This is a genomic window from Clostridiales bacterium (assembly GCA_017569285.1).
Taxonomy (GTDB): Bacteria; Bacillota; Clostridia; order Christensenellales; family Aristaeellaceae; genus Aristaeella.
Genome location: CP069419.1, coordinates 1 through 115,343 on the forward strand (window position 1 = coordinate 1; position 115,343 = coordinate 115,343).

The window sequence follows — 115,343 nt, forward strand, 5'->3', positions numbered from 1 at the left end:
ATGAACCAGGATACCATTGCCGCCATTGCGACACCGCCCGGGACGGGGGGGATCGGCATAATCCGGATGAGCGGGCAGGAAGCGGAACAAATCCTGAACCGGATATTCCGGCCTGCCGGAGCAAAGATTCCCCTTGAAAACAGAAAACTGACTTACGGGCATATTATGGACGGAGACAGCATCCTGGACGAATGCATGGCCGTTATGATGCGCGCCCCTGGAAGTTATACACGGGAGGATGTTGCGGAACTGCAGATACACGGAGGAATCCGGGTTATGAATACGGTTCTGGAGACCTGCCTGAAGTGCGGGGCCAGACTGGCTGAACCCGGAGAATTTACGAAACGGGCGTTTCTGAACGGCCGGATTGACCTGAGCCGTGCTGAAGCAGTCATGGGAATGATCTCCGCACGGGGTGAACAGGAATACCGGAATGCTGTACGGCAGATGGAGGGCGGAACCGCTGACTTTATCCGCACAGCATCCGAGGACTTATACGGACTTCAGGCCGGCCTGGCCGCCTGTATCGATTATCCAGAGGAAATATCGGATGAAGAAGGTACGGATGCGCTGAAACCCGGACTGGAAAAGCTGATCAACACACTGGAGGAGGCAATGGACGAGCGGTCTGCCCGCCTGATCCATGACGGACTCCAGGTCACCCTGTACGGAACACCCAATGCCGGAAAAAGCAGCCTGCTGAATGCGCTGATCGGCCAGAACAAAGCGATTGTGACCGATATTCCCGGAACGACCCGGGACACCGTGGAAGGCGAGATTACGCTCGATGGTATCCGGGTTCATTTCACCGATACTGCCGGACTGCGGGAAACCGAGGATCCGATCGAGAAAATCGGGGTGGAACGGTCGGAACAGGCAGTCAGGAATGCGGACATGACATTACTCGTCCTGGACGGATCCAGGAAGATGACAGAAGATGAAAAGGAAAGAATCCGGACGATTGCAGACCGGTGCATTGTACTGATCAATAAATCCGATATACTGCAGGTTACGGAAGAAAAGGATATCCTGGATATCAATCCGGAAGCAGTATGCCTGACCGTATCGGCACTGGACCCGGAAACCCTGAAACCGCTGAAGGAAAAACTGAAAGAACAGGTCCGCGTTTCTGACCGGATGACAATTTCTCAGCCACGGCACCTGGATGCCGTCCGGCGGGCGGTGACAGCTCTGAAATCCGCGAAATCCACGCTGGACAGCATGACACCCGATATGGCTTCGACCGATCTGCAGGCAGCGCAGGCTGCACTGGCAGAGATTACGGGAGACCAGGCGGATGAAAAACTGCTGGACCGTATTTTTTCCACTTTCTGTGTGGGCAAATGAGAGGAATGATGTCAATGCCGGATATACAACGTGTTGTACGCGGACGCGGAAGCCTGAAAAAGATCATGGAACTTGCCGGAAAACTTGAAATCCGGCGTCCAATGATTGTCGGAGGAAACACGCTGACTTCCAGGCTGCTTCGCAAGGTACCGGAACTTCTGCCCGCGCCGGTATTCAGCGGGTTCCATCCCAACCCGGATCTGAGCGACGCGGCAGCCGGCGCTGAAATGTACCGGGCAAACGGCTGTGACGGAATTATATCGATCGGCGGCGGTTCAGCGATTGATACCGCAAAAGCAGTTCATACACTGCTTTTCTGCAAAAACCCGGAAACTGTCGCTGCCGGAAACCTGCCGGAAAAAATGAAAGTGCCCCATCTTGCAGTTCCCGGAACAGCCGGAAGCGGTGCGGAAGCGACACAGAATGCGGTTGTGTATGTAAACGGGAAGAAGGCGAGTCTGAGCCATCCGGACCTGAAACCGGACGGTGTGCTGCTGGATGCGGAACTGCTGGACAGCCTGCCGGAATACCATAAAAAAAGCTGCGCCATGGACGCGCTTGCCCAGGGAATCGAAAGCTACTGGTGCGAGGCGGCCAATGATGACAGCCGGGTACATGCATATCTGGCGATCCTCGGTGTGCTCGACAACCTGAAGGCCTACCTGGCCGGAGATCCGCATGCTGCCGATGAAATGCTGGACGCCAGCTATCAGAGCGGAAAAGCAATCCAGATTACCCGGACAACTGCCGCACATGCTATGAGCTACCAGCTGACGAAAACGTTCGGGATCGCCCATGGACATGCAGTTATGCTGACACTGCCCACACTATGGGAAATGATGTCTGAAGATGAACAAACGGCTCCCGTCCTGAAGGATCTCAGCCGCCTGATGCGCCTGGGCGATCCGCTGATGGCTCCGCGCCTGCTGCGCGGTGTCATGGCGGATATCGGACTGATGGTTCCCGCATTTCCGGATGACCGGATCCTGGATATGCTGACAGATTCCGTCAATCCGGAAAGACTGGCGAACCACCCGGTGAAGCTCACCCGGAGTGAAATCCGGAACGCATATGTGAGATCCCTGCTTCCGATGGAAGATGCTGAACGGCAGGCATGCCTGGATATCTGGAAGTATTACGGAGCACAATAAAGGCAATAAGGAGGAATATCCGTGCCGGAACAAGAAACAGAAACAAACGGAAAAGCCTTGAAAGAAAATGATCCGGTTTCCAAAGCAGGCAGAAACCTGCACGAAGGTCATCGCGAGGCACTCCGGAACCGGTTTATGAAGGAAGGCGGATTTGATCACTTTGAAGACCACCAGATCCTGGAACTGCTTCTGTTCTACGCGAACGCCAGGCAGGATACCAATCCGACTGCCCATGAACTCCTGGACACATTCGGATCCCTGAAAGGAGTCCTGGAAGCACGGCCGGAAATGCTGACCACAGTGAAGGGAATCGGTCCGCAGGCAGCTACCCTGATCTCCATGGTTGTACCGCTTACGCGGGTATGGAACCGCTGTGCCATGGAAAAACCGGACCGGATCGGAAACAGCCGTGAGGCGGAAAAATACTGCCTCTCCCTGGTCGCCGGAAACAGGACAGAAAGATTTTACGTCATTGCACTGAATGCCCAGTGCAACGTGCTGGGAAGACGGCGTATTTCAGAAGGATCGCTGAGTGAAGTATCCGCGTATCCAAGGCTTGTAATGGAAACAGCCCTGAATTACAATGCCCACAGTGTGCTCCTGTGCCATAACCATCCGGGCGGGACATGCGCACCATCCCAGGAAGACATTGCATCCACGCTGCAGCTGCAAAGACTGCTGAACGGTGTCGGAATCCTGGTGCTGGATCATATTATTGTTGCCGGGAGTGTGACATACAGCATGATTGAGCATGGGGATATTGACTACCGGATTAAAAACAGGATTTAGGAGAATCGGATGGGAGAAAATCAGAACAGGAAAAGACACGGAGCGCTCCGCATTCTGACAGCACTGGTGCTGGCCGGAATTCTTGCTTACGGAGGAATTGTGGCAATGATATGCGTGGAGGAAGGAAAGGTGCCGAAAACGCTCGCAGTCCATGCGGACTATGATGCAATCATTGTTCTCGGAGCCCAGGTTAAACCGGACCGGACCCTGAGTGTCCAGCTGACCTGGCGGATGGATGCTGCGGCTGAAGCATATAAAAAGAAGAATGTACCGATTGTCGTATGCGGCGCCCGTGGGCCGGATGAACCCTGTACGGAAGCGGAAGCAATGAAGGAATACCTTCTGGAAAAAGGAATTCCGGAGGATGTTATCCTGACGGACCCGCGATCCTTCAACACCAATGAAAACCTGGAGAATGCACAGGAGCTGCTGAAAGGATTTCAGAACATAAATCGCGTACTGATTGTGACAAGCGATTACCATGTTCCAAGATCCCTGGCCATTGCGCAGGATCTTGGATTTGAGGCAGAAGGATACGGTGCGAAATGCCTTCCGGAACGCTGGCTCAAGAATCATGCCCGGGAAGCCCTGGCATGGTGCAAATACTGGGCGAAGAAATACCTCCGCCTGCCCCTGTGAGGATACGGCATGAAGGAAAAGATCAGAAGTATACTTGAGATCAACAGGATACCGGCCTCTCCGGAACTTCCCGAGCAGCTGGAAATATACCTGCGCCTGCTGAAGGAATGGAATTCGAAAATGGACCTGATTGCAGAAGCACCAGATGATGAAATCCTGGACCGCCACTTTGCAGACAGCCTGACCGTTCTCAGGACCGGCCTGATTCCGGATGATGTGAAGTGGATCGATGTCGGTACAGGCGCCGGGTTTCCCGGCCTTCCGCTGGCCATTGCGAGACCGGATATCCGGATGACACTAATGGATGCTCAGCAGAAAAGGCTGAACTTTCTGCAGGCTGTGATCAGAGAAACCGGCATTCCGAATGCGTGTACAGTTCACATGCGCGCAGAAGAAGGCGCAAGGAATCCGGAATACCGTGAAAAGTTTGATATTGCATCTGCCCGTGCTGTTGCACCGCTGAATACACTGACTGAATATCTTCTGCCGTTTGTCAGAATCGGAGGCGCTGCACTGTGCTGGAAAGGCCCGGCACTCCGGGATGAACTTGAGGCAGGAAGGCGGTCAGCCCACCTCCTCGGCGGGAAACTGGAGATGCCGTATTCCTGCAGCATTGAAGGCAGAAACTGGGAACATATGATCCTTCCGATCCGCAAAACCGAAAAAACAGCGGCCGCCTATCCCCGAAAACCCGGGATGCCGAAGGCGAAACCGCTGGTAAGCCAGAAAGACGAATAATCGAATGTCAGCTGACACGGGACAGCAGGTAAGCACCGGTGATTCCACTGGCTGTACCCAGTCCGGGTTCGACAATATATGCGTTCATTCCATCCCCGAAAAGGGATTCCGGGATATATCCGTTGAGAAGCCGGGCAGTTTCTTTCCGGATCAGCGGAAACAGATGCTTCTGCTGCATGATACCGCCGCCCAGAATGATCATTTCCGGAGAGAATGCCATAATTGCGTTGACACAAAGCTGTGCAAGGTAATGCGCTTCCAGGTGCCAGGCCGGATGCCCCGCGGGCAGATCCCGTCCCGGAATTCCCCAGCGCTTTTCAACGGCAGGACCGGAAGCTAGACCTTCCAGACAGTGCCGATGATAGGGACAAAAACCATCCGGCGATGGGTCTTCCGGATCCGGCGGCAGCAGGATGTGTCCGATTTCCGGATGCATGAGTCCGTGAACCGGCTTTCCGTGAATGATCAGCCCGCCGCCGATTCCCGTACCCACCGTGACATACAGGCAGGACTGTTTTCCACGCGCGGCGCCCAATGAAAACTCTGCAAGGGCTGCGGCATTAACATCCGTATCAATTGAAACCGGAACCTGCAGGGCATCCGCAAAAGCCTGACGGAGCGGAAAATGACGCCAGGACAGCTTGGGTGATTCCGTAACCGAACCATAAGCGGGGGATGCCGGATTCAAATCCAGCGGACCAAAGGAGCCAATTCCCAGTGAAGATATCCCTTTGCCGCTGAAAAAAGAAATCATTTCTGGCATTGTATCATCCGGAGCCCGTGTCGGAATGGAAACAGATTCCATCATATTTCCATGATCATCCATAACAGCCAGTACCATCTTGGTACCGCCGGCTTCCAGTGCACCATACCGCATGGGTAACCCCTCCCTCCATCTGAAACGGATTATAGCAAAAGGATGCAGTGAAAGCAAATACGGGAATATCCAGGCAGACCGGATATACCGGTTCATTCCCCAACGGCAGGTTACGGATTCCAACCAGAAAAGAATGAACCAAACGCAATAACAGGATTCGATGAAATCAGATTGCTTTTCTGATCATAAAGTGAGGGAAACATAATGAGAAACAAGAGAATACCGATGCTTATGTTCCTGGCTGTAATGATGGGCATAATCTGCTTTCCGATGGCAAATGCGGATGAATTTCAGCCACTGGACCTTCCGGTCATTTACCTGAATATTGACGGCGGTGCAGCAGAAACAGAGCGGATGAACAACAGCCCGGATCACAGCTACCGCTGTACAGGCACTATGGATATCCTTGTTCCGGACGGATATACCGGTTCCCAGGAAAATACCCGGGGAATCCGGCTGGAATATATCCGCGGGCGCGGGAACGGAACCTGGAATATGAGCAAAAAACCATACAAAGTCAAACTGCAGGACAAGGTCAACCTGTTCGGTATGGGAAAAAGCAAAACATGGGTTCTTCTTGCCAATTATTATGACGACAGCCTGATGCGCAACCGGCTTGTATCATGGCTGGGAGAAATGACCGGGCTGGAGTATACACCGGAAGGTGTGTTTACAGAAGTGGTCATGAACGGCGAATACCTGGGGAATTATTATCTGTGCGAACAGGTACAGCTGAACAAAAACCGGGTTGATATCGATGAACTGAAGGAAGAGGACACTGATTATCCTGAAATCCAGGGAGGGTACCTGCTGGAATTCTGTCCGGATGAGTATGAAGCACCGTCTTCATTTGAAACATCCCGCGGGCAATTATTCGGGAACATGGAACCGTCATTCGATCCGGATAAAGATGATTATGTGTCGGAAGCCCAGAAACAATATATACGGGAATACATCCAGAAAGCGGAAGATGCTGTTTTCAGCGAAGGAGAAGAATATCGGGATTATCTGGACCTGCAGAGTATGGCGGATTACTGGTGGATTATGGAATTCATCGAAAACGAAGATGCGTTCAGGACGGACAGCGCACATCTGTTCAAACCCCGGTATGAAGCAGACGGAAGCGAAGGGAAACTGCATTTCGGTCCGCTGTGGGATTTTGACGCCTCCCTGGGAAACGGCCAGTATGTAACGGGCGTTGTAAAGGGATTCAACAACACCACGATGATCTGGATGGATGAACTTCGGAAGAAGCCGGAAATGCAGAGTATACTCCGGGAACGCTGGTATAACCTGGACCAGCAGCTTGAAAGAATGACAGAGGAAGGCGGAGTCCTCGACCGGACATCCGCTGAAATCCGGAATTCATGGTACAGGGACGAAGAAAAGTGGCGCGATTCCAAGGAAGAATGCGGTATGGTATTCCTGCGGAACATTGATGAGGAAACCGAGCATATCCGGCAATGGATCAATCTGCGCCGGGAATGGATCAGCCGGAACCTGGACAAGCTGGATATACTTACCTATACGGTGACGTTCACGGGAGAGAATACAGAGGAAAGGGAGTATTCCGTATCCGCATTCAGCGGCATGGACCCATATGATTATTATCCGGATGAACCGGAGGCGGAAGGAAAGGAATTTGCAGGATGGGCGCTGGAAGACGGAACAATCGTTGATTATTTCATTGTTGAAGATGATACCGTACTGACAGCTGTTTTCAGATAACCATAAAGGGACGGAACAAAGGACAAGGAAAGAGGGAAGAAAAATGGGAACGGATGGAATCAACAATGCAATCCTGCGATTCTTCAGGGATGATATCGGCGGAATCCTGATTACCGATCAGGAAGGGAATATCCTTTATCATGACGACAGAACCGCTTTTGTCAAAACAGGAAAAACAAACTGGAAAGCGGTCTGTCCGGCTCCGGCTGCCGGACAAAAGGCAGAAACATGGGACCTGATGAATTCAGATACCGGCCGATCCTTTATGGTGACAACCTCCACTTTTGAGGATGGCGGAATCAAACAGATCCATCACCTGGTGGATACCAGCGTATATACCGGACTGTACCGGGATATGAGTGACTATTCCAGGATTCTTCAAAACGAAAGGGACCGGGACCGGCTGACGGGATTGTACAACAAAGGGAAATTCATGGAGATGAAACGGACTTTGTTCCTGAAACAGGATACCATTGCCGTATTCAACATGGATGTAAACAACCTGAAACAAATGAATGACAATTACGGGCATGAGGCGGGAGACCGGCTGATCCGAAAAGCAGCTGAAAGCCTGAAGAAGATTGAACACCGGAATGTGATGACTTTCCGGACAGGCGGGGATGAGTTTATGGCAGTTGCCCTGCATGTAAGCCGTGAAGAAGCTGAAGAAATCCTGGCCGAATGGGAAAGCGGACTGGAAAAACTGAACAGGGAGAAAGACGGAATTGAATGCATCATTGCATGCGGATTTGCATACGGTGAACATGGATATGACCTGGAAGATGTTTTCAGGCAGGCTGATGAACGGATGTATGAGGATAAGAAGGCGAAAAAAGCGAAATCCGGACAGCCAGTGAGATAAAAAGTTTCAATGAATTAGAATTACGAACTTTCCGGACGACCTGTTCATCGGGACAGCATGAAAAACCCCCTGCAGAATAAAACTGCAGGGGGTTTGTGCGGATGGCGGGGGTCGAACCCGCACGCCGGTAAGGGCAGGGGATTTTAAGTCCGAAAATAACCGTTTTAAGCGATTTTTAACGGATGCCAACAATAACGCTCAATCCCTTACAAATAAAGCCTTTCAGCCGTTTTAATTGAGCAAACCGTTATGATATCTCAAAACCCAAAAATCAGATAGTAAACGACAAAATAAGCGACACAATAGATGTTTTTTTATGGAACCGGAGAACTGTTCTATAACAGTAATCCGGTCTTTTTATCTAATAATATATTTGTATAGTACGAAATCAGCGAATATAGGTATATACGGCTTTTCTGCTTGTTTTTGTTGTAAAATCGATACGAAAGAAGTTTGTCAGATAAACCCAATAAACTAAACGGAGCAAGTTGCAAGGTGAAGAGTAGAGAAGAAAAACGCGAGTATCATCGTGAATGGAGAAAGAAACATCCGGAGGCAATTGCTGCTCATCAGGCTCGTTATTGGGCGAAAAGAGCAGAATTGATAAAGCAGACAACGGAGGCCAGGAACGAAACTGAAACGGAGGAATGAACCATGACAGACGCTGAACGATTCAACGTAAATTGTGCGAGATATGAATACCTGGAAGGGTATGAACCTCCGCACACTCCAGGATCATGCATGGGATGTAAATACTCAAATGATCCGACTCTGTATGATGCCGGATGCGGTCATCCTCAGAAATTCCTTTCGCGCTTTCCGAAACCGGCAGCGCAGAAACCATAAACGGAGGCAATCAATGAAAAAGACGATTTTTGAAAGGATCCGCGAGAAGATCTCAAAGCGGAATCATAAACTCAATAGATCTGATGAGAAACGGCTTCGTGAAGTCCTGGGCCGGATCAACGATGAGAACCGGCCAAAGCATGGAACCGAACACCGTTAACCTGGGAGGCTGAATGATATGTTACATACAAGAGGCGGTATGACTTCCACCAATCCGGATTATGCTGAATGGGAACGGAAAAACAGACAGGCCCATGAAGCGGATAAGAATCTGAAAAGTGAAACGGAACGGAGAGTCTTTGACAGGGTTTTGGAAAAGATCCTGATCCGAGTAAGCAACCTTGAACGGCGCGGAATGAGATTTACAGATACCAAATAACTGCTCCGGCAAAAACAACGAACGGAAAGGAAGTATCCGTAATGGCGAACTTTGATAAGATCATCGAAAAAGCGCGGAAAACGGCTGATGAGATCATGCAGAAGAAAACGGCAAAAGCACAGGAAATTGAAACCATTTCCGCAGCAATTAAGGCCGCCAGTGCAGAGATGGAACAGGCAGCGTTGGCCGGAGATGAAACCGCATACGCGAGAGCGAAAGAAAAGCGAAACGCAGCGGAAAACCGGATGGAGATCATCCGGATCCAGGAGAAGAAACAGGCCGGAAATGATGACATTCAGAATCGTATTTTTTCGGTCATGCGCGAAACGGAGTCAGCGGCCCTGGATGAACTGCGGACGATCTCAAAAGAGTTTGTTTCCAAATATGAAGATCTCTGCAAAACCGCTGCCCTGGTTCAAGATCGGACAACTCGATACAACAAACTGCGTGATTATTTCAGATGCGACATACTGAAAACAAATGATTTCCCCTTTGGATACTTGCAAGAGGTGTTTCCGGTAAACCACATTACCGATATCGAAAGACGGTATAATTATTCTGTTGATTTCGTCAGAAAAGCCGTTGATAACCATTGATCGATAAGGCAATATTTTCTCCTGATGTTGCCTTTGAGATATCCTCCATCGGTTTCAGCGTTTCCGCGCTGAGCATCGTCATCCTCCTTTCAGCAAGGCCGCGGCTGCTGCAAAGCGGCCCGGCCAATTTTCTTATTTATGGAGATGAACACATGAAAAAGATCATTGAATCAAACGACCTGGAACGAATTGCAAAGGAAATCTCCGCAGATTGTGCCATGCTCGGATACATAGATGAAGAGTCCATTGATGATATCTCCATGTATGCTGAACGGATCCACGCATCAGCCGATGAACTGCGGAGAATCGCGGACAATGCGGAATCAGCCAGGGAGGGAACCTGATGGATCAGCATATCCCAACTCTCATGGAGATCATGGGAATGAGCGAACTGGAATCAGCACCGGCAACCACAAAACCGCGCCGGAGAGATCAGCCTGATCCGGACGATCCTCTGTATGAAGTTGTCAAAGTGAAAAAGACAATGACACCGCATCAGGCGCGGAGAATTAACTCTGAACTTGCGTTAGAAAAGTCGCTCCCTTGGCACTTTGAGCCAGGAACCGCATACCATTGTATATCATTCGGAGATGTGGACAGTTTGACCTATTTACGCGTAATAGTGAAGCAAGAGCGCATCCGTTACGCGGTTATATCCACATGGTGTATGGCTGCGGAAGATATCAAAGAAATTGATTCCTGGTTGGAGGCCGGATATATCAAACGGATTGACTTCTTTTTCGGAGAGATATTCAGAGGAACGTATCTGAAAGAGTACAACATGATGAAAGACCTCTGCCGCCGACATGGATGTAAAATGTCAATCTTCCGGAATCACTCAAAGGTTATGCTTGTTTACGGAGAGCGTTTCAATGCCGTTATAGAGTCATCCGCGAACATAAACACGAACCCACGCACAGAACAGACTTGTATAACCCTGGACGATGATTTGTGCGATTTTTACTTAGAATTCTTCAACGGAATTATATCTTTTGAGAGGGAGTTTGATTATGTCGAGAAGTGGACAGACGGCGGCCGCCTTGAACGCACAGGATCCGGCAAAGATCAAAAGAGTAAAGACGGAACTTGAACACCTTGCAGAACTGTTCCGTGATGTGGACGAGAACAAGAGAGATTTCGTCCAACGTCATATTGAGCAGCTTGCCTGGTACAATGTGAGCATTATTGATTTGCAAGCAAAAGTAGATCAATGGGGTACACTCATCAAGTACAACAACGGCGGCGGCCAGTCCGGAGTAAAACCTAATCCTGATGTAAAAACGCTGCTTGATTATCAAAAGTGTTGTAATACTATCATGCGGACTTTGATACCGCTTGTTCCGAATAAGGATGCCGGTAAACTCTCAGATTGCTTTGATGTGGATGACCATCCAACCGATACAGATGAATTAGAAGAGGCAGAATAATGGATCATTCTACGCAAAAAAACGGCCAGGATAACCACAATAACGGCCATGCCACAAACACGGATAACCGAAACGAAAAACCGACTCAGCTTCGGAAGAATCCGCGTTTAGTGATCGGATCTCTCGACTATTTTGATCTCATAATGGAACAGGATGAACAATAACGGTTGACCAGGGAGGAACGGCTGCCATGATCGCAGATTGTAATATTCCCGGCGCGGATCCAACAAGTGTTATTGAACAGTATGAGCCATTCTTAAAAACCATTGCAAAGAAGTATACTTATGTCTTGAATAAATCCGGCGCGGTTGGTTTTGATGACTTAATCCAAGTTGGCCGGATTGCCATTATTGACGCACAGAAACGATATGAACCGGATAAAGGTGCATTTATAACGTTCCTTGCTTATCGTGTTCGTGCTGCCATGCAAAGGACATTGGGTTTTAATTGTAAAGGTGAAGCACCAAAGCAGTTGGTATACCTGGATGCACCTATATCGGATGAATCAGAGGATACGCTTGGAGATACCGTTGCAGACCTGGCCGCGCCAACGGTTGACGAAAACATAACAGAGTCAGAAACAAAACGCGAGATTTCCGAACAAGTCCGGGAGGCACTTAACCGGATGAAGTCGGAAAAGCAACGAGAAGTCATAACACGCATTTATATTGACGGCCAGGAACGCACCGCAGCGGCTGCGGATATGGGTATGAAGTATTCGCCTCTGTGTGCGCTTGAAAGAGCCGGAAAACGATCATTACATCGAGATGAGCAGTTGAAACAGTTTGTAATTGGTGAAATTCCGTTCTTTACGGTTGGCGTTATGCAGTTTAATTGTACATGGACAAGCGCGACCGAAAAGACGGTTATTTGGAGAGATAAACACATATTCCATAATGATGACGATATGGATGAAGAATTGACATGACAGACAGAGAAATTATATCCGAATATCGTAATGATGTTTTTGTCCTTCATTCTCTGAGATTGCAGATTGCATGGAATCTGAGGCATGGCCTTCCGATCTTTGATATGCCGGAGAAAATCACTCAGATCCGGAACCGTTTAGTCATGTTTGGAGAAATACTCGACCGGATACCGGACCGGCGAACCAGGAACATAATTCGCTGCCGTTTTGCGCTCGGAATGGATGTATATAGCATTGCAGAATACATGGGGATGAGTGGCGGCCATGTTGAACGTATCGTGATAAAAACCATGAAGGAAACCGAACACCGGCGAACCATGCCGGAATAATGTTCGTTATAAAAAGGCATGGCCAACGCGGATCCGCGCCGGAATCGAAAAATAATGTTCGTGTTCACATAGATATACTTTTTCTCTTACGCTGATTTACTTGACGGTTACTTGATCGAATCGGTCATGGCTGCTCCGGATCTGAACGATGTATAGACTTCCACCGGCGAGATCCGGACGGTTGGAAGGGTAAGCAGCACTCCTGGACGGACACCTCAGGACACATGATAACCATCGGCATGATTCATGCTGATGACTTTTTTTGTTACGATGCGCGGAGGATTGATCCGACAGAGCATGAGAACCGGCACGGAGGGGAACTGATGATCGGAAATGGCCCGGACAGGCCCCCCTTACCATTGGTGTACGAAGAACCGACACAGGGCCGATGGGTAAGAGAGAGAAAACCGGGCGCGGTTTTTGTTGGGCCGGTGGTATTCGCTTGTGCATCAGCCGGACGGATCCTCTCAGAACGCGAAAAGATCGGCAAAGATAAGGAAAGATAAGGAAAGATCAAAGGACTTTCAAGGACTTTTAAGGTTTTTTGACTTTGAGAAAAAAGATAGGCAGAGAAGCATGGTAGAATTTTTGTTTGGACGGAAAAAGGTATCTGTTTTTATGATTATTGTAATCTGTAAGATATAAAATATGAACATATGAACGAACTGAACATATTTTTAATTCCTTATAAGGGGAACACTATATATACATATATGCATATTTTTTATTCTCTTATATACATTATTATTTTTGTGTTCGTTCAGTTCATTTGTTCAGATTTTGGTGTATGTTAACAGAAAAAAAGAAACCGGAACTGATAAAACAATTCCGGTTTGATAGGAAGTGAACAAAACATCATCAGAATGGATGATCAATATCAACCTGGATCATTTCTGTCTGTTTCGCATCGTCATGGAACATTGATGGAAGGAAATGAATCACTTTGACATGGCCGATCTGCTCAATGGTTCTGCCGATCTCATAATGTCGAGCCGATTTGGGATTATAGTTGGTGTTGATATACTGCCTATCATTGCACCATTGCATGAATGAAGGATACGCCCAGTTACGTTTTTCCAATTCCTCTTTGAATTTCTCATAGATGAACAGGACGGAATCATCCGACTCTTTTTTTCCGTAAATCTGTGTACGCACTTCATCTGTTGGCCGTGAATCAGCCTTAATGAAATGGGCCGTTTCGCTTGCAACAAATCCACACAACCATGATTTGATTTTGAGATTGATATCAACCATTTCATGTGTGGCCAGGAAGGGGAGTATATCTGATGGAGTTAACTGATATTTTGATGCCTCTGCACCGAACAGGGTAGAACTCAAAATCACATCTCCAACCATGAGAGTTGCAGCATAATTGGCCTGTTTTCCGGTCGCCTCTTTTGCGAGTTGTTCCGCAAATCTCTTGTAAGCACTCTTGATGTTTTCGATTTTGCTCGGATCCTTTTGAATTCGGTCAACAATTATTCTTCCGGCGAAACCGTAATTCTCTCGCAATGCATCGGCGTAATCACTCATATGCTCAATACTACCAGGAATAAGATGCCCTTTTGCCTCAATACTGATAACGCGATTGATTGCACCGGCCTTGTTGGTGAATGATAACGGCTGCTCTCCGCTTGTTATGGCGATGTTTAACCATCTTGATTGTTCGCGTAATCCTCCATCTTTTGCACCCCTGGCGCGGCCGGTTCCTTCTCCATGAGCATATATGATCTTTTCAGTATCCATATTGGAATTGGCCGATTGCAGTTCATCATAGATCAAAGGAAGATTGTTGCAAAAACTGTCCATTTGCTCAAAGGCGACCGCAGTTGAATTCATGGAAAGTACATACCTACCAATACAAGGATCGGCCCATACACTCGCGGCTAACATCACCGTAATAGTTTTTCCGGATCCACTCTCCGGCGACCATACATGAACGAAAAACGGCTGATTGCAAGTCCATTTCAGAAGTACAGAGGCAACAGAAGCGGCGAGAACAAGACGCGCCGGAATGAAATCTTTGCTCAATAGGATTTCTGCTGCTGCATCTCTCCATAATTCAAATAATCCGTTTTTGTGTACTGCGGAGAAAGCATCAGCAAACCGACCACCGGCATCATACACGACTCCATCAATGTACGGACTAAACCCTCGACCGTCTACCCAACCCAGGCGGCTGATTGTTTCCTCCTTTGGAATGATATCACGATTGAGATTGTCTACCTCTGCAAGATACTTAACAACATTTCCGGCGTTTTCGCTTGTGATATCCATTCCGATACCGCTTAAAGAGGGAATCAGACGCGCCTGGCTGATTGTCTTTCTGTCAATCAGTTTGGCCGTTTTCCAAACTCCATCAATCTTATAGGACAAATCAAGCAATTCGTTACCGGATTCAATATTGATGTATCGTTTGGTTGGAAATAATGGATGAGCGCATACTTTGATCAAACGACCGAAAGAGTCAATCTGCATAACGGAACGATCCGTGCAGATGTATTCTCCGAAATTTGGAACAGTTTTGTCTTTCATCAGATCTGAAAGGCCGGTAATCTGTCCTCCGTTATTCATGGCCTGTTCGATCTTTTCAGACTTTTCTGCATCCTCATTCCGTTTTTGTTCTTCCAAACGTTTACGCCTGAGATCAGCTTTCGCAGCTTTCAGCATGGAATCGAATTCCTTCATTGAGAGTCCGAGATTTTTTGCACGTTCTCTCATTGCGCTTTCTGCTCTTGCTTGTGTAAGTTCATCTCCACACTCACCCAGGAGGCCGAAAGGAAGTCCATCGCGGAACGCTTCAGCATCAAATTGTTGTAGTGCTGATCTGATTGTCTGACCGTCCAGTTCTTTGTCTGCCATTGGACTTGATCCTCCTCTCTGAATTCTTCATATGGTTATATCTTGGAATCCGAGATGGATCCATCCTGTCCATCTGAATCATCAAAGAGAATCACCCTTTCCATAGGTGTTCTGATTGATAGCAGCCTCCAACGTTGCGAGATTCCATTTCTGCTTACGGAATCTGTTGGACGGAGAACCGCAGAGTATAACAGGATATCGTCCTTCCTTGCCTCCGCGCCGAAGTTCATAACAGGAAAGACCGGTCGCGGCTGCTGCCTCTTCAGTTGAGAGTAACCGATCATATATACCGCGCTGATCAATCTGCTGCCTGATCTGTGATCTGATAGAGTCGCTCATATTTACCGGCCTCCATTCGACACATATTCATCAATCAGTTTGCAGATTCGATCCTGTTCAGCCTCCGGCAATTCATTCCGAAGCATCCGACAACGTGTAGCCTCACTAATACCGAGGATCCTGTCCAGGTGATAAAGAGGCAACATATTAGAAGCCATTTTTCGTCTGATTTTTAGATTATTCATGATAAACCTCTCATTCTGTTCGACCGTGGCCATCGTCCGAACTATTATGATGACGAATTCATCATTGACAGAGTATCATGATGGAACTATAATTGTGAATGTAGCCGGAATATATAAAAGAGGCAAGAAAGGAGATGAAGTATAAACATGACTTATATTCCGTCAAAAGAGGATAGAGATCTGAGGAAACGGTTTGGTGATCGTCTTGTTATGGCAAGAAAGAAAAAAGGATTTACACAGGAGCAGCTTGCCGGAATGATAGGGAGAGGAACTCAAACTATATCTAATTGGGAAAGTGGATATTACTATCCAAAGGAAATCGACACTCTACTCAAACTCGCTGAAACACTTGAATGTGATCCGGATTTCCTTTTGGACAGACTTGATGAAAGCACACATGATATTCATTTTGTGCATGAGTTTACCGGACTATCAGAAGAGGCAATAAAGAGGATCCGCAATCCGGAATTAGATCATCCGTATGCAAAGACACTTTCACGAATGATTGAAACTAACCGTTTTGATAATCTGATCACTACATATAAAATATTCCTCAATTTCTTAGAAAAGATTGAAACCGAGGATCTTGAAAGAGTGAATGATTATCAGATCGGCAATGATCAAGTTATTCTTGGAAGAAATGAAGCAGCGAACCATTTCAAACAGGAAGTATCGTTAGCAATGACACATTTGTGTGAGGACAATTATTCGGATCGTGTTCAAAAGATCATTCAAGACATTCCGACTCCGTTTACATTGTCAATGGAACCTTTCCGTGCAAGAGTACAAAAAGACACGGAAGGGGATGAATGATGACCGGAAAACGAAAGGCCGTCACCGGACGGATCCGGCAGCGGCCAGGCACTCCAACCTACCACAGAAGAAGCACCATCGGAATTATACTCCGGAATGGTGTTTCCTACAAGACACAACAAACAGAGATGAAAGGAAGGTAACACCATGAATACTATCGCAAAGAAACTCACCCTGGACGAAATCAAAGCATTGCCGAAAGCCTCCGTTATTTGGATGGAAGTCAATGATAAAACTGATAACGGAATTGTATGGTACTCCCTGGATCCGGTTATGATCCGCGTACCAGGCGAGAACGGTTATTTGATCGGAGGAAACAAAGATTCAATTATTGATTTGGCCATTGATAGTCATCTGTTGGACAATATCTCAATATGGAATCATGAACCCAATAGGGAACAGTTGATCGGAATCACACAGGAAGAATACGACAGTATTTCCAATGAAGAAAGTATAGTTTTCTCCGGCTTGTCTGCTGCTATCACATCAAGACGATACACATTCAAATCATTCTGCGAAACGGCCGGATTGAATTATACAGACTTCATGGATGCACTCACCGGCAAGAGAGAGTTTATACAGATGGAAATGGTCATAATTAGATCCATGCTTAATCTATCTGATGCTGAAACAATGTCCGTTTTCTTTCCGGACTGCCGTTAAGATCTGACGGATGTACAGACTTCCATTTGATAGGAGGCGCGAACTATGGCAACCGTAGAACCGAGAAGGAACAAGCAAGGTGTTATTACATCCTGGAGGATTACCATATCTGATGGATACCGTCCGGACAAATCTCAAAAGCGTATATTCCGGACGTTTCATGCTGATCCGAATAAAACGGAAAACGCACAACGGAAACAGGCAGAAAAGTACGCGGCGAGATTGGAAACAGAATGTGAAGATAAAAAGATTAATGATGCTAAAAAGATCACATTCTCAAAAGTGTATGAGGAATATTCTGATCGTCTTGATGATCTTGTGTTCAGCGGAGATTTAGCACAACAGACGGCAGATTCATACAAAAAACTATTCAATAATCGTTTGCTGAAAGAATTCGGAGGAATGGCAATCAGAGAGATTGAAACGGATGATATTGATAGATTTCTCCGGAGATTGTCAAAGGACAGAAAGCCAAGAACAAAGACAAAATCAACCGTTTCAGAAAAGAAGGAACAACCCAAGAAACTATCCGGAACATACCGTTTGAAGTATTTTCAGCAACTCAATGGCATTTTCAAATATGCGAAGCATCAGAAGTATATAACTATTAACCCCTGTGATAATGTAGAGAAAAATGATAAACCCAAGCGCGACACCCAGGAAGCGCAGTATTATGAACTCAATGAATGTGCAAAGATAATGGATCTGTTGTCAGTATATACAGATCCGAAATGGAAAGCATATTTTAGTCTTTCATTTTACTGCGGCTGCCGTCCTGGTGAAATAATCGGCTTAAATTGGAGTGATTATGACGGAGAAAACATTTATATTCAAGCCGGTAGTTACCAGGGAAAAGGGGAGAAGTGTAAACGGACAGAGAAACCGAAAACGAAAAAGTCAAAGAGAAGGATAATGCTTGCACCGGAGGCGGTTACTGCTCTGAATGCCTGGAAAGCCGAACAAGCGAAAAAACGCTTGAAGTGCGGTAAATGTTGGCAGAATCCGGAGGCAGTATTTACAAACGATGAAGGCGAAAGGATCCGACCGCAAGCACCGACAAAAGCATGGAAGAACTTCACAACTGAAAACAAACTCCGTCATTTACCGCTTTATGATCTCCGGCATACAAACTGTTCAATGCTGATTGCCTCGCGTGAATTGTCTGTTGAAGAAGTTTCAGCGAGAATGGGCCATGAACAGACAAGTACAACATTAAATATTTATACCCATGCTTTTGCGAATTATAACAGGAGAGCGACAACCGCCCTGGCCAATGTTCTTAAAGCGGCAGCAAACGACAATCAATAAAATAAACGACACAATAAACGACAAGGCCCTAATAACAGGGCCTTTTTTCATGCAAATAAAAAGCCTTGCAGCCGTTGAACTGCAAGGCTTGTGCGGATGATGGGACTCGAACCCATACACCGGTTAAGGTAGGGGATTTTAAGTCCCCGGTGTCTGCCATTCCACCACATCCGCAAGCCTTGTGAGTATAACACCTTGCGGAAAGGCACGTCAAGCGTATAAATGGTACAGCAGGCAAAAGAATCAGCCGCGGACTGTGAAGTATACGGTATAGACTTCGTCCGTAATCTCATACAGGGGAACAATACGGAAATTTTCAGGCTGGAAGCGCGTGCGGTAAGTATTTTGCAGCCATACATATGTATCATATGTATGCGGAGTTTCCGGAAGCAGGATTTGTTTTGGATCGGAAATACTGCCGGAAAGACCGCAGTCACGGTCAATCAGTCCGGCAAGAACAATCGGGCCGTCCACCATCGCTGCCAGTTCCGGTGCACCTTCAAGTGATTCGAAACGAACTTCGGAAGGAAAGAAAACATCGACTGTGTCATCCGACCATACACGGTTGATGACAATATATCCGTCTTTAGTTTCGGGAGATACTGGACTGCCGTTCAGAAGCACCTGCGGGGAGCCGGAACACCAGCCAGGCACGCGCAAACGGAGCTGCCAGGTCTGATCCGATGCTGTACGAACCGTCAAACGAAGGCTCCACCTGGAGGTGTTTCCGCCGCCATGCTCATCAAAAAGGACCTGGTTGTCATAGTTTTTCATATGAACAGACTGTGATACGGCGATTTCACCGCAGTCAAGGGAAAGCTTGGCTTCGGACGGGAAATACTGGCTCACGGTGACTGAATTGCTGTCCGTGTACCAGACAAGATCCGGATACATGGTCTGCGCCTGGATCATTGTTCCAAAGCAGCACCAGAAATCACGGGTTCTGGATCCCCAGGTCTTGTGACTGCCGGGCGCCATTGGAAGGAAATAGGTCGGCATTCCGGTATTCCTGTTTTGCTGTGCCAGGAACCCATTATATACAGCGCGTTCGATGTAATCCGCATATCGGGTATCCCCGGTCCAGCGATAGAGGTAATCCGCAGTACGAACCATATTGTAAACGGTACAAAATTCCTGGTCCGTATTGCTGATAAACCGGGCATGCGCATGCGGCGGAATCCAGAATTCTCCGGCATTGGACCCGGTCGTCGCAAACATACCGCGTTCCGTAACGGCAGTTTTCCAGAAGGATTCCATCCGTTTCATCCAGATACTGTCACCGGTGATTTCATAAAGCCTGCCGGCACCATGGGAAACCGGAATTGAAGCATTTGCGTGATCATCGGACAAAGCATCACCATCCTTGTCCAGGCGGTCAAAAAGGGCATTTCCTTCATAGGCGGAAATCAGCTTCCGGTATTTATCCTTCCCGGTCAGAGCATAAAGATCGGCCCATACTTCGAGCATGCCGGCCTGTTCACCGCTGAAAACCGCTTCCGGGCATTCGGTCTGCATTTCATCCACCCAACGGACATACCAGTCTGCCAGACGATCGAGAATATTAATGGCTGTTTCATTCCGCAGACGGTCATACACATCTTTGAGGCCCATGATTGTTTTATGCATGGTATACTGCGGAGACCATATGTAACGACCGGGGCGCATCAGCGCAAAGTATTTTTCAGGGATGGAACCTACCCATTCACCGCCGTTCAGCTGCTGGCAGCGGGCAAGTTCAGCCACTATAAAATCAATCTTTGCCTGAAGCTGCGGCTTTTGTCCCCCGGCGCACAGGGCAGAAGCCGCTGAAAGCCAGTGACCGAGAAAATGCCCGCGAAGCTGACAGCTGGGAGCCTCCCATCCCCAGTGAAGTTTTACTGAATTCGGATCGCTGATGGACTGCATATTGGGAAGTGTAATACCGGCTTCAAGGTAAAAATTCTGGAGCAGGCATCCCGCATCCAGTTCCATCAGATATGCTTCGTTCAGATCCATTCTGCGCTTGAAAAGACCTGGCAGAATCCGGACACTGCCGGAAGGCGCACGGGTAAGCATCAATCAAAACCCCTTTCAGGAAACTATTTTCATTAACGTTATTGTATCACAGTGCGGAATGAAAGGAAACCCGGAATCTGATTTGAATTAGTTACCTGATACGAATTAATTGTAACATAATTATGTAATTATATTGTGCTTTCTGCGTTTTTCCTGTATAATGTACCAAATTGTGAAAACGGATATACTTTCCGGAACCCCTGAGAGGAAGGAACAGATGAGCCGCAAAAGAATTGCTGTGCTGATCGCCAGCGTTGACCGTGAATACCAGCAGGACTTTGTATCCGGTCTCGAAAAAGCCGCTTCCAAGCGGGATATGGATTTATGCATATTCAATACACAGGGACATATGAATATTGCGATTTCATCGACAAGTGAGGCCGGAGAAAGCAAAATATACGACCTGCCGGATCTGTCCGGTTTTGACGGTGTAATTTCACTTCCGGCCACGATGGGAAATGAAATTGCACTGGCCAAGATAAGGGAAGTCCTCCGGCCTGTACAGGAACTCGGGAAGCCGCATGTTTCCATTGACGTTCCCCAGGATGGGGCTGTCATGATTACGTTTGACGACCAGATCAGCATGGAGGAACTGACTGAACACCTAATCATCGAACACGATGCCCGAAGAATTGCCTTCATCGGGGGACCGGCTGATTCAAATGTATCCCGGAAACGTCTCGAAGCGGTTCAGAATGTGATGAGAAGACATGAACTTGAGCTGGAAGAAAGCATGATATTTGACGGGGAATGGACCCGGATCGGCGGACGTCATGCAGCAGAACAGATCCTGGCAGCCGGATCTCTGCCGGATGCGGTTATATGCGCCAATGATGACATGGCCCTCAGTGTGATTGAATGCATGAATGAGCATGAAATCTTAGTTCCCCGCGATATTGCTGTTACCGGATTTGATGCGCTGCGGGAAGCGGTCCTTCGGGGGATGACGACTGTAAACCGTCCGATAGAAAGAGCCAGCCGGAAAGCTGTGGAAATCCTGAAAAAATGGATGGAAGGCAGCCGGCCTGAAAGCAGCACTGTTCTTCTGTCCACCATTCCGATATACGGAGAGTCCTGCGGGTGCTATCAGAAAATTGACCAGATTCACGAAAAACTCCGGGTAATGGGAACAGAACGATGGAATATGGAAAGGATCCTGACCCGGGTCAGTATGTTTTCCGGCACGATGGCCGGAGTCGGAGACGAAAATGAAGCAGCTGAAAAGATCCGGAATTTTGTGGAAAGCTGGGAAATACCGGAACTTTATCTGTGTGTTGATCCGGGTATCTGCCGGGATGCCGAAGATAACGGGGAAGAAGATCAATATCTCCTCCTGTACGGAATCCGGGACGGAAAAGAATATGAGCCTGATCTGTACAGCCGAAAAAAGCTTGCACCTGTCCTGGACGAAGAACGGGAAAAGACGGTATGCCTTGTTTTCTGCCCGCTGTATTACCGGGACAGGAATTTCGGCTATGTGGCGATCCGGATGGGAGCAGTAACCGGTTACGCACTGTATTCTGTTCTGATGCTTCTGAACGGAGCACTGATGAGTCTTTACCTGCAAACGAATATCCGGCGGTATACCGCAACGATCAAAGATATGTCCGTGCATGATATTATGACCGGAATGCTGAACCGACGCGGCTACATGGAGACGGCTCCCGAAATGATTGAAAAGGCCAGGGAAGAGCAGCAGGTATTTGCGGTACTCAGCTCCGATATGGATGATATGAAGCAGATCAATGACGGATTCGGGCACCAGGCAGGGGATGACGCAATCTGCCGTGTCGGCGAAGCATTGCATATTGTGGAAAAATACGGGCTTACACCCGTTCATATCAGCGGGGATGAATACCTGGCATACGGCATTGTGAAAACTCCTGCTGACGCTGAAGAACTGGCGGATATTGTCAGCAATGAGCTGATCCGGATCAATACTGATGATCCGCTGGAATACAATGTGACCGCCAGTATCGGGATTTACGCAGCTGTTCCCGGAAAAGATGATTCACTGGATTACTTTATGACACGAGCTGACAGGGAAATGTATGCGGTCAAGAAAAAGAAAAAAAGCGAACGGAAAGAATGAAAAAACAGGCGCTGAAAACGCCTGTTTTTTACTTTATACCAGGGATTATTCCTCTCCAAGATCTTCCGACATTTCAAGCAGCTGCTGAAAAACCGCATCAGACACTTCATCATCGGGAACAGTGTATACATCCTGTCCGTCTTCATCCGTATCAATCTTCAGGATAAAAACCTCCAGTTCCTCATCTTTGGATTCGGGATCGCAGACAGCAAGATAACTTTCCCCGTTGTATTCAAGTGTGGCCAGGTGTTCAAAAAGTGTGGATTCACCGTTTTCATCGATAAATTCAACAATCCGGTCTTCATTTTCATCTTCAGGGATGTTACTCATGATTTCATCAGACACAGGACAGACCTCCTTTATTAAGCGTACAGAAATGTTATTGCGCATCCAGCCATTGCTGGAGAAAAACCGCAGCAGCCACTTTATCCACATTCTTTTTCCGCTCAGAACGGGAAAGATTTCCTTCCAGCAAAGCTTCTTCAGCCGATACCGTGGACAGGCGTTCATCCTGAAATACAACGGTCAGGCCGGCTTTCTCAAGCTGAGTGCAGAAATCCCGTACTTTTGCAGCCTGAAACCCCTCCGAACCATCCATGTTCAGCGGAAGCCCGGAAAGGATGCAGGTTGTTTCATAACTGTCACAGATTGCTTTGATCTTCCGGGTGTCCGGGCCCCAACCGACCCGTGTAAGCACTTCAACCGGGGAGGCAATTGTCCGTGTCGGATCTGAAACGGCAATACCGATTCTGACATCCCCGATATCCAGGGCAACGATTCGTTCGTTCATACCTGTCCTTTGCGATAAAAAGCCCCCGGCAATTCGGCTGACCGGATTCACTGGGGGCAGATTGAACATGATCAGTTATTGCTGGTACGGCGGGGAGGACGGCGGAAACCGCCTTCCGGACGACGGGCAGTTTCAGTGCCGGCCGTATAGGTGATGTCATTCCGGATCAGGTTAATCCGGCCCTGAGCATCAATCTCACTGACCTTCACTTCCAGCTCGTCACCGATATTGACTACATCTTCCACCTTTTCAACGCGTTTGTTGTCCAGCTTGGAGATGTGGATCATACCGTCTTTGCCGGGCGCCAGTTCCACAAAGGCACCGAAGTTCATGATGCGGACCACCTTGCCGGTATAAACATCACCGACCTCGATATCCTTCGCAATACCTTCAATGATTTTCCGCGCCTTGTCAGCCGCTTCCTGATCGGGAGTGGAGATGAATACGCGTCCGTCATCCTCAATATCGATCTTGACACCCGTTTCCGCAATAATCTTGTTGATCATCTTTCCGCCGGGTCCGATGACTTCGCGGATCTTATCGGGATTGATGGTGAAGCGGATGATCTTCGGAGCATAAGCGCTCAGTTCTTCACGCGGCTGTCCCAGCGTATCCAGCATGATCTTCAGGATATGAAGACGGCCTTCCAGTGCCTGGCGAAGCGCCTGCTGCAGGATCGCACGGTTGATACCGGCAATCTTGATGTCCATCTGAAGCGCCGTAATACCGTTCATGGAACCGGCAACCTTGAAGTCCATATCGCCGAGGAAGTCTTCCAGACCCTGAATATCCGTCAGAACGGCCAGCTTACCGCTTGCCTGGTCTGTAATCAGGCCCATTGCAACACCGGCAACAGGAGCATGGATCGGCACACCGGCATCCATCAGGCTCAGTGTGGAGCCGCAGACAGAAGCCATGGAGGAGGATCCGTTGGAAGACAGGATTTCACTGACCAGACGAAGCGCATAGGGGAATTCATCCTCGGAGGGGATGACCGGAAGCAGGGCGCGTTCCGCAAGGGCACCATGCCCAATTTCGCGCCGTCCGGGGCTCTTCATTCGTCCGGCTTCACCGGTTGCATACGGCGGCATGTTGTAGTGATGGATGTAGCGCTTGAAATCTTCATTGCTGAGGCCGTCCAGCGTCTGTCCTTCACTGATGGTGCCCAGCGTGGTGACGGTCAGGGCCTGGGTTTGTCCGCGAGTGAAAATCGCACTGCCATGGGTGCGCGGCAGAACACCGACATCACACCAGATCGGACGGATTTCTGTAACCTTGCGGCCATCGGGACGAATGCCTTCATTGAGGATCTTTGCACGCATAACCTCTTTATTGAGGTAATACAAGGCATCTTCAATTTCGCTTTCCCGTTCGGGGAACTGCGGAGCCAGCGCAGCAAGCGTTTCTTCCTTGGTCTGGGCTTCGCGGGACTGACGTTCCTTGCGGTCGAATGTCTCAAAGGTCCACACGCACTTGTCATAAGCGAAATCACGAACGGCGGCCTTGATATCATCGCCGGTTGTGATCAGCGGAACAACCTGCTTTTCCTTTCCGATTTCAGCGATGATTTCCTTCTGGAAGGCAACCAGCTTTTTGATCTCTTCATGACCGAAAAGGATCGCATCGAGCATGGTGTCCTCGGAAAGTTCCTTCGCGCCGGCTTCCACCATCATGATGGCTTCTTCCGTACCGGCAACATACAGGGAAAGGTCGCTCTGTTCACGCTGTGCTTCATTCGGGCAGATAACGAATTTGCCATCCACACGGCCGACCAGAACAGCACCGGTCGGTCCGCCCCACGGAATATCGCTGACAGCCAGCGCAATGGAGGAACCAATCATGGCCGGAATTTCCGGCGGGCAATCCTGCTCCACGCTCAGGATGGTAACAACTACCTGAACATCGTTGCGCATTCCCTTGTTGAACAGGGGACGCAGGGGACGGTCAATCAGACGGCAGGTCAGCGTTGCCTTTTCGGAAGGACGGCCTTCACGCTTGATAAAACCGCCGGGGATTTTACCGACAGAATACTGTTTTTCTTCCACATCCACAGCAAGAGGGAAGAAATCCACGCCTTCGCGGGGAGTGGGAGCCATGGTGGCATTGACCATCACCACCGTATCGCCGTGGTGAACCCAGACGGAACCGTTGGCCTGTTCGCAGTAACGGCCGAATTCAAGCGTCAGGGGTTTGCCGGCGAGATCCATCGTGTATAACTTGTGATCCATACGTTTCACTCCTTCTCCCGGAATTACACCGGGAATTCGTGTTTGGGGACGGAGCTCCGTATGCTATCATATGAAAACCCCACCGGGGATTTTCAAGGGATAACATACGATTCTCCGTTACTTTTAAAGCCGCCGGAAATTTGCATTTCCGGCGGCCTGAAAGCAATCCAAGCCGGTAAGAAAATTACTTACGCAGATTCAGCCGGGAGATCAGCGTGCGGTAACGTTCGATATCGGTCTTCTTCAGGTACTCGAGCATATTGCGGCGACGGCCGACCATCAGCAGCAGACCCCGGTTGGAATGATGGTCATTCTTGTTGGCCTTCAGGTGCTCGTTCAGGTGGTTGATGCGTTCCGTCAGCAGAGCGATCTGCACTTCGGGGGAACCGGTGTCGCCTTCATGCTGGGCATAGGCGGCGATGATTTCGGACTTGGTCATGGGATTTTCCTCCTGTTCTGTTCCGCATTTGCGGTATTTCGGCCTCCCAATCGCCGGAAACCCAGTACAGCGTCGGAGAACTCGGCAGCCTGAGCAATCGGTTCATTTGAGGACCGCATGACAGTATAACAAATAAAGAAGGATTTGTAAACCGGAAAATTCAATCTGCCTGGTACAGGCATACTCCTGTCTTGCCGTCAATTTCCTGCACCATGACTGAAACGATTTCAGAATGGCTGGTCGGAATATTCTTTCCGACATAATCCGGACGGATGGGCAGTTCCCTGTGGCCGCGGTCAATAAGCACAGCCAGCTGGATGGACCGGGGCCGGCCGAAGTGGAAAACAGCTTCAATCGCAGCGCGGGCGGTCCGCCCTGTATAGATTACATCATCCACAAGGATCACCGTTCGTCCGGTCAAATCACAGGGAATTTCGCTTTCCCCGGTAACCGGCTGGTCAGAAGAGAGCGAAAGATCATCCCGATAAAGTGAAATGTCGATACTGCCGATCGGAATTCCTTTTTCACCGAGACGGGAGAAATTGTCAAGCAGCATCTGAGCAAGTGGGATGCCGCGGCGGCGGATGCCCAGCAGGACGATGTCCCCGGCTCCGTTATTCTTTTCGATGATTTCATGGGTGATGCGCATCATGCTCCGCCGCAGTGCCGCTTCATCCATGATGGTTGATTTCAGCTGCATGGCTATGAATCAGGGGCGGGAGCCGCGAAGCCCCCGCCCCGGTCCTTTCATCCTTCGGTGGGATTACTTGTTTTCCTTTGCAGGACGGTTGAAGAGCAGATTCACGATGATGCCCAGGATCAGCGCGCAGGCAATCTCCGTCAGCGTAACGGAACCGATGTTCATCGTCATACCGCCGATACCGGCGATCAGGATCACGGAAGCGGTAAACAGATTGCGGTTGTCGTTGAGGTCAACCGGCTGGAGCATCTTCAGACCGGAAACGGCGATGAAGCCGTACAGGGTGATGCAGACGCCGCCCATTACGCATGTCGGGATCGTGCTCAGGAAGGTGACGAAGGGTCCGAAGAAGCTGGCAGCAATTGCCAGGATAGCAGTGGTCAGGATCGTAACAATAGAAGCGTTGCCGGTGATGGCTACGCAGCCGACGGATTCACCGTAGGTGGTGTTGGGGCAGCCGCCGAAGAACGCGCCGGCGATAGAACCTACGCCATCACCAAGCAGGGTGCGATGTAGGCCGGGCTCCTCGAGCAGATCCTGTCCGATGATGGTGGAAAGGTTCTTATGGTCGGCGATATGCTCGGCGAATACCACGAAGGCGACCGGCACATAAGCTACAGCGATGGAAGCGATATACTGACCGGTGATCTCTTTGAAACCGTCAAATGCCTTCAGGAATGTGAAACCAGGCACTTCGAGAGCCTTCATTCCGGCGAATGCTTCGAAATTGAGGATTTTCAGAGTATCATTGTTCGTCGCGTTGCCGATGAGCGTAAAGGCAAGCGCTACGAGATAACCGGCAATGATACCAAGGATAAAGGGGATCAGCTTGAGCATCTTAGTGCCCTTAATGGAAAAGAAGATGACGGTAAAAAGAGTAACAAGCGCACAGACCAGATTGACCCAGAGGGAAGTGTCCATGGTATAGCCGGATTGAGGGCTGCTGAAACCGAAAGAATTGCCAATGGCGTTTCCGGCCAAGGATAAACCGATGATTGCGACAGTTGGTCCGATAACAACCGGAGGCATAAGCTTACGAACCCAGTTGACACCGCCGATCTTGACAAACAGCGCGATAACGACATAGACGAGGCCGGCGAAGGCAGCGCCGATCACGAGACCAGCGAAGCCGAGGTTCTCGGTGGCGCCGGAGGTGGCGGCACCGGCGAAGGCGGCGCCCATCGATCCCAGGAAAGCGAAACTGGATCCGAGGAAGACGGGGCTCTTGAACTTCGTGAAGAGCAGGTAAACGATGGTACCGACGCCGGCACCGAACAGTGCGGCGCTCTGGCTCATGCCGTGTCCAATGATTGCAGGCACGGCAATCGTTGCCGCCAGGATGGCGAGCAGCTGCTGGAACGCGAAGATGATCAGCTGGCCAAACTTCGGCTTGTCGTTGACTTTGTAGACGAGATTCATGGGAACTCCTCCTTTCTTCTCTGGAGGGTCTCTGGACAAGAAAATAGCCTGCCGTGAACCGGCAAGCTACGATCATGCACAAACAGCCCGGAGGGCTTCAGGTCGCATCTTGTCGGCATCCCGTGCCGTCTTAAAGACCCACCGTGCATACTATATCATGTATGATGAACATGATCAATGACACAATCTTTACAAATATGTAAAAAAAGTAATTGATTCTGAACCCGGAAAAAAACAGGGAAAAAGATGGCAAAATAGTTCTTGACAAACGAAAAACGATAAGATATTATAACAAAGCGCCTTGCGAAACGACAGTTTGGCAGGATGCAAATCCGGTAATCCGGGAGCATAGCTCAGCTGGGAGAGCATTTGCCTTACAAGCAAAGGGTCACAGGTTCGAGCCCTGTTGTTCCCACCATGATCCGGCCCGGTAGCTCAGTTGGTTAGAGCGCCAGCCTGTCACGCTGGAGGTCGAGGGTTCGAGCCCCTTCCGGGTCGCCATATATGCCTTGGTAGCTCAGTCGGTAGAGCATGTGACTGAAAATCACAGTGTCGGTGGTTCGATTCCGCCCCAAGGCACATTCATGCGGTAGTAGCTCAGTTGGTAGAGTGCCACCTTGCCAAGGTGGATGTCGCGGGTCCGAGTCCCGTCTACCGCTCCATTTTTTTACGGTGCCATAGCCAAGTGGTAAGGCGAAGGTCTGCAAAACCTTTATTCTCCAGTTCGAATCTGGATGGCACCTCGGAAAGCCGTTGCAATGCAGCGGCTTTTTTTGCAGTAAAAAAATCGTGCGGTGCGCGGCTGATATGCTTGATTAATCTTCTTCGATATGACTAAAAGCACGGTCGCATGCAGTTTTTGCAATATCCCATGAAAATCCCCGGCGGATCAGCGCCTGAAGAACCCGGTTCCGGACACGGAATATGTCCTCACCGGGTTTACGGCGGGATGCTGCCTTTACTGCAAGCGCTGAAGCATTATCCAGCTGATCTTCCGGGCAGATGGAACTGATCGATTCCAAGGCTGTTTCCTCATCAATCCCTTTGCTGCGCAGTTCCCTGTAAATCCGGTCCGGCCCATAATTAGAGGAAGCACGGTAATGCGTCCACTGCCTGCTGAAATCCCGGTCATCGAGCAGATTCTGCTGATCCAGTTTCGCAAATACCATATCTACGGTTTCCCGACACCATCCACGGGACAAAAGCTTATTCCGGATTTCCATGCGGCTACAGGCCCGCCTGGCCAGCATTGCAACTGCCACATTCAGCGCTTCCGGATACTGGCAAAGCAGGATTTTCTGTTCAAACGCAGTATCTTCCATTTCCATATTTTCAAAAACCGGAAAAACAGCAAGATCCGAATGCCTGATTTTGTAGCGGCGTCCGTCATCAAGCTCTATGATCACTCTGCCGCCGGTTGTTGTGACACTGATGACTTTTACCATGATGACAACTCCTTCTGAAAAGACCAGCGCAACATATCCCGGTTGCAGAGACCGAGACGTCCTTCACGGGCTTCACTGCAGCCGCTGTTCAGAATAATCATGACACGTCCGGTACCTTCTTCCCAGAAAGCACCGTCCGCACATCCATACGCAAAACCCTGATGTCCCATAATCGGGAAGGAAGAAAGACGGGAATCATTGATGACCAGCAGTCCCAGACCGTAAGAAAGAGAAGGGGAGAGCGCGCCATAGGACGCATGGATCTTTTTCATTACAGAAATACCCGGAGACGAAACAAGAGGCGCACCATTATCCCGGATGCATGACAGAAGCCTGTACAGGGACAGGATGTCCGTATACATGCTACCGGCGGTATGTCCGTAGTGACGGAGCGGATCCGGTTCATTAAGGGGAAAACGACCAAGCGGCGTGACCGTCAGCGCTTTTTCCGGGTGATACGGCAATATCCGGACAACGGGCATAATCCTGTCCTCCGGAAGGGTACAGCCTTCAATTGACGCATTCATACCAAGCGGAATGAAGATACGTGTAGAAAAAAGGGTTCCCAGGGGGATGCCGGTTACATATTCCATCATGCAGCCGACCAGACCGAACCCCAGATTGGAATAACGGAAAACCGTTCCGGGATCCGCAAAACGGGCACCGGAAACAGCATCCCGGTATGGCAGACCAGCTTCCAGTTTTTTTTCCAGGTCAGGCGGGTCTGAAAGGCCTGATGTATGAGAAAGAAGATGACGGAGCGAAACCCCGTCCAGATCCGGGATTCCATCGCTTTCCGGAAGATAACGGGCAACCGGTTCATCCGGGTCCACCAGACCGTCATGGACCAGCAGGAGCGAAAGAAGCGCTGTTGCCATCTTTGTAATGGATGCAACCCGGAAATATGAATCAGCATCCGGGGAACGGACAGAAGAAGGACGTTCAAAAACCAGAGAAAAATCTTTACCATCCGAGATGAGGACAGAGCCGCCGAGCATATGATGACGGCGGATGATCCGGGACAGGCCGTTCAGATCGTTAATCCGATGCCCCGATACCGGCAGAAGCGGATCGGTACCGGAAGAAGGAGCCGCAAAAGGCAAAGCAGTCCGATATAAGATATTTTTAAGCCTTGTGGATGGCATAGAGCACCTCCTCCCGGGATGAACGTCCGTACAGGATGAAGAGACTCAGAATGCTGACTGCTGAATATGAAAAGAGGAGGATGAAACGATGAAGAAGCGTTATCTCAGCAGGATGAATAATGATATTCAGCGAGTAAGCAAGTACCGGAAAAGCAAAAGCAAGAGAGAAAGCAAAAAGAAGTATACGTAAGATTCCTCCGGAACGCTTCAGGGAACGGTTAAAATACAAAATCAGAAGGGAAACACATACCAGCACACTGAGAAGCTGGCTTATACGGACTGAGGAACCCGCATAGAGCGAATCCATCCGAAAATCCTCGATGACAAGACGTCCGCACGCATAGAGAAAAGCATAAAAGAAGAAGACATCCCCCTGACGGCGAAACAGGCGACGGCGCAGGATAATCAGAAGGATAAAGATCCCGATATCCCATACTGATTCATAGAAGAATGTTGCCATATGCCAGGGATTTGACGAGTCAGACGGAATCAGAACCGAGAATGGAAAAAAGCAGAGTGCCGGATTTTCCACCGGAGCGCCGTAAGCCTCCATATTGAAATAGTTGCCCCAACGGCCGATTCCCTGGGCAAGGACCAGTCCGGGAGCAATCAGATCGCAAAGCAACAGGGCAGGAATTGTTCTGATCCGGCTGAAGACAAGAACCACAACAAGACCGGCAATTACCGCGCCGTAAATCGCTATGCCGCCTTCCCATATTTTCAGGATGGATAAAGGATCATCCCTGAAATCCGGCCATGAAAAAGCAACATAGTAGATACGGGCGCCAATAATGCCAAGCGGCAGGAGCCAGAGTGCCAGATCAATAATTGTATCCTTTTTGAGACCGACCCGCTTTTCTTCCCGAAGGGCAAGCATAATAGCAATTGCGGCACCGGTAACAATCAGCACACTGTACCATGGCAGAGAACCGAGTATATATCGTGAGGAAGGAGCAGGAAACATGGCATAACTCCTTTGAGGCAAAAGCCGAATTCATTGATATGATTATATTACAAAGGGACATGGAATGGAAGGCGGGGGCCAAAAGAATGTTGCGCTGATACGCCCTTTCTGATAGAATATGCAGAGAAGGAATGAAAGCCATTCCACATCAGATGACGGAGGTTTCAGGTATGAGTAAGGTTGTTGTTTTTGATCATCCGCTGATTCAGCATAAGCTGAGCATTATGCGGGACAAGAATACCGGGACAAAGGCTTTCCGTGAACTCCTTTCCGAAATTGCAATGCTGATGGTTTATGAGGTTACCCGTGACCTTGAAACAGAAGAAATCGAAGTGGAAACACCCATCACCAAGTGCAAATGCAAGGTGCTGGCGGGGAAAAAGCTGGGACTGGTCCCGATCCTGCGGGCCGGCCTGGGCATGGTGGATGGCGTAATCAACCTTGTTCCGGCTGCCCGTGTCGGACATATCGGCCTTTATCGGGATCCCAAAACACTTGAGCCGGTTGAATATTACTGCAAACTGCCTGAAGACAGTGACAAGCGCATGCTGCTGATCCTGGATCCCATGCTGGCCACAGGGGGAAGCGCCAGTGCGGCCATCAATTTCATCAAGCAGCGCGGATGCCATCATATGCGGCTGGTGAACCTGATTGCTGCTCCTGAAGGCATTGAAAGAATCCAGAAGGAGCACCCGGATGTGGATATCTACGTTGCGGCCCTGGATGATCATCTGAATGAGCATGGTTATATCGTTCCCGGACTCGGTGATGCCGGTGACCGCATTTTCGGAACCAAATAATAAAGAGAAAAAAACTTGCAGCTCCGGATTTCCGGAGCTGTTTTCCTGTGCCGGTGCAATTCCAGCAGAAGAAAACTATATCAGAAAAACAAAATTAGTATTTGTTCCGGCAGCCAAAATCATCTATGATAAAAGATGAAAAAGAACTGTCTGACTGGCGAGGGATATCATGCGTTTTTTGTGGAAATACCTGCGGCAGTATGTGCCACGGATCAGCGGCGTGATGGGAATCAAAATGTCCGGCACCGCTCTGGAACTGATGATCCCCTATGTGATGGAGCACCTGATTGACCATGTTGTGCCGACCCGGGAGATTCATTCCGTTCTTCTCTGGGGAGCTGCCATGATCGCCCTTGCCCTGTGCGTACGGTTCCTGAATGTAAACGCCAACCGCCTCTCCGTTAAAACAGCAAAGGAAGCCACCTGGCAGATCCGGAGGGACCTTTTCCACGCGGCTGTAAACATGTCCGGTTCCCAGATGGATGAAGTTGGGCTGCCGTCGCTGATCTCCCGTATGACTTCCGACAGCTACAATGTGCAGTCGTTTATCCAATCCATGCAGACCATCGGGATCCGCGCACCCATCATGCTGATCGGCGGGATCTGCGTGACGCTTTCGATGGATGCAGGACTGGCTTCCATCCTGTGCATTATGGCGCCGGTTATGATCGTGCTGGTCGTGTTTATCTCCATGAAGGGGATTCCGCTGTACAAGAAAGTACAGGAGGGAATGGACCAGATCGTACGTGTGATGCGGGAAAATATCACCGGCATCCGCGTGGTAAAGGCACTGTCCCGCGAGCCGCATGAAAGGGAAAGGTTCCGGGAGGCCAATACGGAAACAGCCCGGAGGGATATCCGGGCCGGAATGATCATGTCGCTTCCCGGACCCGTAGTGACGCTGTTCCTGAACGTCGGGTTGACGCTGGTTGTGCTGATCGGCGCTCGGCGCGTGAATGCCGGCCAGACTGAGCCGGGCGTGATTCTTGCATTCCTTACATATTTCAATATGATCCTGATGGGCGTGATGGGACTGAACCGAATCTTTATGATGATGTCCAAGGCCAACGCGTCCGCAGGACGGATCGGTGAAGTGACAGGAACTGAAACCCAGCTACAGCCAATACCTGAAGAACAGGCTGCACAGACAAGCAGCGTGGATTATATTGTATTTGACCATGTTTCATTCAGTTATGACAGTGAAAAGGGATCGACCGGAAACCGGGCGGAAGCATTCGCAGGATCCACCCGGCAGAAATGCCTGGATGATGTGAGTTTTTCCATTCCACGAGGCGGATCCCTCGGCATAATCGGTGCGACGGGCTCGGGGAAAACCAGCATTATCAACCTGATGATGCGTTTCTATGATCCGCAGGAGGGTCATGTATTTATCGGCGGAAGGGATGTACGCACATACCGGGCAGACGAACTGCACCGGCTGTTCGGGGCTGTATTCCAGAATGATGTGATATTCGCCGATACAATCCGGGAAAACATCATCTTCGGACGGGATATAGAGGATGACGCTGTAAACATAGCCCTGCGGGACGCCATGGCTCTGGAATTTGTGGACGCATACGATGACGGAACCAGCCACCGTGCCGTTATCCACGGAGCCAATTTCTCCGGTGGGCAGAAGCAGCGCCTGCTTATCGCACGCGCGCTGGCGGCCAATGCGGATATACTGGTAATGGATGATTCATCATCCGCCCTGGATTACAAAACAGACGCCATGCTGCGCCGGGCGATCCGCGAGAACCACAACGGCGCGACAACAATCGTTGTCGCCCAGCGGATTTCCTCCATCATGTCACTGGACCGGATTATCGTGCTGGACGAAGGCCGAATGATCGGATACGGCACACATGAAGAGCTGCTCAGAGAATGCGCTGTATACCGCGAAATCCATGAAACTCAGATGGGGGAGGTGGATTGAGGTGGCACGGCGAGATTCGATCATGACAAAACCGAAGGACGCACGCGGCGCACTACGGCGGATGCTGACATTCCTGGGACCGTTCCGGTGGCTTATCCTGCTTGTGGCCATCCTTTGCGTATGCTCCAACCTGCTGTCCCTCTGGGGTCCGAACCTCGCAGGATCTGCCATCAACGAAGCGGCGGCCGGCCCCGGAAAAGTCAATTTTGAACGTGTTTGGCACTATGCGTCCCGAATGCTGATCTGCTATGTGATGAGTTCCCTGCTGACAATCTCCATTCATGCCATCATGATGAATGTGTCCAAGCGGGCAGCAAAGCACATGCGACAGAGTGTGTTTGACAAGCTGATGAAGCTTCCGGTGGGTTACTTTGACCGGAACCAAGCCGGTGATATTATCAGCCGCGTGAGTTACGACATCGACGTGATTTCAACGTGCATGTCCACGGATATCGTGTCTATCCTGACCAGCGTCGTGACGGTTGCCGGATCCGTGATCATGATGATCACCATTTCCCTACCGCTATCAGCTGTCGTACTGTTCAGTGTTCCGGCCGCTATTGTGTACACCACGAAAATGCGGAAGATCACCCAGCCCCGTTTTGTGAAACGGTCCAAAAACTACGGAATCATGAACGGCTTTGTGGAAGAGATGCTGAGCGGGCAGAAAACAATCCAGGCATACGCATATGAAAAAGAAGTCGAAAAACGGTTTGAAAGGATCAATACCGAGGCCGCGGACGCATACTATGCCGCCGATTACTACGGGGTCACCATCGGGCCGACCATGGGAACCATCAACAACATAACGCTTTCCCTGATTGCACTGATCGGATCTCTGCTGTACATGAACGGCGGAATTACGATCGGCTCGATTTCATCGTTTGTGCTATATTCCCGGAAATTCTCCGGACCGATCAATGAAATCGCAAACATCATCAACGAGCTGTTTTCCGCACTTGCAGCCGCGGAACGCGTGTTTACGCTGCTGGATGAGACAGAGGAGCTAAAGGACCGGGAAAACGCCTCGGAGCTGCACGATATCCGGGGCGATGTCCGGCTGGAGCATGTGCGGTTCGGATACGACCGCGATATTCCGATTATCCATGACCTGAGTATGCAGGCAGAGGCCGGAAAACTGATCGCAATTGTCGGGCCGACCGGCGCAGGAAAGACGACCATCATCAACCTGCTGATGCGTTTTTATGACGTGAACAGCGGGACCATACTGATAGACGGAAAGGATATCCGTGACTGCACCAGGAGGAGTGTACGCGGCGCCTACGCGATGGTGCTGCAGGACACCTGGGTATTCCGCGGTACCATATTTGACAATATCGCATACGGAAAGGACAATGCAACAATGGACGAAGTTGTTGCTGCCGCGATGGCTGCACATATCCATCCGTTTATTATGCGCCTTCCGGACGGATACAATACGATCATAAGTGAGGACGGTGGGAACATTTCGAAGGGCCAGAAACAGCTGCTGACGATTGCCCGGGCCATGCTGTATGATGCCCCGATGCTGATCCTGGATGAAGCAACATCCAATGTGGATACTTCCACGGAACGGGAAATCCAGCAGGCCATGCGGCTGCTGATGAAGGGAAAAACATGCTTTGTGATTGCACACCGGCTTTCCACGATTCAAAATGCCGACATGATCCTGGTTCTCGACAAGGGAGACGTGGTTGAACAGGGAACCCATGAAAGCCTGATGAAATCCAAAGGGTTTTACTACCGTTTATACAGATCCCAGTTTGAATAAGAAAGGAATTGAAAGATATGATCCGCGGAACAGGCACATTTGAATCACTGGATGCAGCAAGGAAATTTTTTGCCGGAGACCTGTACGCTTCGGAAAGCGGAATCCGGATTGATGAGTTAAATGACGGCAATGCAGTATGCAGTTTTGAAATCACGGAACATCACCGGAATGCTGATGGGGGTGTAATGGGAGGCGCGATTTTTACGCTGATTGATTTTTCCTTTGCTGTTGCAAGTTCCAGCATTCACCATCCAACGGTTGCGCAACAGGTCAGTGTAAACTACCTGAACCGGCCCAAAGGGAAAATACTGACGGCAAAGGCAGAATGCAGGAAGGACGGAAGGAGCAGCTGCGTTTATATTGTGAATGTTGCCGATGAAACCGGACGTGAAATCGCAACTGCCCTGATGACCGGATTCAAGCTGCGCAGACAGGACGAATAAAGGCGTTGCTTGTTTTCAACCGGTAAATCCTGTATAATATTTAAGTTGGATTGATCCAAAGGAAGAAAGGAAGCAATATGCCGCAGAAACCGATTTACAGCAGATATCCGCTGATGAACTCCGTACAGAGCGGGCTGAGCCGCGGACTGGTAAGAACTGAGTCCGGAGAGCTGATTTCCCTGTACAGGAAACTGAATGAATTTACCGGCAGCCCATATACGTGGGAAGGTGCTTTCTCCCTGGCATGTCTGATCTGTGACCATCCTGCGGATGAACCTTCCGCAAAGGCGGTTATCCGTGCGCTTGCGGATACGGAAGACGGGAGCTTTGCAGGAATTGAAGAAGCTGACCAGATTTCAGCTGCCCGTGCAGCCCTTGCTTTGTTTGAGTATACAGGAGATAAAGAGATCCTGAAGAGGCTTGCCAAATGGTGCCGGTGGCTTGAAGCAGGATGGGACCGCTTTACCGGAACCCGCTGGGTACGCATACAGCCTGCTGACCTGATGGAATTCCTGGTCCGGTTTTACCGGATCAGCGGACTCAAGGCTGTACTGCGGCTTTGCTCCCGCCTGCGCAGTGCCGCAATGGACTGGACTACAGCGCTTCATCATTTCCAACAGCGAACATCCCTGAACCTTCCGGATTCCGCTGAAGAGATGAAAGCACTGTATGCCCGTGAGGATTTTACAGAACTTGATTTTTTCAACACACAGTACCTGACCAACCATGCTGAAATCCTGGCAGACGGAATGCGGTATACTGCTTATTCGGCCATATACAGCGGAAACGGACAGGAATTGTCTGCGGGTCGAAAAGGCTGGGAATATATCCATAAGCATCATGGTGCTGTATGCGGCGGGACTACAGCGAACGTCCTCCTGGCCGGCCGCGGGGCAAACCAGGGAATCCACCCGGCCGCCACAGCCGCATGGACGGAGGCAATGATCAGCCAGATGCAGGCCGGAACAGAAACCTGGGCTGTGAATGAACTGGTACGGCTGGTATACAACGGCCTTGCTGACTGCCTGAATCATGCGGAAAAAAACGGATATCGTTTTATCAACTGCCTGGGGGGAAGCGGAGATTCCCACTGCTTTGATCCGGCTCCGGAACAGGACCGGGATATGCGTACAGCGGCCAGGCTTGCACGTGCTGCGGCTGCTGTATGGCAATATGCTGTAACAACCGGCACAGAAGAAATCAGGCTGAATTATCTCATGCCCGGACGATATTTTGTTACGAACGGAAATCAATCCGCTATCCTGACATCTGACGGAGAATCTGTTCATTTCCGGTGCAAGGAATCAGTCGATATCAACCTCCTTCTTTTCTGCGCTGAAACTGAAACGGCTGATATTTCCGTACAGAACGTAGACGGGACAGAAATTCCCGCCAGTACGGAGGAACTGATCCGGTCCGGAGGAGGCTACTTGCGGATAAGGCGTTCCTGGGAGAACCTGGACACCCTGATATTTCACCAGGGAGACCGGATATATACGGAAGAAACCCAGCACCAGGGAATCTGCGTTTTTACAAGGAACCGACTGATGTCACTTGATGTTTCCGGAGCAGAATACCGATATGCCGTATGCGGAAAACCCTGTATGAAAAACGGGAAATCTTTCGTTCCCATGAAACGGATTTCAAGATGGCCGGCTGCAGACGGGGTTCCATCCGATATCCCCGTACTGCCGGCAGGAAAAGGAGAAGCCGTTTATGCGCCGCTTGCCGGATACGCGGATACTGCTGAACGGATAACGATATTCCCACGGGAAGCCCGGTATGAATAAGATCCGACTTGCTCCCATGTGCGGGATTACCGATTTCATTTTCCGGACAATCTGCGGTGAACTCGGATGTGAAATCGGATATACTGAGATGATCAGTGCGATGGGTTATCTTTGTGCCCCGAACCAGCAGGCCACCCGGGAGCTGATGATCCGGGGGGATAAAGAGAAAAAACTGATTCTGCAGCTTTTTGGCCGTGACCCGGATACCGTTGCTGAAGCTGCAAGGAGAATCGAATCACTGGGCATTTATGATGGGATTGACCTGAACATGGGATGCCCAGCGAGAAAAGTTGCATCTTCCGGAGAGGGCAGTGGGCTGCTGCGAACCCCCGATATTGCCCGGAACATGATGGAAAAAACGGTCCGGGCTGTTTCTCTTCCCGTATCTGTGAAAATGCGGCTTGGATGGGATTCGGAACACATCTGTGCCGCAGAATACGCAAAAATGGCAGAAGACGCCGGAATCCGGGAAATCACCGTTCACGGGAGGACCAAAGAACAGCAATACAGCGGAAAAGCCGATTGGGAAGCCATTTCGCAGGTAAAACAGGCTGTGCATATTCCGGTCATCGGAAACGGAGATATTTTTACCCCGGAAGAAGCTGTAAAAAGGCTTGCGGAATCCGGCGCCGACGGAATCATGATCGGGAGGGGTGTCATGGGAAATCCATGGATATTCCGCGGAATCCAGCAGCTTTTGACCGGTAAGTCTCTCCAGCCCGTTACTCTGCAGGAACGATATGAAATGATCCGGAAGCATTCAGATGCGATGAGATCCCATCTTCCGGAGCATATTGCCGTACGGGAAATGCGAAAGCATATCGGGTGGTACATTCACGGACTGCGCGGAGCTGCTGCAGTCCGCGCCAAAATTAACCTTTGTGATGATCCGGACGAAACAGAACGGATACTGGAGAAATTCTTCAGCGGGCTGACAGAATGATCTGTCCAACCTTATAAACCGGGAGAGATGATATCTCAATGAGAATGAAGCAATTCAGGCATACGGGAATTTTGCTGCTGGCCCTGGTGATGATTCCGGTCTCCGCATTTGCCGGAACAATTGACGAGCTTCTGACAAAAGTTTCAAATCCTGCAGAAAAGCCGGCAGAAATCACCATTAAGGCTGAAGCGGTAAGCCTTCCGCAGTTTTCTGAAACCCGTACCGAATGGCTGAACGGACTCCTGAAACACCTGACATTCAAGATTCGTTCCGATGGTATTGTCCAGGAAGAAGAAATTGATGTGGATGATAAACCGGTCCTTGAGTGCAGGGCCAGGAAGGAAGACGGAAAGACAGAAACAACCTTTCCGTTTTCTGAAAAAATCTTCATTACTGAAGGGACTGATCTGACAGAAGTCCTGACGGGCATTTCCGCTGAAGAGGACATGACTGAATACTATACAGGATTCCAGCTGCTGCTTCCGGAGTTTTACCGTTTTTTCAGCGGACTTCCTGAACTTTTTCCGGAATCCGTGAGTGAATCAAAAGTCAGTATACAGTATAAAGGGTACGGAACGGCTGTAAAACGTTACGCAATGGTTCTCAGCCAGGATGTGCTTTCCACTGAAGAAATGGCTGCATATCTGGAAAACAAAGAACTGATTCATGTGCGCCAGTTCCTTTCCGGAGTCATCCTGAGCGGAAGACAACGCCTGACTCTTCTGCGGAATGCAGACGGAAACCTGATGAAGGTCAACTATACCGGAAAATCCGGCCTGAGCGAGGACAGCATCCGAAATACCGATGTGGACTGGAAATGCCTGAAATCCGGAAACAACTCAAAAGACGTACTTGTGCTGAAAACACCGGCTGTGACCGGAACGGAACGACACAATGTCACATTGACCCGGGAATCGGTTATTCAGCCGGACGGTTCAGAAGAATATACCTGCAGTATTGATACGGATGAAGTAAAGAACCGGGTCAGAAACCGGATCCGTCTTGATATATACCTGAAGGCGAACGAAGAAAACATTGCCGGAAACGCAGTAAGGAAAACCACTTCATCCGGTGTGAATGATATCCGTGAATACAGGATCAGCATCATACCCGGGGAAGCGGAAGAATATCACGGCAGTCTTGAAATTGCGAATGAATTGAATAAAATAGATAGAGAACATTTTCGGGTGAAATTCTCCTGGAACACATGTGATGCGCCATACTGGAAAGAAGGCGAATCAGCGGTACCCTCGGAAATGGACCTGCAGAACATCCGGGAAAAAGCCGCCGGATTATTCCTGAGGGCTCTGGAAAAGATCCCTGAAGAGGATCTGCAGTTTATTCTGGCAGATCTTCCGGATAACTGGTGGATGCGGACGATCATGAATACGGAGAAACCGGAGGGAACAAAAACACCATGAAACGAATCCTGACGATGGTTTTATGCATTGTAATGATGATTACGGCTGCAACTGCACTTGCAGACGAACTGAAACTTTCAACAAAGCTTCAGCGCCAGATGCAGCATGACGGAAACGGTGAAAAGGGGAAGCTGACTGTGACCGGAAATGCGGACGCAGCAGAATACCCGCTGCTCAGCGCTATCCAGAACGCAGAGTACAGCATTCTCCGGAATGCATCCGGTGAACAATGGCATATTGTTGTTTACCAGGCGGAGACAGATGAGGAAGGCAAGGAACTGAGCCAGTTCAACAAAACTGAACTGTACCGCAGTGAGAAATCCCTGTTCTTCCGGAGTGATTTCCTTCCGAACGAAGTATTCCAGCTTCCGGAAGAAATGTCCCTGATACTTCCTGAAGGAATGACAAACCGGGAAAATCCATCCCTGAATTCCGTCCTGCTTTCGATGATGAACCTGAATGAAGCCGCCCGGCAGAAACAGGATTCCGCAATTGAAAAATACAGCAAGATGCTTGATAAATGGATTGACGGATTCCAGGGGATTCCCGAACAGATCCGGACGGAAGACGGCTCCATCCTGATGAAACTGAACTGTATCGTGCCGGCAGATGAAGTATGCAGGGAAATTGCCGACCTGATCATTACGGCCGCTGCAGATCCGGAGATGGAATCATTTTTCAGCCAGATCATGACCGATGAGCAAAAGGCTGTCTACCTGAATCCGAATCTCGGATATTATTATATGGAAGCACTTGCAGGCACAGCCATCCGCGGGGATATTCAGTATACCCGGACCAAAACCGCCCTGGGACAAACTGTCAGCAAAGAGCTGGTCCTTCCGATCAATCCGGAAATTACCGGATACGAGATTCTGAAAATCCGCAACAGCGGGGATATACAAAGCTGGACCCTGCAGGGAGAAAAAGGAACAATTCAGCTGTTCATTCCCGAAAATATCGAAACAATTCTTGAAGGCGCCGAATACCAGTTCAATGCCCGCTATATCCGGATCAACCAGGACAGAAACAGCGAAGAAGCCAACCTGGCGCTCAGTATGCAGATCCGCAAGAATTCAGAACTCAGTTTTGATCAGGAGAAAGAAAGGAATCACGAAATCATCACTTATACCGCAGAAATCAGACGGGATACTTCTTCACTTCCTGAAGGAGCGGAAGATGCGGATATCGATCCGTTTGATCCGCTGACGGCAGAACTGACGCTCCATTATTCCGGAAAATCAGGCCCGAATGCAGCCACCAAACTGGAAACTGCAATAAAGCTGAATCAGGGCGATATGGAATTGCAGGCAGAAGGGGAGATCAGGACCACATCCACATGGCCGTTTGTTCCGTTTGATACTGCAAATGCACTGCAGCTGGATAAGCTGACTGAAAATGAAAAAGCAGCTGCTGGAATGCGGCTGCTGAAAAACGCGGATGAAGCGATTGTACGGAAAGTTACGGAGCAAGATGAATGATCTTGATCATGATTTAATGATCAGGCAGACTGCCTGGGCAGATATGCCTTCCATCCGTCCTTCAAAACCCAGCTGTTCCGTAGTCGTTGCCTTTACACTGATCCTGTCCGGATCACAGGAAAGCGCATCGGAAATACTCTCCCTCATGGCGGGTATATAGGGGAGCAGTTTCGGTTTCTGGGCAATAATCGTAATATCGGCGTTAACCAGTGTATACCCCGACCGCTGAAGGATTTCGGCGGTCTTTTTCAGAAGGATGACAGACGAGATTCCTTTATACTGCGGATCCGAATCCGGGAAATGACGGCCGATGTCCCCCAGGGAAGCGGCACCCAGCATCGCATCCATCAGTGCATGCAGAGCAACATCCGCATCGCTGTGGCCAAGAAGCCCGAATTCCCACGGTATTTCGACTCCGCAAAGAACCAGTTTCCGGTCATCCACAATCCGGTGTACATCATACCCCGTTCCAATCCTGAAAGAGGAGACAACCGGATTCAGTAATCTTTCGGCGGACATATAATCCTCCATTGTTGTCAGTTTGATATTATTGGAAGAACCAGCAACTGTACGGACCTCGATTCCGGCCCATTCCATTACCGATGAATCATCTGTTACCTCATATCCGCATTCCAGCGCTTTCCGGGAAATGCGGAGAAGTTCGGAACCGATAAATCCCTGCGGAGTCTGGATTTCGCAAAGGGAAGAACGCGGAACACTTCCGGTGATTATTCCAGCCGTATCACACAGCTTAAAAGTACTGACTGCCGGTACTGCCGGTATTCCGGAACCGAATCTGCGGCAGGAATCAATCACACGTTCGATGGTACCGCGGTCTATCATGCAACGGGCAGCATCATGGACAAGCACAATATCATCCGGATCCCATAAAACAGACTCCAGTCCATTCAATACGGATTCCTGACGCGTGGCTCCGCCGGGAACAAGGCGGCAGGGACATGAAATACCGGAAAGATCCAATTCATCCTGGATTGCCTTCCGGTCTTCCGGCCGAACCGACAGCACAACTTCATCCACCAATCCGGAAAAAGCCTCCAGACTCCGGCGGATGACCGTTTTTCCGGCAAGAGGAAGAAGTATTTTATTGATATCAGTTTTCATGCGGCTGCCGGATCCGCCGGCAGCCATAATCAAAACCTTTTTCATTCCAGGTTACGCTCCGCTGCAGCAGATTCATCCTCACTGATTACCCTGTACATGGAAGAAGCCTGGTCTTTTCTGACGGTTTCAGCTATGCTGATCACCTCATACAGACCTAAATGTTCACCAAACCGAATGGAAATCTGATCACCCGGTTTGACATCCGCACCGGGTTTGGCCACCTTCTGATTCAGCATTACCCGGCCGCCGGAGCAAGCTTCATTGGCGACGGTCCGACGTTTAATAATACGGGAGACCTTCAGGTATTTGTCCAGTCGCATAACAACCTCACAAAATAGACCCGCGGGAGTCAGGCTCCCGCGGGTCTTTATTTTCGATTACTTCTTGCCCTTTTTCTTTGCAGGAGTATTAACTTTATCCTTCAGCGCCTTGCCGGGTTTGAAGGCGGGAGCCTTGGAAGCAGCAATCTTCAGTTCAGCACCGGTGCGGGGATTGCGGGCAACACGGGCAGCACGGCTCTTCACATCAAAGGTGCCGAAACCAATCAGCTGAACCTTTTCACCCTTGGCGAGGGTCTCGTTGACAACGTCAACAAAAGCGTTGAGCGCTTTTTCAGCATCTTTCTTGGAAAGTTCAGCTTTGCCGGCCAGCGCGGCGATGAGTTCACTCTTGTTCATTGGGATAGCCTCCTTCAAAATGATCACGCGTTATGCGTGAAAATAATACGCCAAAAAGGAAAACTCCAATCTATTCAATTTCCCGCTTCGGCTTTATTTAAGTATAAGCATATTTCTTCGAAAGTCAAGGTTTCAAGCGCTTTTCCCGCAGATTTTACATCATTTTCCATCCGTGAAAAGGCAGATTTGAAACGATCAACCGCCTGATGCAGGATAATCTCCGCATCCCGGTCTGAACGGTGGCAGAGATGAGTGCAAAGAAACAGGAGTTTTCCCATTACTTTCTCATCCAGTGAACCGTCCGCAGCAAGCAGTAAACCGGAAAGATTTCGGATTTCTTCGGCGATATCGGCCGGATTCCGCCGCCAGGACGGCAGCTGCTGCACTTTTTTGTTCACTTTTATGGCATATTTTAAAGATGGAAGACCCGAAGATACATCATTAAGGCTTTCACTTACAGTCCGGCTGCCGGTTTCCTGCCGTTTGATTTCCTCCCAGGTGTCGGAAACCTCATCCGGAGAAGATACATGTTTGCTTCCGAAAACATGCGGATGACGATGAATCATCTTGGTACATATATTGGTGACTACATCCACAAAGTCAAACTCACCGAAGGATTTCCCGACGGAAGCATGAAATACAATCTGGAACAGAAGATCCCCCAGTTCATCCGCCAGATGATCCGGGTCGTTATCATCAATCGCATTTACCGCTTCCCAGGCTTCCTCCACCATATACGGACGAAGGGATTCATGGGTCTGAATGCTGTCCCAGGGACATCCGTCCGGAGCCCGGAGACGCTCCATAATACTCAGCAGGTCATGAATTGTATTCCGGCAGTGATGCAGGAAATCTGATCCAGGGACAAGGACAGCAGTCATATGATCATATTTCTTTTTCCGGTCCAGCTCATAAAGAGGGAGAGAAACCGGACGGCCTCCTGCCTGAATAAGCCATACAGATGATTCCTCATCAAAGAGGGAAGACAAATGCGCTTTCACATCTCCGGCTGTAATTGCTCCATCAACTTCAGTTATCAGAAGCGATTGTTCCGGATCATAAAAAGACGAAAGGAATTCGGATGCGGAAACAATCCGGATATTACCGGAAGAAATCAGGCCCCTGCAGCGGGCAAGGTAAAAATCTGCGTACGAAAACCCCGGAATGATTTCCGGTTCAGAACAGGATTCAGGAATATGCCGGAACAGCTCATCGACTGACCGGTCCGTAAGCAGATCAGGAACCGCATACACTGCATGTTTCCCTTCTGCGGCCAGCTGCCATACGCGATCCGCCATGGCCGAGTTCATACAGTCAAAATCATCCGAGGATTCGTAAAGATCGTCCAACGACACATATGAAATATCCTGATCCTTCAGCCATGCTGCCATGGGATGGTGGTCCGTACGCAGAATTAATGGGGAAGCACCGCGAAGCGTATCAACTGTTGCCTGATTCAGCAGAGAAACATCTCCCGGACCGATTGAAACCACTGTAAGCGATCTGCGTTTCAAGCCTTTGATCTTCCTCTCTTTAGCATCTTACGGAGTTCATCCAGTGAAATGGCTTTCAGGACGATGGCAGCAACAATGAAAGCGATAACACCGGCTGTTATTTCAATAATCGTGCTCAGGCGGCCGGCCGGAAGAATGCAGAGTAGCGCATAGACAATGCCTCCCATCACCGCAGTGGCAAGTCCCGGACGGACAAGCCAGTCCATCCAGTTGAATTTCAGTTTTGTATATCTGCAAACAAAAACAATATTGATAACAAGCGCTACGGCATAGCAGAAAATGGAGGCGATTGGTCCGCCATGAATATTGATGCCGGGAGTACCGATCAGGATAAAATTCAGAATAACCTTCACGGCAACACCTGCTGCCATAGCATACATCGGAATCTTCTGACGACGGATTCCCTGGAGAATACTGCTGGTTGCCTGAACCGCAGTAAACAGAATAACGGTCAATGCTGAAACAGAAAGGAGCTCTGACGCGAGGGTAATCTTCCAGGCGGGAAAACTGTTCCGATAAAAGAATTCCACTGCTCCCCGGGAGAGAAGACTCATACCAACGGAAGCAGGAAAACCAATCAGGAAAGCATAGCGCATACCGGTATTGCTTTCACGCCGGATCCCTTCATGATCATTGACAGCGCGACGAGCTGAAATAACCGGAACGAGATTCATGGAAATCGCCAGAGCGACTGCCGTGGGAATATTGATAAAACGGATTACCACACCATGGAACAGATTATAAGCAGCATCCGCCTCTTCCCACGACAGGCCGGATACCATCATGCGCTTCATCATCATGATCGAATCAATGAATCCTGAAAGCGGAATAATGCATGCTGTAATCGTAATCGGTATGGAAATCATGATCAGCCGGCGAAGTATGGAACGCTGATCAAGCGGGTGTTCCTCCTGATTCTGGGGAATGATATCAAATTGCTTTTTCAGGAACTTGTGATGGATCATGATATAGCATAATGCAATCAGCTCAGCGACCGTAATTCCAAGAAGTGCGCCGGCTGCAGCTATTTCAAGGCTGTTGAAATAATGGACACCGATATAGGCAAGGGGAAGTGAAATAATCACTTTACCGACCTGTTCAATCAACTGTGTTACAGCTGTCGGCAGCATATTGTGCTGTCCCTGAATAAAGCCCCGGTATGCAGACAGAATACATACAATGAAGACACATGGAGCAATTGCATAAAAGCCCATGGAAGAAAGCGGTTTGTCAACCCAGGCGACGAGTACCTTATTCAGTAACACCATCAGGACTGTGCAGACAGCGCCGAGACAAGTAAGCATTCTGAGGGCTGTTCTGAAAGTGGTCCAAGCACTGTCACGGTCACCGCGTGCCAGGAATCCGGCAACCAGGCGGGATACGGCGACCGGAAGACCGGCACTGGAGATTGTCAGAAGCAGGGTATAGGTTGGATAAACAGAATAGAACAAACCGGCAACATCATTTGCCTCAATCGTATCGGAATAAATATTATTCAGCGGTATTGAGAAAAGAAGGCCGATTACTTTGCAGACAATACCGGTAATGCCCAGGATTGAAATTCCTTTGGCGATATTTTTTGCAGTGTTAGTCACAGTGCCACCTCCCCAGGGGGATGATCAGTATTTCCGCCATGCGGAACGCGTAAACAGGATAAACATCGGAAGAAGTTCCAGACGGCCGAACAGCATCAGGAACGAAAGGACCAGTTTACCGAAAATACCATAGGAAGCAAAGTTTTCAGTCGGTCCTACTGCTCCCAGCCCGGGACCGACATTGCTGACACATGTGAGGGCAGCACTCAGATTGGTTGTCAGGTCGAATTTCCCTTCCAGCGATATCAGGAATGCTCCGAGAAGGACAAGCGCAACATACATCAGCGCAAACTGGGCTACCTGGCTGAGAATATTGTCATCTACCGCTTTCCCGTCCAGGCGGATCACATCCATCCTCTTCGGGTTTCCCGTCATCTGGATATTCCGGCGGGACATTTTGGCGATCAGGTTGATCCGGATTACCTTCATACCGCCTGCGGTGGATCCGGCACAGGCTCCGATAAACATCGTAATGATCAGGAGCATCTGGGATGCAACGGGCCAGAGATTAAAATCTGCGGTGACAAAACCGGTCGTCGACATGACCGAAAGGACCTGGAATGATCCGTACCGAAGGGAGGTGAAGAAGTTCCCGTATACCGGAAGATTAAAAAGGGAGATCAGCAGGATAAAAGTGACCCCGATGCAAAGATACCAGCGAAACTCCTCATCCCGCAAGAAGGCCCTGAAACCTTCACCAAAGAGGAGCTTATAGTAAAGCGCGAAGTTGCAGCCGAACAAAAACATAAAAATCGAAATGACAGTATCCACTGCCACACTGTCAAAATGACGGACGCTGTCCCCGAAGTTGCTGAAACCGCCTGTGCCAGCCGTGCCAAATGTATGGATCACTGCATCATAGGGGGTGACGCCGCAGAACATCAGGGAAATAAACTCGAGAATTGTGAGGCCGATATACAAAGAATACAGGATCTTTGCGGTTTTGCCGGTCTGCGGAACCAGCTTGCTGAGGGAAGGACCGGGACTTTCTGCCTTTACGAGGTGCGCAGTACGGCCGGTCAGTTTTGGAAGCAGGGCCAATGTCAGAACCAGTACACCCATACCGCCCACCCAGTGGGTGGTTGCGCGCCACAGCATAATCCCGTGGGGAAAACCTTCAAACCGGGTCAGTACAGAAGCTCCTGTTGTTGTGAAACCGGAAACAGCTTCAAAAAAAGCATCTTCAAACCGGGAATATATACCGGAGATGAAGAAGGGAAGCGCTCCGCAAAGGCTCATCAGGATCCAGCCCAGCGCGGTGATAATAAAGCCTTCCTTGAGCCGCAGATGACTGCCGGCCAGAGGGGGAGGAAGCATCAGCATCAGCGTACCGATAAATGAAACAATCAGGACACTGAGCCCCAAAACGGCGGTATCCCCGTCATTATAAACGAGGGAGACCAGCAGAGCGGGAAGCATCGCCGCTGATTCCACCAGCAGGATTGCGCCGAGAACACGGATAATCAGTCTACGGTTCATCGATAGAGTACCTCATTCAGATCAGATACGCCTGAATCGCGGGAAATGATAATGACATGATCGCCTTCCTCAATATGATCCTGACCGAAAGGAATGATGATTTTCCCCTGGTGGACAATAACTGAGACGATTGCACCTTTCCTTGTGGAAAGGTCTTTCAGCGGAACGCCGATATATGCATCTCCTTTACGGGCAATAAACTCAATCGCTTCTGCTTTTCCGTCCGCTATGCGGTAAAGGCGCTCAATCCTTGTTCCGGTACTGTTTTCCCGTGCACGGACATAACGAAGGATGGTTGAGCTGGTAATTGTCTGCGGGCTGATCACAGAATCGAGACCCAGGTCATTGAGAATTTCCATATAAGTCGTCCGGCTGTTTTTGGCGATCGTCTTCGGTACGCCGGCCCGGGCGGCGTACATGGCCGTCATCAGGTTTTCTTCATCACGGTTACTGAGGGAAACAAATGCGTCCATCTGGGATAATCCCTGTTCCTCGAGCAGATCCTGATCCGTTCCGTCGCCAAAGATCACATCGACTTTGGGAAGAAGCTCACTGAGTGTCCGCGCTTTTTGCTGATTCAGTTCAAAGAGAGTCACATGAATTCCCATCGGGACAATAAAGCGGGACAGGTAATAGGAGATACGGCCGCCGCCCAGCAGCATCACGCTGCGGATTTTCTGTTTGTTGCGGCCAAGGAAGCGGAAAAATTCCGTTATGGTCAGCATATCACCGGAAACATATACCTTGTCACCGGCTTCGATTTTGAAGTCACCGGACGGAATCAGCATTTCCCCATTGCGTTCCACCATTGCATAGAGAATACGGGGAAGGCCGGGAATCCTGGAGGCAAGATCCTTCATCGCGATTCCGACCACCGGATCTGATTCCTGGGCCCGGAATTCGACCATTTCAACCTGGCCTTTTGCAAAGGATTCAATACTTCCGGCAAAAGGATACCGGAGCAGGCGGCTGATTTCCAGTGCGGTGGCGCGTTCCGGGTTGATGGCCACATCAATGCCGAGCTCATTCTGCAGAAGCATCTGGCTTTCATTGAACTCCGGATCCCGAATCCGTGCAATTGTATACTGGGCGCCGAGACGTTTCGCAATCAGGCAGGAAAGCATATTGGTTTCGTCACTGGCTGTAGAGGAAATTACGATCTGGGCTTTATCCACACCTGCTTCGAGCAGGATTTTCGCATTGGCGCCGTTCCCCCTGAGACAGATCACATCCAGGGAACCGGAACAGCGTTCGATGACATCCTCATCATTGTCAATGACGGTCACATCATGCTCCTCGGAGGTCAGATGCTCTGCAAGCTTATATCCAACCTTTCCGGCTCCGATGACAATAATCCGCATAAGGGCCCTCCTTCAGAAAAAAGAATCATATTATTTTACCACTTATAAGGAAATATTAAAAGCCAAAAGTAACCGGAGTTGCAGGAAATGACTGCGCAATGATATAATCAAAACACAAAAATGAAAGGGCGGAAACATATGAAAAAAATACTGTCCATTATTCTTGCAATGATTATACTGACAGCAGCTGCAGCCTGCATGGCAGAAGATGGCATTACGGTGCCGGTCATCACGGAGATGAAACGCTTTGATATTCCGGACAATGAAGCCATGCGGTTTACAAGGGAGCTGAAAACCGGATGGAATCTCGGCAATACATTTGATGCCAATGATCCGGGAACGTGGTTTCATGGCTCCGAAATGGATATTGAATCCATGTGGTGCGGGGTGAAGACATCCCGTGCCCTGATTCAGGCGATCAAGGCCGCCGGGTTCAACCTGATCCGGATTCCTGTCAGCTGGCACGACCATGTGGATCAGTCTGACAATATATCACCCGAATGGATGGCCAGAGTCAAACAGGTAGTCGGCTGGTGCATTGATGAAGGTATGTACGTCATTGTCAATGTACATCACGACAACAAAATCGGATACCTGTATCCAAGTCCGGCCAATCAGGCACGTTCCATCGAATATATGACCGCTATCTGGAAACAGATGGCAGAAGCTTTCAATGAATTTGATGAGCACGTCATCCTTGAATCCATGAATGAGCCCCGTATGGTCAATACCCAATATGAATGGAACTGGAACCAGATGTCTTCCGAATGCCGGAATTCCATGCGCTGTATCAATGAACTGAATCAGGTATTTGTCGATACTGTACGGGCAAGCGGAGGCAACAACGCGACCCGCTATCTGCTGGTTCCTTCCTATGATGCCAGTCCCAATTACGCAGTCAGCGAAATGTTCGAACTGCCCAAAGATACAGCCGACAACAGAATTATCCTGGAAGCTCACGCCTATACGCCTTATGATTTTGCGCTGAACAAAGGCGGCTATAATACGTTTGACCATACAAATGCCCGGTATACTTCGGAAATCGGAACTTTTATGAACGCGCTTTACAATCGATTTATTTCCCGGGGAATTCCGGTTATTATCGACGAATACGGCGCAATGAACAAACGCGGCAACCTGCAGGACCGTGTGAATTTTGCTGCTTATTTCACTGCTTCCGGCAGTGCCCGCGGAATGACATGCTGTTGGTGGGATAACCATGGATTTACCGGGGACGGCGAACTGTTCGGACTGATTGACCGCAGGACCTGTGAATGGAAATACCCGGAAATTGTGGAAGCAATCATGAAAAACTGCATGTATAACCGGGACGGTGCAGAATAAACAGAAAATTACAAATGAATCAATAAAAGTCCTGTCATTCATGACAGGACTTTTATATGTGTAAGTCCGCGTAAAAGTACACTTTTCAAGCTAAATACGCCTAAAAGTACACCAGCGATTTTCTATAGTTTAATTACCGCGTTGATATCATCATCCTGTTCACCAATCTCCTGAAATCCCATGGAAAGATATAGCTTCCTTGCGACTTCGTTGTTTTTGTCATAGCAAAGCCAGCAGAAATCCGCTTTGCCGTGCGGGAATGTCTTAACAAACTCCAAGGCAAGCTTTACTGCTTTCTTCCCGTAACCTTTTCCTTGCTCTTCTTCATCTATCATCAATCGCCAAAGGAAATAATTCTTTTGGGATATTTCCGGCGCGTCAGGATCATTGCATACTTCGCCATAGTCATAAGCGATCATTAAGAATCCAACAGCTTTATCATCATCGAAAATTCCAAAAGGGTATACCGCGCCTTCGGTTTTGTTTCCCACATAGGCATGGACGAGACTCCATTCATTGCCTGCGATAAAACTTTCCTGCTCTTTTTTTACAGTTAGTTCGATAACGTCCCATACATTATACTTGTTTAATTCTTCCAAATGTACCGTTCGTCATTCCTCCCATCCGAAGCGTATAGAAATAATATATCATGCTCATCTCGTTAAAACAACAAAGAAACCTCCCTTGTCCTTTTGGCAGACAAAAGAGGTTTCTTTGATGGCGGAGAGTTAGGGATTTGAACCCTAGGTGAGGTATCACCCCACACACGATTTCCAGTCGTGCGCCTTAGACCACTCAGCCAACTCTCCAGGCAGGCTGTTGCTCACAGGGATTGATTATATCGAAAAACCCGGATTTGTCAAGAGCCGGAAAAAGCAGAATGCATGAAAATCATATTTCCTTCAGCCTGCGGATTTCTGATTCTGTCAGGCGGCGCCATTTGCCTGCGGGAAGGTCCCCAAGGCTGACCGGACCGAATTCAACCCTTTTCAGGCTGACCACCTGGTGCCCAACCGCATCCACCATTTTCCGTACCTGGCGGTTCCGGCCTTCATGAATCGAAATCAGCAGGACCGTATCAAATGTTTCCCGGCGGATCAGACGTACGGAAGCCGGGGAGGTCAGACGGCCGTCAATCATCACACCGCGCCGCAGCTGGCTGATTTCATCATCTGTAACCTGATTGGAAACCTTGGTCAGGTATACCTTGCTGACTTCACGGCTGGGATGAAGAACATGATTCATCATGTCCCCGTCGTTCGTGAGGAGAATCAGACCCTCGCTGTCATAATCGAGACGTCCCACCGGATAAAGGCGTACGGGATAATCCCGGAATTTGTCCATTACAGTTGCGCGGCCTTCCGGGTCAGAAACAGTTGTGACTTCACCAATCGGTTTATTGTATGCAATATAATGCTTTTCTTCCTGAATGGAAACAACGGTTCCGTCCACTTCAACCATATCGGAATTTTCATCCACCTGAATACCCATTTCGGTAACCCTGCAATGATTGACCGAGACCCGTCCTTCCGAAATCATCTTTTCCGCGTTCCGGCGCGATGCGACTCCGCTGAGCGCCAGGAATTTCTGCAGCCTCATCATATCAAAATCACCTCTGAGTCATTAAAGCGGACACTTTTCATTGAGCGGCACATGGGTAAATGAACGGGTTCCGTCTTTTATTTCAGCAAGAATATTCCCGTTTCCGATCAGTTTGTATTTATAGGTTGTCAGACCCTCCAGACCCATAGGACCGCGGGCATGAATCTTACCGGTCGCAATACCGACTTCCGCACCGAAACCGTAAACAAACCCGTCGGCGAAACGGGTGGAAACATTCCAGTATACGCCGGCGCTGTCTACCCGGTTCATAAATTCGGCGGCAGCTGATTTGTCCTCTGTAACAATACAGTCCGTATGGTGAGAACCGTAATGATTGATATGGTCAACCGCTTCCCGAAGAGAAGAAACCACCCGCACAGAGATAATATAATCCAGGTATTCTGTTGCCCAGTCCTTTTCGGTCGCCGGAATACAGTCAATTATTCCGGCAGCGGCTTTGTCTCCGCGAATTTCAACATTTTTTGCTTTCAGCGCTTCAGCAATCCGGGGAAGGAGGGAAGCTGCCGCCGCTTCGTGAATCAGCAGGGTTTCAGCGGCATTGCAGACCGAAACATACTGGGTTTTACTGTCAACACAGATGCGGACTGCCTTTTCGGGATCTGCATCCTTATCGACATAAACATGACAAATACCATCTGCATGTCCGAGAACAGGAATGCGGCTGTTATCCATAATATAACGAACAAATGCGTTGCTTCCCCGCGGAATAATCAAATCAATCAGCTCATCTTCCTTCAGCATGGAAGCAACATCCTCACGGGTTTCCAGCAGCTGGGCACAATCGGCCGGAAGACCGGAAGCCTCAAGAGATTCGCGTACCACCCGGCAAAGTACCTGATTGGTATGAAGGGCTTCACGCCCGCCCTTCAGAAGAACCGAGTTGCCGCTTTTCACACAAAGCGAAGCAATCTGGATCAGGGCATCCGGACGGCTTTCGAAAATCACACCAATTACACCGATCGGACATATTACCCGATAGAGATTCAGGCCTTCGGTGATCTGTGTCGAAATCGTGGTTGCACCGATCGGATCCGCAAGAAGAACAAGGGAGTGAAGACCGTCACATACCTGTTTCAGTTTGTCCGGTCCGAACTTCAGACGATGAAGAAGCGGAGAGGAAAGTCCTTCCTTTTCAGCAAGACAGAGATCCTCCTTATTTGCGGCAAAGATTTCATCGGCTGAAGCATCCAGAAGATCCGCCATACGGGTCAGAACTTCATTCCGTGAAGACAAGGGAGCAACCGATAATTCCAGGAATGCGTTCCTGGCACGGGAAGACATTTCGTGCAAATCGTTCAAGAAGGATCACACCTTTCCATCATTAACAGGTGTGATTCTACCATAGAAAGCCGGAATTGAAAAGATCACAGGCGTGTGTTATACTTCCGGAGGGAGGAATTGACTCATGCCGCATCAGAAGGGGATCAAGGTCATCGCACAGAACAAAAAAGCCTATCATGACTATTTTGTGGAAGAACGGATTGAATGCGGCATTGCGCTGTTTGGCACTGAAGTGAAAAGCGTCCGCCTCGGCAAGGTCAACCTTAAGGAAAGCTGGGCCCAGATCCGGAAAAACGAAGTATGGGTTGAAGGCATGCACATCAGTCCATATGAGCAGGGAAACATCTACAACCGGGATCCGCTTCGCGACAAAAAGCTGCTTCTTCACCGGAGTGAAATCCGGAAACTGGATTCCCAGGTGATGCGCCAGGGATATACACTGGTTCCGCTGGAACTGTATCTCAAAGACGGAAGAGTCAAAATGGAGCTTGGTGTGTGCCGCGGAAAACAGGTACATGACAAGCGGGATACCATCGCGAAACGCGATTCAGAACGGGAAATCCGCCGCGCGCTTCGTGAAAAGCAAAAAGTTTGAAAACGTAATGCTGTCAGAAATGGGGATGATCCGGTTTCGACGGGGATGTCGGATGACGGATAAGCGAGCCGCAGGCCCTGTACTGCGTATCAACGGGGAAAAACAATAACTGACAATAGCAATTACGCTTTCGCGGCTTAATGCCGCGCGTCGGCCCTGACCGCCTGCGGATCAGGCAACCGGCGTCATGATCGCAGGGAACGAGTTAAGCCTAAGCTTTGCAGCTTAATCCGTAATTATGAAGCTACCTGTCCGGCAGTCTGTCCGCGGACGGCCGGAACGGGGAAATCAAATCACGGAATGCGCTCGGAGAAAGTCCTTCGGATGAATCTTCGGACAGGGGTTCAACTCCCCTCATCTCCACTTTTCAGGCACGTGCAGGCGTGCCTTTTTACATTCAGATAAAAAAAAACCGGGCAGAAACCCGGGGAAAAAGTGCGGTCGACGGGACTTGAACCCGTACCCATTGCTGGACACGCCCCTCAAACGTGCGCGTATGCCGATTCCGCCACGACCGCAGAACAAAAGTGATTATAAGAGCCGGGAAGACATTTGTCAAGCATTGACGAAAGAGGAAAATACTGATAGTCTGAATCCGGTTTATTACAGGAAAATAGGAGGCGGAGAGGAATGCGGAAAAAGAATTTCCTGATATGGACAATTATCCTGGCTGTATCAGCAGTATCCGTGTTCCTGTCCTGCTGCGCTGCAGAAATTTCCGGTTTTTCCATTAAACGAATCGGACAGATCACCAGCTTCGCCCAAAACGTTTTCTCTGTGGATGCTCCTGAAAGCGGGAAACTTACCATTCAGATCCATAATGATACTTCCGTATTCAGAACCTTATCCCAGGACATTGAAGCAGGCAATACACGGATTGAATGGGACGGGTGCGGATACAACCGGGAACGGCTGACACCGATGACTTATCATATTACAGGTGAACTGATCGGGAATTCCGGAAATGTATATACACTGCAGTTCGATTCGCCGATTCAGTACGTAACACAGGCCCTTTATTTTGCACTTCCCTCATCGCAGACTGCTTATCTTAGCAATCCGGATGAATGGTTTGTGGAATCAAAAGTTGTCACAGCGGGCACCCTGGTTTTTGATTTTATACAGGGAGACACTCCTGTATATTCTTTCCGGCGTGAAATGAAAGCGAACCGTATCAACACTACTTCGTTGTCCGGAATAAGCGGCAGAAATGAAATTGCTCCGGGTGAATACCTGGTCCGTGTATATGAAATTTCCAATCCGGAATATCAGAGTGAATTCAATCTTCGGATTGAAAATGAAAAACCCGCACCTGAACCGGTTGCCATTACCGGACGCATTATGCCGGAAGAAAACGATGATGATGAGACCATCTGGAAGCTGATGACCCAGCCCGCTGTTGTTGTGGATATCCGGAATGTCGATCACCAGAATGTATATAAAGAACCCCGCATGGATTCCCTTGTTCTCGGAACCCTGCATGGACAAACCCAGACGCTTTGTGTGCTTGATATCATGGATTCCTGGGCACAGGTTGAAGCCTGGAACCATGAAGAGGGAGAAAAAATATCCGGATGGGTCCCCCTTGAAAAGCTGAAGGTTGTGCAGCCTGGCCGGGAATACGGACTGCTGATTGATAAAAAAGCACAGACCATGAGTGTGTTTTTCCGGGGGGAACGGATTGAAACCATCCAGGTCTGTACCGGACGAATGGAAAAGAATGAACTGTATCAGGAAACCGCTGCCGGAAGCTTCCTGACCGGTGAGCACCGGGTAGATTACAGTACAAACGGAAAAAAGTATGATTTTGTCATCCAGTATGACGGCGGCAACCTGATCCATCAGATTCCTTATGCGTTCGGAAACGGAAAGAAAGATTTTACCGAAGGACGCGCACTGCTGGGAACAAAGGGATCCCATGCATGCATCCGGGTTCAGGCAGAACCCGGACCAGAAAAAGGAATTAACGCATACTGGATCTGGACGCATATTCCATATCACTCCCGGGTAATTATCCTCGATGATCCCGAAGAAAGGGAAAAAGAAAAGGCCATCCTAACCGGAAATACTTCCAATCCCGATGTATGTGACCAACTGAATCAACCAGGCGTTTCCAGTGATGAAGATCCCGTGATTATCACATTCGGCGGGGATGCGGTACTTGGAGGACGGGAGAGTTATTTCCGGCGGGAGGACAGCCTGTTTGCCTATATCGCAAAGTACGGATCCGGTTATCCGTTTTCCGGAATCGGAGACTACTTTCAGAACGATGATATCACCAGTATCAACCTGGAAGGGGTACTGAAGGATACCCCAGACGGAGAAGATCTGAAAAAACAATGGCGTTTCCGCGGACCTGCGGCGTTTTCTTCCATAATCCGGGACGGATCGGTTGAGATTGTCAACCTGGCCAATAATCATACGATTGATTACGGCATTCCGGGATATGAATCGACTGTTGATGCAATCAGCGGAATCGCAAACTGGTGCGGGCCAGAGAAGCCTTGTGTCATTTCAGTCCGCGGATACCTGATCGGATTTGCCGGATGCCGGGAAACCGCATATCGTGAAGATCCAAAGGTTATCTCAAGAGATATCCGCAGGCTGAAGGAAAGGGGCTGTGACTATATTATCTGCCAGTGCCATTGGGGCACAGAATATGATCCGAATCATAATGCCATGCAGGAAGCAATGGCAAGAACCTGCGTAAGGGAAGGGGCCAACCTGGTAATCGGCCATCATCCGCATGTCGTGCAGGGAATTGATTTCATTGAAAACGTACCGGTTATATACAGTCTTGGAAATCTGTGTTTTGGCGGAACGATCAACCTGAGCGGATATGATGCAATCATCGCACAGGCTTTCATTTCATTTGGAAGCAGAAAACCGGAAACACAAATCGAGCTGATCCCGATCAAGACCAGCTCACGATATCCAGAAAATGTCAATGATTTCCGGCCCGTTCCTGCTGAAAGCAGCGAAAAGGCTATTATCATGATGAAAGTTCAGGCTGATACCGGTTTTCTTCTTCCGTAATAGATATAATACGTACATTCAAGACGCCCGTTGTAAAGGCGTCTTTTTTTATCCGCACGCAAACCAAAGGATTTTTCGAAACCGGGATCCGAAGTAATCGCACACAGGGACCAGGATGGATGACGATCCTTCAGCGCCCGCAGTTCACGGTAAAGCGCGCGTGCAGCCGACTGATCATTCAGCCGTTCCCCATATGGGGGATTACAGATGAATACTCCGTTTTCCGAAGAAAGCACGACTTCCTGGAGGGGAAGGACCGAAAGGGATATTTTTCCTTCCAGATGAGCCTGACGAATATGGCGGGCAGCGAGCTCCAACGGTTCATGATCAATATCTGAACCGGCAATATCAACAATCCGGTCCGGAGAATAATCTTTTTCCGCATTTCTGCGGATGGAAGCGAAATCCAGATTCCGGCAGAAGAAAAAGTTTTCCATCGCAAAGCTGCGGAGAATGCCGGGGCAACGGCAGCCTGCAATCAAAGCGGCTTCCGTCAGAATCGTGCCTGTTCCGCAACAGGGATCATACAACGGTATTCCGGGTTTCCACGGACTCAGACGGACCAATGCAGCAGCAAGGGTTTCCCGGAGCGGAGCTTCACCGTTCCAGGTACGGTAACCGCGGCGGGAAAGCGCTTCTCCGGATGTATTCAGCAAAACACGAACGCGGTCAGAATGGACCGAAATCAAAACCGGAAAAGCCGGACCGTCTTCCGGAAAGACACGACGGCCGGTTTTCGATTTCAGGCGTTCAAGGATTGCTTTTTTTGAAATGGACTGACAGTCGCGGGGACTCATCAGCTGACTTCGGGCACATTTGGCAGAAATATTGAAAGCCTCATTCCCGGAAACATATTCTTCCCAAGGAACAGAAGAAACAAGACGAAACAGTTCATCAAAAGTCAGGCATTTCTGATCGGCAAGGACAATAAATATCCGGTCGCAAAACCGCAGTGCCAGATTGCAGCGAAAAATATCCTCCGGACAGGCATCAAAACGGACATCTCCGTTTTCCGCATGAACATTCGCCATTTTCAGCAACCGAAGTTCATCAGCCACAAGCCCTTCCAGCCCAAATGCTGCGGATGCCTGACAAGTAAACCGAGTTTCCAATCCCAATCATCCCTTCAGGTTCATTATATTCAGTTTATCCTGTTTTATTCCAACTGTAAACCAATCCCGGAAATAAAAACAGATTTATCCGGTTGAAAAAAACAGAAGAATATCGCATAATATTAAAAGAACCTGAATGAAACGAGGAATTTGTCAATGGAAACCGGAGCCATCGTTGCGGTCAGTGCTGTTATTGCGATTGCCGTATTTGCTGTAATTATCTGTATTGTTTCCGCAGTCAGCAGCGTAAGCGGTATCAAACACACCAATGACGAGGATTCCAATTCCTGATTTTGCCTGTTCAGCCGGACAGGAGGAAGAACTGAATCCATGAACGCAACAGAAGAAACAATCCGACATCTGCTGGATATCTGCAGCCGTGCAGAGAAAACAGGACGGCGCTGCTATTCCAGTTTCCTGACGCCTGCGGAACAGGACGATTTTGCCAGAAATCCTTCCGCGGCGTTTTTTCAGTGGGCTTTTGAAGGCGGCTATGAAAATGCGGAGCGCCGAATTCTTGCAGCGGGTGAAGACGAATACGATTCTGCTGAAACCATACCGCTCCGGATTATCCGGGCAGAACCGCAGAATGAAAAATTCGCGGAAGACCTGTCCCATCGTGATTATCTCGGTGCGGTGATGAACCTTGGAATTGAGCGGTCGACAATCGGCGATATTCTGGTACGCGGACGGAAAGCCTGGATTGTCTGCCAGGAACATGTTGCGGAAATCATTCTTTCAGACCTGAACCGTGTTCGGCGCACGGCTGTCCGCACATATCCGGCTGCGCCGGATGATGAAGATATGAAGCCGGAATTCCAGCCGGTTTATGTTCATGCCGCATCCGAAAGGATTGATGCACTTGCTGCTGAATTTGCAGGCATCAGCCGAACACAGGCGGCCTCCTTATTCTCTTCCGGCAAAATATTCGTAAACGGGAGAATCATCATGGACCGAAGCGCTAAGCTTCATTCCGGAGACATCCTGTCCATCCGTGGAATCGGAAAAGGAAAATATGAAGGAATTGAAAGGGAAACCCGGAAGGGAAGACTGGTTGCGGTTTTCCAAAAGTATATATAAAACCCGGAATCCGGTTTCCGAATTCCGGGCTTTTTCCGGGATCGCTTTTTACAATCCCAGGTCAGTCCATGCGTTCTGCAATGACTCAATGATATTCAAATGCTGCGGACAGGCTGCCTCGCAGGCACCGCATCCGACGCATTTGTCCGCTCCGGAACCATTCTTCAGGATATTTCCAAGCTCCCAGCTATGCTTTGGATCCGTATCATACAAGGATACATTATTCCAGGCAGAGAATAAACCCGGAATATTGACGCCGTTCGGGCAGGGCATGCAATAACGGCAGCCGGTACAGCTGATTTTTGTGCGGCTGATATATGCGCTGCGTACATCGTCCATCAAATGCAGTTCATCAGGACTCATAATACCGGGTTCCACTGTATCGAAGATCCGGAGGTTTTCATCAATCTGCTCCGGTTCATTGCAACCGGAAAGAACCACAGAAACCGCCGGATGATTGCATAACCATCGGAATGCCCATTCCACAGCCGACCTTTTTATCGGAAAAGCATCATAAAGCGCCTGCACATTTTGCGGAGCATTTGCCAGGCGGCCTCCGAGCAGACCTTCCATGATCACAACCGGAATTCCTTTGCTTCCGGCCAGTTCAAGCCCTCGGGTGCCGGCCTGGTTGTTGATATCCATAAAGTTATACTGAATCTGGACCATATCCCAGTCACTGTCGTTCAATATATATTCAAACTGATCATAGGGGCCATGAAAAGAAAAGCACTTATACCGGATTTTCCCGGCTTTTTTCATATCATCAAAAAACTCCGGCGCCCCGATGGATTTGAAGTATTCCCATTTTTCCCTGTTGATTCCATGCATGAGATAAAAATCAATATGATCCGTCTGCAGCTTTTTCAGCTCAGAATCAAGAAGAGCTTCCATCTCAGCCCGGTTGTGAACGGCTTCGGCCGGCATTTTCGTTGCAATGGTAACCCGATCCCGATACTCATCCAGCAGGGCTTTGCCCAGGACAATTTCAGAAGTTTTATTTAGGTAAACATATGCCGTATCCAGATATGTGACTCCTCCGTCAATTGCACGACGGATGAGTGAGACGGCTTTCTGTTCATCTATCACACTGTCACCGGACGCAGGACCGTTAAACCGCATGCAGCCAAGTCCGAAAGCGGAGGAATAAATGCCGAGCTTTCCCATTAACCTTTTTTTCATATTCTGACTCCTTTCATCTGTCTGAAAAATCAATTGCATATCGCAAAACCGATTATGAATGACTGACCATCATGAAAAATGCGCCGACGAATAAAGTGGGTGAATTCCAGTAAATTGCAATTTCATTGGTATCTGCAGACGGAAGCTCATCCAGGTAATACTTTGCAGGAGGAAGATCTTCCCCAAGCCGCTCCCTGTGAACCGGATATGGAAAACCTTTGTTCGGTCCGCCGACAATCAACCCGGGAACCGGGTCATCAATTCCATCTGAACCGGAAGGACGATGATGCGGATGCATCACGGGTTTTTCCCCCAGACCTGTAACAAAACATAGATCCAAGGCATTCATACCAAACGCGTAATGCCATTGAAGCAGCGCCGCTTTCCGCATATCTTCACGTCCGGTCAGCATATAATTCAGGATCATGGAAACGGCATTTGCCATAATCGGCAAGATACTGCCCCAGACATACTGATCCGGAGAAAGGGAAGTACCATATCCTGAAGCGGAAGACAATTTGAGTGCATTTTCACTCTGCCGGAGAAAATCTGATTTCAGCCGGGAATAAAGAATGCTGCCGGATTTTTCGCGCATATCAAACAGGCAGCACAAGGCTCCCATTCCGCCGACATCCGACCATCCGAACTGCGTCAGATTCTGTCCGCTGCGATAAAGGTTTTCAGCAGCTTCCCGGAAATCCATGTCACCGGTGGCTGCAAATAGTTCACAGGCGGCCCAAAAACGATCATCTGAATCAGTTTTTTCCCCGTACCATCCGGTCCGGACCCCCTCTGGATTCCGAAACGGAATGAAATCCGGGTTCGCTTCCAGCCATGTCCATCCTTTGAGAGCCGCCGCAAGCGCCCTGCCGGAAAAATCAATATCAAAATCGGCATAAACCCGAGAAGCAAGTGCAAGGCATGCGGAAGCGGCTGCCGTAGCACAATGCGAGACCGGCATGAGGTATTCTGGATCGGTATCATCGTGCGGCATGATAAACGGAGCAAAATGATCCTTGGTCAGTTTGTGGTAAAAAGCACCATCCGGACGCTGCATCTGCAGAATCCAGTCCAGCTCATACCGGGCCTCATTCAAAACGTCCGGAATACCGTTTCCTGATTCCGGAATATTCAGAGAACCGGAAAAGCTGGCCGGAAACAGCTTCCAGGCGTACAGCAGATGACCAACTGTAACAGCTCCGGGACCAACATATTTGCCGTAATCACCGGCATCATGCCAGCCTCCGGTAATCCGACGGATTCTTTCACGGTTTTCCCATTCTGCTGCAGGCGCCGTGTGGCAAGCAGGATGTGCATATACTCCGGCATACTCTTTCTTCAGTTCACATCCGCAGCGCTGGAAATAGAATCCTTTGACCATCATATCAACGACAGGCTGCCATGGATTCTTCAAAACCGAGATCTTTCTGACAAATCCATTATTTTCAAGTGTATAGCAGCCTTCAGGCAGAATCCCAAGGTCCAGGACTGAAACCGGATCTCCGGACGAATGATCAATCGGTGACGGCATTTGATGCAATTCCCGCAGCAATCTGCCGGAGCCATCGGTCAGCCGGACCGTACCTTCACCCAGAAATGCGATATATACCGGCATTCCGGCCGCATATCCGGTCTGGTTTATCCGAAAAACAGGATGGTTATTCATTGAAATCACTCCACTACCGGTCAAGGCTCAGTTTCATGCTGACAGGAGCATCCAGCGTAAAGCAGGCAGATGCATCTCCGTCTGAAACACTATAATTTCCTTTATAGCCGGTGAAAGTAATATACCCGTTTTCATCAGTAATCAGCACGTTATGGGTTTCCCACTCACCATGGATCAGTTCATGCAGTGCATAATAGGACGGTTTTTCCCGGTTATCCAAATATACAAAACCGGAAGGAGCATTCAGCCAGCATCCATCATTAAAATCCCATGTTGTGACTGCTTCCACAAGCGGATGGGCAAAGAGCACAGAATACATTTCGGTTATTTCACGGGCCTGACGCTCTTCACCTTCCGGTGTACTTGGCCATGTGTCAACCTGCCAGTCATTCAGGTCAACAATATGTGCCGGCATGATTTCACCGGAAACAAGCGTGTTTTCCGTAAAATGAATCGGAAGCCCAAACCGGGAAAACCTCTCCAGAACATTGTTCAGTTTTTCAAGTCCCCAGTAGCCCTGGTGCTGATGGCTCTGAATGCCGATGGCGCTGATCGGAACACCGGCTTCCAGGAGACCTTCCAGAAGGATTTCATATGAAACGCTTGTGTTGAAATCATTGATCAGGAGAGTTGCATCCGGATTGGTTTCCTTCGCGGCAGCAAAAACTTCCTTTACCAGGCGAATCCGTCCCAAATCCTTGCATATCCGTGTGATTGCATTATCATAACGGTCAAAAACCGGCATAATAACTACTTCATTGATTACATCCCACATATCCACAACACCCTTGTACAGGGAGACATCCCGCCTGATCCGCTCCAGCTGACGGCGAAGGATTTCTTCGTTACTGTACTGCATAAGCCATGGCGCGCATGCAGTATGCCAGCAGAGGGGATGGCCTTTTACACGAACACCCTGTTCCTGCAGCCAGCGGGCTGCCGCCATTGTTTCGGGATACGCGGTTGTGCCTTCCGACGGCTCATATCGACCCCAGTAAAACGGCAGGGTTCCATAATTGAAAAGAGCCAGCCATTTGTTCATTCGCTCTGTCAGAAAAGCCTTTTTTTCAGGATCCTGTGTTTTCATTAAAGCAACAGAATCAAAGGCACCGCAGCCAAACAAAAACTGATGTGAGGTCTGGTTCACCTGAAACCGGCGTCCGGAAGCCGGAGTGCCGTCCGGATTCAGTATTTGGATTTTGGCTTCTGATTTACGATGCATCAGTTGATCCATGGATATGCTCCTTTCAATATACACTTGTTTTATAATATTCTATTATTTAAAGTTTACTCTAAGTCAATATTATTACAAAAAAAGATAAATAAAACTTCATTCTCCTGCGTTTTCCGGAAGATGTAAGCTGGATTAAGGAAAATAAAAACTCCCGCATTTAAGCGGAAGTTTTTATTTGGCAGGGGCAGAAGGATTCGCCTTTTCTGCGGAAAAGCTGGGCCGGCTCTGACAGCACACTGTGCTGTCTTCACTACCGGCCCGTTCGAATCCTCTATTCTATGCAAATAAAAACTCCCGCATATAAGCGGAAGTTTTTATTTGGCAGGGGCAGAAGGATTCGAACCCTCAACAAAGGTTTTGGAGACCCACGTGTTACCATTACACCATGCCCCTAATCGCAACGGTGAGATTATACGAAAACTTTACGGGTTTTGTCAAGCCAAAAATGCATTATTTGGTATTTAAAGTTCAAGGTTATGAAACTGATGCAGCTGCTTTCGATACCTGCTTGGGGAGATTCCTGCTATTTTCGTGAACGCGCGAAGGAAATTGGAATAATCACTGAAGCCGCACTGGAAAGCAATACTGTTCAGGCTTTCATCTCCAAGCATCTGCTGACGTGCGAGCATTACACGCCGGTAGAGGATATAATTATATACACTGCGGTTTGTAAAACGTGTAAACTCATGTGAAAGGTAGGAAGGACTTACATTGAACATTTTTGCAAGTTCATTGACATTCAGCTGTTCGGTATAATGGTTGTTGATGTGGGTCAGAACATCCTGAATTATACTGTTTGTCAGAGGTTCGCTTTCGGCCGGTGCGGCAGCGCCCAGCACGTCGCAAATCATCGCGAGGGCTTTCATCATCAGGGAATAATCCTGAAAGCGATGGACCGGATCTTCCGAAATCAGCTCCTGAGACTGCAGCTGACGAACCAGGCTGCAGAATTCATGTGCAACATTCTGAGGAAGTTCATATGTATATCGGCCGTGTGCTGCATGGGAACGGAAAAACTGATCCAGATCCAGCAGATTACAGCCCAGATTGCGAAGAACTTCCGGGGAAATGTTCAGATATGCACGTTCATAATTGTGCATTTCCCCGATGCAGTTCAGGCCATGCATAAAAAATGGAGGAAGAATGAACAGCTGATTCGGCTTCAGCGCATACAGATGGCTGTCCACACCCATAAACTGTCCGCCGCCCAGATGTATATAAAACTCAAAATAGTCATGACAATGGTATTGTGTCACAGACATACTTTCACTGAATTCATAATGAGCTTCATAACCGTTGGGATTTTGGGACATCGGGGTAAAGGAAGGCTGAAAATTCAGATCTTTCATTTTTTACTCCTGAACATATGCAGAAATCACATGTTTTTTCAGCAACATTTAATATGGCGTTTCGAAAAAACGAATGATATCATGAGGTCAGAAAAAGAAACTGCATAAAGCGAGGTGATTCCATGATCAGGGTTGCAGTAGTCGGGACCGGCGGTATTTCCCATGCTCATATCCACGCGTGGATGAAATTCCCTGAACGTTGTAAAATCGTTGCTCTGGTTGATATTATCCCCGGAAAGGCGCAGCGTGTCAAGGAACAATATCATCTGGACGCAGATGTATATTTGGATCATCATGACATTCTGAATCTTGATATTGACGTTGTTGACGTTTGCACACCCCCATTTTCTCATGCAGAAATCAGCATTAATGCACTACAATCTGGCAAGAATGTAGTATGTGAAAAACCCATGGCAGCATCCCTGCAGGAATGTGATGAAATGCTGAAAGCACGTGATTTAAGCGGCAAAAGGCTGTCGATCATCGCACAAAACCGTTTCAGGGAACCGATCCGAAACCTGAAAGCCCTTCTGGACAGCGGGATTGCCGGTAATATAAGGGCAGCCCAGATCAATTCTTTCTGGTTCCGCGGTCATTCCTATTATGATCTCTGGTGGCGCGGAACATGGGAAAAGGAAGGCGGCGGATGTACCCTGAATCACGCGGTGCATCATATCGATATGCTTGGCTGGATGATGGGTCTTCCAGACAGGGTCACAAGCGTCCTGGCCAATACCGGGCATGATAACGCAGAAGTTGAGGATCTTTCTGTATCCATTCTGGAATATCCACATGCCCTGGCTACCGTTACAGCTTCAGTCGTTCATCACGGTGAGGAGCAGGAACTTGAATTTCAATGCGAAAAAGCAAAAATATCCGCTCCGTATGATGTTTTCGCTTCCATACCGCAGCCAAACGGTTTTCCGCTGAAGGAACCGGACGAAGAATTCCGCAAAAAGGCAGATGATTTCATTCGGAATCTTCCGCCGATTCCATATGAAATGCATGATGGACAACTCGAAAACGTCCTTTCTTCCCTGGAAAGCGGAAAAGATGTTGCCATCACAGGAGAAGACGGACGATGCACCATTGAGCTGATCACAGCCATTTATAAAGCCGGTTCACTGCATCAGCCAGTTCAACTGCCCCTCAAGTCCGACGATCCGTTTTATACGGTTGACGGGATCCGGCAAAATGTTCCACATTTTTATGAGAAAACCACATCAGTGATGGAACTTGACGGGAATATCACATTCGGGTCCGGTTTCAAAAAAGAGGAGAATCGAAAATGAAAGTATCTGACGGAATGACGTATGCTCCGAAAGGGAAACCCAGTCCGGTTGTAAAAAAAGGAGAGTTCATATTCTCTGCAGTGCGCCTGGATCATGGTCATATTTATGGTATGTGCAACGGACTGACTGAAGCTGGCGGATCAATCAAATATGTTTATGACAGGGATCCGAAAAAAGTGGAATCATTTCTGAAAGCATTTCCTGAAGCGAAGGCAGCACGAAGTGAAGAAGAAGCTTTGGACGATCCTGAAACCCAAATGATTGCGGGTGCTGCTGTCACCAGCGAACGATGTGCGCTCGGACTGCGCGCGATGGATGCCGGAAAGGATTATTTTACAGACAAAGCTCCCTTTACGACGATGGAGCAGTTGTGTTCAGCACGGGAAGCGGTTCGGCGGACCGGAAGAAAATATATGGTTTATTATGCCGAACGCCTTCATGATGAAGGATCGATTCTGGCCGGATATATCGCTCATTCCGGAGAAATCGGAAAAGTAATTTCAGTGACCGGATTCGGGCCTCACCGGCTCGGCGCATCCGGGAGGCCCGCCTGGTTTTTTGAAAGAGAAAAATACGGCGGAATCCTATGCGATATCGGCAGTCATCAGATTGAACAGTATCTTTTTTACGCCGGAGAAGAAGATGCAGATGTTGTTTCCAGCAGGATTGCCAATTTTGCCCATCCGGATTATCCTGAACTGGAAGATTTCGGTGACTGCAATCTTACCGGAAAGAACGGAACCGCCAATTATTTCCGCGTCGACTGGTTCACTCCTGACGGGCTGCGGACATGGGGTGACGGGAGAATGTTCATTGTCGGAACAGAAGGTTTTATCGAAGTCCGAAAATATGTAAACCTTGCTTCTGACCAAAATGGCGGATGCCACGTTTATGTTGTCAACGGAAAAGGGGAACAGTATCTGAATGCATCCGGTGTTACCGGATATCCATTTTTCGGAGAACTGATTCTGGACTGCCTGAACCGCACAGAAAAAGCAATGACCCAGGAACATGCTTTCAAAGCAGCTGAATTATGCCTGAAAGCCCAGGCCGAGGCTGTACGGATCGGGTAATCAAAACGCAAATGGAAGTGCAGAAAATGGAACAACAGAAGATCAGGCTGGGGATAATCGGAATCGGTAACATGGGCAGTGAGCACTGCCGGAATATTGCTGCCGGAAAATGTCCGGAGATTGAAATTACAGCCGGTGCTGACCTGCGCGAAAGCAGAAGGGTATGGTTCCGGGAAAACATGACTGATTCTGCAGAAATATATGAAAGCGGAGAAGAACTGATCCGTAAAAGCAGTTGTGACGCAGTTCTGATCTGTGTCCCGCACTACGGCCATGAAAGCCTGTCCATTGCAGCCATGGAAAACGGAAAGCATGTTCTTTGTGAAAAGCCTGCAGCTGTTACAGCATCCGCTGCACGACATATGTGTGAAATCTCCGATCAGACCGGCAAAGTCCTTACTTTCATGTTCAATCAGAGAACCAACTGTATTTACCGCGGGATTCATGACCTGCTGATATCCGGAAACTTCGGCAGGATCAAACGGATGAACTGGATCATTACAGACTGGTACAGAACTCAAAGATATTATGATTCAGGTTCATGGCGTGCCACATGGTCCGGTGAAGGCGGCGGTGTACTGCTTAATCAGTGCCCGCATCAGCTGGATCTGCTGATCTGGCTTTGCGGAATGCCGGATTCAGTTAATGCGGTCTGCCACGAAGGAAAATGGCATGATATCGAAGTGGAAGATGATGTCAGTGTGTATCTTGAATTTCCAGGCGGGGCAACCGGTATCTTTGTCGCGTCCACCGGTGACCTTCCCGGCACCAACCGTCTGGAAATAGACTGCGAAATGGGCAAAATAGTATGTGAAGACGGAATTACGCGTTTCTGGAAGCTTCCGAAGAATGAGCGTGATATCTGCTTTAGCAGTGACAATCCATGGTTCCGGATTGATCCAGATGCACAGATTCTGCGCAGTGACGGATTGAATCCGCAGCATGTTGGTGTGCTGAACGCATTTGCGGCCCATCTTCTTCACGGAGCATCGCTGACAGCAGAGAAAGAAGACGGCCTTCGCGAAATCATGCTGTCGAACGCAATTCATCTTTCAGGCTGGACCGGTAAAACGATCCGGATTCCTGCCAATGAAGATGAATTTAATCTCAGGCTGAAAGAAAAAATCGCCGGTTCCAGAATCAAAACCGGCGAAGATATTACTTATCAGACCAGCCATACCGGTACTGGAAGACAGGAATCCTGAAAATCAGAAAGATTCATTCAGGAAGATTTCGTGTCAGATCATACATCATAATACCGGCTGCCACTGCCACGTTCAGGGATTCGGCTTCACCGCGCATCGGAAGACGATATCTGTGAGTCGCAATCATTTTGACTTCATCCGAAACGCCATTTCCCTCATTGCCGACAATCAGGATCACAGGCTCCGTGATTGGCTTCCTGGAAAAGAAAGGTTCACCGTCGAGCTGTGATGAAACAACAGCAAATCCCTTATCCCGGTATACTGCAAGCCTTGCGGCAAGCGAATCTGCAAATTCAATGCCCATATGAAAAATACTGCCCATGGATGCGCGAAGAACTTTCGGAGAATAGACATCTGCGCAGTCAGGGCTGACCAGGATTCCATCAAATCCTGCCGCATCCGCCGTACGGATTATGGTGCCGACATTTCCCGGATCCTGAAGTCCGTCCATGGCCAGAATCCTGGAACCGCCGGTACGGAGAGACTGAGCCCGGATTACCGCAGCAATTCCCTGGGGAGTTTTTGTGGAACAGACAGAATTGAAAACATGATCCGCAAGGTTGAAGCAAGGAATATCCGTCGGCAGCGGAAATAACGGATCAAAATCCTGCCGGAGAAGGACCGCATCCACAGGAAAACCTGATTTCAGCGCTTCTTCCACCATTTTTATGCCTTCCACAAGGAATTTGCCGGAAGCATCCCGGCTTTTTTTTTCGCTCAGCGAACGCCAGACAGCGACTTTCGGATTATGGAGTGATGTGATTGTTTCCATTCATTATCACCTGTTTCATGAATGATATTCAATCCGGCATCAGGAATTGGGATCCGGAATATCCTCCAGCAGATTAACGATCCATGCGGCAAGGGAATTATACGGGCGCGGCGTTTCACGGTCAAAGAAGGACTGGTCAATCGCTGCGCTGACCGTTGATTCACCAATATCGGAAAATGGATGGTAAGGGTCTGAAGTGAAGAAGTTCGGGAAAAGGGATGAAGCAGACATCGGGAAAGTACGCGCAAAACGAAGCAGAAACTCAGGTAGGAGTTCTTCCGGACGAACTGCGATGGAGGCCGGTACGGAAGATGCCGGGGGAAGCTGGGTATACGTATCCTGCAGGATGGACAGTCCAACCGGGATTTCCATCTTCTTTTCTGCAGAAAACAGGAGGGAGAGGGAAGCCACACGCCGGTTGCGGAACATCGTCAGGAAATGCCATACTGCAGCCTTGATATCGTCCGGCATCTGCTCCAGGATCAGGGATCCCCGTCCGGAAAGGCACAGGGACATCTGTTCCGGTAAAAAATCATTCCTGTTCGGATCTGCCGCAATCTGAAGAAGGACCAAGCCAGACAGCATCATCAGATAACTGACATGCAGGAGCAAAACAGCTCCAAAGCGCGTCGGAATACCGGCGGTCCGGTACTGGTTCATCAGGCTGATCAACAATGGATAATAATCCGACAGAAAATGATCCAGCGCAAGACGCGCTTTGCGAAGAGAAACAGAGTCCTTTCCGGCATCCTTCAGAATCTTTGTCAGATAATTCAGGTCTGACTGGAATGTTTCGTCCGCAACACTTCCGAATTCACGTTTCAGAAGAAGCGGATCACGCAACAGAGCAGGAAGCAGCATATAGTGTATTCCCAATGGAATCTGGCATGTCCGGACTGCCTGCTCCCTTCCGCGCAGGAAAAGGGAAATATCCGCGGTACAGGCGCCGATATCCAGAACCATAAATCCACCGCGTGTATCTTCTGAGGCACACAGCCGGAAATAGGCGCCCAGGGCTGCACTTTCTGCGGAAAAAGCCACCGGAAGACCGGATTCGGAAATCGGGAAACCGCTTTCCTGCATCACTTTATCCACCAGACTGATAAACAGCATACGGAGGTTTTCGCGCCCTTCATGAGCCATCTCATCCGGAATCGCAAAACGCCAGGACAAACCGTCCGCTCCGTCCATACGTGCCTGTAAAGCAGCCATCAGCATTACCTGATGAAGGCATATATATCCGGAACGGCCTTTTTCCTCTTCCCATTTGAGACAGGTATAGAGGGCATCTGACGGAGTTGTCAGCAAATCCTGAATATTGGCTGACATCAGAATGGTCCCATCCGAAAAGGGAACAGGTGAAATACCCGGGGCATTGCGGAAAATACGGGACACAGTCGGAAGAAGGGCGGAAACGGGAACTGCGGGAATAAATTCACGGCGCAGAAGCTCCTGGGACGTTACAGGATTATTGAGGATTGTACGGACCATGACCGGACCCTGGAGCGGCTTCCGCTGTGCTCCGCAAGAGAATACCACCGAAGTACCTACTGATCCGAAATCGATACATACCGTACAGCTGCCGGATAGCTTCTTCTCCGGCGGCGGCAGGAAATTCGGAACAGTTCCGATACATTTCCCGTCATAAAGAATTGCAAACGCAGACGGGAAATCCGGAAGCACAGCTGTATAACGGGAATCTGAACCGGTCATAGATTCAAAAGAGCCATTGTTCCCTGAAAGGATTTCGACAGATATTCCTTCCGGAAGATGTGAATATACAAAGTAAGCATTCCACATGCCGCGAGGGAACGGAACGGACGGCCACACCGCCAGGGTCGGAATATCCTGGGAGAAAAGCGTAACGATTTCATCATCCCTGTAAATCCTTACAAGCCGGAGCGGAAAGGCACCATTCAGTGTCAGTGTCACACGGAGAGATGAATCATCCGGCCTTTCCAGGCGGATCAAATCCGAGTCAAGAAGCAGCCGGGCTTCCGGGAAAGAACTGATTGCCTGGATCATTTCGGAAGATAATGGAGGGAGAACTGCATCCGCCGTAAACGCCTCCGGATCATCTGCCTTTCCGGCGGCGCTGGGAAGAACAGAACACATATTGCTGAACATCGTATCCCCGATAATATCACCGCTTCTGGCCGGGAAAACAGCGATTTTTTCACTGAACGGCTGAAGCATCCGGGTACTCAGAATATCACCGAGGCATTCACGGAAAACGGTTATGACAGAAGGTGACAGGGGATCCCAGGGCCAGGACAGTTCAGGAGACTGATCAGAAAGGGGGTTTTCCGCTTTTGCAATGATATCAGCGGCTGTTTCCCTGCATTCCGGAAGTGCATCAGGAAAACGGCAAAGCATGGCAGTTGTTTCCCGGATCAGCTGATCCCGATAATCATCCGACCAGTCAGCCATCACAGCACATTCCTTCCTGATTGCTTTCAGGAAGAATTCCTCATCAGCTGCATGGGAGCTTTCCAGGATCATTTTGGAGTTTTCCCGAGCGAATGGATTCCCGCGCCATTCGTAAGTCACCTGTTCAGGCAATCCGACACAGGATACCGGAGAGCACGGAACACCTGAACATACTGAAGCAATCGGGTCGTTACCGAATCCGGATTCGTAGACGCAGGCATTCCGGGTCAGACTGCTCCTGTATGCCGGGAGATTCCGAAGACCGTTCACTGCATTCAGACGAATTTCCAGGAACGGATCAGGGATGTCCGATGCTCCGGAAGAACAGATATCCTCAAAAAACGAGAGCAGGAAGTTTTTCAGGTTTTCATCCGTATATTCCGGCAAAGAATCAAGAACAGATGTAATCCATTTGCTCATCAGAAGGCGATCGCCTTCCGACAAATCCGGAACAGGATCACGGAATGAATCAGCATTTCTGTCATACCAGGTTACAAAGGAAGGAACCAACCGTGCGTGAGATGCACTGCGCCGGGCCGGTATCATCGCTTTTGCCGGAACTATGACCAGGAACGGTAAATCCCGTCCATTTTCATCCTTCAACGAGAAGATACCTGCACTTTCAGCCTGAAATGCAGACAGCCAGTATTTCAGCAGTGGAGTATTATCAAAAACAGAAACAACCGTCAATTCTGCTTCTCCAGCACTTCGCCTTTTATACAGCCGGAGGACGATCGCTGCCAGCAGTCCGCGCAGTTCTCCTGAATCAGATTCGGCGGAGACAGGCTGATGATTCAGGACTGAAAGCAGGCCGGAAAGAGTAAGCAGCGGGGAAGCCGGAATCAGATCAGGCAGAAGTGCTACTTCCGGCAGTTCACCAATAGAATGAAAGCGAAGAGAAGAAACAGATGAACTGCAGACAATCCATGCATTCAAAAGCAGATAACCAACCGGATTGCTCCGATTGTCGAAAGGATTGGAACGGCAGGCCTGCTGAAAGCCCTTCATCAATGTTCGGGCATCCGGCAGGGTACAGCCTTCCAGCAGGAACGGTATGCTGTCTTTTATTTCCCGTAAGACCCGATCGTCAGCCGAAGAGGAAAACAGTCCTGACAGGGATTGATATCCCCGAACTGAAAGAATAACAGGGATAAAAGGCTGGTCCTTTATATCATTTCCTGCTTTTGCAGAAGATGTTTCCGTATTTTCAAAAAGTTCAGAAGTACTGCGGTTCACAGCAGCCTGAAGAAGCCGGATCCTGCGTTCCCGGCGTGCAATTACAAGACGGTCTTCTCCTGCAGGGTCTGTACTGTTTTTATCCCGCGCTGCAGCCAGTGCGGATTCACACTTTTTCATACAGTCCACCCGTGCCTGGAAAGACCGGAAAGGACCGACTTCGGATAAAACCGTATCCCGGGAATTTTTTTCACTTTTGACCTGTTCGGCCATCTGATTCAGACGGGCCACCAGAAGCTCTTCCTCTGTATCATCCATGGAGTCCCTGTGAACCGGATGGATGTTTCCGATGCCTGACGCGTCCAGATCTTCGCGGGCAACATCGTATTCAGATGCCACCGTAATATAACGTCCGCACGAATCCACAGCCTTTTTCCAGGATTCTTCCATTTCAAGCGAGTAACGCAGAGACTGCGGTACAGAACGGATTACAGCAATACATTCCCGAAGCACAGTGAGAATTGATTCCTTTATGTTTAAAAGGGATTTTGATCTTTCACTGTCGGACATGCTGCCCCAAATACTGCTGAAAAGATTATGCCGGGAATTCAGACGCAGCGGACGAGGATGCGCATCGTGCTGAATGGCAGAAACACAAGACGGTAACAGATCGGAAAGAAGCCAGGCTGAAAAAAGAAGAAAACCCGCAAAGGAAACAGCTTCATCCTGAAGCGTCTTCATGGAAACAGCGCCGCTGATCCGCCGGGTATGCAATCCAACGGCAGGAAGCTTATCCAAAGAAAAATACCTGCCGATGATCCGTGCTGCCGAAAGAAATACAACCCGGTGGGATTCATTGCTCTCGATCATTGTGGACGGAAGTGAAACAAACCACATGGCATCGGCACCGGCCGGGGCTTCTTCTTCTGAATTCCGGAGAAGGGATCGTTCCTTCATTTCCTGCACCGCAGCGTGCAGATCGGGAAGAATCGCTGCAGAATCAGAACGGGAAGGATTTGCCAGCGCAATCAGTGCAATATACAGATCTTTCCCGGACAGAGCGGAACGAATCCAGGGGAGCAGCACTGCAGCCAATGCTGCAGAAAAACTGTCACTCAGATCACAAAGCAATGCAAGACGAACCGGTTTCCCCTCCGAAAGCGCGGACTGAATCCTCCTGATATAACCAAAGAACGGTTCACATGAATCATTTGGTTTTTTATTCAGCAGAAAGGAGAAAGACCATTCCGCAGCTTCCCGGTCGGTCCTGTATGATAAAGGCATGTTTCTTCCCCGAAGGGCAGCGTAAAGCAATTCTGAATCAGGCTCAGAAGCCAGTTCGCTGCTGCCGGGTAAAATTGCAGTGCAGGAACCGAAAGAAAACCGAGTGCGATAAAACGGAAAATCCGGAGAAATATCGGGAGCAGCATCATGAAATCCATTCAGCGTACTGATCAGCGAAGGCAGTGCGGGATCGACGGAAACGGAGGCAATATGAAAAATATCCAGGGATTCCACCGGCCTGGCAGCCCCGCATGACAAAGCAGAGCAGACGGTTGGAAGCGCCTGCTCCGAAAAAGTGCCGATACTGATCAGGAAATTGTTCAAACCAAGATCCTCTTTTCGTGATAATGGAAGAAAGGTTACCGTCAGCCGCGGTAACCCTTCGGATTATTCCGCTGGAAGCGGTATGTATCTGCACACATGTCCTCAAGCGTCTTTTCCGCCTCCCAACCGAGAAGCGCCTTTGCCTTGGAGGCGTCTGCATAGTTCACAGCGATATCTCCCGGACGGCGGGGAGCAATTACATAGGGAACCGGCACATGGTTGATCCGGCTGAACGCATTTACCATATCCAGAACCGAATATCCGTTTCCGGTGCCCAGGTTGATGATTTCACTGCCCTGATGACCGAACGCATAATCACAGGCTTTCACATGTCCCTTGGCCAGATCCACGACATGGATATAGTCCCGGATACAGGTTCCGTCCGGCGTCGGATAATCATTGCCGAATACGGAGAGCTTTTCATATTCTCCGACAGCGACTTTGGAAATGAACGGCATCAGGTTGTTGGGTATTCCGGCAGGGTCTTCACCAATCATTCCGGAAGAATGTGCACCAACCGGATTGAAATACCGCAGCAGGACAACACTCCATTCCGGATCCGCCACTGCCTGTCCTTCCAGGATTTTTTCGATCATGTATTTGGTCCATCCGTAGGGATTTGTGCATCCGGTCGAAACCATGTCCTCACGATACGGAACAGTCGGCTGATTACCGTATACAGTTGCAGAAGAAGAAAACACAATCCGTTTGACATTGTGGGACTGCATTACTTCGCACAGTGTAAGGGTCGTATCCAGATTGTTGCGGTAATACCGAAGGGGCTGTGATACGCTTTCACCGACTGCTTTCAGTCCGGCAAAATGGATGACACAGTCAAATTCATACTGATCGAAAATCCGGTTCATTGCGTCTGAATCAGAGACATCCGCTTCAATCAGCGGGATATTTTGTCCGACAATTTTTTCAACCCGGCGCACAGCTTCCGGACAGCTGTTTACATAATTATCAACGATAACCGGATTGTGTCCGGCTTCACAAAGCTCCACACAAGTATGGGAACCAATATAACCGGCGCCTCCGGTCAGAAGAATATTCATGGAATCCCCTCCGTTATCAGATATTACAAAGCAGCCGGGTAGCTTCCGTTATCATGCAGCTTTTTGAGTTCCGAAGCCACATATTCCTTATCTTCCTTGTATGTAACACCAAACCAGACCGCTTTGGTGGAAAGTACTTCCACCTGCAGACCCTGTGTATGCATCATTTCATCCACCAGAGCCGGCAGCAGGCATTCCTTTTTCAGGGGATCTCCGGATTCATCCTTCAGGAAATCGGCCAGGTATTTCTGCCCTCCCGTAAAGAACGCGGGTGAAAAGCCCCAGAGATTCATGGAAACAAGGGCATCGGGATCCAGAATGATTCCGTCCGGATTGTCATGGATGTCGCGGATCGTTCCGTCCGGGAAGGGAAGAATGCTGTAGGTTTCGGTTACCTTAACCAGGTTTCCGGCATCATTCACTTCGCAGATTCCCCGTGTGACATGTCCATTTTTGGAAACCGTGTTCTTCAGGTAATAGGCTACCATGGAAGCCCTGTTATCCGTATTGCGCAGTCCCTGAAGTGAATTATACATTGCAGCAAATGCATCCTTGCCGTAATAATCATCTGCATTGATTACGGCAAAAGGCTCATGGATCAGGTCCATCGCGCATACAACGGCATGAACCGTTCCATAGGGCTTTGTACGTCCTTCCGGCGGAACGAAGCCATCAGGAAGCGTGTCATATTCCTGGTATGCATAAGCGACTTCGACTTTTTGGGCAATTTTGTTACCAATCATTTCACGGAACTGTTCATCCATACTCTTGCGAATGACAAAAACCACCTTGTTGAAGCCGGCTTCAACCGCGTCATGGATGGAGTATTCCATCAGGATTTCTCCGTTGGGACCGATTCGGTCAATCTGTTTGTTTCCGCCGTAGCGGGAACCCAACCCGGCAGCCATAATCAAGAGTGTCGTAGTCATGAAATCTTTTCCCCCTCTGTTTGCTGTATATTTCTGTCCGGGGCCTGAGTAAAGCCCTGGGTAGACTCTTTTTTAAACAGGACCGTAAATGTCCGCAGAATCAGCTTGATATCCAGCCAGACAGAAAAGCTTTCAATGTACATCATATCCATCATCAGCTTATCTTCGGCTGTCGTATTGTACCTGCCTTCAATCTGCGCATAACCGGTAAGGCCTGCTTTCATTTTCTCCCGGTAAACAAATGACGGCAGTTCCATTTTATACCTGGCAACATTGGCCATCATTTCGGGACGCGGACCCACTACTGACATATCTCCGATCAGAATATTATAAAACTGGGGGATTTCATCCAGCCTGTATTTCCGGAGAAACGCTCCGACACGGGTAATACGCGGATCATTCACAGTAATGGATGTCTGGAAAACCTCATCTTCCGACCGGGGAATCATTGTACGGAACTTCCGGATCGTGAATGTACGCCCATCCGCTGTGAGCCGGGACTGCCGGAATATTACAGGCCCTCCATCCTCCAGTTTGATCAGGAGAGAAATAATGGTGATAAACGGGAGAAAGAAAATCAGGGCGGCCATTGAAATCAGAATATCCCCAAGTCGTTTGACAAGGCGCTGATAAAAAGAAATTTTGTTATATTCCATTGACAGGAACGCAGCATCATCCACGATAGCCGGACGTGCATTGCACAGCATAATATCCTGCAGCTGTGCTTTGCTCATCACATCTTTCCGGTCATCATAGCACATTTTCAGCAGATGGAATTTGGCATTTTCCGGTACCTGGCCGATGAAAATGACGTCCGCCCGGTCAATGCGGGATTCCAGATCGGGGACGCTGTAAAGAACAGCATCGTCTACCCGCCACTGAAGCTTGTACCGGTTGATTTTCCGACGAATTTCGTCTTCCTGGGAAGCGGAACCGAGAATAATGAGGCAGCTTCGCGGGGGATGAATGGAAAAATACAGCTGATTGCCAAAGCGAACAAACAGAATAATGATAATAAACTGAACAATCATGCAGAGAAGCAGCATCGGAAAATCAGGCCCGAAGAGAACCAAATGGCTGTTGTATTTATCATTCACATTCATGATCTGAAGCTGCAGATATGTAACCATGTCTGTCAGAACAATTCCCGCAACCATCGCGGAAATCACAGGTTTGGACTTTTTCCGCCCCACTTCAAATCCGCCGTACACAGCATGCATTGCCATCGTCATGGCAAAAAAGGTCAGCAAAGTCGTTGCCAGTGTACGGTTGATAACCCGAAGATAAAAGTTGTTGAGCGACATGAACCAAAAAAAAGTCATCCCAAGGAGCAGGTACAGGACAAATGCCATGCATCCGATCAGAAGGTCTGACTTCGTTTGATGAAATGAACGAGCTCCAGAAGACAACGGGAAACCCTCCATTTCCATACAAATACTATGCAATTATACCATATTCCCGTGAACAGCGTCAACGCGCAAAAAACGGTTTACAATATATACTTTGAATGATAAAATTATATGCTGATTTGCTATATTATTTAGCTGATCAAGGCAAATGCCGGAATACAGCGGAAAGGGAATCCGAATGAATTATCATGGCAGCAAACCCCAGAATATGAATGGATACTCCCAGCCGAACAATTATGCGCCGGGAGGATATCCGGGATCATATTTCGCCCAGCCCGGCGGTACACAGGACTATGCGGTTTCCGGACAGCCGGCTTCCTCCGGCCAGAACGCCGGTTTCAACCCGGGAGTTCCCGGATACCAGCCCCAGCAGCCTGCATCGCAGGCCCAATATCCGCAATATTTTCCACAGCAGAACATTCCGAACAATTATCCGGGATCCGGTTTTACCCAGGCATCCGGTTCGTACAGCGTACAGCCGGGATATTCTTCTTCCGGAAATTATCCCGGAAGCCGGCCCGGATATCAGACTGGGTATACTGCTCCTCAGAATGCAGGTCCGGTATATCCGGGTTATCCTTCCGGCAATCCGCAAAACGGAATGCCCGGAAACGGGGGAAGCTTCATTCCGCAAACTCCCTACAGTCCCGGATATACCAGTCCCGGATATGAACCTCCTGTTAAGGAACCCCGTTACCAGACCGGATACAATGCATACAGCCAGATGGGACGCGAGCCGCAGAATACCACCCAGGCGGAACAGTTCGTACGCCAGATGCCGCTGAACGGGGGCGGGTATGTTCCGCCGCCTGTTCCCGTACGCAAACGTCCATTTGAACTATCAGACCCAATGCTTGTTCTGATCGGCGCTATCCTGCTGGTCCTCTTTATTATCGCCGTCCCGGTCATGGGTGCCGCCCAGGGAGCTCTTCCCCTGAAAATCCTTTTTATTGCCCTTGCAGCCGGATTTACAGCGCTTCTCTGGATCAAACCGCTGACCGCAGAGAACAAGCGCCTTTGCTTTACAATTGTGGCGGCCGCCCTCTGCATCGCTACCATTGTCAGTTTTATTTCCGGTGGATCCGGCAAAAATGCAGACAAAACGGTCAGCCGTCCATCCGGTGCCAATATTTCCATTACCGATAACATATCCGGCACCGGCAGAAGTTCCGGTGCCCAGAACAGCGATATTGAACAACCCACGGCCGAGCCGGCCAGCACACCAGCCCAGGATGACGGCACCGAATATGCAAAGAAACTGGTCATTGATTTTTTCAAGGCCTGGAATGAAAACAAGTTCGGAGATATGCTCGAATTCTGTACGCCGTCATGGCGTTCCAAACAGGAAAACGCAAAGCAGGCATTATTCACTATCCTGCAGAACCGAACGCCTCAGATTGATGATTTCGTCATGGAATCCATCTCCGGTACTGCCGCGGATACCAGCCGTCAGGTGGTTGTTCAAGTTCCGATTTATTATAATGACAGAAAACCATCGGTTCCGATCCGGATAACCGTCATGCTGAAACAGGAAAACAACAACTGGTTTATCGATCCTGACAGCCTGGTCAGTTACAAGAAAATTGAAACGGCAGATCCGAATATTACTCCGGAGGTAAAGAGAACCGAAGAACCTCCCACACCGCCTGACACCGTTCTTTATTACAATCCGGACGGCGGAACGATGTATCACAGAGATCCGAACTGCAAACGGGCGAATCCAAAAGTGCTCCCATTCAAAGGTTCTTTCCTGTATGCTCAGATCGGTGATTATCCGGACCTTGTCCGCTGCAATGTCTGCAATGCACCTACGAGGCCGATTGAAGAATGAATCATCTTCCAGAATGGATCAGGGAAAAAACAGAACCTGTACCGGAAGGCCGATATCTGATCGGTGTTTCCGGAGGCGCGGACAGTATTGCGCTGCTTCATCTTTTTGCTGAGAGCCCAGATCTGTCCGGGAAAACAATTGCTGCAGTTCATGTCAACCATGGCCTGCGCGGAGACGAATCCGATCAGGATGAGGCTTTCGTCCGGGATATATGTGCTGAAATGCTGATTCCCCTGCATGTATATCGGATTGACCTGAACGGACGGCATGATGAAAACGCAGCCCGGGAAGCGCGTTTCGCATGTTTCCGGGAATGCATGAAAGCGACCGGTACGGATACGCTTGTACTTGGGCATCACGCAGATGATCTGGCAGAAACATTCCTGATGCGTCTCATCCGTGGGGCAGGTACGGAAGGGCTGTCCTGCATGCCCCCCGATGATACATCATCCGGAATCCGGATCATCCGGCCGCTCCTTTCGCTGACCCGTGACAATATCCGTGCAGCCCTTCACGAAGCCGGCATACCCTGGAGGGAAGATTCCAGCAACCAGGATCCGTCTTATCTGCGGAACAACATCCGCATGAATATACTGCCCCGCCTGGAGGCTTTGAATCCGGGGGCTGCGTCTCGGATTGCCCGCACTTCACGTATTATTTCCGCGGACAATGAGGCGCTGGATTCCTTTTCGGACCAGTTCATGCAGCAGTTTTCCGGAGCACGATGGATCCGATGGAAAGAGCTTTCCGACCTTCCGGAAGGCCTGCAGCGCAGGATTCTCAGGAAATGGTGGCGGCAAAACACTCCCCGCCGCCAAGAGCATGAGCTGAACGCAGAGCAGACTGAAGAACTGACCGGACTGGTCCGAAAGGGCCGGGGGCAGGTCAATCTTCCGGGCGGACTTCACGCCGTAAAAGGGAAGCAGGCAATTCATCTGACCGGTATACCCGGAAACCGTTTTCAGCCGGAACCTTTTCCGGAAAAAACCACTGTGTACGGAAATATCAGGCTGGAAATAACAGGAAGTGCAGGAAATCCCGGAAACGGGAAAACCGAACAGGAAGTCCCGATCTCTTTTTTCAGCGGATGCATGGTTCGTACACTTGAACCCGGAGACTGGATTATGCCGTTCGGAATGATCGGAAAGAAAAAGCTTCCCGATTACCTGGCAGACCGCGGAATTGACTTGCCCTGGCGAGAGGAAATCCCGCTGATCTGCAGGGACAATGAAGTTTTGATTGCAGCCGGGGTCGGAACCGGACGGATCCCTGCATGGAATGAAGCCTGTAAAAACATCCGAATTCGCTGGTCCGGCGAAATGCCATGGGCCCTATGATTATCAACAGGAGGATACACCGATGGATAAAAACGCAGAGATTTATCAGGATCTGGACCGGATTCTGGTTACAGAGGAAGAAATCCGTAAAAAGGTACGTGAGCTTGGCCGCCGGATCGGGGAGGATTATCAGGGAAAAACACCGGTGATGATCTGCATCCTGAAAGGCGCCTGTATTTTCTTCTCCGATCTGATAAGGGAAATCCCGCTGCAGCTTACCACGGACTTTATGGCGATTTCCAGTTACGGAAGCGCTACCAAAACAACCGGTGTTGTCCGTATCCTGAAGGACCTGGACAAGGATATCCTCGGCAAGGATGTCATTATTGTTGAAGACATCGTGGATACAGGAATTACACTGAATTACCTGATGCAGATCCTGATCCAGCGCGGCGCTACATCGCTGCGGATTGCCGCACTGCTGGACAAAACCGCAAGGCGGAAAGTGCCGGATCTGAAAGTGGATTACTGTTGCTTTGACATTCCGGATGCCTTTGTGGTAGGCTACGGGCTGGATTATGACCAGAGGTATCGGAACCTGCCCGACATCGGTGTGCTTTCCGAACATGTTTACAGCAAATGAACGCCATCCGTGATCCTGACAGAATTGTTATTATCTACGGATGACGCAAGGAGGATAAGGATTTGAAGAAACGTTCATCAAAGGGCATAATCGGATACATTGTCCTGCTGGGCACGCTGCTGATGATTGCAATCATTCTCAACGGCGGGCTCGGACAAACCATCAACAGAAGAATTGAATATCCTGAACTGCTGAATCAGATCAGTGAAAACAATATCGGACGTGTTGCGATCCGCGGCAATTCCCTGGTCGGTGTTTTCAAAAGCGGAAAAACCGCTGTTGCCGATGCCGATTTCCCGGAAAGAAGCTATGATTTTGAGACAACAATCGGTGAGGATTTCCTCGATACAGTCCGTCAGATGGAAGCCAACCGGCAGGGAGTCGGAATTGAACAGATCACGGTGGACAAGCTTCCGTTCCAGATTCAGTACCGGGCTCCGATTACCATTCCCTGGTGGTATGAATTCCTTCCGTATATTATTATGCTCGGCATCCTGATGGTTGTCTGGTATGTAATGATGCGCGCCCAGGGAGGCGGAAACGGACGTGTGATGTCCTTTGGAAGAAGCCATGCACGACTTCAGGATCCTTCCAAAAACAAGGTGACATTTGCGGATGTTGCCGGCGCAGATGAAGAGAAGGAAGAGCTTCAGGAAATGGTTGATTTCCTGAAAAACCCGAAAAATTATATTGAAGCAGGAGCCCGGATCCCGAAGGGCGTGCTTCTTGTCGGACCTCCCGGTACAGGTAAAACGCTGCTTGCAAAGGCGGTTGCAGGTGAAGCCGGTGTTCCGTTCTTCTCCATCAGCGGCAGTGATTTTGTGGAAATGTTTGTCGGTGTCGGTGCAAGCCGTGTCCGTGACCTTTTTGAGCAGGCCAAAAAAGTCGCTCCAGCCATTGTTTTTATCGATGAAATCGATGCTGTCGGACGGCACCGTGGTGCCGGCCTTGGCGGCGGACATGATGAACGTGAACAGACGCTGAACCAGCTTCTGGTTGAGATGGACGGTTTTGCGGTCAACGAAGGAATCATTGTCATGGCAGCGACCAACCGGCGGGATATACTGGACCCCGCACTTCTGCGTCCCGGCCGGTTTGACCGCCAGGTTACCGTCAATTATCCCGATCAGGATGGACGTGTTGCTATTCTGAAAGTCCACAGCAAAGGAAAGACACTGGATCCGGATGTTGATCTGAACAATATCGCCAAGCGGATGCCTTACGCAACCGGCGCCGACCTGGAGAACGTCATGAACGAGGCTGCAATTCTTGCCGCCAGATCCCGGAAAACCAGGATTGACCAGCAGTTGCTGATTGATGCAATCGCCCGTGTCCAGATGGGACCTGAAAAGAAAAGCCATAAAGTGAATGAACATGACCGGCGGATGGTTGCGTACCATGAAGGCGGACACGCCATCGTCGGACATATTCTTCCCGGATGTGATGAAGTTCACCTGATTACCATCGTTCCCCGCGGGCAGGCTGCCGGACATACTCTCGCGCTTCCTGCTGAGGAACATGATAATATCAGCAGAAGCCAGCTGATGGACCAGATTGCCATGCTGCTTGGCGGGCATGCAGCTGAAGAAGTCGCTCTCGGTGAAATCTATACAGGTTCTTCCAGTGACCTGAAACGCGCAACGGAACTTTGCCGGAAAATGGTGACACAATTCGGTATGAGCGAAGAAATCGGAGCCATTTACCTTGGAAGCGATCAGGAAGTATTCGTCGGAATGGAGTTCGGCCAGAGCCGTGAATACAGCGAAGAAGTCGCTGCCAAGATTGACCGGGAAGTTGCCCAGATGCTGAAAAACTGCTACGAGACTGCCAAGGAAATCATCCGCGACAAGAAAGAACGGCTCGATCAGCTGGCTGAAGCACTGCTGAAGCAGGAAACACTGAACCGTGCTGAATTTGTTGCCCTGATGGATACAGGCGGAATCCCTGAAGGCCTCGGAGAAGACAAGCCGCGTACAACGGATGAAGTCCTGAAGGACGTGGCAAAGGATTTCGAATCCGGAAAACCGGACAAAAAAACCGGGGATGCAGATCACAGCGATACGGAAGACTGATTTCCCAGGCAATGAATATGAAATCAATGAAATACAGGAAAGGGGGAAGTGCTGAATGACTGACAACCGAAAATTCCGTACCCAGCCGGTACAGACACCCGGCCGTGTGCAGGATGCCGCAAAGGCAATGTCTTTCAATACTTCCTCCGGATACCGGCGCGGATATGTTCCCGGCAGCAGCGGAAATGCGGACTTTCCTCCGGCTTCATCAGCTCCCTATGCCATGCCGCAGTATTCCCAGCCCAATGCAGGCAGCGGACAGCGCGGCTTCTCAGCCGGAAACGTGAAACAGAAAAAGTCCGGCGGAAAGAAAACTATTCTGATTGCTGTTGCGGTGATCGGCCTGATCGCTGCCGGATTCGGCCTATACAGCGGAGGAAATTATCTGATCAATGTAAAGCCGGTTGAAGATAATATCCGGAATACCGTTGCCTATTACCATGACTATTTCAGCCCCGGTGTATCCGTTGACGGCATCGCCCTGGACGGTATGACAGTTGAACAGGCACAGAATATGGTACAAAGCCAGATCCAGCAGAAGTATTTTGACTGGCATGTGGACCTGACATATCAGGGTGTAACCAAAAGCATCGGTGCAGCTGATCTTGGAATTGAGGCGGATATTGCCGGCGCACTGAATTCTGCCTGGGAAATCGGCCACAACTATACCGGAAACCGAACCGATCGGGAAATGTATGATGAAATCATTCAGGCAAGCGCCGAAAAGCGTGATTTCTACAGTATTAAATCCACCGGTGATCTTTCCAAAATTGATGCGATCATCGAAACGATATCGCAGGCCCTTTATGCCGCACCCCAGAATGCCCAGATGATCCGGTTTGATCCTTATGATACCAGCCTCTCTGATCCATTTGTCTACCAGGATGAAATCTACGGGCAGCGAGTTAATGCGGATGAACTGAGAAACCGGCTGTATCATATGGCGGAAACCATGCAGAACGGTACTGTTGAAATACCGATTGAACCAATTAATCCGGAAGTGACCGTTGCTTCCCTGAAACTGAATTATCATTTGCGGAGCCAGTCCACCACACCGATTGCCACAAGTTCCTCCGAGGAACGGAATTACAATATCGGTGTGGCAATGGACAAAATCAACGGTTATATACTCCAGCCCGGTCAAACCTTCAGCTTCAACCGGATTGTCGGTGACCGGACCATGAAGAATGGTTTTAAGGAAGCCATTGAATATGCCTATGGTGAGCATGTCATGGGTGTCGGAGGCGGCGTATGCCAGGCAAGTACCACGGTCTACCAGGCTGCGGTGGAAGCCAACCTGAAGATCCTCCAGCGAAAGCCCCACTCTGATTCCGTATCCTACGCCGGTTACGGTATGGACGCAACGGTCAATACATCCGGAAAAAAGGTTGACCTTACTTTCAAGAACAATACGGACGGACCTCTGTATTTTATCGCACGGGTCGTTCCGGACAAGACCAACCGAAAACGGCAAATGACACTGGTCCAGATTTACGGGCAGTATATGGGGGATGTCTACTACAGACTGGAAGCTGAGCTGGTTGAAACCCTGTATCCGCCATTTGAAGAGAAAATCGTCAAGGATAAGGAAGCAACCTATGTGACCTATACCGACCAGGAAAAACTCGTCAAAGCGAAAGAAGGTTATGTTTATAACAGCTACCGTGTCAAATACCAGAACGGAATTGTGACCGACCGTGAATTCCTTTACACGGACCGGTATGAACCCCAGCCGCCGAAAAGATATGTCGGTGTTACCGAAAGATAAAAAGAAAGCGGAGATCCCTTCCGGAATTGAACCTGTAAAATAAAAGTAGACACTGAAAAAGTGCCTACTTTTATTTTAGTTGTAGAATGAGAGAAAGAAAGGAAGTGAGATAATGGGAGCCCCAAAAGGAGTGCCGCACAGAAAATGGAAAAAAGAAGAGAAGCTAAAGTTGATATGTACCCAGTTTCCTGGACACATTGATTTATGCTCGAGGCTCAACCCATGGATGCCAACCTGTATTTTACGGGTGGCATCCATTTTGTTTTTGCCTGGATGCGCTCATTGTTGTAGTAGTCAATATACTTGGCCATAGCTTTGGAGAATTCCTCATATGATTTGTAGTCTTTCTCGTATCCATAAAACATCTCGTTCTTTAGTCGTCCGAAGAATGTCTCCATAATACTGTTGTCATAACAGTTTCCTTTTCGGGACATGGACTGAATAATGCCACGTTTCTCAATCGTATTTCTGAAATAAGCATGTTGGTACTGCCAACCCTGGTCAGAATGAAAGATCAGACCATTAAGTGAGGAAAACCTGCTCAGCCCCTTATCCAGCATCCGTCGGATCTGTTCCATGTTTGGACTTAACGAGAGATCGTATGAGATGACCTCATTTGTGTGCATATCCAGAATTGGAGAAAGATAGCATTTTCCCCAAGATAAATTGAATTGAGAAACATCTGTTGTCCATTTTTGCAAAGGCTTTGTTGTACTGAAGTCTCGGTTAATGAGGTTATCTGCCACCTTTCCAACTTCTCTCCCTGATAAGAATGGTATTTTTCTTTCGGCGTTTGTCTTTAAGGTCCATGCAGTGCATTAATCGCTGGACCTTTTTGTGGTTTACCTTATAGCCTCTGTTGATCAGTTCGTGGTGTACTCTCCGGACACCGTATCGACCTTTATTATGTTCAAAGATTTCCCTGATCACACTTGCGACTGCTTCGCTCCTTTTGGCTACCACATCTTCTTTTGAAACTTCGTAATAGTACGTTGATCTGGAAAGGCACATCGCTTTAAGAAGATACTTCAGTTGGTATCCTTCTTCTCTGAGTTCTTTGATGATCGCTTTTTCGCCTTGAGACGCATATGACTTCCTTTTCTTCTCTCAAGGCGATCTCTTTTTTTATGACTTCGATTTCCGCTTTGATATACTCGTTTTCAGCCCTTAGCCTTACGAGTTCTTCATACTCGGACTCATTAAGTTTCCTAGGGTTGTTGTAATTGATTTTCTTCATATGGGGCTCCTTTGGTGGTCGACCTTTTCTCTTGTTTATAAGGCCATTATACCCCTCGTTCTTATATTTGCGAACCCAGCAAGTAAGTAATCCGCTATTTATACCCGCCTCATTAGCTACAAACTGGATTGATGAACCACCTAGGACTTTTGCAACCAGCTCATATCTCTCTTCTGGGGTCCAATCCTTATTAGTTTCCCGGGGTTTGAGAATATCTGGCCCATTTGCTTCTACTACATGAAACCATCGCAGGATCATATTATGAAAGTATCGCGCTTCTTTAATACCTGTAGGGGTCTCAGGCCACCTTCCTTCTCTGTACATCTCAATACATTTCATCTTGTACTCATAACTGTAACGCATAAAAATACCCTCCTTACTGGGTGTCCAGTAAAGAGGGTACATATCAAGTATGTACTCCTTCATCTGGATGAACATATATCCCTCGAAGGGATTGAAAGAGAATATGGTGTTAGCCATAAACTTGTTTCAGCATGGGTAAAAAAGTATCTGGAAGATGGAGAAGACGCTCTCGAGCCGCATAATGGGAATCCATATGCTGCCTTACATACAAGTAAGTCGTTAAGTGAAGTCGAACGCTTAAGGCTAATGGTGGCAAAGCTGGAAGTGGAGAACGCCAGGCTAAAAAAAGGATACTGGGTGGAAGGAGCTGGTGCAAACAAGGAATACGTTACTGGCAAAGGAAAGACTACGAAATCATTGAAGAACTCAAAATAAGATATCCTGTGGATTTTCTATGCCGGATCATGGGTGTTAATCGCTCCGGTTATTACAAATGGCAAAATCGAAGGGGAATGCTAAATCGTTATGAGAAGGATCGCATCCTTCTGACGCAATTGCTACAAGAAGCGCATGAGGCGCATCCTTCCCATGGCTACCATCGTTTAGCCCGGGATGTCTTTTACCAGACAGGATGGTTTTTTTCGGACAATCTGGCTCATAAATGCTGTAAAAATGCCGGCATTCATTCCCAAGCCAGAAAGTATACTTATAAACCACCGGGAGAAGAACATCTAATCTTCAGCAATGAAGTGCAGGGACGTTGGAATGCTTCGAAACCTGTCGAACTTGTGGTTTCAGACATGACGGTACTGAAGGTTGGCCAGAAGCATTGGGAATGGACGCTTCTCTTGGACACCTTTAACAACGAGATCCTGGCTCACAGTGTCACAGATATTCAAGGCAGCAATAAACCTTACTATGATTGTTTGGCTGTTTTGAATCAACTAGCAGGAAAAAAGGAAGAGCAGAAGCCCCAGGTAGTCTTCCACACCGACCAGGGAGCTGTCTACTCTTCCAAGGCTTTTTGTCAAGCCCATAGTCAGTATAACATATTGCGTTCCATGTCGCGAGGTGGAACTCCAACAGACAATCCAATTATTGAGGCGCTGAATGGCTGGATTAAGAATGAGCTTTATCTCGACTTCGATCTGACTCATGCAAAGAATGTCCCTGAACTTCTGAATCAATATGTTTATTACTTCAATAATCAGCGTCTTCATGCTGCCTTGGGTTACAAAAGCCCAGTTCAGTACAAGACCGAACTGGGCTTCTTCTAGCTATTCTTTTTTCCTGTCTACTTTTGCTTGACAGATTCAATCCCTTCCGGAATCTCCGCTTTTATGATGGAATCTATCAGGCCTTTCCGTCACAGCCAAGCACATCAACGATCTTGTGAGCGACCATATCATGTACAGCCTGGCGTGCGGGTTTCAGGTACTGACGGGGATCGAAATGATCCGGATGCTCCGCAAAGTACTTACGGATCACAGCAGTCATTGCAAGACGGATATCGGAATCGATATTGATCTTGCACACCGCGCTGCGGGCTGCCTGTCGGAGCTGTTCTTCCGGGATGCCGATCGCGCCGGGCATGTTGCCGCCGTACTTATTGATTTCAGCAACGAATTCCTGCGGAACAGAGGAGGAGCCGTGCAGAACAATCGGGAATCCGGGCAGCTGCTTGGAGCATTCTTCCAGTACATCGAACCGGAGCTGGGGCTTTGTGCCGGGCTTGAATTTATATGCGCCGTGGCTGGTGCCGATCGCAATTGCGAGGGAGTCGCAGCCGGTACGCGTTGCAAAATCAACAACCTCTTCTGGATGGGTGTACATCGCTTTGTCCGCTTCAACAGATACTTCGTCCTCAACACCGGCCAGGGTTCCCAGTTCTGCTTCAACCACAACACCATGGTCATGCGCATATTCCACAACCTTGCGGGTCAGGGCGATATTTTCTTCATAAGGCTTGGAGGAAGCGTCGATCATAACGGAAGTGAAACCGCCGTCAATGCAGCTCTTGCAGAGTTCAAAGCTGTCGCCGTGATCGAGGTGCAGGGCGATCGGAATCTCCGGATTCAGTTCAACCGCAGCCTCAACCAGCTTGACCAGATAGGTGTGGTTTGCATAGGCACGTGCGCCCTTGGAAACCTGCAGAATAACGGGAGCCTTCAGTTCGCCCGCAGCGTCTGTAATTCCCTGAATGATTTCCATGTTGTTGACGTTGAAAGCGCCGACAGCATAGCCGCCGGAGTAGGCCTTTTTAAACATCTCGGTAGTTGTAACAAGTGGCATGAGAAAAAACCTCCTTTGTCAAGATACGCAGATTATAGCATACCGTTGATCGAATGAAAAGTCATAAAATGTGCTTTGTTCGTACCAGAAAAAACGAAAGGAAGACGGAAAACAAGTTGCGAAAGACAGATGAAGTGTGTACAATTATTTGGCTACTATGAAACAGACGGAGGAGATCAGAGTGTATCCGATCATCAGGAAACAGGTACTGAACGAAACCACCACATTGATGGAAATTGAAGCCCCGCTGGTTGCCCGGAAGGCAAAACCCGGCCAGTTTATTATTTTCCGGATCGATGAAGAAGGCGAACGCGTTCCGCTTACAATTGCCGGATATGACCGGGAAAAGGGAACCGTGACGATTATTTTCCAGAAGGTTGGATACACCACAAACAAGCTGGATTCACTGAATGAGGGAGACAGCCTGCAGGATTTTGTCGGTCCGCTCGGCGAACCCAGCCAGACAGACGGCATTCATCGCTGTGCCGTTATCGGCGGCGGTCTTGGAGTTGCCATCGCATATCCGCAGGCCAAAGCACTGCATGATGCCGGCGCCGAAGTTGACCTGATTGTCGGTTTCCGGAATGAACATCTGATTATCCTGAAAGATGAACTGGAAGCCGCCTGCACCAACCTGATTATCATGACTGATGACGGCAGCAACGGCAACAAGGGTTTTGTAACGCAGGCCCTGCAGAAACAGATTGAAAACGGACGCAGTTATGATACCGTGATTGCAATCGGTCCGCTGCCCATGATGAAGGCAGTCAGTGAAATGACCCGTCCGCTTCAGATCAAAACAATCGTGAGCATGAATCCCATTATGATTGACGGTACCGGCATGTGCGGCGGCTGCCGCCTTACCGTCGGCGGAGAAACGAAATTCGCATGTGTGGACGGGCCTGATTTTGACGGACATCTTGTGGACTTTGACGAGGCAATGGCCCGCGGCCGGATGTTCCGTGCAGAAGAAGCCCGTGCAAAAGAAAAGCATATCTGCAACCTGACAGGGGAGGCGAGATAAAATGGCGAATATGAGTCTGCAGAAGCATCCTATGCCGGAGCAGGATCCCGTTGTCCGGGCGGGGAATTTCAAAGAGGTTGCCCTGGGATATACCCGAGAAATTGCGATGGAGGAAGCGGATCGCTGCCTGCACTGCAAAAATATGCCCTGTGTCTCCGGGTGTCCGGTCAACGTTCCGATTCCGGATTTTATTGAAAAAATCAAGAACGGAGACATCACAGGTGCATACCAGATTATCCGGAGCCAGAACGCACTTCCGGCAATCTGCGGACGTGTATGTCCCCAGGAGTCCCAGTGTGAAAGCAAATGTGTGCGCGGAATTAAAGGTGAACCGGTAGCAATCGGACGCCTGGAACGTTTTGCAGCCGATACCGCCATGCAGGAGGGCACAGCCAAAGCAGAAAAGAAAGCTCCCTGCGGAAAGAAAGCCGCTGTGATCGGCAGCGGACCCGCCGGCCTGACCTGCGCGGGTGAACTGGCCAAAGCAGGGTGGGATGTTACCATTTACGAAGCACTGCATACCGCCGGCGGCGTACTGATGTACGGAATTCCGGAATTCCGGCTTCCGAAAGCGCTTGTGAGCCGTGAAATCGCCAGCCTGAAAGAACTCGGCGTTCAGATTATCACCAATGCCGTTGCCGGAAAAGCATTTACAGTGGATGAACTCCTGGATGATGGCAATGACGCCGTCTTTATCGGAAGCGGAGCCGGGCTGCCGAATTTCCAGAAGATTCCAGGCGAAAGCCTTTGCGGCGTCTATTCCGCCAATGAATTCCTGACCCGTCTGAATCTGATGAAGGCGTATACCTTCCCGGAGCACGATACTCCGGTTAAAACCGGAGCCCGTGTTGCCGTAATCGGCGGCGGTAATGTTGCCATGGATGCTGCGCGCTGCGCTAAGCGACTGGGCGCTGAAGTGACGATTGTATACCGCCGGAGTGAAAAGGAAATGCCCGCACGTGCTGAAGAAGTCCACCACGCGAAGGAAGAAGGCATTATCTTCAGAATGCTGACTGCTCCCACCGCAATTGAAGGCGATGAAAACGGTTTTGTCAGGAGCATGAAATGCATTGAAATGCAGCTTGGTGAACCGGATGAGCGCGGCAGAAGGCGCCCTGTTCCGATTGAGGGCAGCGAATTTGAGCTCCCGGTTGAAACCGTGATCGTTGCAATCGGCAACAGCCCGAACCCGCTGATCAAGAAAACGACCCCCGATCTTCCTACGGAACGCTGGGGCGGAATTCAGGCTGATGAAAACGGGCGTACCGGAAAGAAAAACGTTTATGCCGGCGGAGACGCGGTTACCGGGGCCGCGACCGTTATCCTGGCCATGGGCGCCGGGAAGAAAGCCGCTGCTGCAATTCTTGAGGATCACCCGGATTGAAACGGAGGGTAAGCAGGCGTGACATTCTCCTTTGATGATCAATTCACCATGTTTGATGTGACTCCGGTGGATAACCAGTTCATTCTTGAACAGCTTCCCGGAGCCCGGGGAGATTATGTCAAAGTATATCTTTACGGCCTGCTTTACTGTTATCATCCAAAGGAAGAAGCAAACCTGGACAATATGGCCCGGGACCTTGACATGACCCGTGAGGAAATCATGGCTGCATACCGGTACTGGGAACGGCATAAAGTCGTCCGGAGAATCAGCGATAATCCGCCGGCATGGCAGTATATCAATTTCAGGCAGCGTACGTTCGCCAGCGATGATGATACAGATCCTGAATATATCCGCTTCAGCCAGGATGTTGAACGTTCATTTGACGGAGTCCGTTCTTTCCGGGGCAGTGAAATTGCTGAAGCATACGAATGGAAAGACAGTATGCAGCTGCCTGCAGAGGTCATTATCATGATCCTCAGCCATATGGTTCGTACCCGCGGAAAAAGTTTTCGTATATCCGATGCACAGAAACTTGCAGTAAAGCTTGCTGAAGAAAACGCAAGAACGGAGGATGAAGCCGCTGAAATCCTTTCCCGCGATGAATCAGCTTCAGCCAACATGCGTAAAATCCTCCGGAAGCTCGGAAAGCGTTACTCACCTTCCGATGCCAACATGTCCCTGTACATGAAATGGACACGTGAATGGGGATTCAGCCAGGAAGCAATTGAAGAAGCCTGTGACCAGACAGGTACCAGCGATCCAAGCCTCGCGCTGGTGGATTCCATTCTGAAGAAAACATTTGAAACACAATCCTTCGGGCAGAATAAAACACTTGGACGGGAAACGGTACGCAAATCGTCCGACCGGCATGACCAGGCCAAGAAAGTCATGCATCAGCTTGGCCGAAACGGCAGTGTCACGGCTTACCAGGAAGAAATTTACAACCGGATGGCAGATTTGTATCCTTTTGAAATCATCATGTCTGCCGCAAGGGAATGCAGCCGGAAGAAGAAAGATCCCGAATCCGTTCTGAAGCTGCTTGAATCCTGGAAAAAACGTGGATTTACGCATCTGGAAGAAGTGGAAGAACATATCCGCCAGTTTCACGACCGGGAAGATTTTATCCGGAAAATCCGCAGCAGATGGCCTGTACGGGAAACCGAACCCGGTGAACGGAGCCTGGAGATGCTGGCCGAATGGGAAGAGAGCCTTGGCCTCAGCCGTGAACTGATCTTGAAAGCAGCTGATTATGCATCGGAAGCCAAGAACCCGATGAATTATACGGACAGACTTCTCAGGCGTTATGCGGAAAAGGGGATCCATACACCCGAAGAAGCTGAAAAGGACCGAACCGAGTTTGCCGCACAGTACAGGGATCTGTCAAAAGCCATTCCGCAGAAATCCGGCGGTAATTCCGGTTATGAGCAGCGCGATTACAGCGGAGAACAGGACGCAGCCCTCGAACGAATGATGAACGATACATGGGGGAATGAAAATGCGTGAGGATCTGATTCTTGAGCTTGAAGCGGAATTTGCCGGACGCCGTGCATCAGATGAAAGGGCAGAGACTGCCCGGAAGGACAATATCCGGATGAATTATCCCGATATTGACCGGCTTGTACTGGAACGGGAAAACCTGATACACGGTACGATACGCGGAATCCTGAACCGGAAGGAAACACGCAAAGATATTCCGGCAAGAATGGAGGAACTGAATCAGGAAATCAGGCATTCACTTCGAAATGCCGGCCTTCCTGAAGATTATCTTGCCCCGGTACGCCAGTGTACTGCCTGCAATGATACCGGATTTGTCGGATATCCGATCAAAGAACCATGTGAGTGTTTCAAAAAAGCATATCAGCAGAAAATCCGGGAACGGATCGGACTCGGAGGTGGAATCCGAGAGACATTTGAAGCGTTCGATTCCTCGTTTATTCCGGATACCCCCATTCCTGAAAAAAACTTCAGCCAGCGTCAGATGACCGAAAAAGCCCGCAGTATGTGTGAAAGATGGGCGAATCAATATCCGGATGTTCCTTACCGGAATGTACTTCTGACTGGCAAATCCGGCTTGGGGAAAACATTCCTGATGCATGCGATGGCCAACCGCATGATCGAGCGCGGTCTCAACGTTCTGGTCATCAGCGCCTATCAGTTTGTGGAATCCGCCCGGAAAAGTTATTTTGATCAGGAAGACAGCATGGACGAACTGATGAATGTTCCCATCCTGATGATGGACGATCTTGGCAGTGAACCATTGATCCGCAACATTACTGTGGAACTGCTTTTCAATCTGGTCAATGAAAGGATGATCCGGGGGAGAGCGACTGTTTTTTCAACGAACCTGAAACTGGAAGAACTCCGTGAACGTTACACCGAACGAATTGTTTCCCGGATCAGTGATCCGTCTACAAGCCTTGTGATTGCGCTGGAAGGGAAGGACCTTCGGAGGGTCGGTGTGTAAGCATGAATATCCAGATTTATTATTACGGCAAAAACTTTGACCTGCAAAAAGCGGAACGATATTTCAAGGAGCGCAGGATTCCATTCCAGAGCATGGACCTGAAAAAGCACCGGCTCGGCGAACGGGAAATCCGGCTGATGATCAATGGTATCGGAATGGATCAGATGATTGACCGTGACAACAAAAAGGTCAGGGAACATCCCGCATGTTATTATGACCGGGAATCCCTGATCATTCCGGCTGTCCAGGAATCGCCATGGCTTCTTCGGACACCGATCGTACGCAACGGCAACAGCATTACGACCGGATACCGGCCTGAAGTCTGGGCAGAATGGAAGTAATTATTCCGGACGGGTGACCTGAACCCCGCCCTTTTTCTTTTCTTCAGCATTTTTCTTTGCCTTGTTCCAGGCATGCATTGCCTCAAACGGGCCGACAACGGCTGAAATAATCACGACAATCCAGTACCATGGCATTGATTATTTTCCTCCGGTCTTCAGTTTCTGAAGGTATGACGACATCACATAACCTTCAGCAGCGTCTGTTTTGACATGGGCCCATCCCGGAACGTCCAGTTCGTCCAGGACAATCAGATGCTGATGCTTTATCAGCCGCATAACCACCTGAGAAGCCATGGAAGGACGTGACCGGAGATTCAGTGTGCTTCCGTCGTCAATTCCTTCCACAGCAGCCATATATGCGCCATCCGGAATATTTTTGTCCGTTACCGGCATCAGAGTTGCCTGCGGAGCCGGCTCAATCTCTTCGGATTCATCTGCAATATGCGGAATCAGGATTTCAGGAACAGAGACCGGAGCCAGATCCTGTGTATTCATCTTCCTGAGCTCGCTTCCGGGAAAATAAAACCGGATTATTTCCTCAAAACTCTTTTTTCCTTCCGAGGCCATCCACTGGGCACCGCGCTGGCTCAGCCCCACCCCATGTCCATAGCGTCCGGCCGTGATCTGAAAAAGAGTTTTCGTTTCATTAACAGTAACGATTTCATTTCCGTTTCCGCTGATCTCAATTCCAAGGGCAGCAAGCACATCTGGAAAAAGTTTCAGTGTAATGGTGAAAGAGCCGGCCGGTATGAACGGCCCGATTGTCCCGCCTGTCACTTTCCTGCCGGAAACGTCCAGTTTCATTTCCATTTCCGTATACAGACGGCTTGGAGCGGCATATTTCGGTTTTTTCAGGGATACCGATTCAATCCTGTCAATCCGGAATTCTGATTCACCGCCTGTAAACCCACCCGATATCCAGGCATCTTCCGAAAAAACAGCTTCCCGGATCAACCGGGTCATCCACCGGTATAATCCGGTTCCATCCTTCATCAATACGGCAGACCGGGTCAGGCTGTCCGGATTTGCCAGGTCCCATGGATCGTCCACCACCGCATAACAATCAGCATCAGTTTTACCTTTCCACACATTTTCCGGTATTTCCGTCTGGCCGCCATTGCTGGCTGAATAAAACCCGTCTGCTATTTTACCGTTTACGGTGACAACAATCCCTGCCGTATCCGAAACCGCTTTTGCTGCATTTTTATTGGAGGCTGATACGCCCTTAAATACCTGGTCATTGGTTGTGTCCACCACATCATAATCCCGTGTTCTGTTCATGTGCCTTACCGCATAGGTCCGGGCACAGACCGCCTGCGCTTTCAGCGCTTCCGGAGGAAAACTGTCATTCATCTCATACGGAACAACGCCCAGCAGATAATCTTCAAGGGCAAGAGAGATCACCGGCCTGATTTTTCCTTCTTCAGCCGTCAATACAAGATCTCCCGGATATAAACCTGAAGCGTTCATCAGGTATAAGCCTGAATCCTGACCGCCTGTTCCGCACCGGTTCAATGACATGGTTTTTCCAAATGACAGGGAGGCACCGTCGAGAAAAACCACCATCCGGTTTTCCCTGAGTTCAATATCGATCTGTGTATCCGGCTGAAGAAGCATCTCCATTCCGCTTTCACCCGTGATCAGATAAAGGCTTCCTGTTTTTATTTCCATATGCTGTCCGATATTCAGCCTGCGCAAAAGAACACGAAGCCGCATTTCTCCGTTATCCTCAGCTGAGGCTGATATTCCGGCGGCCCCGGCTGCGATGACCAGTCCGGTCAGAAATGCAAACAACCGGTATTTCAGCTTTCCAGTCATACACTTATTCACTCCCCGGGCTATTTCAGTCTCCGAAGCAAATGCCGATATTCCTTGCAGTTACGACCATATGATGATCCACCGGAACAGACTTTGGCACTCCGGCCACCTCACTGAGCGGATTATGGATAATATCATTTCCTTTCAGCGCGACGGTAACCCCGTAAACCTCATCCCGGATCAGTTCGGCCGCATGAACGCCGAATTCCGTAGACAATACACGGTCAAAGGCGCTGGGCGTTCCGCCTCGCTGGATATGACCCGGAACAACGCTTCTCGCTTCCACACCGACCTTTTCCTGCAGAAGTTTTGCGACATAAGCACTTGAAGAAAAATGCCCGGCTGAACGGCGTGCTTCGCGCTCTTTCTTTTTCAATTTGGCTTCTTCCTTATCCATCGCGCCTTCCGCAACGGCGACAATCGTGAAGCCCTTGTTGCTTTCAGCACGCCGTTTCACGACTTCCGCAACACTGTCAATCGTATAGGGTATTTCCGGAATCAGAATTACATCCGCGCCGCCAGCCACACCGGAATAAAGCGTCAGCCATCCGGCTTTATTTCCCATTATTTCAATGACCATAACCCGGCCGTGGCTGGCAGCAGTCGAATGGATGCGGTCGATCACTTCCGTGGCAATATCATTTGCCGTATGGAATCCAAAGGTGAAATCCGTGCCATACAGATCATTGTCGATTGTTTTGGGCAGCCCGATCACATTCAGGCCTTCCTGGCTCAGAAGATTCGCCGTTTTGTGGGTTCCGTTACCGCCGAGTGTCACCAGACAGTCCAGCTTCAGGGATTTATAGGTCTTTTTCATTGCGGCGACTTTGTCCACTTTATCTTCGCCGATTTTCCGCATATCACGGAACGGCGTACGGCTGGTTCCCAGGATTGTTCCGCCCAGCGTCAGAATCCCGGAGAACTGTTTCCGGTCCATCTCCGTATAATCTCCTTCGATCAGGCCGCGGTATCCGTCATGGATACCGATAATTTCAGCGTCAAACATCTCATAGGCAGCCCGGGCCACGCCGCGGATCGCTGCATTCAGACCGGGGCAGTCTCCGCCGCTGGTCAGGATTCCGATTCTTCTTTTCATCATCCGTTCCCCTTTCCAAATTGAGGATATCTCACCCATGCCATTACCTGATGATTATACCATTGAAGAGCATGGAATGAAATGGTTTTCTGCGGTTGCGTTTTCAACTTTCGGATGATATAATTTTCCGAAACAGATCGGAGGCGAAAGTATGCGGAGCATGACAGGCTGCGGCACGGGGGTTGTCCGTCGGGACGAATGGGAAGCAACAGTTGATATCAAGACCGTCAATCACCGTTTTCTCGATATCGGAATGCGCCTTCCGCGGAATCTCTCATTCCTCGAACAGCCTGTCCGGAACTGCATCAGTACCCGGATCCGCAGGGGACACGCAGATGTTTTTATCACGATCCGCAACATCAGTACTTCCGCTTCCCGCGTTGTCACTGATTATGACCTGGCAGCACATTACATCGAGATTGCACGGGAACTGTCCAGGCAAACCGGAGCGGAAAATGACATGACCGTCAGCCGGATTCTCCGGATGGAGGGTGTCACTTCCGTGGAAGAGGCAGAACTGAACCAGGATCTGATCACTGAAATCTGTACGGAAGCATCTTCCATTGCAATTGACCATCTGATCGGAATGCGGGAAATCGAAGGAACCCACCTGCGTACAGACCTGAGAACCCATCTGGATGCCGCAGCATCCCTGCGCGATCATATTCTGGAAAGAGCCCCCCTGGTTGTCTCAGAATACCGTGAAAAACTGGAAGCAAGACTGAAGACCCTTCTGTCTGAGAGTCCTGATCCGGTACGGATTTCGCAGGAAGTTGCCATTATTGCCGATCGCTGCGCAATCGATGAAGAACTGGCCCGCCTGGAAAGCCATATCCGTCAGTTTATGATTTACCTGGATGAAAAGGATGAAATCGGCAAAAAAATGGATTTTCTGGTTCAGGAGATGAATCGTGAAGCCAATACTATCGGTTCAAAAGCATCTGATGCTGCCATTGCCCAGTTCGTTGTGGACCTGAAGAGCGAAATTGAGAAGATGCGTGAGCAGATACAGAATGTGGAGTGATCGGGAATGAAGCTTGCCAACATCGGATACGGAAACATGATTTCCGTCCAGCGGCTGATTGCCATTGTTTCACCGGATGCCGCTCCTGTACGGCGGATGATTCAGGACGCCCGGGACAACGGACATGTGATCGATGCAACATGCGGTCATAAAACACGGGCTGTTCTCATTATGGATTCAGAACATATCATTCTCTCTCCGCTTATGCCCGAAACTGTCGCGGCCAGAATCGATGAAAGAAAAGAAGGGGAGGATATTCCGTGAAAGATTCCAGAAAGGGAATGCTCCTGGTTATTTCCGGACCGTCCGGTGCCGGAAAAGGAACCCTGGTATCCAAACTTCTTGACAAGGATCCCTCCTTTGTGTTTTCAGTCAGTGTCACAACCCGCGGAAAACGTGAAAATGAAATCGAGGATGTCCATTATCACTTTATTTCTGACGCGGAATATGATAAACTACTCGCCGAGGACCGGTTTCTGGAACACGCCAGTGTTCATGGCCATCGTTACGGAACTTTGAAAAGCGAAGTGTACGAGCGAATGGAACGCGGACAGAATGTGCTCCTGGATATTGATCCGCAGGGCGCCAGATCCGTGATGGAAAAGGAACCTGACTGTGTCAGCGTCTTTATCCTTCCGCCGAGTTACCATGACCTGAAGGTACGGCTCCATACCCGCAACACGGAGAAGGAAGAAGAAATCCAGCGGCGGCTTAATAATGCCAAAGGCGAAATTGAACAGATGGGCCGGTATCGTTACCTGATTGTGAATGATGACCTGGAACTGGCATTCGACCAGCTTCTGTCCATCGTGCGGGCAGAAAAACATAATTCTGTCCGTTATTTCCCGGTAGTTGAAGATTAACAGGAGGAAAGAAAAAATGTCCATTGTAGATCCCAGTGTCCTGGAACTGCTGAATCATGCCGAAAGCCGTTATACCCTGGTTGTTGAAGCCAGCAAGCGCGGCCGTGAGATCGTCAACGGCGCTATGCCGATGATCGATGCTGAGGGAATGAAGCCTCTGAAGGTTGCTGTTGAAGAGATCAACCGCGGACTTCTGACATACGACAATCCTGTTGAACAAGAGGAGCAGGCTTAATCATGGATCTGACCGGAAGAGAAATCGTTCTGGGCGTTACGGGAGGCATCGCGGCATATAAAAGTGCCGAGATTGTCTCCCGTTTGCGTCATCTGGGCGCCCATGTCCATGTGATTATGACCCGGAACGCCACGGAATTTGTTTCTCCGCTTACATTCCAGACCCTGTCGGCCAATCCCGTGGTTACCGACACATTTGCAGCACCTGAATACTGGAATGTTGAGCATGTTGCGCTCGCCAAACTGGCAGATATATTTGTTGTCGCTCCCGCGACTGCCAATATCCTTGCCAAGATGGCATGCGGAATTGCCGATGATATGCTGTCCACAACTTTGCTTGCAACAAAAGCACCCATCCTTGCTGCTCCGGCAATGAATACCGGAATGTGGACATCGGCCGCGACACAAGCCAACGTTTCAGTTCTTCAGGAACGCGGTGTACACCTGATCGGACCTGCCAGCGGGATCCTCGCCTGCGGAGACGAAGGCGCCGGCAGGATGAGCGAGCCCGAAGAAATCGTCCATGAAATTGAACGGATCCTTTCTGCCGGGCAAGACCTTACCGGACTGAAAGTGCTGATTACTGCCGGTGCGACCCGTGAAAGACTTGATCCGGTCCGATTCCTGACCAATGACTCCAGCGGTAAAATGGGATTTGCGCTGGCTGAAGCCGCACGGGACCGTGGTGCTGATGTGACCGTAGTTTGCGGAAGCGTTACCGCACCCATTCCACGGAATGTTTCTGTCATCCGAATTGAATCGGCGGAAGATTTACTGAAAGCCATGTCTGAACAGGCTCCGCTTCACGATATTGTTATCCAGGCAGCCGCCGTTGCGGATTACCGGCCTGCTGCCGCTGAAGACATGAAAATCAAAAAGAAAAAAGGGCAGGAGATGATTCTGACCCTCGTAGAAAATCCGGATGTCGCAAAAGCAGTCGGCAAAATGAAAAAAGACGGACAGACCCTCGTCGGTTTCGCAGCTGAAACAGATCATCTCCGGGAATTTGCGCAGGAGAAACTCACAAAGAAAAACCTCGACCTGATTGTTGCCAATGATGTGACAAAAGAAGGCGCCGGATTCAATACCGACACGAATATTGCCACGCTGATCAGCAAAACCGGTTCGAGGGATTATCCGCTGATGAGCAAGCGCGAACTTGCAGATATTATCCTCAATTCAGTCATTGAGATCCGAAGCGGAACTCAGTCCTGAACCGACTGGTCGAACGGCAGCGCCAGTAAATTGGTTCCATCGTTCCACAGGCGGTCCAGTCCGTAATAAGCCCGTTCATCCCGATGAAACAGATGAACCATAATATATCCATAGTCCAATACAGCCCAACGCCCTTCATTCCGGCCTTCACTGCGACGCAGCTGAAGGCCTTTTTTCGCCATCAGTTCATCGACCGCGTCCGTCAGGCTGGATACCTGGGCAGCTGTCCTTGCGGTTGCAATCACCATATAGTCACAAAGTACAGTCAGATGGCTTACATTCAGTACAACAATATCTGAGGCTTTCCGTTCATACAGAAGACGGGCTGTATCCAGTGCAGATTCCTGATAATCCATTCAATATTCCTCCATTTTATTATTCAACCGTGTTAACGGCCAATCCCATCCATAAATACCGTCCGCTTACTGAACATCCTGGGATCTGAGCCAGTCAATCGTATCCCGCGTACGGGGATGCAGATACCATCCGTTTGAGAGAACCTGGTCACGGACTCCTTCCAGGGACAGCAGAAGCGCTTTCTCAAGGGATGTTTCCGCAAGGCATCGGATTTCGTCCAGATGCGGATACGGCATTCTTCCCGGTTCAATGGAATCAGCAAGGCATACACACATGGAAAGGCGGCTCATTCCAGGACGGCCGGTATTATGACTGGCAACCGCATCAATAATATCCGGATCAGTAACTCCATACATCCGCTGAATCAGGCACGCGCCGGCAATTGAATGAAGCAGGGAATCCTGACTTAGCATTTGCTCATCCACAATCATTCCGTTTTCAGCGATAATCCGTTGCATTTCCGCCAGTGAAAGGTTTTTGGCACAGTCATGCAGAAGTCCAGCTTTTTCTGCCTTTTCCGGATTTTCCCCAAATCTTTCGGCCAGAAGGCGGGCAGTCGCCGCAACCGAAAGTGAATGGGCAAAGCGGTGAGGCTTCAATGCAGAAAACAGGCATTCCAGCCATCTGCCGGATTCCACGATCCTGGCCGGAATACCATATAAACCGGCCGCTGAAATATATTCATATACAGGAAGCGGAACAGATATGGAGCCGAAGCATACATTGCGTGAACCAAGCCTGATTTCTCCAACAATCATATTATTGAATCCGGATACTGTATCTGCCGGTTCGCTGATAATAACCAGTTCATCATCCGGATATTTCCCCTGAAGGAATTCCATCCTTTCCGCAATGCATTCCTGTTCTGTCCTTACCGGAATAAGGTTCGCGGTATCCGAGCAGGCGGCAACGAGCATGCGCCACCGGATCCCGTAAGATTCTTCTGCCTTTCCGGACAAAAGACCCATCAGCACAAATGAAAGCCCCAGTTTCCCGGCAGCGGAAAGCGCAGCCTCCAGGTGTCCGGCATTTACCGGGTCAAATCCATCAAAAAAAACCCCGACCTTCCGCTTCATCAGGAAAAGCCCCTTCACTTCTTATGCATCTGCTTTATTATAATCGAAAAATATAAAAGATTAAAGAGCAAGAAAATGTAAAATCCGGTGTTGATTTTTCCCACAAATTGATTATAATGACTGTAAAGGGCAGGCGAAACTGCCACACAATAAAATAAAAGGAGATTTCGGTATGAAAAAATTTTTTTGCATTGTACTTGCATTGCTGATGGTGCTTTCCATGGTATCATTTGCGGGTGCTGAAACCCTTGAGGAAATCATTGCCCAGGCTCAGACCATGCCCAATGAAGAACTGTTCAAAAAGGCGATTGAAGAAGCCAACGGAAAGAGCCTCCTGGGTATCGGCAACTCCAGCCGCGGAAAAACCGCAAAAGAAACCTTCATTGAAGTACTGAAAGGCATAGATCCGAATTTCGACACGACGATCGAATGGACCCAGCCCAAGAACAACACGATCTTTGAAGCCCTGAAAGGATCGAATGAATATTTCGTCACCCTGATCCAGGACGGCAACCAGATCCAGAGCAAGATGCTGAATACCGGCGAACTGCTCAATTTTGTTCCTTATGACTGGGCAAACGCAGAAGGTGTTGCCAAGGAAAACAACGAGAATCCGCTTGCGCTCCAGACTCTGAACAAGGTATTCGAGTTCAACAATGTCGGCGGAGCTTCCTACAAGAACTGCTGGGACTTTGTTGCTCCCGATGTGCATCCGCTCTTCATGGGCGTTAACTCTGAACCGGTCGGCAAGAACTTCCTCTATATGCTGACCCGCGATGATTATGCCGCAATCGTCAAAGATGCATACGACAAGCTGGATGCAGACAAGCAGGCGGTATTTGCTCCGACCGTGGAGGAAATGGAAGCCGAAGCTGCCGATCTGGGCTTTGAGGGTGAAAACATCAAGTATGCCCTTGCATGGATCAAGCTCTGGTGCGAACAGTATCACGAGGAAACCGATGACGGCCCGATCTGCACAACCCTGGTTGACAAGAGCGCTGCCGGACAGTGCGGTCTGCTTGTTTATTCCAAACTCCGCAGTGTGGAAGAGAGTGAATCCGTATCTGTCAACAATGTCACCGTTGCCGCATATCAGGATGATTATGAAGGCTTCGGCGGTTATGCCTACAAGCACTATATGATGATCCCGAAGGCAACCCAGTATCCGTGGACGGCCTGCGCTTTCATCGCCTATATCACGACCACCCAGGAAGGTTTCAAGGCCTGGGGCAAGGATATGGGCGGTTACGCTCCTGTGCCTGCCTGCATGCAGGATCACAGCAAGGATGGCAACAAGCTGGATGAAAACGGAAACCGCACGGATGAAGTTGAATTTGCAGCCAAGAATGACCGCGGCTATGACTGGTGGCTGAATGAAGGAAAGCTGATTGTGGAAGATCCTGCATACTGCGCTTCTGTCGCTGACACGATGGGCGACTGGATCGACCTGATTATCGGTATGAAGTAAGAAATCTTCAGGATAGCCCCTGGGCGGCGCACCGGTATCGGTACGCCGCCTATCCCTATTGATGGGTTTAATTTTTTCCTGCTTTATCCAATTAATAAAGCAGGATGATCTGAAAGGGGACTGAGAAATGACAGCCATTGCGATCTCCCGTATCAGTCCGTGGAAAAGACGGCTGAACAGAGTCAGGAATTATCTTTCCAAGCCCCAGAATGCCATTCTTCTGGCACTGGGAATCATCCTGACCATTACGACTATCTGGCCCGCATTCTCCATTGTCCGGGATACAGTGACAATCCACCAGGGAACGGTTGATACCCGCGGAGCTGCAGAAGGACAGGTTTATACTACATACAACTGGACCGATCTGTTTGCTCCAGCTACCAATACCGCGCGGAAACTGGCCCAGATCAACCTGTGGACACCGCTGCTGAACTCTGTCCTCCTGAGTGTATTTGCCTGTATCGGCTCCATTTTTTACGGCGGACTTTTTGCATACCTGGTTACACGAACCAACCTCAAATTCAAAAAATATCTGAGTTCCATCTTTATTTTCCCCTATATCATGCCGCAATGGACCCTGGCGGTGATCTGGCGCAACCTGTTCAACAGCAACCTGATCACAAAGGGTGCTGACGGCCTTTTTGCTTCTGTACTGGGAATCCGGATGCCGCTCTGGTGGTGCCAGGGCATGTTCCCGAGTGCCGTTGTGCTTGCCCTGCATTATGCACCTTTCGCATACATCCTGATCGGCGGAATCTTCCGGAATATGGACGCCAATCTGGAAGAAGCCGCTACCATCCTGAATACACCCCGCTGGAAAACATTTCTCCGTGTCACGCTTCCCCTGGTTAAACCTGCCATTCTGAGCACAATCCTGCTGGTTTTCTCCAGCGCCATGGGTTCCTATCCGATTCCCCATTACCTGAAACTTTCCACCCTTTCCACAAAATACGTTGAAATGAATGTGCAGCGTACCGGTGAGGCAAGCATCCTGGCGGTCATCATGATGCTTTTCGGTATCGGAATCCTGCTGGTTAACCAGAAAACGACATCCGGACGCAAGAACTTTACCACCGTTACCGGAAAATCCGGCCAAAGCAGTGTCGTAAATCTCGGAATCGGAAAATACATCCTTTCCGCAGTTTATATTCTGACCACACTGTTCACCGGTATTGTTCCGATTATCATGTTTGCAGTTGAAACATTCCTTCCTAATCCGGGTGATTACTCGTTCCTCACCAGCGGCGCTGCAGGGAACCTGACATCCAAATGGTGGCTGACCGCAGAAAATGTTTCCGAAAACGGCATGTACGGCCAGAAGGGAATGCTGTTCAACGAAACAATATGGAACGCTTTCGGCGGAACATTGCTGGTTGCCATATGCTGTGCCCTTGTTGCCGGCACCATCGGTACACTTGTCGGGTACTGTGTCAGCAAAAACCGTCGGAGCAAATGGGCCGGCTATGTGAACAACATGGCATTCCTGCCATACCTGATGCCCGCGCTCGCAGTCGGCGTCGCATTTGCCAAATTCGGGTCTTCCGTCGGTATTTACAATACATTCCTCCTGCTGATTCTTGCCGGCACTGTCAAGTACATCCCGTTTGCAAGCAGAAGCGCTTTGAACTCCATGATGCAGCTTTCCGGTGAAATCGAGGAAGCTGCCATTATCCAGGATGTTTCATGGTGGAAACGCATGACCCGCATTATTATTCCGATTCAGAAGTCCAGTATCATCAGCGGTTATCTGCTTCCGTTCATGACCTGTCTGCGTGAGTTGACGCTGTTCATGCTGCTGTGCAGCCAGTCCAAGATCATTACAACACTTCTCGATTATTTCGATGAAATGGGCCTGTATGCATTCTCCAGCGGCATCAACCTGATCCTGATCGTGGTGATTCTGCTGTTCAACGCACTGATCAACAAGCTGACCGGCGCAAGTATTGACAGCGGAATCGGCGGCGGCAGTTCCAAATAATAGAGAGGATGGATGAAATAATGTCTAGAATCGAATTAACGCATGTTACAAAGCGCTGGGGTGGATTCTATGCGGTTGATGATCTGGATCTGGTTATTGAAGACAACGCGTTTGTAACCCTGCTTGGACCTTCCGGATGCGGAAAAACCACAACACTTCGGATGATCGCAGGTCTTGAAACCCCGACAACCGGCCGGATTACCATTGACGATGTGGTCGTATTTGACAGTGAAGCCGGAATCAATGTGCCTGCCAACAAGCGCCGCGTCGGATTCCTTTTCCAGAACTATGCACTTTGGCCGAATATGACTGTTTACCAGAATATCGCTTTCGGTCTGAGCAACATCAAGGAACCCGGTCTTTCTGTTACAGATGACGGAGAGATTATCCGAAATCCGGATGCAGGAGGCGCTGCCAGAAAGCTGACCAAGGATGAAATCAAAAAGATCGTCGCCCGCGTCAGCGCAATCGTTAAGATCCAGCCATTCATGGACCGTTATCCCGGAGAGCTTTCCGGAGGCCAGCAGCAGCGTGTCGCAATTGCCAGAACACTGGCTCCCGGACCCAGAGTACTCTTTATGGATGAGCCGCTTTCCAACCTGGACGCAAAACTCAGGCTGGAAATGAGATCCGAACTGCAGCGCCTGCATCTTTCCACCGGAAGCACATTTGTCTATGTAACCCATGACCAGATGGAAGCCATGACGCTTGCCACCAAAATCTGCCTGATTTCCAACGGTGTCCTGCAGCAGTATGATGATCCGCTGACTGTATATAACAAGCCCAACAACACATTCGTCGCGGACTTCGTCGGAAATCCCGCAATCAACTTTATGAACGCACGCGGACAGCAGGAAGGGGACGGAAGTTTCCGCCTGAATCTCCTGGAAGGATATGAAGCTGTATTTGAACCTTCCGCATCTGTCAAAACAGATGAATGGTACGCTGCTGCCGATGCAGATATCGCCGCATTTGAAGCCAAGGAACGCCCTGCTGAAAAAACAAATAAGGATGTTCCTTTCAAATATCCGGTATCTGTTGTCAATGACGCAGAACTGAGTACTGCCGAACCGGACCGCAATGACTGGGTCGTCGGCGTCCGTCCTGAATTTGTGACGGTATGTGACAACGGTCCCATTGAAGGGGAGGTTTTCTCCGCCATGCCGACCGGAATGGAAACAACCCTCCGGATCAAGGTCGGCAACTTCCTGCTGACCAGCGTTGTTTTCGGCGGCATCACTTACCGGCTCGGTGAAAAAATCCGCCTTGATTTTACCGGAAACGGCGCAACCCTGTTCTCGCGTGTCAACGGAAGACTGATTTCCACCGGGAGCCTGAAAGTAAAATAACATGAATCCTATGCATGCCGGAGCTCCGCAGAAGGGGCTCCGGCTTTTATGAAAACAATTGTTTTCATGGAAAAAATACTTGCATTTTGTCCATATGCATGCTAATATACGGAGCGATGGTTTTTTATCATCTAAGGGGAGGTGAACCGAGTTGCCGAATATCCAGTCCGCAAAAAAGCGCGTTAAGGTCAGTGAGAAGAAGAATCTGCGGAATCGCATTGTCAAGAGTGGCCTGCGTACTTCTGTCCGTAAGTTCGATGCCGCTGTTGCCGCCGATCCGTCCAATGCCGGTGCGCAGCTGTCCGCGACTTCCGCTGTAATCGATAAAGCCGCTTCCAAGGGCGTTATCCACAAGAACGCCGCCAATCGGAAAAAGGCCCGTCTGGCAAAGCAGTTGAACAAGGCTGCCGAAGCTTAATCTTTCAGATTGGCTGAAAACCCTTCCTGATGGGAAGGGTTTTTCTTTTTTCAATATTCCGGAATAAATACCGTATAATGATCGTTATATTGTTGAACCGCACTTAATTAGCAGGACGGTTCAGCAAATATCCGTTTTCCTCTGCCAAATACCGGGGGAATCCAGCGCGGATCAACATGGAAGGATGAATTCAATGAAAACCAGAATGAAAAAATCCAGGTGCATGGCAGCATTGCTGGTTCTTGCTGTTACCCTGTCTGTTTGCGCCGTTTCATCTGCAGCAAATGATACCGGTACCGTTTTCGGAGGGTGGCTGATTCTCCGAAATGCTCCATCCTACAGCGGAAAGATTGTTTCCAGCTATCCGTCCGGCACTGTTGTACAGATTACAGGCCGTTCCGGATCGTGGTACTCGGTTATCGCTCCCGACGGAATGACCGGATACATGCTTGGCAATTACCTGAAAATCCAGGGATCCGGAATCTCCAGCGGATCAGATGCATGGGTGACAAGCAAGAACGGCTTGAATGTACGCCTGAGGACCGGCCCCGGAACTAACTATTCTATCCTGTCCTCTTATGCCCCGGGTACAAAAGTCGTTATTATCTCCTATGGAAAAGACTGGAGTATGATCCGTGTAGGGAATTATACCGGGTATATGATGACACGATACCTTACCGGCAAAAACAACAGCGGGGACAACAACGGGCAGGGAAGCGCTGTTCCTTCCATCGGAGAATATGATGTATATGTAACCAGCCGCAACGGCAAGGGTGTCAACCTTCGTATGGGGCCTTCCAAAATCAACAGGGCAATCGCCACTTATGATGTTGGAACAGCTGCCCGTATGATTCAGTATGGTGCTTCCTGGAGCTATATCCGAATCGGCCAGACTTACGGATATATGATGACTGAATTCCTCACAACCTCCAGACCGTCCGAAAGTAAGCCCGCGCCTTCGGTACCGGCTGCCTATGTCACAAGTGCCAACGGAAAATCCGTCAATCTTCGTACAGGTCCCGGAAAACAGTACCAGGTAATTACTTCTTTTGCCGTCGGCACACCGCTGACCGTTATTGCCAATGTGGCCGACTGGTGCTATATCAGCATCGGAAATTACAACGGATATATGATGCGGCAGTTTATCGTCCAAGAGAATCCCGGTATATATAATTCCGCAACCCCTACGGACATCTGGAACAGAAATTGACAGAGCACGGCTGAAAACCCGGAAACATATGGAAAAATGGTCTTTTCATTTCCCGGACGCTCGTGTATAATTATTAGAGCGGCGAGGAGGTGATCAGATGGGAGATATCATGGGTACAATCCGTAACATGATATGGAATCTGACACACCGGCTCGGATTCAATGACATTATCGATATTCTGATCGTTGCAGTCATCCTGTACGAACTGCTTCTGCTGACAAGACATACAAGAGGAAGCGCCCTCCTTCGAGGGCTGTTTCTTCTGCTTATGATTGCTTTCCTGAGCAATCTCCTCGGCATGGTCAGCCTGAACTGGCTTCTCCGTTCCATCCTGCAGAACGGTCCGATTGTGCTTGTTATCCTGTTCCAGCCGGAATTCCGGAAAGCACTGGAAAAGATGGGCCGCAGCAAACTGATTACCAAAAACAACGAACACCGTCATGATGATGATGCCTATGGAATCCTGATATCCGAAATCATCCAGACGGTTTCCGACCTCAGCAAACGCCGGGTCGGCGCACTGCTTGTATTTGAACGGCAGACCGGTCTGGAAGATGTGATTGAAACCGGGACCCGGCTGAACGCATCCATCTCCGCGCCTCTTCTGGAAAATATATTTGAACCGAATACTCCGCTGCATGACGGCGCTGTTATTATCCGTGATGAGATCATTATGGCCGCTGCCTGTATCCTGCCCCTTGCAGAAGCCAGCGGCGTCAGCCGCGAGCTTGGAACCCGCCACCGCGCGGCCGTCGGAATCAGCGAAAATACGGATGCGATTGTCCTTGTGGTTTCTGAACAGACCGGAATTATCAGCATGGCCCGGGACGGTGTACTGACCCGCCCGATGACCATGGACGGCCTGCGGCAGCTTCTGCTGGAGATCTATTCGGATAAATCCTCCTGGATATCTTCTGTTCTGAAAGCATTACGTTCAGGATTGGGGGTGTCCCGGAAATGACACAGGAAAAGAATGAAAACAGGATGTCTGTTTTCCTTAAACTCATTGTTCGCGGAATCCGGCATTTATTCCTGCATAACGGATGGCTGAAGCTACTTGCTGTCATTATTGCCGTTATTCTCTGGGCCGGGCTGATTTCACAGGATGAAAATGTTACCCGCGAAAAGGTTTTCCAGAATGTTCCTGTTACGGTGATCGGATCCGATACCCTCCGGCGGAACAACTATATTGTTACTTCCGATATTGAAGAACTTCTCAGCAATATCAATGTCACCGCAGCGGTTCCGCAGCTTCAGTACGATACAGCTGAATCCGGCGCCTACAATCTCAGGGTTGACCTGAGCCGGATTCGTTCTGCCGGTGAGCAGAAACTGAATATCCTCTACAGCAAAAATGCCACATACGGGGAAGTGATCAGCGTCAGCCCGTCTTCCATTACGGTGGATGTGGATGAATACAAGACCCGGCAGGTGCTTCCTGTTACAGCCGATTACAAAGGTGACAAACCGGATGGCTGGTGGATTTCCAACCTGACAATTGAACCTGACAAGATTTCTGTAAGCGGACCGAAACAGCTGGTAACATCCATTTCACGCCCCAGGATATATGTGGATTATGAATCCATTGAATGGAAAGAAGGAACTTACCAGAATGAGGAGAAACTCGTTTTCTTCGATAATGCCGGAGAACCGCTTGACAGTTCCCTGTTCGAAATTTCTTCCAGTTTCGGATCCGATTTCGACAGTATTTTCTATTCCGCAACGATTCTGCCTGTTCAGTCATATCTCGCCGCAGAAAGCATCAAGATAACAGGGTATCCCGAAGAAGGTTATGAAATCAAGGGAGCACCCCGTTTCACTCCTGAAACCATTTCAGTGGCAGCTCCTTCCGGCGTACTGGATCAACTTAACGAACTGCCGGTTGAGCCTGTAAATGTAAACGGGCTGACCGATACCAAAGTATTTGAAGTCAAAATTCAGAAACCGTCCAGTGATGCGGTCCTTTCCAACGATACAATTCTTGTTACGGTGGAAGTCGGACCGGTTGAAACTGAAAAGTAAAGCAAGGAGATCGTCATGAGCGGTTTTGCAAATACCGTTTTCACGCTGATGATCGGATGGTTTCGGACGGTCGTTTCCCTGATCTGGTCCGGTCTGACAGATAAAAACGGCGGAAATCTATTTACATGGATCGGCAATCACTGGATTGTGATTGCCCTGATTCTGTTTGCAGTCGGAACGGTTGTTGATTTATCCGTTTATCTTTTCCGCTGGAGACCGCTGGATGTTATCAGAAGCTATTTTGACCGAAAAAAAGGAATTATCCGTTCCAGCCATACAGATCCCGCGTCCGGGACTTCATACGGACCTGACATCAAATCACATCATCATATATACGGAAGCGAATATCAGCCTTTGTTTGCATCCAACCAGGATCCCGGTTATTCCGGGGAAGATCCTTATACCAGGATTGATGCAGCGACTCAGAAACCTGCCATCCCGATTCCGGGACCATCACAAAGATTCAATGCAGAACGAAATGATTACGGAAAAACCGAAGTCCCTGCCGACAGTCCTTTCCGCCGGCCGGTACCGGAACCGGAAGATGTTCCCGAACCCATAAACGAAACCGATCATTCCAGACGGAACCCGGATCCTGTTGTCCGCACCAGAAGAAGGCGGATCAATGTTGCTGAGCTTTTCGGCAATCCGGAAGAAGATATGATTCATTTTGATCCCCCCAAACCGGTCATTGACCAGTCGGAAGCATATCATAACCCTGTATATCCCAGAAACTGGAAAGATAACGGAGAACCTTCAGATGATTCAGGTACTCGATCATAAGCGTTTTATTATCCTGACAGGCAACTATGGCAGCGGCAAAACCGAGCTGGCCCTGAATCTGGCTTTTTCCTATGCAAAAGCCGGTCTCCGCACAACGCTCGTTGACCTGGATATCGTCAATCCTTATTTCAGGAGCGGAGAAAAATACCAGGAAATGGAGAATGCCGGTGTCCGAATGCTGATGCCGACGTTTGCACTGACAACTGTGGATATTCCCGCACTTCCGGCTGAAATCCAGAGTGTCTTTGAGCTTCCTTCAGACAAAGTAATCTTCGATGTCGGCGGAGATGATACCGGTGCTGCAGCCCTCGGCAGATACCACCATGCATTTGAACAGCGCCGGGATCAGACAGTTATGGCGCTTGTTGTCAACTGTATGCGTCCCCTTACCGGTAATCAGGAAGATATCATGGACCTGGCACGCCGGATCCGTGACCGCAGCCGGATGCAGATTGATATGATCATCAATAATACCAATCTGGCCAATGATACAACCCCGCAAATGATTGAAACGGGTGAGGCAGTAACCGCTTCCTGTGCAGCCCTGATGGACATCCGCTGCATTGTATCTGCCGGGATGCCCGGTATCATCGATCAGGCAGAATGCCATCATCCTAAAATGGCTGTTCGGCGCTATATGGTCCCTGAATGGATGGATAACATATGATCAATGTACTGCCGCCTGCTTTCCTGCACCGTATCAAAACCCAGCTGGGAAATGAAACGGATGATTTCATCCGGGCGATGAATGAACCGGCCATTCGCGGAATCCGTTTCAATCCACTGAAGCCCTGCAAAGAAAACGTTAGATGGATGACCGGTGACCGGATTCCGTGGGAAGAAAACGGCTGGTATCTGTCTGAAAAAGAAACTCCCGGAATCACCATCTGGCATGAAGCCGGAGCCTTTTATCTTCAGGATCCGGCAGCAATGCTTCCTGTAAAAGTACTCAACCCGCGCCCCGGTGAAAAAATACTCGATCTCTGCTCCGCTCCCGGCGGAAAAGCCACGCAAATCGGATGTGCCATGCACGGAAAAGGCCTTCTGGTATGCAACGAGGTTATTCCGAAAAGAGCGCTGATCCTGAGCCGGAATATCGAACGTCTTGGTATTACGAACACTGTTGTAACCGGCGCACGTCCTGAAATCCTTGCCTCACGCTGGAAGGGCTGTTTTGACGCTGTACTTGCAGATGCTCCATGCTCCGGTGAAGGTATGTTCCGCCGGGATCCTGAGACCAGAATCGAATGGTCTTCTGAAAAGGCTTCCGGATGTGTTATACGGCAGCGGGAAATCCTGACATCCGCAGCTGAACTTGTCCGTCCCGGAGGCCGTCTCGTATATTCCACGTGCACTTTCAATCCTGACGAAAATGAGAACATGATCCAATGGTTCCTGAATACTCACAGTGATTGGGAAGCAGAACCTTTCCAGCTGCCCGGAGCCGACGGGAAAAACGGTTTTTTTACCTGTTATCCGCACCGGACAAAAGGGGAAGGACAGTTCACCGCACTGCTGAAGAAAAAAGGAAACAGTGAATGCCCATTCATTCCCGATACGTCTCTGCCAAAGGCGGGTTCAAAAGATGCAGTAAGGTTTGCTGATTCTTTTCCCGGTCTTCCCAATGCAACTCATATATTCGGTCATACACTGATTCATACGGAGTTCCTTCCGGATATCAAGGGAATATCCGTTTACCGTATCGGACTGCATCTGGGTGAAATCCATGACAGCTACTTTATTCCTGATCACGCTTCCGCTTATATTGCTGCTTCTTCCATCCAGAAAAGCATTGTAGATCCGGAACACGCACTTCGTTATATGGCCGGTGAAACAGTTGACGGAAATGAATCCGGATGGACAGTTGTTACCTGCAACGGTATGCCGCTCGGCTGGGGAAAGGGAACCGGCGGGATCATCAAAAACCACTATCCGAAGGGGCTTCGCAACAACCTGCTTCAGCCATGAAGAATATGAAAGGGGATAAAGCCAATGATCCGGAATATCGTGTTCGATATGGGAAACGTCCTGATTCGTTTCGATCCTTCGCTGTTCATTGAGCGCGAAGGGATCACCGATCCGGAAGACCGCAGGCTGATTCTGGATGAACTTTTCAATTCTGTTGAATGGGCGCAGATGGACCGCGGAATTCTGGAGGAAAAAACAGCTGAACCGTTTATCCTGGAAAGATTTCCGGAAAGACTTCATCCCACCGTCAGCAATCTTCTCCATCACTGGGCCATTCCCGGCGATGAATTCACCGGAATGCGGGAACTGGTCGCCGATCTGAAAAATGCCGGTTACGGGCTTTTTCTTCTGAGCAATGCCAGCACGGCCCAGCATCGTTACTGGCCGTTGTTTCCTGTCAGCCGTTATTTTGACGGCAAGCTGGTTTCCTGTGATGTAAAAGTTGTCAAACCCATGCGTGAAATCTACCAGATTTTTACAGACCGATTCCTCCTGGATCCGGAAGAATGCCTGTTCATAGATGACGCACCTGCAAATGTTGCAGCCGCCATCACATGCGGATGGAACGGGATTGTTTTTCACCAGGATGCCGCCCAGCTGCGCAGAAAAATGCGTCAGTTCGGAATCCGGATATAAAAAACTGATCAGCATGCATAAATTCTGCAATATCCTGCAATATATTGTAAATCTTTACTTGACAAGGCATATAAACAGCAGTAATATAAGGTTTGGTTTCAAAAGCTCCGCTAGCCCCGGTAGCTCTTGACTATAGCCGTTCATGCTGACCATCATGACCGGTAAGATTATCCACAATACTTGAGGAGGAATTGTCTTGAAGACGTTTATTCCGAAGACTGCCGACATTGACCGCAAATGGTATGTCGTTGATGCAGATGGAATGGTACTGGGCCGTCTGGCCAGCCAGGTTGCAAACATCCTGCGCGGCAAAAACAAGCCCATT

At 49.4% G+C, this 115,343-nt stretch carries 101 protein-coding genes, 9 tRNA genes, 1 other RNA gene and 1 pseudogene (1 of these 112 running past the window's edge); 68 read left to right on the plus strand and 44 right to left on the minus strand.

Going from position 1 to position 115,343, the window contains the following annotated elements; all coding sequences use genetic code 11:
* From mnmE to rsmG, 5 genes are read left to right on the plus strand one after another with little or no spacing between them, the layout of a single operon-like run.
* On the plus strand, positions 1–1,347 hold the full coding sequence (gene mnmE / locus JNO48_00005) for a tRNA uridine-5-carboxymethylaminomethyl(34) synthesis GTPase MnmE (protein QTE68346.1): 1,347 nt from the start codon (positions 1–3) through the stop codon (positions 1,345–1,347).
* Positions 1,348–1,361: 14 nt separating this feature from the next.
* On the plus strand, positions 1,362–2,498 hold the full coding sequence (locus tag JNO48_00010) for a phosphonoacetaldehyde reductase (GenBank protein ID QTE68347.1): 1,137 nt from the start codon (positions 1,362–1,364) through the stop codon (positions 2,496–2,498).
* Between the two features lie 21 nt (positions 2,499–2,519).
* Positions 2,520–3,287, plus strand: coding sequence for a DNA repair protein RadC (gene radC / locus JNO48_00015; GenBank protein QTE68348.1), 768 nt, complete (start codon positions 2,520–2,522; stop codon positions 3,285–3,287).
* Between the two features lie 9 nt (positions 3,288–3,296).
* Positions 3,297–3,926 (plus strand): YdcF family protein, encoded by a 630-nt coding sequence (locus JNO48_00020; protein QTE68349.1) that lies wholly within the window; start codon positions 3,297–3,299, stop codon positions 3,924–3,926.
* 9 nt (positions 3,927–3,935) lie between these two features.
* Positions 3,936–4,664, plus strand: a complete 729-nt coding sequence (gene rsmG, locus JNO48_00025; GenBank protein QTE68350.1) for a 16S rRNA (guanine(527)-N(7))-methyltransferase RsmG — start codon at positions 3,936–3,938, stop codon at positions 4,662–4,664.
* Between the two features lie 7 nt (positions 4,665–4,671).
* On the opposite strand, the gene JNO48_00030 is transcribed toward rsmG, so the two are convergent.
* Positions 4,672–5,541: an ROK family protein gene (locus JNO48_00030; protein ID QTE68351.1), complete on the minus strand. Its 870-nt coding sequence runs from the start codon at positions 5,539–5,541 to the stop codon at positions 4,672–4,674.
* A gap of 204 nt (positions 5,542–5,745) precedes the next feature.
* On the opposite strand from JNO48_00030, the gene JNO48_00035 reads away from it, so the two are divergent.
* The 9 genes from JNO48_00035 to JNO48_00075 all read left to right on the plus strand — a co-directional run bounded on the left by JNO48_00035 (position 5,746) and on the right by JNO48_00075 (position 12,636).
* The gene (locus JNO48_00035) at positions 5,746–7,269 is read left to right on the plus strand and encodes a CotH kinase family protein (GenBank protein ID QTE68352.1); all 1,524 of its coding nucleotides are present in this window, start codon (positions 5,746–5,748) and stop codon (positions 7,267–7,269) included.
* Positions 7,270–7,312: 43 nt separating this feature from the next.
* Complete coding sequence (locus JNO48_00040) at positions 7,313–8,131, plus strand: GGDEF domain-containing protein (GenBank protein ID QTE68353.1); 819 nt, start codon at positions 7,313–7,315, stop codon at positions 8,129–8,131.
* Positions 8,132–8,990: 859 nt separating this feature from the next.
* A complete protein-coding gene (locus JNO48_00045; GenBank protein ID QTE68354.1) occupies positions 8,991–9,137 on the plus strand; it encodes a hypothetical protein in 147 nt (48 codons plus the stop codon).
* Between the two features lie 260 nt (positions 9,138–9,397).
* Entirely contained in the window at positions 9,398–9,952 is a 555-nt protein-coding gene (locus tag JNO48_00050; protein QTE68355.1) for a hypothetical protein, read from the plus strand.
* A gap of 152 nt (positions 9,953–10,104) precedes the next feature.
* Positions 10,105–10,296: a hypothetical protein gene (locus JNO48_00055; protein ID QTE68356.1), complete on the plus strand. Its 192-nt coding sequence runs from the start codon at positions 10,105–10,107 to the stop codon at positions 10,294–10,296.
* On the plus strand, positions 10,296–11,042 hold the full coding sequence (locus JNO48_00060) for a hypothetical protein (protein ID QTE68357.1): 747 nt from the start codon (positions 10,296–10,298) through the stop codon (positions 11,040–11,042). Before JNO48_00055 ends, JNO48_00060 begins: the two co-directional genes overlap by 1 nt.
* A complete protein-coding gene (locus tag JNO48_00065) occupies positions 10,993–11,379 on the plus strand; it encodes a hypothetical protein (GenBank protein QTE68358.1) in 387 nt (128 codons plus the stop codon). Before JNO48_00060 ends, JNO48_00065 begins: the two co-directional genes overlap by 50 nt.
* A gap of 190 nt (positions 11,380–11,569) precedes the next feature.
* A complete protein-coding gene (locus JNO48_00070; GenBank protein QTE68359.1) occupies positions 11,570–12,307 on the plus strand; it encodes a sigma-70 family RNA polymerase sigma factor in 738 nt (245 codons plus the stop codon).
* Entirely contained in the window at positions 12,304–12,636 is a 333-nt protein-coding gene (locus JNO48_00075; GenBank protein QTE68360.1) for a hypothetical protein, read from the plus strand. Before JNO48_00070 ends, JNO48_00075 begins: the two co-directional genes overlap by 4 nt.
* An 858-nt stretch (positions 12,637–13,494) precedes the next feature.
* On the opposite strand, the gene JNO48_00080 is transcribed toward JNO48_00075, so the two are convergent.
* Positions 13,495–15,498, minus strand: coding sequence for a DUF927 domain-containing protein (locus JNO48_00080; GenBank protein ID QTE68361.1), 2,004 nt, complete (start codon positions 15,496–15,498; stop codon positions 13,495–13,497).
* A 671-nt stretch (positions 15,499–16,169) separates the two neighbouring features.
* On the opposite strand from JNO48_00080, the gene JNO48_00085 reads away from it, so the two are divergent.
* The 3 genes from JNO48_00085 to JNO48_00095 all read left to right on the plus strand — a co-directional run bounded on the left by JNO48_00085 (position 16,170) and on the right by JNO48_00095 (position 18,806).
* A complete protein-coding gene (locus tag JNO48_00085; GenBank protein ID QTE68362.1) occupies positions 16,170–16,835 on the plus strand; it encodes a helix-turn-helix transcriptional regulator in 666 nt (221 codons plus the stop codon).
* A gap of 147 nt (positions 16,836–16,982) precedes the next feature.
* Positions 16,983–17,498, plus strand: coding sequence for a hypothetical protein (locus JNO48_00090; GenBank protein QTE68363.1), 516 nt, complete (start codon positions 16,983–16,985; stop codon positions 17,496–17,498).
* Positions 17,499–17,543: 45 nt separating this feature from the next.
* Complete coding sequence (locus JNO48_00095) at positions 17,544–18,806, plus strand: site-specific integrase (protein QTE68364.1); 1,263 nt, start codon at positions 17,544–17,546, stop codon at positions 18,804–18,806.
* Positions 18,807–18,897: 91 nt separating this feature from the next.
* Here JNO48_00095 and JNO48_00100 read toward each other — a convergent pair.
* Positions 18,898–18,980: transfer RNA gene (locus tag JNO48_00100), tRNA-Leu, on the minus strand.
* A gap of 69 nt (positions 18,981–19,049) precedes the next feature.
* Positions 19,050–20,861, minus strand: a complete 1,812-nt coding sequence (locus JNO48_00105; protein ID QTE68365.1) for a glycoside hydrolase family 127 protein — start codon at positions 20,859–20,861, stop codon at positions 19,050–19,052.
* A gap of 217 nt (positions 20,862–21,078) precedes the next feature.
* Here JNO48_00105 and JNO48_00110 point away from each other — a divergent pair, with 217 nt between their 5' ends.
* Positions 21,079–22,953, plus strand: a complete 1,875-nt coding sequence (locus tag JNO48_00110) for a GGDEF domain-containing protein (GenBank protein ID QTE68366.1) — start codon at positions 21,079–21,081, stop codon at positions 22,951–22,953.
* A gap of 45 nt (positions 22,954–22,998) precedes the next feature.
* Here the strand turns inward: JNO48_00110 and JNO48_00115 are convergent, their stop codons facing one another.
* The 6 genes from JNO48_00115 to JNO48_00140 form a co-directional block, all read right to left on the minus strand.
* Positions 22,999–23,283, minus strand: coding sequence for a DUF1292 domain-containing protein (locus tag JNO48_00115; protein ID QTE69635.1), 285 nt, complete (start codon positions 23,281–23,283; stop codon positions 22,999–23,001).
* 49 nt (positions 23,284–23,332) lie between these two features.
* Positions 23,333–23,743, minus strand: a complete 411-nt coding sequence (gene ruvX / locus JNO48_00120) for a Holliday junction resolvase RuvX (GenBank protein ID QTE68367.1) — start codon at positions 23,741–23,743, stop codon at positions 23,333–23,335.
* A 71-nt stretch (positions 23,744–23,814) separates the two neighbouring features.
* Entirely contained in the window at positions 23,815–25,971 is a 2,157-nt protein-coding gene (locus tag JNO48_00125; GenBank protein QTE68368.1) for a polyribonucleotide nucleotidyltransferase, read from the minus strand.
* Positions 25,972–26,155: 184 nt separating this feature from the next.
* Complete coding sequence (gene rpsO / locus JNO48_00130) at positions 26,156–26,410, minus strand: 30S ribosomal protein S15 (protein ID QTE68369.1); 255 nt, start codon at positions 26,408–26,410, stop codon at positions 26,156–26,158.
* A gap of 160 nt (positions 26,411–26,570) precedes the next feature.
* The gene (gene pyrR, locus JNO48_00135; protein QTE68370.1) at positions 26,571–27,110 is read right to left on the minus strand and encodes a bifunctional pyr operon transcriptional regulator/uracil phosphoribosyltransferase PyrR; all 540 of its coding nucleotides are present in this window, start codon (positions 27,108–27,110) and stop codon (positions 26,571–26,573) included.
* A gap of 63 nt (positions 27,111–27,173) precedes the next feature.
* Positions 27,174–28,529 carry a uracil-xanthine permease gene (locus JNO48_00140; GenBank protein QTE68371.1) on the minus strand — a complete coding sequence of 452 codons (1,356 nt, stop codon included), beginning with the start codon at positions 28,527–28,529 and terminating at the stop codon, positions 27,174–27,176.
* Positions 28,530–28,871: 342 nt separating this feature from the next.
* Here JNO48_00140 and JNO48_00145 point away from each other — a divergent pair.
* The 5 genes from JNO48_00145 (at position 28,872) to JNO48_00165 (ending at position 29,272) form a co-directional block, all read left to right on the plus strand.
* Positions 28,872–28,947, plus strand: a tRNA-Val gene (locus tag JNO48_00145).
* Positions 28,948–28,953: 6 nt separating this feature from the next.
* Positions 28,954–29,030 (plus strand) — tRNA-Asp (locus tag JNO48_00150).
* A 5-nt stretch (positions 29,031–29,035) separates the two neighbouring features.
* A tRNA-Phe gene (locus JNO48_00155) sits at positions 29,036–29,108 on the plus strand.
* 7 nt (positions 29,109–29,115) lie between these two features.
* A tRNA-Gly gene (locus tag JNO48_00160) sits at positions 29,116–29,191 on the plus strand.
* A 9-nt stretch (positions 29,192–29,200) separates the two neighbouring features.
* Positions 29,201–29,272, plus strand: a tRNA-Cys gene (locus JNO48_00165).
* Positions 29,273–29,344: 72 nt separating this feature from the next.
* Here JNO48_00165 and JNO48_00170 read toward each other — a convergent pair.
* The 3 genes from JNO48_00170 to lgt are packed head-to-tail and all read right to left on the minus strand — an operon-like array spanning position 29,345 to position 32,083.
* Positions 29,345–29,974, minus strand: a complete 630-nt coding sequence (locus tag JNO48_00170; protein ID QTE68372.1) for a regulatory protein RecX — start codon at positions 29,972–29,974, stop codon at positions 29,345–29,347.
* Positions 29,968–31,119, minus strand: coding sequence for a beta-lactamase family protein (locus tag JNO48_00175; protein ID QTE68373.1), 1,152 nt, complete (start codon positions 31,117–31,119; stop codon positions 29,968–29,970). Before JNO48_00175 ends, JNO48_00170 begins: the two co-directional genes overlap by 7 nt.
* Positions 31,100–32,083: a prolipoprotein diacylglyceryl transferase gene (gene lgt, locus JNO48_00180; GenBank protein QTE68374.1), complete on the minus strand. Its 984-nt coding sequence runs from the start codon at positions 32,081–32,083 to the stop codon at positions 31,100–31,102. Before lgt ends, JNO48_00175 begins: the two co-directional genes overlap by 20 nt.
* 170 nt (positions 32,084–32,253) lie before the next feature.
* Between lgt and upp the strand changes: the two genes are divergently transcribed.
* From upp to JNO48_00220, 8 genes are all read left to right on the plus strand, one after another.
* On the plus strand, positions 32,254–32,883 hold the full coding sequence (gene upp, locus JNO48_00185) for a uracil phosphoribosyltransferase (GenBank protein QTE68375.1): 630 nt from the start codon (positions 32,254–32,256) through the stop codon (positions 32,881–32,883).
* A 169-nt stretch (positions 32,884–33,052) separates the two neighbouring features.
* Positions 33,053–34,819 (plus strand): ABC transporter ATP-binding protein, encoded by a 1,767-nt coding sequence (locus tag JNO48_00190; protein QTE68376.1) that lies wholly within the window; start codon positions 33,053–33,055, stop codon positions 34,817–34,819.
* Entirely contained in the window at positions 34,791–36,590 is a 1,800-nt protein-coding gene (locus JNO48_00195; GenBank protein ID QTE69636.1) for an ABC transporter ATP-binding protein, read from the plus strand. Before JNO48_00190 ends, JNO48_00195 begins: the two co-directional genes overlap by 29 nt.
* Before the next feature lie 17 nt (positions 36,591–36,607).
* Positions 36,608–37,033, plus strand: coding sequence for a PaaI family thioesterase (locus JNO48_00200; GenBank protein ID QTE68377.1), 426 nt, complete (start codon positions 36,608–36,610; stop codon positions 37,031–37,033).
* A gap of 77 nt (positions 37,034–37,110) precedes the next feature.
* Positions 37,111–38,823 (plus strand): hypothetical protein, encoded by a 1,713-nt coding sequence (locus JNO48_00205; GenBank protein QTE68378.1) that lies wholly within the window; start codon positions 37,111–37,113, stop codon positions 38,821–38,823.
* Positions 38,816–39,766: a tRNA dihydrouridine synthase DusB gene (gene dusB / locus JNO48_00210; protein ID QTE68379.1), complete on the plus strand. Its 951-nt coding sequence runs from the start codon at positions 38,816–38,818 to the stop codon at positions 39,764–39,766. The genes JNO48_00205 and dusB overlap by 8 nt, the downstream gene beginning before the upstream one ends.
* Positions 39,767–39,804: 38 nt before the next feature.
* Positions 39,805–41,187, plus strand: a complete 1,383-nt coding sequence (locus JNO48_00215) for a hypothetical protein (protein ID QTE68380.1) — start codon at positions 39,805–39,807, stop codon at positions 41,185–41,187.
* Positions 41,184–42,665: a hypothetical protein gene (locus tag JNO48_00220; GenBank protein QTE68381.1), complete on the plus strand. Its 1,482-nt coding sequence runs from the start codon at positions 41,184–41,186 to the stop codon at positions 42,663–42,665. Before JNO48_00215 ends, JNO48_00220 begins: the two co-directional genes overlap by 4 nt.
* A gap of 6 nt (positions 42,666–42,671) precedes the next feature.
* On the opposite strand, the gene JNO48_00225 is transcribed toward JNO48_00220, so the two are convergent.
* From JNO48_00225 to trkA, 7 genes are all read right to left on the minus strand, one after another.
* Entirely contained in the window at positions 42,672–43,832 is a 1,161-nt protein-coding gene (locus tag JNO48_00225) for a 2-C-methyl-D-erythritol 2,4-cyclodiphosphate synthase (GenBank protein ID QTE68382.1), read from the minus strand.
* Positions 43,829–44,107, minus strand: a complete 279-nt coding sequence (locus JNO48_00230) for an RNA-binding S4 domain-containing protein (GenBank protein QTE68383.1) — start codon at positions 44,105–44,107, stop codon at positions 43,829–43,831. The genes JNO48_00225 and JNO48_00230 overlap by 4 nt, the downstream gene beginning before the upstream one ends.
* A gap of 57 nt (positions 44,108–44,164) precedes the next feature.
* Entirely contained in the window at positions 44,165–44,464 is a 300-nt protein-coding gene (locus tag JNO48_00235) for an HU family DNA-binding protein (protein ID QTE68384.1), read from the minus strand.
* Positions 44,465–44,538: 74 nt separating this feature from the next.
* Positions 44,539–45,978 (minus strand): nucleoside triphosphate pyrophosphohydrolase, encoded by a 1,440-nt coding sequence (gene mazG, locus JNO48_00240; protein QTE68385.1) that lies wholly within the window; start codon positions 45,976–45,978, stop codon positions 44,539–44,541.
* Positions 45,975–47,573, minus strand: coding sequence for a polysaccharide biosynthesis protein (locus tag JNO48_00245; protein QTE68386.1), 1,599 nt, complete (start codon positions 47,571–47,573; stop codon positions 45,975–45,977). Before JNO48_00245 ends, mazG begins: the two co-directional genes overlap by 4 nt.
* A 24-nt stretch (positions 47,574–47,597) precedes the next feature.
* A complete protein-coding gene (locus JNO48_00250; GenBank protein QTE68387.1) occupies positions 47,598–49,052 on the minus strand; it encodes a TrkH family potassium uptake protein in 1,455 nt (484 codons plus the stop codon).
* The gene (gene trkA / locus JNO48_00255) at positions 49,049–50,413 is read right to left on the minus strand and encodes a Trk system potassium transporter TrkA (protein ID QTE68388.1); all 1,365 of its coding nucleotides are present in this window, start codon (positions 50,411–50,413) and stop codon (positions 49,049–49,051) included. The genes JNO48_00250 and trkA overlap by 4 nt, the downstream gene beginning before the upstream one ends.
* Before the next feature lie 138 nt (positions 50,414–50,551).
* Here trkA and JNO48_00260 point away from each other — a divergent pair, with 138 nt between their 5' ends.
* Positions 50,552–51,757, plus strand: coding sequence for a glycoside hydrolase family 5 protein (locus JNO48_00260; protein ID QTE68389.1), 1,206 nt, complete (start codon positions 50,552–50,554; stop codon positions 51,755–51,757).
* A gap of 122 nt (positions 51,758–51,879) precedes the next feature.
* Here JNO48_00260 and JNO48_00265 read toward each other — a convergent pair whose 3' ends face one another.
* The 4 genes from JNO48_00265 to JNO48_00280 all read right to left on the minus strand — a co-directional run bounded on the left by JNO48_00265 (position 51,880) and on the right by JNO48_00280 (position 54,661).
* Positions 51,880–52,356: a GNAT family N-acetyltransferase gene (locus JNO48_00265; protein QTE68390.1), complete on the minus strand. Its 477-nt coding sequence runs from the start codon at positions 52,354–52,356 to the stop codon at positions 51,880–51,882.
* Positions 52,357–52,475: 119 nt separating this feature from the next.
* A tRNA-Ser gene (locus JNO48_00270) sits at positions 52,476–52,566 on the minus strand.
* Positions 52,567–52,648: 82 nt separating this feature from the next.
* Positions 52,649–53,359, minus strand: a complete 711-nt coding sequence (locus JNO48_00275; protein ID QTE68391.1) for an rRNA pseudouridine synthase — start codon at positions 53,357–53,359, stop codon at positions 52,649–52,651.
* 21 nt (positions 53,360–53,380) lie between these two features.
* Positions 53,381–54,661, minus strand: coding sequence for a glutamate-5-semialdehyde dehydrogenase (locus JNO48_00280; protein ID QTE69637.1), 1,281 nt, complete (start codon positions 54,659–54,661; stop codon positions 53,381–53,383).
* Between the two features lie 124 nt (positions 54,662–54,785).
* On the opposite strand from JNO48_00280, the gene smpB reads away from it, so the two are divergent.
* Positions 54,786–55,256 (plus strand): SsrA-binding protein SmpB, encoded by a 471-nt coding sequence (gene smpB, locus JNO48_00285; GenBank protein ID QTE68392.1) that lies wholly within the window; start codon positions 54,786–54,788, stop codon positions 55,254–55,256.
* Between the two features lie 21 nt (positions 55,257–55,277).
* Positions 55,278–55,622, plus strand: a transfer-messenger RNA (tmRNA) gene (ssrA, locus tag JNO48_00290).
* Between the two features lie 70 nt (positions 55,623–55,692).
* Here the strand turns inward: ssrA and JNO48_00295 are convergent.
* A tRNA-Leu gene (locus JNO48_00295) sits at positions 55,693–55,774 on the minus strand.
* Between the two features lie 112 nt (positions 55,775–55,886).
* Here JNO48_00295 and JNO48_00300 point away from each other — a divergent pair.
* Positions 55,887–58,292, plus strand: a complete 2,406-nt coding sequence (locus tag JNO48_00300; GenBank protein ID QTE68393.1) for a CapA family protein — start codon at positions 55,887–55,889, stop codon at positions 58,290–58,292.
* Here JNO48_00300 and JNO48_00305 read toward each other — a convergent pair.
* Positions 58,262–59,350, minus strand: a complete 1,089-nt coding sequence (locus tag JNO48_00305; protein QTE68394.1) for a class I SAM-dependent RNA methyltransferase — start codon at positions 59,348–59,350, stop codon at positions 58,262–58,264. The two genes, JNO48_00300 and JNO48_00305, sit on opposite strands and share 31 nt — an antisense overlap.
* A 384-nt stretch (positions 59,351–59,734) precedes the next feature.
* Between JNO48_00305 and JNO48_00310 the strand changes: the two genes are divergently transcribed.
* Positions 59,735–60,484, plus strand: a complete 750-nt coding sequence (locus JNO48_00310) for a hypothetical protein (protein ID QTE68395.1) — start codon at positions 59,735–59,737, stop codon at positions 60,482–60,484.
* Positions 60,485–60,532: 48 nt separating this feature from the next.
* Here JNO48_00310 and JNO48_00315 read toward each other — a convergent pair whose 3' ends face one another.
* The 5 genes from JNO48_00315 to JNO48_00335 all read right to left on the minus strand — a co-directional run bounded on the left by JNO48_00315 (position 60,533) and on the right by JNO48_00335 (position 65,915).
* Entirely contained in the window at positions 60,533–61,651 is a 1,119-nt protein-coding gene (locus tag JNO48_00315) for an aldo/keto reductase (protein ID QTE68396.1), read from the minus strand.
* A 67-nt stretch (positions 61,652–61,718) separates the two neighbouring features.
* The gene (locus JNO48_00320; protein QTE68397.1) at positions 61,719–63,332 is read right to left on the minus strand and encodes a glycoside hydrolase family 9 protein; all 1,614 of its coding nucleotides are present in this window, start codon (positions 63,330–63,332) and stop codon (positions 61,719–61,721) included.
* A gap of 13 nt (positions 63,333–63,345) precedes the next feature.
* Complete coding sequence (locus JNO48_00325) at positions 63,346–64,566, minus strand: endo-1,4-beta-xylanase (protein QTE68398.1); 1,221 nt, start codon at positions 64,564–64,566, stop codon at positions 63,346–63,348.
* A 319-nt stretch (positions 64,567–64,885) separates the two neighbouring features.
* A tRNA-Trp gene (locus JNO48_00330) sits at positions 64,886–64,959 on the minus strand.
* A 68-nt stretch (positions 64,960–65,027) separates the two neighbouring features.
* Positions 65,028–65,915 (minus strand): helix-turn-helix transcriptional regulator, encoded by an 888-nt coding sequence (locus tag JNO48_00335; protein QTE68399.1) that lies wholly within the window; start codon positions 65,913–65,915, stop codon positions 65,028–65,030.
* Between the two features lie 122 nt (positions 65,916–66,037).
* Here JNO48_00335 and JNO48_00340 point away from each other — a divergent pair, with 122 nt between their 5' ends.
* Genes JNO48_00340 through JNO48_00350 form a run of 3 tightly spaced genes read left to right on the plus strand, consistent with a single transcriptional unit; the run spans position 66,038 to position 69,485 of the window.
* Positions 66,038–67,207, plus strand: a complete 1,170-nt coding sequence (locus JNO48_00340) for a Gfo/Idh/MocA family oxidoreductase (protein QTE68400.1) — start codon at positions 66,038–66,040, stop codon at positions 67,205–67,207.
* Positions 67,204–68,280 carry a Gfo/Idh/MocA family oxidoreductase gene (locus JNO48_00345; GenBank protein QTE68401.1) on the plus strand — a complete coding sequence of 359 codons (1,077 nt, stop codon included), beginning with the start codon at positions 67,204–67,206 and terminating at the stop codon, positions 68,278–68,280. Before JNO48_00340 ends, JNO48_00345 begins: the two co-directional genes overlap by 4 nt.
* A gap of 26 nt (positions 68,281–68,306) precedes the next feature.
* Positions 68,307–69,485, plus strand: coding sequence for a Gfo/Idh/MocA family oxidoreductase (locus JNO48_00350; protein ID QTE68402.1), 1,179 nt, complete (start codon positions 68,307–68,309; stop codon positions 69,483–69,485).
* Positions 69,486–69,498: 13 nt separating this feature from the next.
* Here JNO48_00350 and JNO48_00355 read toward each other — a convergent pair whose 3' ends face one another.
* Genes JNO48_00355 through JNO48_00375 form a run of 5 tightly spaced genes read right to left on the minus strand, consistent with a single transcriptional unit; the run spans position 69,499 to position 78,888 of the window.
* Positions 69,499–70,257, minus strand: coding sequence for an RNA methyltransferase (locus JNO48_00355; GenBank protein QTE68403.1), 759 nt, complete (start codon positions 70,255–70,257; stop codon positions 69,499–69,501).
* A 39-nt stretch (positions 70,258–70,296) separates the two neighbouring features.
* Positions 70,297–75,471 (minus strand): hypothetical protein, encoded by a 5,175-nt coding sequence (locus JNO48_00360; protein ID QTE68404.1) that lies wholly within the window; start codon positions 75,469–75,471, stop codon positions 70,297–70,299.
* 41 nt (positions 75,472–75,512) lie between these two features.
* Positions 75,513–76,529, minus strand: coding sequence for a UDP-glucose 4-epimerase GalE (gene galE / locus JNO48_00365; GenBank protein ID QTE68405.1), 1,017 nt, complete (start codon positions 76,527–76,529; stop codon positions 75,513–75,515).
* A gap of 23 nt (positions 76,530–76,552) precedes the next feature.
* Positions 76,553–77,458 carry an NTP transferase domain-containing protein gene (locus tag JNO48_00370; protein ID QTE68406.1) on the minus strand — a complete coding sequence of 302 codons (906 nt, stop codon included), beginning with the start codon at positions 77,456–77,458 and terminating at the stop codon, positions 76,553–76,555.
* Entirely contained in the window at positions 77,455–78,888 is a 1,434-nt protein-coding gene (locus JNO48_00375; protein ID QTE68407.1) for an exopolysaccharide biosynthesis polyprenyl glycosylphosphotransferase, read from the minus strand. Before JNO48_00375 ends, JNO48_00370 begins: the two co-directional genes overlap by 4 nt.
* Before the next feature lie 580 nt (positions 78,889–79,468).
* Between JNO48_00375 and JNO48_00380 the strand changes: the two genes are divergently transcribed.
* The 5 genes from JNO48_00380 (at position 79,469) to JNO48_00400 (ending at position 86,458) form a co-directional block, all read left to right on the plus strand.
* Positions 79,469–80,698 carry a hypothetical protein gene (locus JNO48_00380; protein ID QTE68408.1) on the plus strand — a complete coding sequence of 410 codons (1,230 nt, stop codon included), beginning with the start codon at positions 79,469–79,471 and terminating at the stop codon, positions 80,696–80,698.
* Positions 80,695–82,035: a tRNA lysidine(34) synthetase TilS gene (gene tilS, locus JNO48_00385; GenBank protein QTE68409.1), complete on the plus strand. Its 1,341-nt coding sequence runs from the start codon at positions 80,695–80,697 to the stop codon at positions 82,033–82,035. The genes JNO48_00380 and tilS overlap by 4 nt, the downstream gene beginning before the upstream one ends.
* 40 nt (positions 82,036–82,075) lie before the next feature.
* Positions 82,076–82,618, plus strand: a complete 543-nt coding sequence (gene hpt / locus JNO48_00390) for a hypoxanthine phosphoribosyltransferase (GenBank protein ID QTE69638.1) — start codon at positions 82,076–82,078, stop codon at positions 82,616–82,618.
* Positions 82,619–82,740: 122 nt separating this feature from the next.
* Positions 82,741–84,690, plus strand: coding sequence for an ATP-dependent zinc metalloprotease FtsH (gene ftsH, locus JNO48_00395; GenBank protein ID QTE69639.1), 1,950 nt, complete (start codon positions 82,741–82,743; stop codon positions 84,688–84,690).
* Between the two features lie 55 nt (positions 84,691–84,745).
* Entirely contained in the window at positions 84,746–86,458 is a 1,713-nt protein-coding gene (locus JNO48_00400; GenBank protein QTE68410.1) for a VanW family protein, read from the plus strand.
* A 215-nt stretch (positions 86,459–86,673) separates the two neighbouring features.
* On the opposite strand, the gene JNO48_00405 is transcribed toward JNO48_00400, so the two are convergent.
* The 3 genes and pseudogenes from JNO48_00405 to JNO48_00415 form a co-directional block, all read right to left on the minus strand.
* Entirely contained in the window at positions 86,674–87,204 is a 531-nt protein-coding gene (locus JNO48_00405; GenBank protein ID QTE68411.1) for an IS3 family transposase, read from the minus strand.
* A complete protein-coding gene (locus tag JNO48_00410; protein QTE68412.1) occupies positions 87,194–87,388 on the minus strand; it encodes a transposase in 195 nt (64 codons plus the stop codon). The genes JNO48_00405 and JNO48_00410 overlap by 11 nt, the downstream gene beginning before the upstream one ends.
* Positions 87,389–87,486: 98 nt before the next feature.
* Positions 87,487–88,058 (minus strand): annotated as a pseudogene (locus JNO48_00415) (transposase).
* Here JNO48_00415 and JNO48_00420 point away from each other — a divergent pair.
* The gene (locus tag JNO48_00420) at positions 88,044–88,433 is read left to right on the plus strand and encodes a helix-turn-helix domain-containing protein (protein ID QTE69641.1); all 390 of its coding nucleotides are present in this window, start codon (positions 88,044–88,046) and stop codon (positions 88,431–88,433) included. The pseudogene JNO48_00415 and the gene JNO48_00420 sit on opposite strands and share 15 nt — an antisense overlap.
* On the plus strand, positions 88,349–89,275 hold the full coding sequence (locus JNO48_00425) for an IS3 family transposase (GenBank protein QTE69640.1): 927 nt from the start codon (positions 88,349–88,351) through the stop codon (positions 89,273–89,275). Before JNO48_00420 ends, JNO48_00425 begins: the two co-directional genes overlap by 85 nt.
* Before the next feature lie 76 nt (positions 89,276–89,351).
* On the opposite strand, the gene fba is transcribed toward JNO48_00425, so the two are convergent.
* Entirely contained in the window at positions 89,352–90,290 is a 939-nt protein-coding gene (gene fba / locus JNO48_00430) for a class II fructose-1,6-bisphosphate aldolase (protein ID QTE68413.1), read from the minus strand.
* A 181-nt stretch (positions 90,291–90,471) separates the two neighbouring features.
* On the opposite strand from fba, the gene JNO48_00435 reads away from it, so the two are divergent.
* From JNO48_00435 to JNO48_00455, 5 genes are read left to right on the plus strand one after another with little or no spacing between them, the layout of a single operon-like run.
* A complete protein-coding gene (locus tag JNO48_00435) occupies positions 90,472–91,314 on the plus strand; it encodes a sulfide/dihydroorotate dehydrogenase-like FAD/NAD-binding protein (GenBank protein ID QTE68414.1) in 843 nt (280 codons plus the stop codon).
* A 1-nt stretch (position 91,315) separates the two neighbouring features.
* The gene (gltA, locus tag JNO48_00440) at positions 91,316–92,698 is read left to right on the plus strand and encodes an NADPH-dependent glutamate synthase (protein ID QTE68415.1); all 1,383 of its coding nucleotides are present in this window, start codon (positions 91,316–91,318) and stop codon (positions 92,696–92,698) included.
* 18 nt (positions 92,699–92,716) lie between these two features.
* On the plus strand, positions 92,717–94,201 hold the full coding sequence (locus JNO48_00445) for a DnaD domain protein (GenBank protein ID QTE68416.1): 1,485 nt from the start codon (positions 92,717–92,719) through the stop codon (positions 94,199–94,201).
* Entirely contained in the window at positions 94,194–95,162 is a 969-nt protein-coding gene (locus tag JNO48_00450; protein ID QTE68417.1) for an ATP-binding protein, read from the plus strand. Before JNO48_00445 ends, JNO48_00450 begins: the two co-directional genes overlap by 8 nt.
* A gap of 2 nt (positions 95,163–95,164) precedes the next feature.
* Positions 95,165–95,503: an ArsC family transcriptional regulator gene (locus JNO48_00455; protein QTE68418.1), complete on the plus strand. Its 339-nt coding sequence runs from the start codon at positions 95,165–95,167 to the stop codon at positions 95,501–95,503.
* A 138-nt stretch (positions 95,504–95,641) separates the two neighbouring features.
* Here the strand turns inward: JNO48_00455 and JNO48_00460 are convergent, their stop codons facing one another.
* Positions 95,642–96,937 carry a SpoIID/LytB domain-containing protein gene (locus JNO48_00460; GenBank protein QTE68419.1) on the minus strand — a complete coding sequence of 432 codons (1,296 nt, stop codon included), beginning with the start codon at positions 96,935–96,937 and terminating at the stop codon, positions 95,642–95,644.
* A gap of 409 nt (positions 96,938–97,346) precedes the next feature.
* On the minus strand, positions 97,347–98,417 hold the full coding sequence (locus JNO48_00465; GenBank protein QTE68420.1) for a 6-phosphofructokinase: 1,071 nt from the start codon (positions 98,415–98,417) through the stop codon (positions 97,347–97,349).
* A gap of 151 nt (positions 98,418–98,568) precedes the next feature.
* On the opposite strand from JNO48_00465, the gene JNO48_00470 reads away from it, so the two are divergent.
* Genes JNO48_00470 through coaBC form a run of 5 tightly spaced genes read left to right on the plus strand, consistent with a single transcriptional unit; the run spans position 98,569 to position 101,753 of the window.
* On the plus strand, positions 98,569–99,441 hold the full coding sequence (locus JNO48_00470) for a YicC family protein (GenBank protein QTE68421.1): 873 nt from the start codon (positions 98,569–98,571) through the stop codon (positions 99,439–99,441).
* A 6-nt stretch (positions 99,442–99,447) separates the two neighbouring features.
* Positions 99,448–99,705, plus strand: a complete 258-nt coding sequence (locus JNO48_00475; protein QTE68422.1) for a DUF370 domain-containing protein — start codon at positions 99,448–99,450, stop codon at positions 99,703–99,705.
* A complete protein-coding gene (gene gmk, locus JNO48_00480) occupies positions 99,702–100,304 on the plus strand; it encodes a guanylate kinase (protein ID QTE68423.1) in 603 nt (200 codons plus the stop codon). The genes JNO48_00475 and gmk overlap by 4 nt, the downstream gene beginning before the upstream one ends.
* Positions 100,305–100,320: 16 nt before the next feature.
* Positions 100,321–100,539: a DNA-directed RNA polymerase subunit omega gene (rpoZ, locus tag JNO48_00485; GenBank protein QTE68424.1), complete on the plus strand. Its 219-nt coding sequence runs from the start codon at positions 100,321–100,323 to the stop codon at positions 100,537–100,539.
* Positions 100,540–100,541: 2 nt separating this feature from the next.
* Positions 100,542–101,753, plus strand: a complete 1,212-nt coding sequence (gene coaBC, locus JNO48_00490) for a bifunctional phosphopantothenoylcysteine decarboxylase/phosphopantothenate--cysteine ligase CoaBC (GenBank protein ID QTE68425.1) — start codon at positions 100,542–100,544, stop codon at positions 101,751–101,753.
* On the opposite strand, the gene rsfS is transcribed toward coaBC, so the two are convergent.
* Entirely contained in the window at positions 101,744–102,109 is a 366-nt protein-coding gene (rsfS, locus tag JNO48_00495; GenBank protein ID QTE68426.1) for a ribosome silencing factor, read from the minus strand. The two genes, coaBC and rsfS, sit on opposite strands and share 10 nt — an antisense overlap.
* 66 nt (positions 102,110–102,175) lie before the next feature.
* Positions 102,176–103,186 (minus strand): bis(5'-nucleosyl)-tetraphosphatase (symmetrical) YqeK, encoded by a 1,011-nt coding sequence (gene yqeK / locus JNO48_00500; GenBank protein QTE68427.1) that lies wholly within the window; start codon positions 103,184–103,186, stop codon positions 102,176–102,178.
* A 172-nt stretch (positions 103,187–103,358) separates the two neighbouring features.
* On the opposite strand from yqeK, the gene JNO48_00505 reads away from it, so the two are divergent.
* From JNO48_00505 to rplM, 12 genes are all read left to right on the plus strand, one after another.
* Positions 103,359–104,654 (plus strand): hypothetical protein, encoded by a 1,296-nt coding sequence (locus JNO48_00505; GenBank protein ID QTE68428.1) that lies wholly within the window; start codon positions 103,359–103,361, stop codon positions 104,652–104,654.
* Between the two features lie 127 nt (positions 104,655–104,781).
* On the plus strand, positions 104,782–106,632 hold the full coding sequence (locus JNO48_00510; protein QTE68429.1) for an iron ABC transporter permease: 1,851 nt from the start codon (positions 104,782–104,784) through the stop codon (positions 106,630–106,632).
* 20 nt (positions 106,633–106,652) lie between these two features.
* A complete protein-coding gene (locus JNO48_00515) occupies positions 106,653–107,981 on the plus strand; it encodes an ABC transporter ATP-binding protein (GenBank protein QTE68430.1) in 1,329 nt (442 codons plus the stop codon).
* Between the two features lie 151 nt (positions 107,982–108,132).
* Entirely contained in the window at positions 108,133–108,399 is a 267-nt protein-coding gene (gene rpsT, locus JNO48_00520; GenBank protein ID QTE68431.1) for a 30S ribosomal protein S20, read from the plus strand.
* Between the two features lie 193 nt (positions 108,400–108,592).
* Positions 108,593–109,609 (plus strand): SH3 domain-containing protein, encoded by a 1,017-nt coding sequence (locus tag JNO48_00525; GenBank protein ID QTE68432.1) that lies wholly within the window; start codon positions 108,593–108,595, stop codon positions 109,607–109,609.
* Between the two features lie 97 nt (positions 109,610–109,706).
* Positions 109,707–110,570 (plus strand): diadenylate cyclase CdaA, encoded by an 864-nt coding sequence (gene cdaA, locus JNO48_00530; protein ID QTE68433.1) that lies wholly within the window; start codon positions 109,707–109,709, stop codon positions 110,568–110,570.
* Entirely contained in the window at positions 110,567–111,631 is a 1,065-nt protein-coding gene (locus tag JNO48_00535) for a hypothetical protein (GenBank protein QTE68434.1), read from the plus strand. Before cdaA ends, JNO48_00535 begins: the two co-directional genes overlap by 4 nt.
* A gap of 15 nt (positions 111,632–111,646) precedes the next feature.
* On the plus strand, positions 111,647–112,414 hold the full coding sequence (locus JNO48_00540; GenBank protein QTE68435.1) for a hypothetical protein: 768 nt from the start codon (positions 111,647–111,649) through the stop codon (positions 112,412–112,414).
* Complete coding sequence (locus tag JNO48_00545; protein QTE68436.1) at positions 112,392–113,081, plus strand: ParA family protein; 690 nt, start codon at positions 112,392–112,394, stop codon at positions 113,079–113,081. The genes JNO48_00540 and JNO48_00545 overlap by 23 nt, the downstream gene beginning before the upstream one ends.
* On the plus strand, positions 113,078–114,382 hold the full coding sequence (locus JNO48_00550; protein QTE68437.1) for a hypothetical protein: 1,305 nt from the start codon (positions 113,078–113,080) through the stop codon (positions 114,380–114,382). The genes JNO48_00545 and JNO48_00550 overlap by 4 nt, the downstream gene beginning before the upstream one ends.
* A 24-nt stretch (positions 114,383–114,406) precedes the next feature.
* Entirely contained in the window at positions 114,407–115,018 is a 612-nt protein-coding gene (locus JNO48_00555) for an HAD family phosphatase (protein ID QTE68438.1), read from the plus strand.
* Positions 115,019–115,214: 196 nt separating this feature from the next.
* A protein-coding gene (rplM, locus tag JNO48_00560) for a 50S ribosomal protein L13 (protein QTE68439.1) crosses the window boundary here: on the plus strand, positions 115,215–115,343 show its 5' portion. 303 nt of this gene lie beyond the right edge of the window; the window shows 129 of its 432 coding nt (coding positions 1–129); the start codon lies at positions 115,215–115,217; its stop codon lies beyond the right edge, outside the window.

Bases quoted from the DNA above. Each gene is read 5' to 3' on its own strand.
- JNO48_00550 (QTE68437.1), top strand. From the start codon at position 113,078: ATGATCAATGTACTGCCGCCTGCTTTCCTGCACCGTATCAAAACCCAG.
- JNO48_00260 (QTE68389.1), top strand. From the start codon at position 50,552: ATGAAAAAAATACTGTCCATTATTCTTGCAATGATTATACTGACAGCA.
- JNO48_00540 (QTE68435.1), top strand. From the start codon at position 111,647: ATGAGCGGTTTTGCAAATACCGTTTTCACGCTGATGATCGGATGGTTT.
- JNO48_00450 (QTE68417.1), top strand. From the start codon at position 94,194: ATGCGTGAGGATCTGATTCTTGAGCTTGAAGCGGAATTTGCCGGACGC.
- JNO48_00195 (QTE69636.1), top strand. From the start codon at position 34,791: ATGAAACTCAGATGGGGGAGGTGGATTGAGGTGGCACGGCGAGATTCG.
- ruvX (QTE68367.1), bottom strand. From the start codon at position 23,743: ATGAACGAACGAATCGTTGCCCTGGATATCGGGGATGTCAGAATCGGT.
- rpsO (QTE68369.1), bottom strand. From the start codon at position 26,410: ATGACCAAGTCCGAAATCATCGCCGCCTATGCCCAGCATGAAGGCGAC.
- JNO48_00215 (QTE68380.1), top strand. From the start codon at position 39,805: ATGAGAATGAAGCAATTCAGGCATACGGGAATTTTGCTGCTGGCCCTG.
- JNO48_00470 (QTE68421.1), top strand. From the start codon at position 98,569: ATGCGGAGCATGACAGGCTGCGGCACGGGGGTTGTCCGTCGGGACGAA.
- yqeK (QTE68427.1), bottom strand. From the start codon at position 103,186: ATGAAGCGGAAGGTCGGGGTTTTTTTTGATGGATTTGACCCGGTAAAT.
- JNO48_00335 (QTE68399.1), bottom strand. From the start codon at position 65,915: ATGAAAGATCTGAATTTTCAGCCTTCCTTTACCCCGATGTCCCAAAAT.
- JNO48_00035 (QTE68352.1), top strand. From the start codon at position 5,746: ATGAGAAACAAGAGAATACCGATGCTTATGTTCCTGGCTGTAATGATG.
- JNO48_00280 (QTE69637.1), bottom strand. From the start codon at position 54,661: ATGTCTTCCCGTGCCAGGAACGCATTCCTGGAATTATCGGTTGCTCCC.
- JNO48_00060 (QTE68357.1), top strand. From the start codon at position 10,296: ATGGATCAGCATATCCCAACTCTCATGGAGATCATGGGAATGAGCGAA.
- JNO48_00340 (QTE68400.1), top strand. From the start codon at position 66,038: ATGATCAGGGTTGCAGTAGTCGGGACCGGCGGTATTTCCCATGCTCAT.
- mnmE (QTE68346.1), top strand. From the start codon at position 1: ATGAACCAGGATACCATTGCCGCCATTGCGACACCGCCCGGGACGGGG.
- JNO48_00200 (QTE68377.1), top strand. From the start codon at position 36,608: ATGATCCGCGGAACAGGCACATTTGAATCACTGGATGCAGCAAGGAAA.
- lgt (QTE68374.1), bottom strand. From the start codon at position 32,083: ATGTTTCCTGCTCCTTCCTCACGATATATACTCGGTTCTCTGCCATGG.
- JNO48_00380 (QTE68408.1), top strand. From the start codon at position 79,469: ATGCCCGGAAACGGGGGAAGCTTCATTCCGCAAACTCCCTACAGTCCC.
- JNO48_00475 (QTE68422.1), top strand. From the start codon at position 99,448: ATGAAGCTTGCCAACATCGGATACGGAAACATGATTTCCGTCCAGCGG.
- JNO48_00040 (QTE68353.1), top strand. From the start codon at position 7,313: ATGGGAACGGATGGAATCAACAATGCAATCCTGCGATTCTTCAGGGAT.
- fba (QTE68413.1), bottom strand. From the start codon at position 90,290: ATGCCACTTGTTACAACTACCGAGATGTTTAAAAAGGCCTACTCCGGC.
- coaBC (QTE68425.1), top strand. From the start codon at position 100,542: ATGGATCTGACCGGAAGAGAAATCGTTCTGGGCGTTACGGGAGGCATC.
- JNO48_00535 (QTE68434.1), top strand. From the start codon at position 110,567: ATGACACAGGAAAAGAATGAAAACAGGATGTCTGTTTTCCTTAAACTC.
- rsfS (QTE68426.1), bottom strand. From the start codon at position 102,109: ATGGATTATCAGGAATCTGCACTGGATACAGCCCGTCTTCTGTATGAA.
- JNO48_00555 (QTE68438.1), top strand. From the start codon at position 114,407: ATGATCCGGAATATCGTGTTCGATATGGGAAACGTCCTGATTCGTTTC.
- dusB (QTE68379.1), top strand. From the start codon at position 38,816: ATGAATAAGATCCGACTTGCTCCCATGTGCGGGATTACCGATTTCATT.
- JNO48_00050 (QTE68355.1), top strand. From the start codon at position 9,398: ATGGCGAACTTTGATAAGATCATCGAAAAAGCGCGGAAAACGGCTGAT.
- JNO48_00175 (QTE68373.1), bottom strand. From the start codon at position 31,119: ATGCCATCCACAAGGCTTAAAAATATCTTATATCGGACTGCTTTGCCT.
- JNO48_00225 (QTE68382.1), bottom strand. From the start codon at position 43,832: ATGAAAAAGGTTTTGATTATGGCTGCCGGCGGATCCGGCAGCCGCATG.
- JNO48_00190 (QTE68376.1), top strand. From the start codon at position 33,053: ATGCGTTTTTTGTGGAAATACCTGCGGCAGTATGTGCCACGGATCAGC.
- smpB (QTE68392.1), top strand. From the start codon at position 54,786: ATGCCGCATCAGAAGGGGATCAAGGTCATCGCACAGAACAAAAAAGCC.
- JNO48_00525 (QTE68432.1), top strand. From the start codon at position 108,593: ATGAAAACCAGAATGAAAAAATCCAGGTGCATGGCAGCATTGCTGGTT.
- JNO48_00090 (QTE68363.1), top strand. From the start codon at position 16,983: ATGAATACTATCGCAAAGAAACTCACCCTGGACGAAATCAAAGCATTG.
- JNO48_00220 (QTE68381.1), top strand. From the start codon at position 41,184: ATGAAACGAATCCTGACGATGGTTTTATGCATTGTAATGATGATTACG.
- rsmG (QTE68350.1), top strand. From the start codon at position 3,936: ATGAAGGAAAAGATCAGAAGTATACTTGAGATCAACAGGATACCGGCC.
- JNO48_00230 (QTE68383.1), bottom strand. From the start codon at position 44,107: ATGCGACTGGACAAATACCTGAAGGTCTCCCGTATTATTAAACGTCGG.
- upp (QTE68375.1), top strand. From the start codon at position 32,254: ATGAGTAAGGTTGTTGTTTTTGATCATCCGCTGATTCAGCATAAGCTG.
- JNO48_00275 (QTE68391.1), bottom strand. From the start codon at position 53,359: ATGATGAGGCTGCAGAAATTCCTGGCGCTCAGCGGAGTCGCATCGCGC.
- JNO48_00045 (QTE68354.1), top strand. From the start codon at position 8,991: ATGAAAAAGACGATTTTTGAAAGGATCCGCGAGAAGATCTCAAAGCGG.
- JNO48_00250 (QTE68387.1), bottom strand. From the start codon at position 49,052: ATGAACCGTAGACTGATTATCCGTGTTCTCGGCGCAATCCTGCTGGTG.
- JNO48_00110 (QTE68366.1), top strand. From the start codon at position 21,079: ATGAGCCGCAAAAGAATTGCTGTGCTGATCGCCAGCGTTGACCGTGAA.
- JNO48_00400 (QTE68410.1), top strand. From the start codon at position 84,746: ATGACTGACAACCGAAAATTCCGTACCCAGCCGGTACAGACACCCGGC.
- JNO48_00030 (QTE68351.1), bottom strand. From the start codon at position 5,541: ATGCGGTATGGTGCACTGGAAGCCGGCGGTACCAAGATGGTACTGGCT.
- JNO48_00300 (QTE68393.1), top strand. From the start codon at position 55,887: ATGCGGAAAAAGAATTTCCTGATATGGACAATTATCCTGGCTGTATCA.
- JNO48_00080 (QTE68361.1), bottom strand. From the start codon at position 15,498: ATGGCAGACAAAGAACTGGACGGTCAGACAATCAGATCAGCACTACAA.
- JNO48_00235 (QTE68384.1), bottom strand. From the start codon at position 44,464: ATGAACAAGAGTGAACTCATCGCCGCGCTGGCCGGCAAAGCTGAACTT.
- JNO48_00345 (QTE68401.1), top strand. From the start codon at position 67,204: ATGAAAGTATCTGACGGAATGACGTATGCTCCGAAAGGGAAACCCAGT.
- JNO48_00515 (QTE68430.1), top strand. From the start codon at position 106,653: ATGTCTAGAATCGAATTAACGCATGTTACAAAGCGCTGGGGTGGATTC.
- JNO48_00370 (QTE68406.1), bottom strand. From the start codon at position 77,458: ATGACTACGACACTCTTGATTATGGCTGCCGGGTTGGGTTCCCGCTAC.
- JNO48_00315 (QTE68396.1), bottom strand. From the start codon at position 61,651: ATGGGAAAGCTCGGCATTTATTCCTCCGCTTTCGGACTTGGCTGCATG.
- JNO48_00510 (QTE68429.1), top strand. From the start codon at position 104,782: ATGACAGCCATTGCGATCTCCCGTATCAGTCCGTGGAAAAGACGGCTG.
- JNO48_00205 (QTE68378.1), top strand. From the start codon at position 37,111: ATGCCGCAGAAACCGATTTACAGCAGATATCCGCTGATGAACTCCGTA.
- JNO48_00085 (QTE68362.1), top strand. From the start codon at position 16,170: ATGACTTATATTCCGTCAAAAGAGGATAGAGATCTGAGGAAACGGTTT.
- JNO48_00125 (QTE68368.1), bottom strand. From the start codon at position 25,971: ATGGATCACAAGTTATACACGATGGATCTCGCCGGCAAACCCCTGACG.
- pyrR (QTE68370.1), bottom strand. From the start codon at position 27,110: ATGCAGCTGAAATCAACCATCATGGATGAAGCGGCACTGCGGCGGAGC.
- JNO48_00505 (QTE68428.1), top strand. From the start codon at position 103,359: ATGAAAAAATTTTTTTGCATTGTACTTGCATTGCTGATGGTGCTTTCC.
- gltA (QTE68415.1), top strand. From the start codon at position 91,316: ATGGCGAATATGAGTCTGCAGAAGCATCCTATGCCGGAGCAGGATCCC.
- JNO48_00320 (QTE68397.1), bottom strand. From the start codon at position 63,332: ATGAATAACCATCCTGTTTTTCGGATAAACCAGACCGGATATGCGGCC.
- JNO48_00055 (QTE68356.1), top strand. From the start codon at position 10,105: ATGAAAAAGATCATTGAATCAAACGACCTGGAACGAATTGCAAAGGAA.
- JNO48_00010 (QTE68347.1), top strand. From the start codon at position 1,362: ATGCCGGATATACAACGTGTTGTACGCGGACGCGGAAGCCTGAAAAAG.
- JNO48_00105 (QTE68365.1), bottom strand. From the start codon at position 20,861: ATGCTTACCCGTGCGCCTTCCGGCAGTGTCCGGATTCTGCCAGGTCTT.
- ftsH (QTE69639.1), top strand. From the start codon at position 82,741: ATGATTGCAATCATTCTCAACGGCGGGCTCGGACAAACCATCAACAGA.
- tilS (QTE68409.1), top strand. From the start codon at position 80,695: ATGAATCATCTTCCAGAATGGATCAGGGAAAAAACAGAACCTGTACCG.
- rpoZ (QTE68424.1), top strand. From the start codon at position 100,321: ATGTCCATTGTAGATCCCAGTGTCCTGGAACTGCTGAATCATGCCGAA.
- JNO48_00170 (QTE68372.1), bottom strand. From the start codon at position 29,974: ATGGTAAAAGTCATCAGTGTCACAACAACCGGCGGCAGAGTGATCATA.
- cdaA (QTE68433.1), top strand. From the start codon at position 109,707: ATGGGAGATATCATGGGTACAATCCGTAACATGATATGGAATCTGACA.
- JNO48_00355 (QTE68403.1), bottom strand. From the start codon at position 70,257: ATGGAAACAATCACATCACTCCATAATCCGAAAGTCGCTGTCTGGCGT.
- trkA (QTE68388.1), bottom strand. From the start codon at position 50,413: ATGCGGATTATTGTCATCGGAGCCGGAAAGGTTGGATATAAGCTTGCA.
- JNO48_00095 (QTE68364.1), top strand. From the start codon at position 17,544: ATGGCAACCGTAGAACCGAGAAGGAACAAGCAAGGTGTTATTACATCC.
- JNO48_00140 (QTE68371.1), bottom strand. From the start codon at position 28,529: ATGAATCTCGTCTACAAAGTCAACGACAAGCCGAAGTTTGGCCAGCTG.
- JNO48_00020 (QTE68349.1), top strand. From the start codon at position 3,297: ATGGGAGAAAATCAGAACAGGAAAAGACACGGAGCGCTCCGCATTCTG.
- JNO48_00375 (QTE68407.1), bottom strand. From the start codon at position 78,888: ATGGAAATGGAGGGTTTCCCGTTGTCTTCTGGAGCTCGTTCATTTCAT.
- JNO48_00455 (QTE68418.1), top strand. From the start codon at position 95,165: ATGAATATCCAGATTTATTATTACGGCAAAAACTTTGACCTGCAAAAA.
- JNO48_00465 (QTE68420.1), bottom strand. From the start codon at position 98,417: ATGAAAAGAAGAATCGGAATCCTGACCAGCGGCGGAGACTGCCCCGGT.
- JNO48_00310 (QTE68395.1), top strand. From the start codon at position 59,735: ATGAACGCAACAGAAGAAACAATCCGACATCTGCTGGATATCTGCAGC.
- JNO48_00075 (QTE68360.1), top strand. From the start codon at position 12,304: ATGACAGACAGAGAAATTATATCCGAATATCGTAATGATGTTTTTGTC.
- JNO48_00070 (QTE68359.1), top strand. From the start codon at position 11,570: ATGATCGCAGATTGTAATATTCCCGGCGCGGATCCAACAAGTGTTATT.
- JNO48_00115 (QTE69635.1), bottom strand. From the start codon at position 23,283: ATGAGTAACATCCCTGAAGATGAAAATGAAGACCGGATTGTTGAATTT.
- JNO48_00325 (QTE68398.1), bottom strand. From the start codon at position 64,566: ATGGATCAACTGATGCATCGTAAATCAGAAGCCAAAATCCAAATACTG.
- JNO48_00545 (QTE68436.1), top strand. From the start codon at position 112,392: ATGATTCAGGTACTCGATCATAAGCGTTTTATTATCCTGACAGGCAAC.
- galE (QTE68405.1), bottom strand. From the start codon at position 76,529: ATGAATATTCTTCTGACCGGAGGCGCCGGTTATATTGGTTCCCATACT.
- JNO48_00350 (QTE68402.1), top strand. From the start codon at position 68,307: ATGGAACAACAGAAGATCAGGCTGGGGATAATCGGAATCGGTAACATG.